At 64.5% G+C, this 113,046-nt stretch carries 108 protein-coding genes, 1 tRNA gene, 1 other RNA gene and 1 pseudogene (2 of these 111 running past the window's edge); 48 read left to right on the plus strand and 63 right to left on the minus strand.

What is annotated here, in order from left to right; translation table 11 throughout:
* The 3 genes from fabB to FJ988_RS01100 all read left to right on the plus strand — a co-directional run.
* Positions 1-256, plus strand: the 3' end of a protein-coding gene (gene fabB / locus FJ988_RS01090) for a beta-ketoacyl-ACP synthase I (protein ID WP_140814877.1). It extends 965 nt beyond the left edge of the window; the window shows 256 of its 1,221 coding nt (coding positions 966-1,221); its start codon lies beyond the left edge, outside the window; it ends in the stop codon at positions 254-256.
* 28 nt (positions 257-284) lie between these two features.
* The gene (fabI, locus tag FJ988_RS01095; protein WP_140814879.1) at positions 285-1,097 is read left to right on the plus strand and encodes an enoyl-ACP reductase FabI; all 813 of its coding nucleotides are present in this window, start codon (positions 285-287) and stop codon (positions 1,095-1,097) included.
* 103 nt (positions 1,098-1,200) lie between these two features.
* The gene (locus FJ988_RS01100) at positions 1,201-2,754 is read left to right on the plus strand and encodes a bifunctional diguanylate cyclase/phosphodiesterase (protein WP_140814881.1); all 1,554 of its coding nucleotides are present in this window, start codon (positions 1,201-1,203) and stop codon (positions 2,752-2,754) included.
* Between the two features lie 21 nt (positions 2,755-2,775).
* Here FJ988_RS01100 and FJ988_RS01105 read toward each other — a convergent pair whose 3' ends face one another.
* From FJ988_RS01105 to FJ988_RS01160, 12 genes are all read right to left on the minus strand, one after another.
* Complete coding sequence (locus FJ988_RS01105) at positions 2,776-3,783, minus strand: class I SAM-dependent methyltransferase (protein ID WP_140814882.1); 1,008 nt, start codon at positions 3,781-3,783, stop codon at positions 2,776-2,778.
* A 71-nt stretch (positions 3,784-3,854) separates the two neighbouring features.
* A complete protein-coding gene (gene pnp, locus FJ988_RS01110; protein ID WP_140814884.1) occupies positions 3,855-6,002 on the minus strand; it encodes a polyribonucleotide nucleotidyltransferase in 2,148 nt (715 codons plus the stop codon).
* Positions 6,003-6,363: 361 nt separating this feature from the next.
* A complete protein-coding gene (gene rpsO, locus FJ988_RS01115; protein WP_027165894.1) occupies positions 6,364-6,633 on the minus strand; it encodes a 30S ribosomal protein S15 in 270 nt (89 codons plus the stop codon).
* 191 nt (positions 6,634-6,824) lie between these two features.
* On the minus strand, positions 6,825-7,919 hold the full coding sequence (corA, locus tag FJ988_RS01120; RefSeq protein ID WP_140814886.1) for a magnesium/cobalt transporter CorA: 1,095 nt from the start codon (positions 7,917-7,919) through the stop codon (positions 6,825-6,827).
* 53 nt (positions 7,920-7,972) lie between these two features.
* Positions 7,973-8,932, minus strand: a complete 960-nt coding sequence (truB, locus tag FJ988_RS01125; RefSeq protein ID WP_140814888.1) for a tRNA pseudouridine(55) synthase TruB — start codon at positions 8,930-8,932, stop codon at positions 7,973-7,975.
* Positions 8,932-9,354, minus strand: coding sequence for a 30S ribosome-binding factor RbfA (rbfA, locus tag FJ988_RS01130; protein ID WP_140814889.1), 423 nt, complete (start codon positions 9,352-9,354; stop codon positions 8,932-8,934). The genes truB and rbfA overlap by 1 nt, the downstream gene beginning before the upstream one ends.
* Before the next feature lie 121 nt (positions 9,355-9,475).
* Complete coding sequence (gene infB / locus FJ988_RS01135; RefSeq protein WP_140814891.1) at positions 9,476-12,052, minus strand: translation initiation factor IF-2; 2,577 nt, start codon at positions 12,050-12,052, stop codon at positions 9,476-9,478.
* On the minus strand, positions 12,049-12,699 hold the full coding sequence (locus FJ988_RS01140) for an RNA-binding protein (protein WP_140814893.1): 651 nt from the start codon (positions 12,697-12,699) through the stop codon (positions 12,049-12,051). Before FJ988_RS01140 ends, infB begins: the two co-directional genes overlap by 4 nt.
* Positions 12,700-12,737: 38 nt before the next feature.
* The gene (nusA, locus tag FJ988_RS01145) at positions 12,738-14,333 is read right to left on the minus strand and encodes a transcription termination factor NusA (RefSeq protein WP_140814894.1); all 1,596 of its coding nucleotides are present in this window, start codon (positions 14,331-14,333) and stop codon (positions 12,738-12,740) included.
* Positions 14,334-14,379: 46 nt separating this feature from the next.
* The gene (rimP, locus tag FJ988_RS01150) at positions 14,380-15,006 is read right to left on the minus strand and encodes a ribosome maturation factor RimP (protein ID WP_140814896.1); all 627 of its coding nucleotides are present in this window, start codon (positions 15,004-15,006) and stop codon (positions 14,380-14,382) included.
* A 162-nt stretch (positions 15,007-15,168) separates the two neighbouring features.
* On the minus strand, positions 15,169-15,456 hold the full coding sequence (locus tag FJ988_RS01155) for a type II toxin-antitoxin system RelE/ParE family toxin (protein WP_140814898.1): 288 nt from the start codon (positions 15,454-15,456) through the stop codon (positions 15,169-15,171).
* Entirely contained in the window at positions 15,453-15,698 is a 246-nt protein-coding gene (locus tag FJ988_RS01160; protein WP_140814900.1) for a CopG family ribbon-helix-helix protein, read from the minus strand. Before FJ988_RS01160 ends, FJ988_RS01155 begins: the two co-directional genes overlap by 4 nt.
* Positions 15,699-15,942: 244 nt before the next feature.
* Here FJ988_RS01160 and FJ988_RS30720 point away from each other — a divergent pair, with 244 nt between their 5' ends.
* Positions 15,943-16,083, plus strand: coding sequence for a hypothetical protein (locus FJ988_RS30720; RefSeq protein WP_181183408.1), 141 nt, complete (start codon positions 15,943-15,945; stop codon positions 16,081-16,083).
* A gap of 19 nt (positions 16,084-16,102) precedes the next feature.
* On the opposite strand, the gene FJ988_RS01165 is transcribed toward FJ988_RS30720, so the two are convergent.
* The 20 genes from FJ988_RS01165 to FJ988_RS01260 form a co-directional block, all read right to left on the minus strand.
* Positions 16,103-16,612 carry a GNAT family N-acetyltransferase gene (locus tag FJ988_RS01165; RefSeq protein WP_140814901.1) on the minus strand — a complete coding sequence of 170 codons (510 nt, stop codon included), beginning with the start codon at positions 16,610-16,612 and terminating at the stop codon, positions 16,103-16,105.
* 3 nt (positions 16,613-16,615) lie between these two features.
* On the minus strand, positions 16,616-16,915 hold the full coding sequence (locus tag FJ988_RS01170; protein WP_140814903.1) for a DUF1778 domain-containing protein: 300 nt from the start codon (positions 16,913-16,915) through the stop codon (positions 16,616-16,618).
* Positions 16,916-17,003: 88 nt separating this feature from the next.
* Positions 17,004-17,714, minus strand: a complete 711-nt coding sequence (locus FJ988_RS01175; protein ID WP_140815327.1) for a tRNA (guanosine(46)-N(7))-methyltransferase TrmB — start codon at positions 17,712-17,714, stop codon at positions 17,004-17,006.
* Positions 17,711-18,976, minus strand: coding sequence for a methionine adenosyltransferase (gene metK, locus FJ988_RS01180; RefSeq protein ID WP_140814904.1), 1,266 nt, complete (start codon positions 18,974-18,976; stop codon positions 17,711-17,713). Before metK ends, FJ988_RS01175 begins: the two co-directional genes overlap by 4 nt.
* A gap of 165 nt (positions 18,977-19,141) precedes the next feature.
* On the minus strand, positions 19,142-19,564 hold the full coding sequence (locus tag FJ988_RS01185; RefSeq protein ID WP_140814906.1) for a helix-turn-helix domain-containing protein: 423 nt from the start codon (positions 19,562-19,564) through the stop codon (positions 19,142-19,144).
* 140 nt (positions 19,565-19,704) lie between these two features.
* A complete protein-coding gene (gene lnt / locus FJ988_RS01190) occupies positions 19,705-21,297 on the minus strand; it encodes an apolipoprotein N-acyltransferase (protein ID WP_140814908.1) in 1,593 nt (530 codons plus the stop codon).
* 97 nt (positions 21,298-21,394) lie between these two features.
* On the minus strand, positions 21,395-21,865 hold the full coding sequence (locus tag FJ988_RS01195) for a VOC family protein (protein WP_140814910.1): 471 nt from the start codon (positions 21,863-21,865) through the stop codon (positions 21,395-21,397).
* 12 nt (positions 21,866-21,877) lie between these two features.
* A complete protein-coding gene (locus FJ988_RS01200) occupies positions 21,878-22,996 on the minus strand; it encodes a hemolysin family protein (RefSeq protein ID WP_140814912.1) in 1,119 nt (372 codons plus the stop codon).
* A 27-nt stretch (positions 22,997-23,023) separates the two neighbouring features.
* Entirely contained in the window at positions 23,024-23,521 is a 498-nt protein-coding gene (ybeY, locus tag FJ988_RS01205; RefSeq protein ID WP_140814914.1) for an rRNA maturation RNase YbeY, read from the minus strand.
* Between the two features lie 10 nt (positions 23,522-23,531).
* Positions 23,532-24,524 (minus strand): PhoH family protein, encoded by a 993-nt coding sequence (locus FJ988_RS01210; protein WP_246688418.1) that lies wholly within the window; start codon positions 24,522-24,524, stop codon positions 23,532-23,534.
* A gap of 137 nt (positions 24,525-24,661) precedes the next feature.
* Positions 24,662-26,071 (minus strand): tRNA (N6-isopentenyl adenosine(37)-C2)-methylthiotransferase MiaB, encoded by a 1,410-nt coding sequence (gene miaB / locus FJ988_RS01215; protein ID WP_140814917.1) that lies wholly within the window; start codon positions 26,069-26,071, stop codon positions 24,662-24,664.
* A 52-nt stretch (positions 26,072-26,123) separates the two neighbouring features.
* Positions 26,124-26,924 (minus strand): 1-acyl-sn-glycerol-3-phosphate acyltransferase, encoded by an 801-nt coding sequence (locus FJ988_RS01220; protein ID WP_140814919.1) that lies wholly within the window; start codon positions 26,922-26,924, stop codon positions 26,124-26,126.
* Between the two features lie 25 nt (positions 26,925-26,949).
* Positions 26,950-27,444 (minus strand): ribosomal protein S18-alanine N-acetyltransferase, encoded by a 495-nt coding sequence (gene rimI / locus FJ988_RS01225; RefSeq protein WP_140814921.1) that lies wholly within the window; start codon positions 27,442-27,444, stop codon positions 26,950-26,952.
* Positions 27,444-28,136 (minus strand): tRNA (adenosine(37)-N6)-threonylcarbamoyltransferase complex dimerization subunit type 1 TsaB, encoded by a 693-nt coding sequence (gene tsaB / locus FJ988_RS01230; protein ID WP_140814922.1) that lies wholly within the window; start codon positions 28,134-28,136, stop codon positions 27,444-27,446. Before tsaB ends, rimI begins: the two co-directional genes overlap by 1 nt.
* 140 nt (positions 28,137-28,276) lie before the next feature.
* Positions 28,277-29,383, minus strand: a complete 1,107-nt coding sequence (locus tag FJ988_RS01235; RefSeq protein WP_140814924.1) for a DUF1513 domain-containing protein — start codon at positions 29,381-29,383, stop codon at positions 28,277-28,279.
* A 437-nt stretch (positions 29,384-29,820) separates the two neighbouring features.
* On the minus strand, positions 29,821-30,894 hold the full coding sequence (locus FJ988_RS01240; protein ID WP_140815328.1) for an imelysin family protein: 1,074 nt from the start codon (positions 30,892-30,894) through the stop codon (positions 29,821-29,823).
* A 20-nt stretch (positions 30,895-30,914) separates the two neighbouring features.
* The gene (locus FJ988_RS01245) at positions 30,915-32,510 is read right to left on the minus strand and encodes a di-heme oxidoredictase family protein (RefSeq protein WP_140814925.1); all 1,596 of its coding nucleotides are present in this window, start codon (positions 32,508-32,510) and stop codon (positions 30,915-30,917) included.
* A 12-nt stretch (positions 32,511-32,522) separates the two neighbouring features.
* Entirely contained in the window at positions 32,523-33,008 is a 486-nt protein-coding gene (bfr, locus tag FJ988_RS01250; protein ID WP_140814926.1) for a bacterioferritin, read from the minus strand.
* Positions 32,974-33,285, minus strand: coding sequence for a (2Fe-2S)-binding protein (locus FJ988_RS01255; RefSeq protein ID WP_140814927.1), 312 nt, complete (start codon positions 33,283-33,285; stop codon positions 32,974-32,976). Before FJ988_RS01255 ends, bfr begins: the two co-directional genes overlap by 35 nt.
* A gap of 62 nt (positions 33,286-33,347) precedes the next feature.
* Positions 33,348-34,637, minus strand: a complete 1,290-nt coding sequence (locus FJ988_RS01260; RefSeq protein ID WP_140814928.1) for an imelysin family protein — start codon at positions 34,635-34,637, stop codon at positions 33,348-33,350.
* Positions 34,638-35,174: 537 nt separating this feature from the next.
* Between FJ988_RS01260 and FJ988_RS01265 the strand changes: the two genes are divergently transcribed.
* On the plus strand, positions 35,175-36,428 hold the full coding sequence (locus FJ988_RS01265; protein ID WP_140814929.1) for an NAD(P)/FAD-dependent oxidoreductase: 1,254 nt from the start codon (positions 35,175-35,177) through the stop codon (positions 36,426-36,428).
* Here FJ988_RS01265 and FJ988_RS01270 read toward each other — a convergent pair.
* Positions 36,425-37,702, minus strand: coding sequence for a 4-aminobutyrate--2-oxoglutarate transaminase (locus FJ988_RS01270; protein ID WP_140814930.1), 1,278 nt, complete (start codon positions 37,700-37,702; stop codon positions 36,425-36,427). The two genes, FJ988_RS01265 and FJ988_RS01270, sit on opposite strands and share 4 nt — an antisense overlap.
* 235 nt (positions 37,703-37,937) lie before the next feature.
* On the opposite strand from FJ988_RS01270, the gene FJ988_RS01275 reads away from it, so the two are divergent.
* From FJ988_RS01275 to FJ988_RS01285, 3 genes are read left to right on the plus strand one after another with little or no spacing between them, the layout of a single operon-like run.
* A complete protein-coding gene (locus tag FJ988_RS01275) occupies positions 37,938-39,074 on the plus strand; it encodes an efflux RND transporter periplasmic adaptor subunit (RefSeq protein ID WP_140814931.1) in 1,137 nt (378 codons plus the stop codon).
* Positions 39,071-40,144 carry an efflux RND transporter periplasmic adaptor subunit gene (locus FJ988_RS01280; RefSeq protein ID WP_140814932.1) on the plus strand — a complete coding sequence of 358 codons (1,074 nt, stop codon included), beginning with the start codon at positions 39,071-39,073 and terminating at the stop codon, positions 40,142-40,144. Before FJ988_RS01275 ends, FJ988_RS01280 begins: the two co-directional genes overlap by 4 nt.
* A complete protein-coding gene (locus FJ988_RS01285; protein ID WP_140814933.1) occupies positions 40,144-43,227 on the plus strand; it encodes an efflux RND transporter permease subunit in 3,084 nt (1,027 codons plus the stop codon). The genes FJ988_RS01280 and FJ988_RS01285 overlap by 1 nt, the downstream gene beginning before the upstream one ends.
* Before the next feature lie 12 nt (positions 43,228-43,239).
* On the opposite strand, the gene FJ988_RS01290 is transcribed toward FJ988_RS01285, so the two are convergent.
* From FJ988_RS01290 to ffs, 12 genes are all read right to left on the minus strand, one after another.
* Entirely contained in the window at positions 43,240-43,578 is a 339-nt protein-coding gene (locus FJ988_RS01290; protein WP_140814934.1) for a DUF2185 domain-containing protein, read from the minus strand.
* A 42-nt stretch (positions 43,579-43,620) separates the two neighbouring features.
* Positions 43,621-44,370: an ABC transporter ATP-binding protein gene (locus FJ988_RS01295; RefSeq protein WP_140814935.1), complete on the minus strand. Its 750-nt coding sequence runs from the start codon at positions 44,368-44,370 to the stop codon at positions 43,621-43,623.
* A complete protein-coding gene (locus tag FJ988_RS01300; protein ID WP_140814936.1) occupies positions 44,367-45,206 on the minus strand; it encodes an ABC transporter ATP-binding protein in 840 nt (279 codons plus the stop codon). Before FJ988_RS01300 ends, FJ988_RS01295 begins: the two co-directional genes overlap by 4 nt.
* Positions 45,203-46,123, minus strand: coding sequence for a nickel transporter permease (gene nikC / locus FJ988_RS01305; RefSeq protein ID WP_140814937.1), 921 nt, complete (start codon positions 46,121-46,123; stop codon positions 45,203-45,205). The genes FJ988_RS01300 and nikC overlap by 4 nt, the downstream gene beginning before the upstream one ends.
* Positions 46,120-47,187 carry an ABC transporter permease gene (locus tag FJ988_RS01310; protein WP_140814938.1) on the minus strand — a complete coding sequence of 356 codons (1,068 nt, stop codon included), beginning with the start codon at positions 47,185-47,187 and terminating at the stop codon, positions 46,120-46,122. Before FJ988_RS01310 ends, nikC begins: the two co-directional genes overlap by 4 nt.
* Positions 47,188-47,202: 15 nt before the next feature.
* Positions 47,203-48,786: an ABC transporter substrate-binding protein gene (locus tag FJ988_RS01315; RefSeq protein ID WP_246688419.1), complete on the minus strand. Its 1,584-nt coding sequence runs from the start codon at positions 48,784-48,786 to the stop codon at positions 47,203-47,205.
* A gap of 308 nt (positions 48,787-49,094) precedes the next feature.
* Positions 49,095-50,336 (minus strand): lytic murein transglycosylase, encoded by a 1,242-nt coding sequence (locus FJ988_RS01320; protein WP_181183387.1) that lies wholly within the window; start codon positions 50,334-50,336, stop codon positions 49,095-49,097.
* Positions 50,337-50,358: 22 nt separating this feature from the next.
* On the minus strand, positions 50,359-50,964 hold the full coding sequence (gene recR, locus FJ988_RS01325) for a recombination mediator RecR (RefSeq protein WP_041001549.1): 606 nt from the start codon (positions 50,962-50,964) through the stop codon (positions 50,359-50,361).
* Positions 50,965-51,063: 99 nt separating this feature from the next.
* Positions 51,064-52,098: a cell wall hydrolase gene (locus FJ988_RS01330; protein ID WP_140814941.1), complete on the minus strand. Its 1,035-nt coding sequence runs from the start codon at positions 52,096-52,098 to the stop codon at positions 51,064-51,066.
* A 217-nt stretch (positions 52,099-52,315) separates the two neighbouring features.
* Positions 52,316-52,639, minus strand: coding sequence for a YbaB/EbfC family nucleoid-associated protein (locus tag FJ988_RS01335; RefSeq protein ID WP_140814942.1), 324 nt, complete (start codon positions 52,637-52,639; stop codon positions 52,316-52,318).
* Positions 52,640-52,708: 69 nt separating this feature from the next.
* On the minus strand, positions 52,709-54,529 hold the full coding sequence (locus FJ988_RS01340) for a DNA polymerase III subunit gamma/tau (protein WP_140814943.1): 1,821 nt from the start codon (positions 54,527-54,529) through the stop codon (positions 52,709-52,711).
* Positions 54,530-54,629: 100 nt separating this feature from the next.
* An RNA gene (ffs, locus tag FJ988_RS01345) (signal recognition particle sRNA small type) lies at positions 54,630-54,726 on the minus strand.
* 178 nt (positions 54,727-54,904) lie between these two features.
* Between ffs and FJ988_RS01350 the strand changes: the two genes are divergently transcribed.
* From FJ988_RS01350 to FJ988_RS01365, 4 genes and pseudogenes are all read left to right on the plus strand, one after another.
* Positions 54,905-55,324, plus strand: a complete 420-nt coding sequence (locus tag FJ988_RS01350; protein WP_140814944.1) for an HIT domain-containing protein — start codon at positions 54,905-54,907, stop codon at positions 55,322-55,324.
* 37 nt (positions 55,325-55,361) lie between these two features.
* Entirely contained in the window at positions 55,362-56,303 is a 942-nt protein-coding gene (gene nudC / locus FJ988_RS01355; RefSeq protein ID WP_140814945.1) for an NAD(+) diphosphatase, read from the plus strand.
* 9 nt (positions 56,304-56,312) lie between these two features.
* Positions 56,313-56,615, plus strand: coding sequence for a Dabb family protein (locus FJ988_RS01360; RefSeq protein WP_140814946.1), 303 nt, complete (start codon positions 56,313-56,315; stop codon positions 56,613-56,615).
* Between the two features lie 449 nt (positions 56,616-57,064).
* A pseudogene (locus FJ988_RS01365) lies at positions 57,065-57,314 on the plus strand (type II toxin-antitoxin system Phd/YefM family antitoxin).
* A 29-nt stretch (positions 57,315-57,343) separates the two neighbouring features.
* Here FJ988_RS01365 and FJ988_RS01370 read toward each other — a convergent pair.
* Entirely contained in the window at positions 57,344-58,207 is an 864-nt protein-coding gene (locus tag FJ988_RS01370; RefSeq protein WP_140814947.1) for a prephenate dehydratase, read from the minus strand.
* Between the two features lie 10 nt (positions 58,208-58,217).
* Positions 58,218-58,946, minus strand: coding sequence for a 3-deoxy-manno-octulosonate cytidylyltransferase (locus FJ988_RS01375; RefSeq protein WP_140814948.1), 729 nt, complete (start codon positions 58,944-58,946; stop codon positions 58,218-58,220).
* A 193-nt stretch (positions 58,947-59,139) separates the two neighbouring features.
* Between FJ988_RS01375 and FJ988_RS01380 the strand changes: the two genes are divergently transcribed.
* The 7 genes from FJ988_RS01380 to FJ988_RS01410 all read left to right on the plus strand — a co-directional run bounded on the left by FJ988_RS01380 (position 59,140) and on the right by FJ988_RS01410 (position 68,702).
* Positions 59,140-59,808: a cytochrome c family protein gene (locus FJ988_RS01380; protein WP_140814949.1), complete on the plus strand. Its 669-nt coding sequence runs from the start codon at positions 59,140-59,142 to the stop codon at positions 59,806-59,808.
* Between the two features lie 210 nt (positions 59,809-60,018).
* The gene (locus tag FJ988_RS01385) at positions 60,019-61,899 is read left to right on the plus strand and encodes an extracellular solute-binding protein (protein WP_140814950.1); all 1,881 of its coding nucleotides are present in this window, start codon (positions 60,019-60,021) and stop codon (positions 61,897-61,899) included.
* A gap of 14 nt (positions 61,900-61,913) precedes the next feature.
* The gene (locus FJ988_RS01390; RefSeq protein WP_246688403.1) at positions 61,914-63,776 is read left to right on the plus strand and encodes an extracellular solute-binding protein; all 1,863 of its coding nucleotides are present in this window, start codon (positions 61,914-61,916) and stop codon (positions 63,774-63,776) included.
* A gap of 30 nt (positions 63,777-63,806) precedes the next feature.
* Complete coding sequence (locus FJ988_RS01395; protein ID WP_140814952.1) at positions 63,807-64,907, plus strand: microcin C ABC transporter permease YejB; 1,101 nt, start codon at positions 63,807-63,809, stop codon at positions 64,905-64,907.
* The gene (locus tag FJ988_RS01400; protein WP_140814953.1) at positions 64,907-66,046 is read left to right on the plus strand and encodes an ABC transporter permease; all 1,140 of its coding nucleotides are present in this window, start codon (positions 64,907-64,909) and stop codon (positions 66,044-66,046) included. The genes FJ988_RS01395 and FJ988_RS01400 overlap by 1 nt, the downstream gene beginning before the upstream one ends.
* On the plus strand, positions 66,043-67,671 hold the full coding sequence (locus FJ988_RS01405; RefSeq protein ID WP_140814954.1) for an ABC transporter ATP-binding protein: 1,629 nt from the start codon (positions 66,043-66,045) through the stop codon (positions 67,669-67,671). The genes FJ988_RS01400 and FJ988_RS01405 overlap by 4 nt, the downstream gene beginning before the upstream one ends.
* Positions 67,672-67,760: 89 nt before the next feature.
* Positions 67,761-68,702, plus strand: a complete 942-nt coding sequence (locus FJ988_RS01410; protein WP_140814955.1) for a glyoxylate/hydroxypyruvate reductase A — start codon at positions 67,761-67,763, stop codon at positions 68,700-68,702.
* Here the strand turns inward: FJ988_RS01410 and FJ988_RS01415 are convergent.
* The 3 genes from FJ988_RS01415 to FJ988_RS01425 all read right to left on the minus strand — a co-directional run bounded on the left by FJ988_RS01415 (position 68,699) and on the right by FJ988_RS01425 (position 70,696).
* Entirely contained in the window at positions 68,699-69,229 is a 531-nt protein-coding gene (locus FJ988_RS01415; protein ID WP_140814956.1) for an AAA family ATPase, read from the minus strand. The genes FJ988_RS01410 and FJ988_RS01415 overlap by 4 nt on opposite strands.
* Positions 69,230-69,303: 74 nt before the next feature.
* Entirely contained in the window at positions 69,304-69,678 is a 375-nt protein-coding gene (locus tag FJ988_RS01420; RefSeq protein ID WP_140814957.1) for a hypothetical protein, read from the minus strand.
* A 73-nt stretch (positions 69,679-69,751) separates the two neighbouring features.
* The gene (locus tag FJ988_RS01425) at positions 69,752-70,696 is read right to left on the minus strand and encodes a class I SAM-dependent methyltransferase (RefSeq protein ID WP_140814958.1); all 945 of its coding nucleotides are present in this window, start codon (positions 70,694-70,696) and stop codon (positions 69,752-69,754) included.
* Between the two features lie 106 nt (positions 70,697-70,802).
* Between FJ988_RS01425 and FJ988_RS01430 the strand changes: the two genes are divergently transcribed.
* Both FJ988_RS01430 and FJ988_RS01435 read left to right on the plus strand, forming a co-directional pair.
* Positions 70,803-71,813, plus strand: coding sequence for a ligase-associated DNA damage response exonuclease (locus tag FJ988_RS01430; RefSeq protein ID WP_140814959.1), 1,011 nt, complete (start codon positions 70,803-70,805; stop codon positions 71,811-71,813).
* 1 nt (position 71,814) lies between these two features.
* Positions 71,815-73,416, plus strand: a complete 1,602-nt coding sequence (locus FJ988_RS01435) for a cisplatin damage response ATP-dependent DNA ligase (RefSeq protein WP_140814960.1) — start codon at positions 71,815-71,817, stop codon at positions 73,414-73,416.
* Positions 73,417-73,418: 2 nt separating this feature from the next.
* Here FJ988_RS01435 and FJ988_RS01440 read toward each other — a convergent pair whose 3' ends face one another.
* On the minus strand, positions 73,419-74,612 hold the full coding sequence (locus FJ988_RS01440) for a hypothetical protein (protein WP_140814961.1): 1,194 nt from the start codon (positions 74,610-74,612) through the stop codon (positions 73,419-73,421).
* A 325-nt stretch (positions 74,613-74,937) separates the two neighbouring features.
* Between FJ988_RS01440 and FJ988_RS01445 the strand changes: the two genes are divergently transcribed.
* From FJ988_RS01445 to FJ988_RS01485, 9 genes are all read left to right on the plus strand, one after another.
* Positions 74,938-75,013, plus strand: a tRNA-Thr gene (locus tag FJ988_RS01445).
* Between the two features lie 103 nt (positions 75,014-75,116).
* A complete protein-coding gene (locus FJ988_RS01450; protein WP_140814962.1) occupies positions 75,117-75,305 on the plus strand; it encodes a YodC family protein in 189 nt (62 codons plus the stop codon).
* Positions 75,306-75,457: 152 nt separating this feature from the next.
* Positions 75,458-75,883 carry an EF-hand domain-containing protein gene (locus FJ988_RS01455; protein WP_140814963.1) on the plus strand — a complete coding sequence of 142 codons (426 nt, stop codon included), beginning with the start codon at positions 75,458-75,460 and terminating at the stop codon, positions 75,881-75,883.
* 45 nt (positions 75,884-75,928) lie between these two features.
* Positions 75,929-76,471 carry an RNA polymerase sigma factor gene (locus FJ988_RS01460; RefSeq protein WP_140814964.1) on the plus strand — a complete coding sequence of 181 codons (543 nt, stop codon included), beginning with the start codon at positions 75,929-75,931 and terminating at the stop codon, positions 76,469-76,471.
* 74 nt (positions 76,472-76,545) lie between these two features.
* Entirely contained in the window at positions 76,546-76,995 is a 450-nt protein-coding gene (locus FJ988_RS01465; protein ID WP_140814965.1) for a hypothetical protein, read from the plus strand.
* Positions 76,992-77,438: a periplasmic heavy metal sensor gene (locus FJ988_RS01470; protein WP_140814966.1), complete on the plus strand. Its 447-nt coding sequence runs from the start codon at positions 76,992-76,994 to the stop codon at positions 77,436-77,438. Before FJ988_RS01465 ends, FJ988_RS01470 begins: the two co-directional genes overlap by 4 nt.
* A 110-nt stretch (positions 77,439-77,548) precedes the next feature.
* Positions 77,549-77,830 (plus strand): GCG_CRPN prefix-to-repeats domain-containing protein, encoded by a 282-nt coding sequence (locus tag FJ988_RS01475; RefSeq protein WP_140814967.1) that lies wholly within the window; start codon positions 77,549-77,551, stop codon positions 77,828-77,830.
* Between the two features lie 104 nt (positions 77,831-77,934).
* Positions 77,935-79,425, plus strand: coding sequence for a DUF1800 family protein (locus FJ988_RS01480; RefSeq protein ID WP_246688404.1), 1,491 nt, complete (start codon positions 77,935-77,937; stop codon positions 79,423-79,425).
* 19 nt (positions 79,426-79,444) lie between these two features.
* Complete coding sequence (locus FJ988_RS01485; RefSeq protein ID WP_140814968.1) at positions 79,445-80,683, plus strand: DUF1501 domain-containing protein; 1,239 nt, start codon at positions 79,445-79,447, stop codon at positions 80,681-80,683.
* Between the two features lie 228 nt (positions 80,684-80,911).
* On the opposite strand, the gene FJ988_RS01490 is transcribed toward FJ988_RS01485, so the two are convergent.
* From FJ988_RS01490 to FJ988_RS01515, 6 genes are all read right to left on the minus strand, one after another.
* Positions 80,912-81,184 carry a GCG_CRPN prefix-to-repeats domain-containing protein gene (locus FJ988_RS01490; protein WP_140814969.1) on the minus strand — a complete coding sequence of 91 codons (273 nt, stop codon included), beginning with the start codon at positions 81,182-81,184 and terminating at the stop codon, positions 80,912-80,914.
* Positions 81,185-81,268: 84 nt separating this feature from the next.
* Positions 81,269-82,852: an indolepyruvate oxidoreductase subunit beta family protein gene (locus FJ988_RS01495; RefSeq protein ID WP_140814970.1), complete on the minus strand. Its 1,584-nt coding sequence runs from the start codon at positions 82,850-82,852 to the stop codon at positions 81,269-81,271.
* On the minus strand, positions 82,845-84,998 hold the full coding sequence (locus FJ988_RS01500; protein ID WP_140814971.1) for an indolepyruvate ferredoxin oxidoreductase subunit alpha: 2,154 nt from the start codon (positions 84,996-84,998) through the stop codon (positions 82,845-82,847). The genes FJ988_RS01495 and FJ988_RS01500 overlap by 8 nt, the downstream gene beginning before the upstream one ends.
* 61 nt (positions 84,999-85,059) lie before the next feature.
* Positions 85,060-85,536 carry a MarR family winged helix-turn-helix transcriptional regulator gene (locus FJ988_RS01505; protein WP_140814972.1) on the minus strand — a complete coding sequence of 159 codons (477 nt, stop codon included), beginning with the start codon at positions 85,534-85,536 and terminating at the stop codon, positions 85,060-85,062.
* The gene (locus FJ988_RS01510) at positions 85,536-87,107 is read right to left on the minus strand and encodes an NAD(P)/FAD-dependent oxidoreductase (protein ID WP_140814973.1); all 1,572 of its coding nucleotides are present in this window, start codon (positions 87,105-87,107) and stop codon (positions 85,536-85,538) included. The genes FJ988_RS01505 and FJ988_RS01510 overlap by 1 nt, the downstream gene beginning before the upstream one ends.
* Before the next feature lie 16 nt (positions 87,108-87,123).
* Positions 87,124-87,915, minus strand: a complete 792-nt coding sequence (locus FJ988_RS01515; protein ID WP_140814974.1) for a cyclase family protein — start codon at positions 87,913-87,915, stop codon at positions 87,124-87,126.
* A gap of 119 nt (positions 87,916-88,034) precedes the next feature.
* On the opposite strand from FJ988_RS01515, the gene FJ988_RS01520 reads away from it, so the two are divergent.
* From FJ988_RS01520 to FJ988_RS01580, 13 genes are all read left to right on the plus strand, one after another.
* Entirely contained in the window at positions 88,035-89,609 is a 1,575-nt protein-coding gene (locus FJ988_RS01520) for an NAD(P)/FAD-dependent oxidoreductase (RefSeq protein ID WP_140814975.1), read from the plus strand.
* Between the two features lie 110 nt (positions 89,610-89,719).
* Positions 89,720-91,249 carry an ABC transporter substrate-binding protein gene (locus FJ988_RS01525; RefSeq protein ID WP_140814976.1) on the plus strand — a complete coding sequence of 510 codons (1,530 nt, stop codon included), beginning with the start codon at positions 89,720-89,722 and terminating at the stop codon, positions 91,247-91,249.
* Between the two features lie 70 nt (positions 91,250-91,319).
* Positions 91,320-92,327, plus strand: coding sequence for an ABC transporter permease (locus tag FJ988_RS01530; RefSeq protein ID WP_140814977.1), 1,008 nt, complete (start codon positions 91,320-91,322; stop codon positions 92,325-92,327).
* A complete protein-coding gene (locus FJ988_RS01535) occupies positions 92,320-93,168 on the plus strand; it encodes an ABC transporter permease (RefSeq protein ID WP_140814978.1) in 849 nt (282 codons plus the stop codon). Before FJ988_RS01530 ends, FJ988_RS01535 begins: the two co-directional genes overlap by 8 nt.
* An 8-nt stretch (positions 93,169-93,176) precedes the next feature.
* A complete protein-coding gene (locus FJ988_RS01540; RefSeq protein ID WP_181183404.1) occupies positions 93,177-94,055 on the plus strand; it encodes an ABC transporter ATP-binding protein in 879 nt (292 codons plus the stop codon).
* Positions 94,048-94,872, plus strand: coding sequence for an ATP-binding cassette domain-containing protein (locus tag FJ988_RS01545; RefSeq protein WP_140814980.1), 825 nt, complete (start codon positions 94,048-94,050; stop codon positions 94,870-94,872). Before FJ988_RS01540 ends, FJ988_RS01545 begins: the two co-directional genes overlap by 8 nt.
* An 81-nt stretch (positions 94,873-94,953) precedes the next feature.
* Complete coding sequence (locus FJ988_RS01550; RefSeq protein WP_140814981.1) at positions 94,954-95,553, plus strand: VOC family protein; 600 nt, start codon at positions 94,954-94,956, stop codon at positions 95,551-95,553.
* Positions 95,554-95,690: 137 nt separating this feature from the next.
* Positions 95,691-97,985 (plus strand): bifunctional salicylyl-CoA 5-hydroxylase/oxidoreductase, encoded by a 2,295-nt coding sequence (locus FJ988_RS01555; protein ID WP_140814982.1) that lies wholly within the window; start codon positions 95,691-95,693, stop codon positions 97,983-97,985.
* Entirely contained in the window at positions 97,982-98,755 is a 774-nt protein-coding gene (locus FJ988_RS01560; protein ID WP_140814983.1) for an SDR family NAD(P)-dependent oxidoreductase, read from the plus strand. Before FJ988_RS01555 ends, FJ988_RS01560 begins: the two co-directional genes overlap by 4 nt.
* A complete protein-coding gene (locus FJ988_RS01565; protein WP_140814984.1) occupies positions 98,749-99,213 on the plus strand; it encodes a MarR family winged helix-turn-helix transcriptional regulator in 465 nt (154 codons plus the stop codon). The genes FJ988_RS01560 and FJ988_RS01565 overlap by 7 nt, the downstream gene beginning before the upstream one ends.
* Positions 99,210-100,022: an enoyl-CoA hydratase family protein gene (locus tag FJ988_RS01570; protein WP_140814985.1), complete on the plus strand. Its 813-nt coding sequence runs from the start codon at positions 99,210-99,212 to the stop codon at positions 100,020-100,022. Before FJ988_RS01565 ends, FJ988_RS01570 begins: the two co-directional genes overlap by 4 nt.
* Positions 100,022-101,170, plus strand: coding sequence for an acyl-CoA dehydrogenase family protein (locus FJ988_RS01575; protein WP_140814986.1), 1,149 nt, complete (start codon positions 100,022-100,024; stop codon positions 101,168-101,170). The genes FJ988_RS01570 and FJ988_RS01575 overlap by 1 nt, the downstream gene beginning before the upstream one ends.
* A 16-nt stretch (positions 101,171-101,186) precedes the next feature.
* Positions 101,187-101,582: a RidA family protein gene (locus FJ988_RS01580; protein WP_140814987.1), complete on the plus strand. Its 396-nt coding sequence runs from the start codon at positions 101,187-101,189 to the stop codon at positions 101,580-101,582.
* Between the two features lies 1 nt (position 101,583).
* Here the strand turns inward: FJ988_RS01580 and FJ988_RS01585 are convergent, their stop codons facing one another.
* Entirely contained in the window at positions 101,584-102,675 is a 1,092-nt protein-coding gene (locus FJ988_RS01585; RefSeq protein WP_140814988.1) for an LLM class flavin-dependent oxidoreductase, read from the minus strand.
* A gap of 123 nt (positions 102,676-102,798) precedes the next feature.
* Between FJ988_RS01585 and FJ988_RS01590 the strand changes: the two genes are divergently transcribed.
* From FJ988_RS01590 to FJ988_RS01610, 5 genes are all read left to right on the plus strand, one after another.
* Entirely contained in the window at positions 102,799-103,560 is a 762-nt protein-coding gene (locus FJ988_RS01590; protein WP_140814989.1) for an HpcH/HpaI aldolase/citrate lyase family protein, read from the plus strand.
* A 175-nt stretch (positions 103,561-103,735) separates the two neighbouring features.
* A complete protein-coding gene (locus tag FJ988_RS01595; RefSeq protein WP_140814990.1) occupies positions 103,736-104,935 on the plus strand; it encodes a pyridoxal phosphate-dependent aminotransferase in 1,200 nt (399 codons plus the stop codon).
* An 89-nt stretch (positions 104,936-105,024) separates the two neighbouring features.
* On the plus strand, positions 105,025-105,822 hold the full coding sequence (locus FJ988_RS01600) for an ABC transporter substrate-binding protein (RefSeq protein ID WP_140814991.1): 798 nt from the start codon (positions 105,025-105,027) through the stop codon (positions 105,820-105,822).
* Between the two features lie 180 nt (positions 105,823-106,002).
* Positions 106,003-106,677: an amino acid ABC transporter permease gene (locus FJ988_RS01605; protein ID WP_140814992.1), complete on the plus strand. Its 675-nt coding sequence runs from the start codon at positions 106,003-106,005 to the stop codon at positions 106,675-106,677.
* 45 nt (positions 106,678-106,722) lie between these two features.
* Entirely contained in the window at positions 106,723-107,991 is a 1,269-nt protein-coding gene (locus tag FJ988_RS01610; protein WP_140814993.1) for a cysteine desulfurase-like protein, read from the plus strand.
* Positions 107,992-108,249: 258 nt separating this feature from the next.
* Here the strand turns inward: FJ988_RS01610 and FJ988_RS01615 are convergent, their stop codons facing one another.
* The 5 genes in view from FJ988_RS01615 to FJ988_RS01635 are tightly spaced (at most 51 nt apart) and all read right to left on the minus strand, a layout consistent with a single transcriptional unit that may run on beyond the window.
* Positions 108,250-109,077, minus strand: coding sequence for a dipeptide ABC transporter ATP-binding protein (locus FJ988_RS01615; protein ID WP_140814994.1), 828 nt, complete (start codon positions 109,075-109,077; stop codon positions 108,250-108,252).
* Positions 109,074-109,925, minus strand: a complete 852-nt coding sequence (locus FJ988_RS01620) for an ABC transporter ATP-binding protein (protein WP_140814995.1) — start codon at positions 109,923-109,925, stop codon at positions 109,074-109,076. The genes FJ988_RS01615 and FJ988_RS01620 overlap by 4 nt, the downstream gene beginning before the upstream one ends.
* Positions 109,925-110,833 carry an ABC transporter permease subunit gene (locus tag FJ988_RS01625; RefSeq protein WP_140814996.1) on the minus strand — a complete coding sequence of 303 codons (909 nt, stop codon included), beginning with the start codon at positions 110,831-110,833 and terminating at the stop codon, positions 109,925-109,927. The genes FJ988_RS01620 and FJ988_RS01625 overlap by 1 nt, the downstream gene beginning before the upstream one ends.
* Positions 110,834-111,841, minus strand: a complete 1,008-nt coding sequence (locus tag FJ988_RS01630) for an ABC transporter permease subunit (protein ID WP_140814997.1) — start codon at positions 111,839-111,841, stop codon at positions 110,834-110,836.
* 51 nt (positions 111,842-111,892) lie between these two features.
* On the minus strand, positions 111,893-113,046 hold the 3' portion of the coding sequence (locus FJ988_RS01635) for an ABC transporter substrate-binding protein (protein ID WP_140814998.1). The gene runs 445 nt beyond the window's last position; 1,154 of the gene's 1,599 nt are visible here — the last part of the coding sequence; its start codon lies off the right edge, out of view; it ends in the stop codon at positions 111,893-111,895.

A 113,046-nucleotide genomic window follows, 5' to 3' on the forward strand; every position in this document is an offset into this window, starting at 1 on the left:
CATCACCTCGACCAAGTCGCTGACCGGCCATTCGCTGGGCGCGGCCGGCGTCCAGGAATCGATCTATTCGATCCTGATGATGCAGGGCGGCTTCATCGGCGAGAGCGCCCATATCGAGGAGCTCGATCCGGAATTCGAGGGCATGCCGATCGTGCGTAAGCGCATCGACAACGCCAAGATCGACACCGTCCTGTCCAACTCCTTTGGTTTCGGCGGCACCAATGCGACGCTGATTTTCCAGCGTTATTCCGCGTGAGACCAGCGCTTTATAAGGATTGCCTTGCATGGACGGGTTGATGAAGGGCAAGCGCGGGCTTGTCATGGGTGTCGCCAACGATCATTCGATCGCCTGGGGCATTGCCAGGAAGCTGTCCGAACATGGGGCGGAGCTGGCTTTCACCTATCAGGGCGACGCCTTCGGGCGGCGCGTCAAGCCGCTGGCCGAGAAGGTCGGCGCCTCGCTTGTGGTGCCCTGCGACGTCGAGGACAGCGCCTCGGTCACCGCGACTTTCGAGACGCTCGGCAAGGCCTGGGGCGGTCTTGATTTCGTTGTGCACGCCATCGGCTTTTCCGACAAGAACGAGCTCAAGGGGCTCTACGCCGACACCAGCCGCGACAATTTCGTGCGCACCATGGTGATCTCCTGCTATTCCTTCACCGAGATCGCCCGGAACGCCGCCGCGCTGATGGGGAATGGCGGCTCGATGATCACGCTGACCTATGCCGGCTCGGTCAGGGTCATGCCCAACTACAACGTCATGGGCGTCGCCAAGGCAGGCCTCGAGGCCAGCGTGCGATATCTCGCCAATGATTACGGCCCGCGCGGCATAAGGGTCAACGGCCTCTCGGCGGGGCCGGTGCGCACGCTCGCAGGGTCCGGCGTTTCGGACGCTCGCCACATGTTCTCCTACCAGCAGCGCAATTCGCCGCTCAGGCGCACTGTCACCCTCGAAGAAGTCGGCGGTTCGGCGCTCTACCTTTTGTCCGACCTGTCGTCCGGAGTCACCGGCGAGATCCACTATGTGGACTCCGGCTATCACATCGTTTCGATGCCGGCGCTCGAGGAGTTGAAGCAGAACGACGATGCCCGCGAATAGTTCATCGGCGCAAAGCGTAACCTACCAGTAAAATTGAACGTATTGGCGGAAACTCATTTTAAGGAGATATCCGCTAAAAGGTCCTGTAATCTAGGGACCTTGCATGCCTGCAGTCAGCAACCCGAAGCGGACACCGCTGTTTAGGCTGATCACCATCTCCAGCTCGGCGATGGGCAGCTTCATTCTCGGGCTGTGGGGGCTCAAATTCGGTTTCGGCGACGGCATGGCCGGATTGCCCGCGGAAACCATGGGCGGCATCATCGCCGCGCTTTGCGCGCTTGCGGCTGGCGGCGCCGCGCTGTCGTTTTTCGCCGGTGTCGATGAATCGGCCGAGTATGTCTTCAAGGAAACGCATTTCGACAAGCTGACCGGCCTGCTGTCGCGCCCGGCCATGGTCGGCAAGATAGCCGATGCCGCCGCCGAGACCGTTCGAAACGGCGAGCCGGTGTTTCTGATCGACATCGACATCGATCGCTTCAAGCAGATCAACGACGCAATCGGCTACAGTCACGGCGACGAACTGATCCGGGCCTTCACCGGCAGACTGAGGGACAGCATGCCAAAGGATGCTGTGATCGGGCGCATCGGCGCCGGCGAATTCGCCGTGCTTTTGCCGGATCGCGAGATCAGGGGGTCGATCGAGCGGCTCATCGAAAGGCTGATCAACGAGATGATGGAACCCTACCAGCTGCAGACGCATATGCAGTCGGTCAGCCTGTCGGTCGGCATCGTGGCGATGCCCAAGGACGGCGTCGACCCGGTTCTTGTCCTGCGCCGCTCGAATCTTGCGCTGCAGAACGCGCGCGCCAGCGGCGTCGGCAACTGGTCGGTGTTCCATGCCGATATGGGACGGGTGGCGGATTATCGCCAGTGGATCGAATCCGAGCTGAAGATCGCCTTCGATCGCGGCGATTTCAGCCTGCATTACCAGCCGCAGCTCAACCTGCCGAGCGGCCGGATCATCGGCTACGAAGCGCTGATCCGCTGGAAGCATCCGGAGCGCGGCATGATCCCGCCGATGGAGTTCATTCCGATCGCCGAGGAGACCGGCATGATCAACCCGATCGGCGAATGGGTGCTGCGCAAGGCCTGCAGCGACGCCAAACACCTGCCGGAAGATTGCTTCGTCGCCGTCAACATCTCGCCGGTACAGTTCATGACCAAGGATTTTGTCGGCATCGTGCGCGAGACGATGGCATCGACCGGGATCAAGCCGTCCAGGCTGGAGCTCGAGGTCACCGAAACGGCGATGATGCAGGACCGCGACCGCGCGGCCGCGATCCTCGAGCAGCTCGCCGAGATGGGTATTTCTGTGGCCGTCGACGATTTCGGCACGGGCTATTCCAACCTCAGCTATCTGATCGATTTCTCCTTCGGCAAGCTGAAGATCGACCGCTCCTTCGTCAGCCGCATCGATACCGATTCCAGCTCCGGCGCGATCGTGTCGACCATCGTGGGACTGTCGCGGGCACTCGGCGTCGGCATCATCGCCGAGGGCGTCGAGACCGAGAACCAGGCGACGCTGCTTCGGGCCGCCGGCTGCGAGGTGGTGCAAGGTTATCTGTTCGGCCGGCCGGCGCCGCTCAAGGTCGAACTCGGCGAGGCGCGCCCAGCCTTCGAGACGCGCGAGCCGGCGCGCATCGTCAGCATGCATTAAAGCGGCCTGCACCAAGGCATTTCAACGGCGCGCCGAAAACACCTTGAACATGCCATCGCGGGCGATCTCGGCATGGCTGGCAAGGACCGCCGACAGTACTTGCTCGTAAGGAAGCTGGCGATTGGCGACCATGAAGAGGCGACCGCCCGGCTTCAGTGCCTTCGACGCGGTTCGGATCATGCCGACGCCGATTTCAGGCTCAGTTGCCCGCCCGCTGTGGAAGGGCGGGTTCATGACGATCGCGTCGTAGCGCCGCTCGACGGCCTCCGTCAGCAGGTCCGTCCAGAAGAAGCGCGGTTCGACCGCGGCACGGACATTTGCCTTCGCCGCTTCCAGGGCCTCGAAATCGGCCTCGTAGAGGTCGAGGCCCGTGAGCCCCGATGAGCGTTCCGCAACCTCGGCCGCCAGATAGCCCCAGCCGGCGCAGAAATCGGCGACGTTGCCTTTCAGATCGCCAGGCAGGTTCGCCACGAGCAGTTTCGAGCCGGCGTCGATGCGATCGAAGGAGAACATGCCCGGCGCAGTCCTGAAGCGCCCCTCGACCACGAGACCGGGATTTGCGGCCCGAAGGGCCGCTGCCGCATCGCTGGTCGTTGGACGCAACCAAAAGGCCAGGCCGTGATGCTTCGGCAAACGGCCCCCGAGCGGCGCCAGCGCGTCGATGCGCTTGCGCAGGCTATCGATGCCGTCCTCCTTGCCGCCCGCCACCACGATCAGCCCGCCCGGCGCCACGCGCTCGATCGCCTCGGCGATACGCAGCTCGTTCTGGCCGCGATGGCGACCGGCAAGCACCAGGGTAATGTCGAAGCCGGATCCCTCGACCCTCGGCATGACCGCATGGCCTGACGCCTGCAAGGCGCGAAAATGCGGCCGGAAACCTTGCACGCAATGCAGCGCCGCATCGAAGCCGCCGGGCAGGCGAAACCCGGGCTCGGCGCCCAGAAACAGCACGCGGGCATCCTGTCGCGGCAAAGGCAATGCCTCGGCCTCGAAGGGATAGAACAGCGTCTTCAGCGGCTCCGCGGCCATTTGGTGGACCCCTCAAACAAAACGGGCGCGACCTCACGGCGCGCCCGTTTCGATCTAACTGTTCAGGTCGATCAGGCGGCGTCTTCCTCGCCGTCTGCCTTCTTCTCGCGCACGATTTCCTTGCCGGTCGCCTGGTCGACGACCTTCATCGACAGGCGGACCTTGCCGCGCTCGTCGAAGCCCATCAGCTTGACCCAGACCTTGTCGCCTTCCTTGACGACGTCCGAGGTCTTGGCAACGCGCTCATTGGCGAGCTGCGAGATGTGGACGAGACCGTCGCGAGGGCCGAAGAAGTTGACGAAAGCGCCGAAGTCGGCGGTCTTGACGACGGTGCCTTCGTAGATCTCGCCGACTTCCGGCTCGGCGACGATGGTGTGGATCCACTTCTTGGCCGCCTCGATCTCCTTGGCGTTCGCAGAAGCGATCTTGACCGTGCCGTCGTCCTCGATGTTGATCTTGGCACCGGTCTTCTCGACGATCTCGCGGATCACCTTGCCGCCGGAGCCGATGACGTCGCGGATCTTGTCGGTCGGGATGTGCATGACCTCGATGCGCGGCGCGAACTCGCCAAGCTCGGCGCGGGCGCCGGAGATGGCATGCGCCATTTCGCCGAGGATGTGCAGGCGGCCGTCCTTGGCCTGGGCGAGCGCAATGCCCATGATCTCCTCGGTGATGCCATCGATCTTGATGTCCATCTGCAGCGAGGTGATGCCGTTGGCGGTGCCGGCGACCTTGAAGTCCATGTCGCCGAGATGGTCCTCGTCACCGAGGATGTCGGAGAGCACCGCGAAGCGCTCGCCTTCCTTGATGAGGCCCATGGCGATGCCGGCGACGGGCTTCGCCAGCGGCACGCCGGCATCCATCAGCGCCAGTGAGGTGCCGCAGACGGTCGCCATCGAGGACGAACCGTTGGATTCGGTGATCTCGGAGACGATGCGCAGCGTGTAGGGGAACTGGTCCGCCGAAGGCAGCATCGGATGGATGGCGCGCCAGGCCAGCTTGCCGTGGCCGATCTCGCGGCGGCCCGGCGAGCCCATGCGGCCGGTCTCGCCGACCGAGTAGGGCGGGAAGTTGTAGTGGAGAAGGAACTTCTCCTTGTACATGCCGGTCAGCGAATCGACATACTGCTCGTCCTCGCCGGTGCCGAGCGTGGCGACGACCAGCGCCTGGGTCTCGCCGCGGGTGAACAGCGCCGAACCATGGGTGCGCGGCAGGACGCCGACCTCGGAGACGATCTTGCGGACGGTCTTGAGGTCACGGCCGTCGATGCGCGAGCTGGTGTCGAGGATGTTCCAGCGCACGACCTTGGCCTGGAGCTCCTTGAACACGGAGCCGATCTGCTCGGAGGTGTACTTGGCTTCCTCGCCCTCGGCCGGAGCGAACGCGGCCTTGACCTTGGCCTTGACGGCGTCGACGGCTGCATAACGCTTCTGCTTGTCGACGTTCTTGTAGGCCTCGCGAAGCTCGTCGCCGACGATCTTGAGCATCTCGCCTTCGAGCGCGGAATAGTCCGGCGCGGTGAAGTCGCGCGGCTCCTTGGCGGCAACCTCGGCCAGCTTGATGATGGCGTCGATCACCGGCTGGAAGCTCTTGTGGCCGAACACGACGGCGCCGAGCATCAGGTCCTCGGAGAGTTCCTTGGCTTCGGATTCGACCATCAGCACGGCGTCGGCGGTACCAGCGACGACGAGGTCGAGCTTGGATTCCTGCATCTCGTCGATATGCGGGTTGAGCACATATTCGCCGTTGATGTAGCCGACGCGAGCGCCGCCGATCGGGCCCATGAACGGCACGCCAGACAGCGTCAGGGCGGCGGAGGTGGCGACGATCGACAGGATGTCCGGATCGTTCTCCAGGTCATGCTGGACAACGGTGACGACGATCTGGGTGTCGTTCTTGTAGCCGTCGGCGAAGAGCGGACGGATCGGGCGGTCGATCAGGCGGGAAACCAGCGTTTCCTTCTCGCTCGGACGGCCCTCGCGCTTGAAATAACCGCCCGGGATCTTGCCGGCGGCATAGGTCTTTTCCTGGTAGTTGACGGTCAGCGGGAAGAAATCGAGGCCGGGCTTCGGCTCCTTCATCGAAACGACGGTGGCGAGCACCACGGTCTCGCCATAGGTGGCGAGCACGGCGCCGTCAGCCTGGCGCGCAATCTTGCCGGTCTCGAGGATGAGCGGACGGCCGCCCCATTCGATTTCCACTTTGTGATGATTGAACATATCTTGTCCTTCATATGCGGAAAGGGCCGCGCCGTCTTGACGGTCACGGGTCACCCCTTCCCTGGCTTCCTTCGGGCAGCCACGGGCAAGACAACGGGAAGCTCGATAGTCCGGCATATCGCCGAGCGAGCATCCTGCAATCCTGCCCCATGACCGTCCATGGGCGGTTCCGAATGGCCCTCTGCTCGTCCGGAACCGGTTGGCCGACTTGTCGTCCGGCCTTTGCGCGCATGACGCCGAAAACCGTTGTTTCCGGAACGCGTCCCGCGCGAATGCAAATTCCAGCATTTTCGCAGCGGACCCTTCCGATGCGCCAATGCGCGACCGGCGGGCTCCTTTGGAGAGCCCGCCGGTCAATTCGTCAGCGACGCAGGCCGAGCTTGTCGATCAGCGTCTGGTAGCGCGCATCATCCTTGCGCTTGAGATAGTCAAGCAGGCTGCGGCGCTGGGAGACCAGAGCAAGCAGGCCACGGCGGGAATGGTTATCCTTCTTGTGGTCCTTGAAGTGCTCGGTCAGGTTCTTGATGCGCTCGGAAAGGATGGCAACCTGGACTTCCGGGGAACCGGTGTCGCCCTTGGCGGTTGCGAATTCAGTCATCAATTCCTTCTTGCGATCGGCAGTGATCGACATCGTGCTTTTCCTTATCTGTTGGAGGAAACGGGACGCCCACAGCCGGGATGTCGTCCAGCAGGGGCCAGTGCAAGCAACGCGTCAGGGCGCGAAGCTGCGGCGCATATAGGGCAATTCCGGGAAAAACACCAGCCCAATTGTCAAGCCGGCTTGTCGCAGGCTCCGGTTGCGCAATCGGAATAGTTCAAGCGCTACAGCCACTTCTTCCATTTGAAGAAAGCGACCAGCCCGAGCGCGACCGCCAGCATGAACAGCAACGCCACCGGATAGCCGTAGTGGGCCTTGAGCTCCGGCATGTTCCAGGGCGAGCTTTCGGGGTCGAAATTCATGCCCCAGACGCCAACCAGGAACGTCAGCGGCATGAAGATCACCGAGACGATCGTCAGATAGGAGATGACGTCGTTGGTGCGCGCCTGGGTCAGCGACACATGCATTTCGATCAGGCCGGTCAGCATGTCGCGCTGGTTCTCCACCAGCTCGATCAGCCGCAGCGAATGGTCGAGCGTGTCGTTGAAGAAGATCTTGGTCTCGGCCTTGACGAAGGGCACGTCGTTGCGGATCAGCGTCGCCAACGCATCGCGCATCGGCCACAGCACGCCCTTCAGCACGCCGGCGTCGCGCCGCAACTCATGCAGCTGCCGCATCTGGTGCTTGTGCGGCATGCTGAGCATCTGGTCCTCGATGCCGTCGACCTGTTCGCTCGCCGCCTCGATCGGCGGAAAGTAGCTGTCGACGATGGCGTCGATCAGCGCGTAGGCGAGATAATCGGAGCCGCGCGAGCGCAGCCGGTTGGGCATGGCGCCGGCGATGCGCTTGCGCACCGGATCGAACGGATCGCCTTCGCGTTCCTGAAAAGTGACGACGAAATTCCCTCCGAAAAACAGCGATATCTGCTCGTAGCGATGCGCGGTGACATCGTCGATCATGCGCATGACGACAAAGGCATGATCCTCGAAGAAATCCACCTTCGGCCGCTGCCCGGTATTGACGACATCCTCCAGCGCCAGCGGATGCAGGTTGAAGATGCGGCCGATCTCCTCGATCAGCGGGATGTTGGCGAGGCCTGTGCAATCCAGCCAGACGACCGGCCATTTCTCGCAGTGGGTGTTGAGATCGTCGATCGAGGCGTTGTCGATGGTCTTGAATTTCTCCGGCGCGATCAGCGTCAGCCGGAGTTCGCTACGCCGTGCCGCCGGGTCGGCGATGAGCGTGCCGGGCGATGCGCCTACCGGCGGCCGCCGCATCCTGAGCGGTCCCCGCGTCTTGTCTGTATCAGCCTTTGCCATGATTTCCGCCGACAACGAATCCCTCGGGCGCAAACAAGCCTAGCCTAGCGCCGTTACCCGACAAAGACCCGCTTGGGCTTGAACATGCCCTGCTCGATGGCGCCGATGGCGACGAGCTTGCCGCGCGCGGTGGCGCAGGCTTCCTCCGCCTCGACCGGCGCGTCGCGGCCGCGGATGATAACCGGATTGCCGAGCCGGATCTTGGTCGCGGCATCGTCGCTGACGGCGACCTGCGGCAGGCAGTCGAGCGCGACGGCGGTTTCAACCAGGAGGTCGTCTATGGCGCTGAAGTCGATCGGAGCGTCCGTTTCGTCCGCGCTGTCGTCGCTCTTTTCGCCGAAGCGAGCCGCTTCCAGTTCGGCAACCGTAACGAAATCCTCCTGCGTAAACGGCTCGACCTCGACACGGCGCAACTCGGCTATGTGGCCGAAGCAGCCGAGATCGCGGCCCATATCGCGCGCCAGCGAACGCACATAGGTGCCCTTGCCGCATTCGACCTCGAAAATCGTCCTGTCGGCGCCGTGCTCGACAATGTCCAGGCGGCCGATCTCGATCTCGCGGGCCGGAATCTCGACCGTCTCGCCGTCGCGGGCGAGATCATAGGCGCGCTCGCCGGCGATCTTGATGGCCGAAAACTGAGGCGGGGTCTGCATGATGACGCCGGTGTATTTCGGCAAGAGCGCCCGTACTTCGGCTTCCGCCGGGCGACGGTCGGAACTGTTGGTCACCGGGCCTTCGAGGTCGTCGGTCGAGCGTTCCTCGCCCCAGGCGACGGTGAAGCGGTAGACCTTGGCCCCGTCTTGCACGTAAGGCACTGTCTTGGTCGCTTCGCCCAGCGCGATCGGCAACATGCCGGAAGCCAGCGGATCGAGCGTGCCGGCATGGCCGGCCTTCTCGGCCTGGAACAGCCATTTGATCTTGGAGACGGCCTCGGTCGAGCCCATGCCGACCGGCTTGTCCAGCACCACCCACCCGGAGACCGGCCGGCCTTTCTTCTTGCCGCGACGCGCCACTATCGTTCGTCCTCGTCTTTCTTGTTCTCGTCGTCGGGGTGGAGGTCGCGCGCGACCTCTGGCGACTTCAGCAACTCGTTGATCCTGGCGAAATTGTCGAAGGACGTATCGAGCCGGAAGCGGAATTCCGGCATGTATTTCATTTGTCTCAGCGCGCCGGAGACGCGGCCGCGGATGAATTTCGCGTGCTTGTTGAGCGCCTCGACCACGGCATCGGTGTCACCCGCTCCGAGCGGCGAGACGAAGGCGGTGGCGATCTTGAGGTCCGGCGACATGCGCACCTCGGAGACCGAGACGACGCTGTTTTCGATCACCGGATCGATGATCTCGCCGCGCTGCAAGGTTTCGGAAAGGGCGTGGCGCACTTGCTCGCCGACGCGCAGCATGCGCTGGGAGGGGCCTGATGTTGTCGAACGGGACATTTCTTCGGTCCTGAAATCGTGAAGCGCGGGATGGGACCGCGCCGCATGTCTCAAATGGGCAAGAGTTCAGACGGCAGCCTTCTTGGCTGCCGCCCGGATCATTTCGGCAGTATAGCCGACTTTAGAGCGTCCTGCTCACCATCTCGACGCGGAAGCACTCGATGACGTCGCCGACGCGCATGTCCTCGTAGTTCTGGAAGGCCATGCCGCATTCCTGGCCGCCCGGCACTTCGGCAACCTCGTCCTTGAAGCGCTTCAGCGTCTTCAGCGTGCCTTCATGCACCACGACGTTGTCGCGGATCAGGCGCACTCCCGCGCCACGCTCGACCTTGCCTTCGGTAACGCGGCAGCCGGCGATCTTGCCGATCTTGGAGATGTCGAAGATCTCGAGGATCTCGGCATTGCCGATGAAGGTCTCGCGCCGCTCCGGCGAAAGCATGCCGGAAAGGGCAGCCTTCACGTCGTCGACGAGGTTATAGATGATCGAGTAGTAGCGGATCTCGATGTCGGCGGCGGCCGCGGCGGTGCGCGCCTGCGCATTGGCGCGGACGTTGAAGCCGATGATCGCCGCTCCGGACGTCTCGGCGAGCGAGACATCGCTTTCGGTGATGCCGCCGGCGCCCGAATGGACGATGCGCACGCGGACCTCGTCGTTGCCGAGCTTCTCCAGCGCGGCATTGATCGCCTCGATCGAACCCTGCACGTCGCCCTTGATGACCAGCGGGAATTCCTTCAGCCCGCTCGTCTGCAACTGCGACATCATCTGCTCCAGCGAGCCGCGCTGGCCGGCATGCTTGGCCACCGCCTTCTCGCGCGCCAGGCGCTGACGGTACTCGGTGATCTCGCGGGCGCGCGCCTCGTTGTTGACGACGGCAAAGCGGTCGCCCGCCTGCGGCGTACCCTGCAGGCCGAGAACCTCGACCGGCATGGAGGGCGGCGCTTCCGGGACATGCTCGCCGCGATCGTTGACCAGCGCACGGACGCGGCCCCACTCGTTGCCGGCGACGAGGATGTCGCCCGGCATCAGCGTGCCGGTCTGCACCAGCACGGTGGCGACCGGACCGCGGCCCTTGTCCAGTTGCGCCTCGATGACCGCGCCTTCGGCGGTGCGGTCCGGGTTGGCCTTGAGGTCGAGGATTTCGGCCTGCAGCAGGATCGCTTCGAGCAGCTTGTCGAGATTGGTGCCCTTGGTCGCCGAAACCTCGACGTCCAGCACCTCGCCGCCCATCGATTCGACGAACACTTCGTGGCGCAGCAACTCGGTCCGCACCTTTTGCGGGTCGGCGTCGCGCTTGTCGATCTTGTTGATGGCCACGATGATCGGCACGCTGGCCGCCTTGGCGTGGCTGATCGATTCGATCGTCTGCGGCATGACGGCGTCGTCGGCCGCCACCACCAGCACGGCGATGTCGGTGACCTGCGCGCCACGGGCGCGCATCGCCGTGAAGGCGGCGTGGCCGGGCGTGTCGATGAAGGTGATCTTCTGACCGTTCTTCTCGATCTGATAGGCGCCGATATGCTGGGTGATGCCGCCCGCTTCGCCGGAGACGACATTGGCGTTGCGGATGGCGTCGAGCAGCGAGGTCTTGCCGTGATCGACGTGGCCCATGATGGTCACGACAGGCGGGCGCGACACCAAATCTTCCGCACGATCGGCGATGTTGAACAGGCCTTCCTCGATGTCGGACTCGGCGACGCGGCGCACCGTGTGACCGAATTCGGTGGCGACCAGCTCGGCCGTGTCGGCGTCGATGACGTCGCCCGGCTTCAGGATCTGGCCCTGCTTCATGAAGAACTTGACCACATCCACGGCGCGCTCGGACATGCGCTGCGCCAGTTCCTGGATGGTGATGGTTTCCGGCAGGATCACTTCGCGCATGACTTTCTCGCGCGGCTCATTGTGCAGCGCGCGTTTGAACTTCTCCTGGCGGCGGCGCATCGACGACAGCGAGCGTCCGCGCGCATCTTCGTCCGACAGCGCCGAATTCAGCGTCAGCTTGCCACGGCGGCGATCTTCCTCGCCCTTGGTCGGCTTGGCCGGACGCGCCACTTCGGGCGTCGCCAGGCGGCGCACCGGCGCACCGGCGCCAGCGCCACCAGGACGCCGTGGCTTGACCTCCTCCTCGTCATCGGCCGTGGCAAGCTCGGCGGCCTGCGGCGCGCGGCGGCGCGCTTCTTCCTCGGCGCGACGCCGCGATTCGGCTTCCGCCTGCAGGCGGGCTTCCTCCTCGGCCTGACGGCGCGCGGAATCCTCACGCTCGCGCTTGCGGCGTTCTTCTTCCTCGGTGCGGCGCTTGGCCTCTTCCTGGGCGCGCTGGCGATCCTCGACCTCGCGGGCCTTGGAGCCTTCGAGCGCCCTGCGGCGCGCTTCCATCTCGCCGCGCGACAATTCGTTCAGCACCATGCCGGAGCGCTCCGGCTGGGGCGGCGGCGCCTTCGGCGCTTCGCGCACGACCGGCGCGGCGGGCGCCACGGCAGCGGCGGGCTTCGGCGTGAAGACCTGCGGCGCCACCGGCTCCGGCTTGTCGCCGGGCATGGAGAACTTACGCTTCTTGATCTCGACCTGGACCTGCTTGGTGCGGCCATGCGAAAAATTCTGGCGCACGGTGCCCTGCTCGGTACCGGGGCGCTTCAGCGTCAAGGTCTTCTTCGGCGTAACGCTCAACGTCTTGTCGTCGCCCGATTTCGTATCGCTCATTCCATATCCTCTGCGGCATCATCTTCGTCAGCAACGGCCGCAAGCATTGCCAGATCGTTCGGGGTACCGCCCCGATATCGGTCGAGCGCAACAACGCGCTTCTCAACCGCCTGCCCCGCGTCCTGCGCGAGAACGGCAGCATGTATCACATTTGTACCCCCCAATGCCAAGCTCAACTCGGCCTCGGAGAAAAGTTTGTAGGCAAGGGTGGCGGGGCCGCCGAGATGGACGGTCGCGCGCCGCGCCTGACTGATCTTGCGGACGCCGTCGTCGGCCGCCTCGGTGGCGTGCAGCACGAGAAGCGCCTCGCCGTCACGCACCGCGGCCTCGACCTTGGCGGCGCCTAGAACGACGGCGCCGGCCTTGCGAGCAAGGCCGATCATGCCCAGAGCGGATCGGACAAGCAGCCCGTCGACCATGCCGCCGAGATCGGCGGGGACGGCTACCTGCGCCTTGAAGGCGCGGGCAAACAGGTTCTTCGCCGCTGCCTTGTCGATATGTAGGCGGTCGGCGGTGACCCAGCAACCACGGCCGGGCAGATTTCTCTTGATGTCCGGGACGACGGCCGAATCCGGGCCGACGACGAAGCGGATCAGCTCATCCGCTTCGGCCTGCCTGCGCGTAACGATGCAAGTGCGATCGTTCATCTCGTCCTGGGGCGGGTTGTGTGCGATGCGGTTTCACCTCACGCACCGACGGCTTCGTCAGCCGATGCTTCTTCGGCCGCAAGCTCGTCTTCGGTGATCCAGCCGGCCCTTTTGCGGGCGGCAAGCACCATTTCCTCGGCGTCGGCGCGCGAGACGCCATGGGGCGCGAGCACGCCGGGGTAAACCTTCGTCTCGCCGTCCTTGCGTTCCTTCCAGCCGGTAAGGTCGTCGGCGGCATAACCGGCGAAGTCCTCGATCGTCTTCACGCCGTCCTCGCCGAGCGTCACCATCATGGCGGTGGTGACGCCGGGGATCTCGCGCAGCTCGTCCTTGACGCCGAGCGCCTTGCGCTTCTCGTCGTGCTCGGCCTCGATCTTTTCCAGATATTCGCGGGCGCGAGTCTGGATTTCCGAAGCGGTGTCCTCGTCGAAGCCGTCGATCGAGGCGATTTCGCCGGAATCGACGTAAGCCACTTCCTCGACGCTGGTGAAGCCTTCGGAGGCGAGCACCTGGCCGACCATCTCGTCGACGTCGAGAGCTTCCATGAACAGGGCCGAGCGCTCGACGAATTCCTTCTGGCGGCGCTCGCTCTCTTCCTGCTCGGTCAGGATGTCGATGTCCCAGCCGGTGAGCTGCGAGGCAAGGCGCACGTTCTGGCCGCGGCGGCCGATGGCCAGCGACAGCTGGTCGTCGGGAACCACCACCTCGATGCGCTCGGCATCCTCGTCGAGCACCACCTTGGCGACTTCGGCCGGCTGCAGCGCGTTGACGATGAAGGAGGCGGCCGAAGGCGACCACGGGATGATGTCGATCTTCTCGCCCTGCAATTCGCCGACCACCGCCTGGACGCGGCTGCCGCGCATGCCGACGCAGGCGCCGACCGGGTCGATCGAGGAATCGCGCGAGATGACGGCGATCTTGGCGCGCGAACCCGGATCGCGGGCGACGGACTTGATCTCGATGATGCCGTCGTAGATTTCCGGCACTTCCATGGTGAAGAGCTTGGCCATGAACTGCGGATGGGTGCGCGACAGGAAGATCTGCGGGCCGCGCTGCTCGCGGCGCACGTCATAGACATAGGCGCGGACGCGGTCGCCATATTTGTAGTTCTCGCGCGGGATCAGCTCGTCGCGGCGGATGATCGCTTCGCCGCGGCCGAGATCGACGATGACGTTGCCGTATTCGACGCGCTTGACCGTGCCGTTGACGATCTCGCCGATGCGGTCTTTGTATTCGTCATACTGGCGGTCGCGCTCGGCCTCGCGCACCTTCTGCACGATGACCTGCTTGGCCGACTGAGCGGCGATGCGGCCGAAATCCATCGGCGGCAGCTGCTCGGCGATGAAGTCGCCGACCTGGGCGTCGGGATTGCGCTCGCGGGCCGTGGAAAGCGCGATCTGCGTCGCATAGTCCTCGACCCCCTCGACCACTTCCATCAGCCGCTGCAGCTTCATCTCGCCGGTATTGGGATTGATGTCGGCGCGGATGTTGGTCTCCTGGCCGTAACGCGAGCGCGCCGCCTTCTGGATCGCATCGGCCATGGCGGCAATGACGATCGACTTGTCGATCGACTTTTCACGCGCGACCGCATCGGCGATCTGCAGCAGTTCAAGCCTGTTGGCGCTTACAACCATTGTCTTTCTCCCGATTTCGCGCCGGACAGCGAGCCCGGCTACTCAATCAACTTTCCTGTTCGGTTTCGTTTTCCTCGGCGGCGTCTTCCGCTTCGCCTCGGCGTTTCTTTGCTTCCTTGCGCGCCCGGTTGTCCTTGGACAGTGCATCGCGGATCAGATCGTCGGTCAGCACCAGCCTGGCCTCGGCGATGGCGTCGTAAGGCACGCGCACCGTCGGCTCCTCGCCATAGGCCGCCTTGTCGCGCTCGATCAGGATGCCGTCGGCATCGGCCTCGGCGATCTTGCCCTTGAAGCGCTTGCGGTCGGCCACCAGCACCGCGGTTTCGAGCTTGACCAGATGGCCGGTCCAGGTGGTGAAATCCACCTTGCGCACCAGCGGCCGGTCGATGCCGGGCGACGAGACTTCGAGATGATACGCCTTTTCGATCGGATCATCGACATCGAGCGCCGGCGACACAGCGCGGCTGACCTCTTCGCAATCCTCGACGGTCATGGTGCCGTCTTCGCGCTCGGCCATGATTTGCAATGTCAGCCCGTTCTGGCCGGTCAGTTGCACCCGCACGAGGCGGAAGCCGATGGCCTTCAGCACCGGCTGCACGATCAGCGCAATGCGCGCATCGATGCCGCTTTCGCGGATGATACGGTCGTCGGCTTCGCTTGCCGCTGCAGTCATCAGATCCCTGTCGCCTTGTCGCTTCCGGCCGGCAGGTAATAAAAAAGAGCGGGACCGGGAGGACCCACTCTTCGTCATACCGACCAAGAATTTGAGGCTGATATAGACGATCCGCGACGGCGTTTCAAGCCTGGATGCAGTGTCGACCCCGAGGGCTGGTGCTCACAGCTGCCGCGGCCATTTCTGAGCCGCATGCATCACGGTGATGATCTCGATCTCGCGGCCGACGACCCGATAAGGAATAAGGTAGGGGATGTCCGCCAAAACCAGTTCCCGCGTACCTCTTATTCGCCCGACGCGGCCCATCGCCGGATGCTCGGCAAGATTGTCCGCAGCAGAAACAAGGCGGGCAACGACCCGCGCGGCCGCGGCAGGATTATCCTTTTCGATATAGGCGCCAATCTGATCGAGCCGCCGCAGGGCACGATTTGTCCAGCGGACCCGGTTCATCGTCCGAGAGATGGCCTGACGTATTTCGCTACCACGTCGGCCAGCTCTTTCTCGCTGGCAAACTTCCCTTGGTCAGCCTCGGCCAACCCGGCCTCGATCTCGGCAAGCTGCCACTCCTCCCTGGCGATATAGTCCTCGATCGCCTGAGCCGCGACATAGGAACGGGAGCGGTCTACTTTCCCGGCCAAGCGGTCAAGCTTGGCCGCCGCCTCATCGGAGAGGCGTACGGTAAAGGCGGCCATAGGGCGTCTCCATTCTGGTTCATGTTGAATGTGGTGGAACCAATCTGGTTCGTCAACCATGTGACCTTCTTCTCCTGGCGCTGCCTTGAACGACAATTGCATTGCGCAAGACGCATAGCGGCCATGTTGGCGATGGCCCTGTGAATCTTCGCATGTCACACCCACCTATGATGCGACGCAAAAGAGAAAGGACGCGCGCGGTGGCGTGCGACAAGTGATTGCAATGGACCGTGGATTGTTTTTCGTGATCGGCGACTTTTTCAGCACGTTCGGCAGCGCGGCAGCCGCGGCGCGGGCTGTCGAGGCGGGACGCAAGCCGCGCCGGAACGACTTGAAGAAGCTCGGCATCGATCCGGCCGCCTTCGACAGGATCGGCCGATTCTAGAGCGGTCTCGAACGGCGCCTTATTTCTCGGCTTCCATGAGCGACGCGGCAATTGCCGCGATCGAACGGAACAACAGAAGCGGGTCTTCCCTGGTGGGGAGAAATCCCCGCCGCTGCCAGAATTGCGCGGCTTCATCATCGATTGCATTGACCATGAGCGCGCGTCCGCCAATCAGTTCCGCAGCCTGGACGCAGCGCTGAAGCGCGTGCTTCACCAAGCCAACACCAATGCCGCGCCCGCTCCATTGGGCGTCGGTGGCAAGCTGGCCGAGCAGAAGACAGGGCACCGGATCCGGAGGTTGGCCGGTGCGGATCGACCGAGGCAGGATCGACGGCACGACAGCCGTCGGCGCTAGGCCAGAATATCCGACCACGCGGCCCGCGTCATGGACGACGAGAACGGCCGTGAAGCCCTTTTCTTGGTTGGAGAGCGCGCGGGTCTTCAGCCAGTGATCCAGCACAGGTTTGCCGCAGGAAAATCCGGAAACGTCGTGGAGCGCGGTAAGCGGTTCGGGAGCCGATAAGGCCACGGACTAGCGCTTCGCCGTGTAGCCAGGTTCCCATGGCGCACGCCGCTTTGCCAATTCCACCATGTCGGGAACCGAAGCGGCCGGGGCCGATAGAACCTCCATGAACTCCGCGAACCCTTCCGGGCTCATGCGGATAAGGCGGCTATCCATCAACACATCCTCGGCCGCGCGCACGGCGGCGTCGCGCACGAAGTCGGTCCGGGACCGGCCGCGGAGGCTGGCGGCGCGATCGATCATCGCCACGTCCGCTTCCGGCAGGCGCATCGAGATCGGGTATTCCTTGCGTTCAACCTTGGCGGCCATGATCGTCTCCTCGCCGTCAATATGGCGACTTGTAGCGCAAAATGCAATACGTGAAGCGATCCGCCCCGGTTCGACCGCACCCGCGCCCCTATTTCCGGATGAACGTCAGGTAGGCCGGCCGGCGCCCTTCGCGGATGGCCTTTGCCTCGTAGCGGGTGCCGGGCCAGCCGGCATAGGGGCGATGCCAGTCGGCGGCGTCGCGCGCCTGCCATTCGAAGCCGCCGTGGGCGCGGCAGGCAAGCAGCGTCCAGTTGACATAGCTGTCGATGTCGGAAGCAAAGCGGAACCTGCCGCCGGCTTTGAGGACGCGGGCGAAGCGGCCTAGATTGGCCGGGCCGACGAAACGCCGCTTCCAGTGCTTCTTCTTCGGCCAGGGGTCGGGATAAAGCAGGTCGATGCCGTCGAGCGAAGCCGGCGGCAGCCAGTCGAGCAGGCGCGTGGCGTCGTCGTCATAGACTTTCAGATTGGCGAGCGGCGCCTTGCTCAGCGCCGTCATCATCTTGGCCATGCCGTTGACGAAAGGCTCGACGCCGATGAAGCCGGTGGCCGGCGATTCGGCCGCGCGATGCAAGAGATGCTCGCCGCCGCCGAAGCCGATTTCGAGCTGGAGCGCCGAGACGTCCGCCTTGAACAGCGTGGCGAGCTCCGCGGGCGGCTGGGCCGTCAGATCGATCCGGTGGGCGCGCAGGCCGCTTTCGAGGGCGGCCGCCTGCTGCGGCCGGATCGTCTTGCCGTGCCGGCGGCCGAAGAAACCCTCGGTCGCGCGGCTCGGGCGATCTTTGAAGTCGGCTGGCGTCAGGCGGCGACGGCGTCCTTGAGCGCCTTGGCGAGATCGGTCTTTTCCCACGAGAAAGACCCGTCGCGGCCGGCCTTGCGGCCGAAATGGCCGTAGGACGAGGTCTTCGCGTAGATCGGCTTGTTCAAGTCGAGATGGCGACGGATGCCTGACGGCGACAGGTCCATCACCTTGCGCAGCGCCTCTTCCAGCCTCGCTTCCTCGACCTTGCCGGTGCCGTGCAGGTCGACATAGACCGACAGCGGCTGGGCAACGCCGATGGCGTAGGAGAGCTGGATGGTACAGCGGTCGGCAAGCTTGGCCGCCACGACGTTCTTGGCGAGGTAGCGCGCCGCATAGGCCGCCGAACGGTCGACCTTGGTGGTGTCCTTGCCGGAGAAAGCGCCGCCGCCATGCGGCGCGGCGCCACCATAGGTGTCGACGATGATCTTGCGGCCGGTGAGGCCGGCGTCGCCGTCCGGGCCGCCGATGACGAACTTGCCGGTCGGGTTGATATACCAGTTGCAGTCGTCGGCGATCTTCAAGTCGCCCAGCGCCTCGCGGATGTAAGGTTCGACGACCTTGCGGACCTTCTTGGAATCCCAGCTCGAATCGAGGTGCTGGGTGGAGAGCACGATCTGGGTGACTTCCGCGGCCTTGCCGTCGGCATAGCGCACAGTGACCTGGCTCTTGGCATCCGGGCCGAGCTTGCCGGCCTCGCCATCGCCTTCATGGCGCGCGGCAGCCAGCAGTTCCAGAATCTTGTGGCTGTAGTAGATCGGCGCCGGCATCAGGTCCGGCGTCTCGCGGCAGGCGTAGCCGAACATGATGCCCTGGTCGCCGGCACCTTCTTCGCCCTGGCGGTCGGCGGCGTTGTCGACGCCCTGGCCGATGTCCGGCGACTGGCCGTGCAGCAGCACGTCGATCTTGGCCGTCTTCCAGTGGAAGCCGGACTGCTCGTAGCCGATCTCGCGGATCGCCTTGCGGGCGACCGACTTGAACTTGGCCGGGTTGACGACGGGATGGCCGGACGCGTCATGCAGGATCTTGCCCGCCTTGTCCTTCTTCAAAAGCGTTTCGGGAACGCGGACCTCGCCGGCAATGACGACGCGGTTGGTGGTGGCCAGCGTCTCGCAGGCGACGCGAACCTTCCATGGGTCCATGCCCGTCTTCTTGGCTTCACGATAAACCAGATCGACTATCTCGTCCGAGATACGGTCGCAGACTTTGTCGGGATGACCCTCGGAGACGGATTCCGAGGTGAAGAGATAATTCTGCCGCGTCACGGGTGTCCCCTCTTGAAAAGATCGGCAGGCTGCCGATTTTGGCGCGCCACGTGTTAGCGGTGCCGGGCGCCGCTCGTCAAGCGGCGCGTCGGTTCTGGCATGAATGTCGACAAGATCGGCTTGTGCCACCGGCGACAGGGCGCCACCGGTGCCACAGGCGAAAAATCAATCGGCGTCGTCGGCGGCGAGCGCCTTCACCAGGTCGATGATCCTGCGCCGCACCTTGACGTCGGCTATCTTGACGAAGGCGCGGTTGAGCTGAAGTCCTTCCGGGCTGCCACAGAATTCGATGGCGAACGCCATGGAAGAATCTTCGGCAAATCCTCGATTGCCGCCGCCGGCGTCCTCGCCCGGAGCATCCTCGAAGAAGAAGGCGACGGGAACGCTCAGGATGGAGGCGATCGCCTGCAAACGGCTGGCACCGACCCTGTTCGTCCCCTTTTCATACTTCTGGATCTGCTGGAAGGTAATGCCGAGATTTTCGCCCAGCTTTTCCTGGCTCATTCCAAGCATATTACGACGCAGCCGAATGCGACTCCCGACATGGATGTCGATCGGATTCGGCTTCTTCTTGTTCTCTTCTGTCATTTTTTCCTCGCCGAATTTTTCCGGCTTTTTCTATTTTTGTTCCGCCCAAATGAAGCCGGAGCCACCTGCCCCAACAGAACCCCCAACCGACTTCGAGAAAATTTTAGGCTTTACAGTATGAGTTTCTAATGTGCCGACTGTCAATTCACCCGTAGCCGTTGCCTTACATTCAACGTGAAGGCCACCAGCGCAAACGCCAACATGATCAGCAATCCGTTAATGCGCCGCTGGCCGGCCGAGAGCAGGGCGTGGCCGGAAACCGGAACATGCGCATCGATGGCGCCACGCGCGTTGACGGCCAGCGCATCGACTATGCGCCCCCGTGAATCGACGACGGCGGAAATGCCATTGTTAGCCGCACGCAACAGAGGCATGCCATTCTCCACGGCGCGTATCTGCGCCTGCCGGAAGTGCTGGTACGGGCCCGGCGTGTCGCCAAACCAGGCGTCGTTGGTGACATTCACAATAAGGTCGGATGACGCTGCGTCAACAGCTACGAGGTCGGGAAAGATGACCTCGTAGCAGATGAACGGAACGGCGCGCAGACCGTCCGGCAGCATCAGCGGATGACGCTCGTTGCCGGCGGCAAAGTTCATCGGCCCGGCGACGAGTTGCCCGACTCCCAACCGTTCGAACAACTCGGCGAGAGGCAGATATTCACCGAACGGCACCAGATGCACCTTGTCGACGGCGTCGACGATCTCACCCTTGTCGTTGATCGCCACCACGGAATTGTAATAGCGGCTGTCGGCATTGGCGACCGCGCCACCCTCCTCGCGCACGATGCCGGCGATCAGCATCTGGCCGTCGCCGAGCATGTCGCCCAGCGCCGTCAGCGCTTCGGGACGTTCGGTGAACAGGAACGGCACCGAGGTTTCGGGCCAGACGATGAGCTGCGGCTTGGCGTGGCCCTCTTCCGGCGCCTTCCCGGACATTCCCAGCAAAGTTGCGAAGATGCGATCGCGCACGGAAGCGTCCCATTTCTCGCCGAGGTCGACTGCCGGCTGCACGATGCGAACGTCGATCGAACGCTTGGCGGGCTCGGCGGGCATGGCGAGCCGGAAATAGCCGAAGCCGACATGACCAACCACCAGGATGACGAACAGAGCGAGGCCGAGCCTGAGATGGCGCCGCGCGGCAAGAAGCGCCGGCAGCGAAAAGACGAAGACCGCGAGCGCGTTCATGCCGATCATGCCGGTCACCGACACGCTCTGCATCAGGAGCGGCACGGGCATCGCAGCGTAGCCGACGGCATTCCACGGAAAGCCGCTGAATAGGAACTCGCGCAGCCATTCGGCGAGGCCGAAACCGAAGGCAAGAGCGGCGATCCGGCCGATGTCGTTGCTCCAGAAAAGTCGTGCCGCGACGGTGGCGAAGCCGTAGAAGAAGGCGAGCGCGAAGGGAATTCCGACGACGGCGAAGGGAAGCGCCCAGGCGAACGTATCGGCCTCGACCAGAAATGCCTGGCCGATCCACCAGAGACCGGCGAGAAAATAGCCGAAACCGAACCACCAGCCGGTGGCGAAAGCCGGCTTCAGGCGTCTCAGCCAGCCGTCGGACGCTTCGCCTGTGGCGCCGTCGAGCAGCCAGACCAGGACCGGAAACGAGACGAAGCCGACGGCGAAGAAGTCGTAAGGCGCCTGGGCGAGAACGGCGAACGCGCCGGCGACAAACGCCACCAGCGCCCGCCGCCACCCCCAAAGCAGAATTATCCGGCCGGCCAAGCGCTGCATTCAGCTTCCCAAGTCGCGCGAATCAGGGAGCCCAAGATTTAACAGGCCGCGCCGCCTGCTCCAAACCCGGATGAGCGGTATCTAATTCACGGCTGCGCTATCGATGCCAGCCTTCGATGCGGAGGCCGCTTAGCCGTTCGGCCTCTTCGTTCGACACCACGCCGATAGTCTGGCTGAAGGTCCAGACATGGCCTTCCGGATCGCGGGCGCGGTATTGCCGCTCCCCGTAGAACTGATCGGCGGGCTCCTGGACGATTTCCGCGCCTGCCGCCCTCGCCTGCTCGCAATGGGCGTCGATGCCATCCTTCAGGCGGATATAGACGGCCTGGGTGTTTCTGCCGCCGATCGAGGCAGGACTGGCGATGTGATCGGCCCATTCGGAATCGACGATGATGTAGCCGTCGCCGAAGCGCATTTCGGCATGGACGAGCCGCCCGCCCGCGTCGCTGACCAGCATGCTCGGCTCGAAGCCGAAGGCCGCCTGGAGCCAAGTCAGGGCTGCGCGTGGATCCTGATAGAAGACGCCGGAACCGAGAACGGCATGCTTGAACGGATCGTCGACCGCCATCGGTCCGCGATCTCAGGCCTGCTCGGTGCGCGCGGCGCGGCGGCGCTGGCGCTCGCCCTTCTGGCTCTGCACGATGCGCACGCGCTTGACGCGGCGCGGGTCGGCGTCGAGCACGTGGAATTCGAAGCCCGGGATGGCCTGCACCACTTCGCCGCGGGCAGGCACCCGGCCCAGCGTGTTGAAGATCATGCCGCCAATGGTGTCGACATATTCGCCATGCTCGCCGGCGGCGAAATCCTCGCCGATCATCTTGGCGACCTCGTCGATCTCGGCCTTTCCGTCGACGACGAACACGCCGTCGCCGGTCTGGGTGATCATCGGCTCGTCGTCGTCATGCTCGTCCTCGATGTCGCCGACGACCATCTCGACGATGTCTTCCAGCGAGGCAAGGCCGTCGGTGCCGCCATATTCGTCGATGACCAGCGCCATCTGGGTGCGGTTGGTCTGCATGCGGCCCATCAGGTCGGAGGCGAGCATGGACGGCGGGACGAACAGCACCGGTCGGATCAGGTTGAGGTCGCCGATGGTGCGCGCAAGATCGACCTGGGCGAGATCGAGCGCCGCCAGAGCCGGGGTTGCCGGCGTCTTCGCCCTGGCGCGGCCCTTCTTGACGCGGGCGAGCTTGGTGATGTGGGCGAGCACGTCGCGGATGTGGACCATGCCGCGCGGATCGTCGAGCGTCTCGGAATAGACCGGCATGCGCGAATGGCCGGACTCCTCGAACAGGCCAAGCAGATCGCCGAGCTTGGTGTTGATCTCGACAGCCTCGATATCGGCGCGCGGCACCATCACATCCTCGACGCGCACTTCGCGCAGGCGCAGGATGTTGTTGAGCATGGCGCGTTCGCCGGGCGAGAAGGATTCCACGTCGCTCGCCGTCTCGGCCAGCGCGCCGGCGATCTCCTCGCGCAGATTGGTGCCGTTGCGGTGCCTAAACAGGCCGAGCACGCGTTCGACAAGGGAGGGGCCGGCGGCAACTGAACCGGCGACAGGGGAAGGACCGGCATGCGGCGCATCAGCGGCCGCGCTGCCGGTCGGAATACTCGGACTCGAACCCTCTTCCGACTTTTCGGAAGGCTGGGCCGCACTGCCGGCGTCCGGACGGGCGGCAGTTTCTGGTTTGTCGTTCATCGCCATCAGGTCAATTGAGCTTTTTTGTTACGCGTAGGGATCGGGAATGGCAAGCCTTGCGAGCGCCCTGCGCTCGATCGCTTCCATCTCCTCGGCCTCAGCGTCGGTCTCGTGATCATGACCCAGGAGATGTAGCAGGCCATGGATGACGAGATGGGTGATATGGTTCACAATCGGCTTGTCTTCCAGTGCCGCCTCGCGCGCCACCGTCTCGGAAGCCAGCACGATGTCGCCAAGCATCGGCGGCAGCGGATCGCCCTCGGCGAAGGAAAAAGCCGGGAAAGACAAGACGTTGGTGGGCTTGTCCTTGCCCCGCCATTCGGCATTGAGCGTGCGGATATGGGCGTCGTCGGAAAAAACGATGCTGAGCTCGGAAGCGCCGTTCACGTCGCTTTCGGCGAAAGCAGCGGCGACGGCGCCATCGACCAGACGCGCCAGCTCGGCTTCCGCCGGCCAATCGCCGGCCTCGACAAAAATATCGATATCGACCGGCGTTTGGCCGCTGAATCCTGGAATTTCAGCCATCTAGCTTTGATCAGCTTTCGGCGCCGAGGCCCCTGGAGAGCTTGCCGTCGCGGTCATAGGCCTTGACGATCTCGGCGACCAGCGGGTGGCGGACCACGTCGCCCTCGTTGAAGCGGACGGTGACGATGCCGGGCACGCCGTCGAGCACGCGCAGCGCTTCGACCAGGCCCGACTTGGTGTTGGGCGGCAGGTCGATCTGCGTCGGATCACCGGTGACGATCATGCGCGAGTTCTCGCCGAGACGGGTCAGGAACATCTTCATCTGCATCGGCGTGGTGTTCTGCGCCTCGTCGAGGATCACCGCCGCATGCGCGAGCGTACGGCCGCGCATGAAGGCCAAAGGCGCGATCTCGATCACCTCGGCGGCGATCGCGCGCTCGACCTTGTCGGCCGGCATCATGTCGTAGAGCGCGTCGTAGAGGGGCCGCAGATACGGGTCGACTTTCTCCTTCATGTCGCCGGGCAGGAAGCCCAGCCGCTCGCCGGCCTCGACGGCCGGGCGCGACAGGATGATGCGCTCGACCATGCCGCGCTCGAGCAGCATCGCCGCATGCGCCACCGCCAGATAGGTCTTGCCGGTGCCGGCGGGACCGATGCCGAACACCATCTCGGAGCGTTCCAGCGCCCGCATATAGGCGTCCTGGTTGAGCGAGCGGGCATAGATCGTCTTCTTGCGCGTCGCGATCTGCGCCGCCGAGACCTTGCCCTTGCGCTCCATGGTCGGCAGGGTCAGCTGGTCGTCGGCGGCGATCGCCATGCGGACCGCGCCGTCGACGTCCGACTGGCCGATATCGGCGCCCTTCTGCAGGATGCCGTAGAGGCTGTCCAACGCGCGGCGCGCCTGTTCTGCGGCAGTCGCCGAGCCCTTGATCGTCAGCTGGTTGCCGCGCGAGCGGATGTCGACGCCGAGCTTCTGCTCGAGCCGGGCCAGGTTCTCGTCGAACTGGCCGTAGAGCGAGCTGGCAAGCTTGTTGTTGTCGAAGGTCAGTACGATGTGCGCCATGTCGGAAGCCCCGGACGCCTGGTTCTGGGGCGGATTCTTCAGTTCAGCAGCGCTCAACCGTCTCTCCTCATCTGCCGAGGCTTGTGGCTATGCATCTCGTTGTCCCAAAACCGCGGGCACATTTCCAGCGACATGCATCAGACCAACTCGGCGAACAGGCTGTTGTAGCCGGTCCTTGTGATTCGTACGTCGATAATGTCACCGATTCCGCCGGCCTTGTCGTCAACAATAACCGGCTGCAGCCAGGGCGAACGGCCAACTTTCTGGCCGGCCTGCCGGCCAGGCTTCTCGATCAGCGTATCGATGGTCTTGCCGACCAGGCTCAAGCCGAAATCCTGCTGCTGCTTAAGGAGCAATCCTTGAAGCCGCTGCAGCCGCTCGTCCTTCACCGCTTCCGCGACATGGCCATCCATTTCGGCGCCCGGCGTGCCGGGACGCGGCGAATATTTGAACGAGAAGGCCGAGGCATAGTTCACCTCGCGCACAAGCTCCAGCGTGGCCTCGAAGTCGGCATCGGTCTCGCCGGGGAAACCGACGATGAAGTCGCCGGACATGGCGATATCGGTCCGGGCGGCGCGGATGCGCTCGATCAGCGCCAGATAATCGCGCGCCGTATGCCGGCGGTTCATTGCCTTGAGAATGCGATCGGAGCCGGACTGCACCGGCAGATGCAGATAGGGCATCAGCGCCGGCAGGTCGCGATGCGCGGCGATAAGTTCCTCATCCATGTCGCGCGGATGGCTGGTGGTGTAACGCAGCCGCGCCAGGCCAGGGATTTCCGCCAGGCGGAACAGCAGGCGGCCGAGGCCCCATTCCTCGCCGTTCTCGCCCAGACCGTGCCAAGCGTTGACGTTCTGGCCAAGCAGCGTCACTTCGCGCACGCCGGCCTCAGCAAGGCGCTCGGCCTCGGCAACGATCTGCGCCACAGGGCGCGACACTTCGGAGCCGCGCGTATAAGGCACGACGCAAAAGGTGCAGAACTTGTCGCAGCCTTCCTGGACCGTCAGGAAAGCGGTGACGCCGCGTTTTGCCAGTTCGGCGCGCTTGGGCTGCGGCAGATGCTCGAACTTGTCCTCGATGGCGTATTCGGTCTCGACGACCTTCTTGCCGCCGCGAACGCGCGCCAGAACATCGGGAAGCCGGTGATAGGTCTGTGGACCGATAACCAGATCGACCGCAGGCGAGCGGCGGATGATCTCGGCGCCCTCGGCCTGGGCCACGCAACCGGCAACGCCGATCAGAAGCTCGCGGCCGGCCTCGGCGCGCTCGGCCTTCATGTCGCGAATGCGGCCGAGCTCGGAATAGACCTTTTCGGCCGCCTTCTCGCGGATATGGCAGGTGTTGAGCAGCACCAGATCGGCGTCCTCGACGGCGTCGGTGGCGACATAGCCGTCGGCGGCCAGCGCATCGGTCATGCGCTGGGAATCGTAGACATTCATCTGGCAGCCATAGGTCTTTACGAAGACCTTTTTCGCCGTCGGGCCAGTGCCTGCCGAAGGCTCGGCCGCAATGCCGATGTCGTGGCTTTCAATCGTGTTCAGTTCCATCGGGCGGCTTCTACCGCCTTTTGGTGACAAAAAACAGACGATTCTGGCTGAGCTATCGGCTAGGCGCCGGGTCGGCGAGGGCGGCCTGCATCATGTCGCGTACCCGGACTTCCATCAGCCTTGCCGTTTCCTTGCGGTTCGAGCCCTTGGAGAACGCCACCGGCTCGCCGAAATGCACCTCGGCGTCGAGTGCGCCTTCGGCAAGCAGGGTTTTCAGATGCGGCATCAGATCCTGGTCGCCGATCCAGGCTGAAATCGGCCGGTGGCGCCGGCCCATCGGCACGCCGTGGAGCCGCGTGTAAGCGATCGCCACCGGCTGGATGAAGACTTTGTCCGCCGCGCCTTCCGAGATCGCCATTGAAGCGGCGCCGAACAAAGTGCTCTTGAACGGCAGCACAATATTGCCGTCAGCGGTCGAGCCCTCCGCGAACAGCACCATGGCGTCGCCCTTGGCCATGCGCCTGGCGATCTCGCTCGCCTGGTCGCCGGAGGTGCGCTTGCGCTCGCGCTCGATGAAAACGGTGCGCTGCAGCTTGGACAGCATGCCTATCAGCGGCCAGCCCTCCATGTCGGCCCTGGCGATGAATTTAACATCGACGAAGGAGCCGAGCACCATGATGTCGGTCCAGGAAATGTGGTTGGCGGCGACCAGCAGCGGCCGGTCCTTGGCCAGCGTGCCCTTGACATGCACGCGCATCCCCAGCGCCCTCAGGATCATGCTGTGCCAGATTTTCAGGATGAAAGTTTCGGGCCACAGCCCGGTCTTCATCGACAGGATCTGCAGCGGCACCAGCACCAGCGAGCAGACGACGACATAGGCGAACGCCAGGAAAATCCGCAATTTCTTGATCATTCGCTCCGCCCTAACCGGCCTGTCGCTAGCGAAGATCGCGGCGCATGACAAGCGCGCCGGTCGGACCGTGCTCGGTCGAGCGGTAATAGTTCAGCCTGTGGCCGACCTGGTTGAAGCCGAGCCGGCGGTAAAGTGCGATGGCCGGCGCGTTGGTCTCGTCGACCTCGAGGAAAAGCGCCTCGGCGCGCTGCGCATGCAGTTCGCGCAACACCGCGTCCATCAACTGCCAGCCGAGCCCCTGGCGGCGATGCGAGCGGGCGACCGCCACGGTCAGGATTTCGCCCTCGCCGGCCGCAAGCCGCGCCAGCACGAAGCCGACCGGCGGTTTTGCGCCCTGCCCGGTCTCGCGGGCGGCGTAGCCGAACACGGTGTCCTGCTCGAGCAGCGCCGCGAACTCGCTGTCGGTCCAGGGCCGAACGAAATCTTCCTCATGCAAGGCCGAAACGGCGGCACTGTCCGCAACGGTCAGCGGTTCGAGCGCATAGTCCCTGCGGCGCGGTTGGAAGAAAGGTATCCGCATCAGGGTTTTTTCTCTCCCGGGTCCTGTCTCGGCAGGATGAAGCCGGCCTGCGGCTTGGCATCGGCGCCGCGCAGATAGAGCGGTTTCGGCCTGTCGCCGGACCGCCTGGCGGCAGCCAGCCTGGCATAGGTGGCGATGTCGGCGGTCGCGCCGACCGGCCCGGTGTCGAAGGCGCGTGCCGACGACGTGGTGATTTGCGGCGCGGCCGTGCCGGCAAGGACAGGGTCTTCGCGCTGCGCGATGGCCGTGGCCTCGGTAAGATCCGTCACGGCCGGTCCGTAAGTCAACGCTAACGCTTTATCGTAGAGCGCCGCATGGATTTCCTCGCGGCCGGCATCGAGCGCTGCGAGCACCGTACGGCCCGGAAAGTTTGTGGCGGCCTCGGCCGCCAGCGCTTCCAGCGTCGTCACACCGATCGCCGGGATCTTCAGCGCAAGTGCCAGGCCGCGCGCCGTCGAGACGCCGACGCGAAGGCCGGTGAAGGAGCCCGGGCCGATCGAGACGGCGATCGCGCCGAGATCGCGATAGGCAAGCCCGCCATGGGCAAGAGCCGCCTCGATGACGGCCATCAGATGTTCGGCATGCCCCTTGCCGAGGTCGAGCACCTGCCGGCCGAGCTCCTTGCCGGCGTCCGCGTCATAGACGCAGGCGGCGCAGAGACTGGCGGCGCAGTCGATGGCAAGGATATTCATACGGGCAGCTTCATATGGCCGTTAACGAGCTGGATCGAAACACAATTCCCTCTGCCCGGCATGGCCCGCCGCCGCAAGGGCCAGCACGCAAAAAGTTAAGCGGCTTCGGTTCCGCGCAACACTGCCGATCAGGCAGAACGTCAGGCTGAGGCGGCGATGCGCAGCATGTGATTGTCCCAGACATAGTCGGGCTCGGAACGCGTCACGCCGGCGTCGCCGACGATCTGGCCGGCGCCCGTGGTCGCCATGAAGCCGGGGCCGTCGGGCGCGAGACCGCAGACTTCGACCAGCGATTTTGTTGCGACGACACGGCCGCTGGCGGCATCGATCACGGCGAAAGAATTGCCCTCCGGCGAGGTGACCGCAACGGTGCCGGTCGCGGCATTGGCGGCGACCGAGCCGATATAGTTACGGAAGCCGGAGAGCACGTCCTGCGGTAGCTCCAGCAGTTCGAGCTCCTTGCCGCGCGTGGCGCGCCCGACCAGCGCCGGTCGGTCGGTCGCCGGTCCCCGGTACTGGCAGCCGAACCAGACGGTGCCGGCCCGGTCGCGGTCCATGTGGCGGATCGACAGCTGGTGCAGCGCCGGCGGCAATTCGTGCTTCTCGATCAGGTCGCCGGTGATGCGGTCGACCAGCGTGTAGGACGGCTTCATGGTCGCGATGTTGAGCTCGGCGCGGCCGAAATCAGGATGGGTTTCGATGCCGCCATTGGCGATCGCCAGCGTGCGGCCATCGCCGAGCAGGAGCAGCTCGTGCGGCCCCATGCCATAGGTCGGGAACTCGCCGATGCGGTTGAATTTCGAGCGCGCATCATAGATTCCGACGACACCGGCGGCATTGTCGAAGTCGTTCTCGGTCGCATAGAGCAGGGCGCCGTCGGGCGAGAACACGCCATGGCCGAAGAAATGCCGGCCAGCGATGCTGGCGATGGTCAATGGCTTGTCGCGCCCGGCATGGTCGAAGACGACAGCGAAAGTGCCTGGCTGGCGGGCAAAGACGACCGAACGTTTCGACACCGGATCGAAGGTGACGTCATGGCCGCGATCCGGCAGATCGATCGTGTGCAGGATCTTGCCCGCTTCAGAAAGCACCGCGGCGCCGAAGCCGCCGTCGCGTTTGACGAAGGCCGTGGCGAAGATCGCGTCGGTCGCAAGCGTGTCCGCCCAGGTGCGCGGCGCCATGGCGGAGGCGAAGCCGGCGCCAGCGGCGCGCAGGAAATCGCGGCGATCGATGAGGGGCGTCTTCAAGAGATGGCCCTCTCTTGCGTTGGCTCGTTGCAAGACACGGCAATTCCGACGGGTCGGAACGAACAGGCACCTACCGACAGTTGGGGTGGGTGATCGCGGACGTTGGCGGTTGGCGGAAGCCACCAGAACTTCGTCATCCTTGGGCGAAGCAGGAGCGCAGCTCCGTCGCGGAGACCCAAGGATCCATGCCGTGACCTTCGCCGGAGGGCGCAACGGAGCAGAATTCTGCACCGTTGCACCGCTTTGATGTCACGGAATGGATCCTCGGGTCTGCGCTGCGTCGCTACGCTCCTTGCTCCGCCCGTGGATGACGATGGGAGGGGTGTCTCGGCCAACCTCGAAAGCAGGCGGTCCCCCAAAGCAGCAATGTTCGAATGACGAAAACCTCTCCGCCAGGAATGATCCTTCAAAACCCGCCCCTTTTCCGCGATCATCGCTCAGTCCCCATCCAGCGAGGAAAAGCCGGCGGTCAAGCCGAACTCGGCGGTCAATCTGGTGCCGATCAGGGTCGAGAGGCTGGAGGTGATCAGCGCGAAATGCTCGAGCTTGTCGCGCAGCGCCGGGTCGGCGAGCGCCCTGTCGATCGGGCCGTCGACCGATTTCGCCGTTGCCACGCCGTTGGCGAGCTGGATGTGGATGGATTCGGCCATCCACCGAGCGTCGGCGGGCAGCGCGTCGCCAAGCTTTGAGGCCTGGAACAGTTGGTCGATGCCGGACAGATTGCCGGCCAGCGACGCGCTGGTGTTCTGCGAACGCCAGTAGATCGCCTGCTTCGGCTTATCAGCATCGGGCTTCGCGCCGAGAAACCCCTTGAGGCGTACGTCGCGGATCATTTCCAGCTCGTTGATGAAGACGCCGACCAGCTCCGTCACCGCTTCGGTGCCGTCGCGATAGAGCGGGTTGTTCGGACCGGGATTGGCCCAGAGCGATGCAAAACCGTCCGGCTTTTGCCAGGCGTCGCGCACCTCGGCGGCGATCGTCTCGATGTTGCCGGCCACCGCCGCGCCATAGGCGCAGCGATAGGGATCGTCCTTTTTGGCGAGCGTCTCCGCGCCGTCGCCGTAAAGCACATATTCGAGCGCGCCAAACCCCTGCATGGCGACGCTCTTTTGCGCCAACTGCGCCGGATCGGCCGTTGCCGGATCCTTCGCGGCGAGCGCGGCCTGTACCTGGCGCAGGCCGATGCTCTTGCGGTCCGGCCAATAGAGCATGCGCTCCAGCCGGTTGTTCTCCTTGATCGGGCCGAAGGCGATGATCTCGGCGACCGACCAGGCCTCGACCGTGCCGGAAAATTCGGAACGCGCCGCCTCGAGGTTCTGCTCGGAAGGCGTCTCGCAGAGCTGGTGCATCGCCTTGGTCAGGCCGGCAGCATGGTCGTCGAGGGCGGCATAGGCCGGGCGGACGAAACCGTCGATGGCGCGGCCGATGACATCGGAGGCTTTCACCGCCGCCGACGCCGGCAGGACGGCAGCGAGCATAAGCGGAAGAGCAAGGGCCAGGCGTTTCGACATCAGAGGGACGCGTTTCGACATCAAAGAGACTCCAGGAATTTGATCAGCGCGTCACGGTCGGCCGCGGCGGCGCCGACGAAGCGGTCGCGCGCCTTCCGGCCCTCGCCGCCATGCCACAGGATTGCCTCGGCAAGCGTGCGGGCACGTCCGTCATGCAGGTAGAATGTGTTGCCGTTGACCGTCGCGGTCAGCCCGATGCCCCAGAGCGGCGGCGTGCGCCATTCGCTGCCCGTGGCTTCACCGACCCGTTGCCCGTCAGCCAGCCCTTCTCCCATATCGTGCAGCAGGAAGTCGGAATAAGGCCAGATCAATTGGAAGGCCTGTGCCTTATTGGGCGTGCCGCGCAGGGTGACGAATTTCGGCGTGTGGCAGGCAATGCAGCCCATTGCGTAAAACTGCTTCTTGCCGGCAAGGACATCCGGCTTGTCGAGGTCGCGGCGCGCCGGCACGGCCAGGTTCTGCGAATAGAAGGTGACGAGGTCCATCACCGGCGGCGGTGCTTCCGCCGCGCCGAGGCGCTGCTGCACGCCGTTCGGCAGGGAAAGGCACGCCTTCTCGGCCTCCGTGCAGTCGCCCCAGTGCTTCGGCATTTCCGGCGTCGAGATGCCGATGTCGCCGGCAAAGGCGTCGGCCGCCTGCTGGCGGATCGAGGCGGTCTGCGCCTTCCAGCCGAAGCGGCCGAGCGTCACCTTGCCGCTCAGCTCGTCGCGCACGATGTTGGGCCTGCCCGAAATACCATCGCCGTCGCGGTCGTCCGGATCGGCATGAGCCAGGATATCAGCCGGCGCGATCTGCTCGATCAGGCCTAGCCCGATCATCGGCGGCGTCAGCCGAGGCGACAGCGTGGTGCGCGGATCGAGCGGGCCGTAGCCGGGATTTTCGACGGAATAGGTTGGCTTGCGCAGCGAGGCGACTGTGCCGTCGCCAAGCGTCACCTTCTCTTCGGAATAGTCGACGCGCATGCGGCCTTCGCCCTTGAGGCCGGGAACCGCCAGTTCCTGCAGCTGCGTGCCGTAGACCGGATCGGGGAAGTTCAACGCCTGGTGGTCGTCGAGTGCCGCCTTTTCCTCGGCGCTGCTTGCGTCACGCGCGAGCCGCAGGAACATCGAGGTGGTGCCGGATCCTTCCGGCGGACGTCCGCGGCCGTCCTTCAGATGGCAGTTCTGGCAGGCGCGCTCGTTGAACAGCGGGCCGAGGCCGTCGGAGGCCTGGGTCGAGGACGGCGACGACACCCAGTTCTTGCGGAACAGCGCATTGCCGAGCTTGAAGGTGCCCTCTTCCTCGAAAGTGATGTTTGCCGAGGACTGCGAGAAGGCATCGCGGTTGACCTCCTTGCGCGAGGTGCTTGCGCCGCCCTGCATCAGCTCGAACGGTTCGGGCTTGGTGAAGTCGCTCGTTGGCTTGGTGACGGCCAACACCCGCGCCTGGTCTTTCGGCGTCAGATCGGTGCGGCTGGTCGGCAGCCCGGGGGGATCGCCGGCCCAAGCGGGCGTGGAAAGTGCGATCGCCAGAAAAAGCGAAGCCCCGCGACAGATCCTGGATCGCGGGCTCTTCAGGGATGGCAGGCCGCCAGTTGCGGCCCGCTTGCGGCGCGAAAAATCTACGGGGCGCCGCATGCCCGCATGTCCTTACTCCGCCTCGTTGGCCGAGTCGGCGTTGAGCTGGCCGTACTTTTCCTCGCCGATCGAGGCAAGCAGGTCGAGTTGCGTCTCCAGGAAATCGATATGGCCTTCCTCGTCGGTCAAAAGCTCCTCGAACAGCTTCATCGAAACGAAATCGCCGGCGTCGTGGCAGATCTCGCGCGAGCGCTTGTAGGCGGTGCGGGCGTCATATTCGCCGGCAAGATCGGATTCCAGCACTTCCTTGACGTTCTGGCCGATGCGCAGCGGCGCCACGGACTGCAGGTTCGGATGACCTTCGAGGAAGATGATGCGGGCGATCAGCCGGTCGGCGTGATGCATCTCCTCGATCGATTCGGCCCGCTCCTTCTTGGCCAGCTTGGTGTAGCCCCAGTCCTCGAGCAGGCGATAGTGCACCCAGTACTGGTTGACGGCTCCAAGCTCCAGAAACAGAGCTTCGTTAAGCCGCTCGATGATCTGCGGTTCGCCTTTCATGGGTTCTGCTCCCGTATTGGACGCGCAAACCTCTCACGCGGTCCAGGTGTGAAACGATGTCCACGTCGCCCACCTCTGAGCGCGCGTGGTAGTTCTCGGTGACCCGAATGATCGTTTCCACCACATTTGGGAAGCAGCCGCAACAGCGACCACGCTTGCGCATCGCATGATAGACCTTCGCGGGCACGATCAGCTGCCATGGATCTTCATCCAGCAGGCCGACGATCGTCTGCTCGATCTCCTTTTCGGTAATGATGTTGCAATGGCAGATCAGCATTTGCTTGCTCTGGCTGGCGGCGCCGGTCCGGCGCCGCTTGGCTTGGTATTGGGCTCTACGGCCTATTTGAACACCTTGTCGGGCGCGTCGAGGCTATCGGAGCCTTCGAAGGCGATGGCGTTGAGCTTCAGCGTGCCGACGGCGCGCTCGATCGACTTGGTCTGGTCGACCAGCGCGTCGATCGCCGCCTGCACCGTGGCGTTGCCTTCAGTGTTGCCCTCGGCGATCTGCTGGTCATAGGCCTCGCCGGCCAGCGCGCGCGCCTTGATGGCTTCCATCTTGGCGACGGAGACATCGAGCTTGTCCGACAGTTCCTTGTCGATCGCCGGATCGGCGGCCTTGACCATGTCGTGCACCGACGGACCCGCAACGACGGTGCCGTCGAGGCGCGTATAGCTGGCAACGTAGGCAGCGCGGATGCCGATCGCGTCATAGAGATGCGAGATATAGGTGTTGTCGGAGAAGCAGTCATGCTCCTCTTCCGGATCATGCAGCAGAAGGCCGAGCTTCATGCGCTCGCCTGCCAGTTCGCCATAGGACAGCGAGCCCATGCCGGTGAAGATGGTGGAGATGGCGGTGTTCGGCTCGCCATCGGTGAGGGCCTTGCGCGCAGCGCCGTCTTCCTTCCAGTTGCCGACCATTTCCTGCAGGTCGGAGACCAGGAGATCGCTCGCCGACTTAAGATATTCGGCGCGGCGGTCGCAATTGCCGTTGGTGCAGTTCTTGAGGTCGTAGTCGGTGTAGGGCCGCTCGCCGGCGCCCGGACCGGTGCCGTGCAGATCCTGGCCCCAGAGCAGGAATTCGATGGCGTGATAGCCGGTCGCGACATTGGCCTCGACGCCGCCGGCCCCCTGCAGCGTGCCCGACAGGAATTCCGGCGTCAGCTTCGAGGCATCGACCTTCTTGCCGTTGATCTCGATTTCCTTGTTGGCAATGACATTGGCCGTATAGAGCGCGTTCTCGTCGGACTCGGTGCCGTAGCTCTTGGCGACATAGTCGATCAGCCCTTCGTCCAGCGGCCAGGAATTCACCTTGCCTTCCCAGTCGTCGACGATCTTGTTGCCGAAGCGATAGACCTCAGTTTGCTGGTAGGGGATGCGCGCTGCCTTCCACGCCTCGCGCGCGGCGCTCAATGTGTCGGCCGAGGGGCTGGCGATGAGCGCGTCGACCGCCTTGTCCAGGGCCTGCGCCGTGGTCAGCGAATCCTCATATTTGGCCAGCGCGATATCGGCATAGGTCTTGATCACTGCCTTGGCGTCGGTCTCGGCTTTCGCCGGCAACACGAAAACCGCCGCCGTCAGTGCAGCCGTGGCGCAGATCGCAGCCAGCCTGCTGCCATTACGTGCCGTCATTATCTTTCTCCAGTTCCTTGGAAATTCAACAAAAGGCGCATGCGTCCACCGGCGCCGAGGCATGAACATGCCAGAAAAAATGGTGGCCGCGCCGATGCGCGGTTCGCGATAAAAAGTCATCCACTTGCCTCCAATCGAAAGGGTTCAAGGCCCAGACATCAAAGGAATGCGCTTTGCGCGCAGCTCTCCATAAAGCGATGGAGGGGCCGGAAGTCAACTGGTACGGCCGAGAAAATTCAATTGAAACAACAGTTTAGAATTATTCTAAACTACAACTATCAACTTTAGAGCTGCTGCTTCCCATGGTGCTACGGTTGACAGGCGGCCATCCTGGGTGCGACCCGGGCAACGGTCCTTGCGGCGGCGGCAGACAATCGCCATCTCGCGCAAGAGCCTAGATTTCTAGAGCATGATGCCGAAAAGTGTGAGGCGGTTTTTTGGACGACACCATGCTCTATCTCTTTGATCTAGAGACGGATTCAGATTTCAGGTCGAACCGACCTGAAATCATCCGGCTCTAAGCAAAAAAGGATTGCGATGACGAACGGGGTTGTGATTGTCGGTGCCGGTCATGCCGGCGTGCAGGCAGCCGCCAGCCTGCGCGAGGAGGGCTATGACGGCCCCGTCGTGTTGATCGGCGACGAGCAGGAACTGCCCTATCACAAGCCGCCTTTGTCCAAGACCTTCATCAAGGATGCCGAAGCCAAGCCGCAACCGTTGCGCGGCGAGGCTTTTTATACCGGCAACGCCATAGACTACCGCCCGGGCGTGTGGATCGACGGCATCGACGCCCGCGCGGGCCGGTTGACCATCGCCGGCGGCGCAACGCTCGGCTTCGACCGGCTGATCCTGGCGACCGGATCGCGGCCGCGCTTGCTCAAGCTCGACGGCACCGACCTTGCCGGCGTGGTCTCGCTGCGCTCGATCGCCGACGCACGGCTTATCCGCGAGCTCAGCGCACAGACCGAGGATGTCGTCATCCTCGGCGGCGGCTTCATCGGTCTGGAGATCGCGGCGACCTTGAGGGCCGCCGGCCGCAACGTCACCGTCGTCGAGGCCGTGGACCGGCTGCTCGGCCGCGCCGTCGCGCCGGTCATCGCCGCGCATGTGCGCCAGCGCCTGGAGGCGATCGGCGTGCGCATCCTGACCGGCACCACGGTCGCCCGCCTGGAGGGCGAAAACGGCCGTGTCTCGGCCGCGATCACCTCCACCGGCGAACGCCTGCCGGCGCAGATGGTGATCATCGGCATCGGCGTGGTGCCGAATGTCGAACTGGCGGAAGCCGCCGGTATCGCGATTGCCAACGGCATCCGTGTCGACCAGCATATGCGGAGCTCCATTCCCGAAATCCTCGCCATCGGCGACGCGGCTTCCTACCGCCATTGGTTCACCGGCGGCGACGTGCGGCTGGAATCGGTGCAGAATGCCACCGACCAGGCGCGGCTGGCCGCGCGCACCATCCTCGGCCATGCCGAGCCTTTTGCGGCCGTGCCGTGGTTCTGGTCGGATATCGGCGACATGAAGCTGCAGATGGTCGGCCTGACGCAAGGCGGCGATCACCATGTGGTGCTCGGCGATCCCGCCGAGAACAAGTTCTCGATCTACCACTATGCCGGCAACCGGCTGCTCGGCATCGAATCCGTCAACCGCCCGGCCGACCACATGCTCGGCCGCAAGATGCTCGGCGCCGGATTCTCGCCGGCGCCGGAAACGGCAGCGGGCGGGCCGGATGCGCTGAAGGCGGCGCTTGCAGCCTTCAGTGAAAGCGAGCCGGTAAGAGCCGCTGGTTAAGCCGCCCGCGCGTCGCGGATCGAGGTCTCCAGGATATCCAGCGCCTCATTCATGACGCCGTCCTGGATGGTGATCGGCGACAGGAAGCGGATGACGTTGCCGTAGACGCCGCAGGTGAGCAGGATCAGGCCCTTGTCGAGCGCCTTCAGCCTGACCGCATTGGCGAACTCGGCCGACGGCAGGCTCTTCTTCACATCGTTGAACTCGACGGCGTTCATGAAGCCCGGGCCGCGGATGTCGACGATCTCCGGCACGTCGTCGCGCAGCGATTCCAGCCGCTGCTTCAGCCTGGCGCCCAGCGTATTGGCGCGGTCGCAGAGCTTTTCCTCCTCGATGACGTCGAGCACGGCGTGCGCGGCGGCGACGCCGATCGGGCTGCCGCCATAGGTGCCGCCGAGGCCGCCGGGGCCGGGCGCATCCATGATCTCGGCGCGGCCGGTGACGGCCGACAGCGGGAAGCCGCCGGCAAGGCTCTTGGCCATGGTGGTGAGGTCGGGCGCCACGTCATGATGGTCCATGGCGAACATCTTGCCGGTACGGGCAAAGCCGGTCTGCACCTCGTCGGCGACGAGCAGGATGCCATATTGGTCGCAGATCTTGCGCAGGGCCGCCATGAAATCGCGCGGCGCCTCGTAGAAACCGCCCTCGCCCTGCACCGGCTCGACGATGATGGCGGCGACGCGGTTCGGATCGACATCGGCCTTGAACAGCTTGTCGAGCGCGGCGAGCGAGTCGGCGACCGAAACGCCATGCAGGGCGACCGGGAACGGCGCGTGGAAGACGTCGCCAGGCATGGCGCCGAAGCCGACCTTGTAGGGCACGACCTTGCCGGTCAGCGCCATGCCCATGAAGGTGCGGCCGTGGAAGCCGCCGGAAAAGGCGATGACCGCCTGGCGGCCGGTGGCGTTGCGGGCGATCTTGATCGCGTTCTCGACCGCCTCGGCGCCGGTGGTGACGAAGACGGTCTTCTTCTCGAACTTGCCGGGCAGCATGCCGTTCAGGCGCTCGGCCAGCCGCACATAGCTTTCATAGGGCACGACCTGATGGCAGGTGTGGGTGAAGCGGTCGAGCTGCGCCTTGACCGCCTCGATCACCTTGGGGTGGCGATGGCCGGTGTTGACGACGGCGATGCCGGACGAAAAGTCAATGTAGCGGCGCCCCTCGACATCCCAGATTTCCGAATTCTCGGCGCGATCGGCATAGATCTGCGTCGTCATGCCGACGCCACGCGAGATCGACTGGTTCTTGCGTTCGGAAATCGCTGAATTCTTCATCTCATCCCTCATCGGGCGCAGGGCCCGTTCCGTTTGATCACTTGTCTTCTGACCTTATTTCACGTTTTGCTCAAGTCGGCACCATGGCCCAGTCGATTGGGCCTGCCGGATGGCGCGGAACGATCTTAACCAGCAGAGCGGCACGCGTGCGAGAACGGTTTCCTTTTCGCCGGGATCGATTATCCTTGCCTCATCCGCGACCGCCGCCATTGGCCGGCGCGAACCGGGGGGAACCATGAGCAGAAACGCTGCATCGTCCGCCTTGGCGCCGTCGCCGCTTCGCCCTTCGTCTCGTCCGCGTGTTTTGCTGATCGCCTGCCTCGCCTCGGCGGCGCTACTCGTCGCCGGATGCCAGAAACAACAGGCGGCGGAAAAGAAGCTGCCGGTGATGGTGACGACGCAGAAAGTGGCGCTTGCCGACTATGCGCCGCGAACCTCGCTGACCGGCGTCATCGCCGCGCGCACGCTCAACAACCTCTCCTTCCGCGTCGGCGGCCGGGTCGCCGAAAGGCTGGTCGATGTCGGCCAGCATATCGACCAGGGCGAGGTGCTGGCGCGCATCGATCCGCAGGAGCAGCAATCGGACCTGCGCTCGGCGCAGGCCGACCTCGATGCCGCGCAAGCGCAGTTGACGCAGGCCGCGGCTATCTATGAACGGCAAAAGACCCTGCTGGCCCGCGGCTTCACGACAAGGCGGGAGTTCGATACCGCCAACCAAACACTGAAGGTGGCTCAAGGCAGCCTTGATGCGGCGAAAAGCGCTTTGGCCAACGCCAAGGAAAACCTTTCCTATACCGAGCTCAAGGCTGGCGCCGCCGGCGTCATCACTGCGCGCCAGGTCGAGGCCGGACAGGTGGTGCAGGCGGCGCAGACTGTCTTCACCGTCGCCGAGGACGGCGACCGCGACGCCGTCTTCAACGTGCATGAAACGCTGGTGGTCCAGACGCCGCCTTCTCCGGCGGTAACAATCACGCTGCTTGGCGACCCGCAGATCAGGGCGGTCGGCAAGGTGCGCGAGATCTCGCCGGCGGTCGATACCGCCTCGGGATCGATCCGGGTCAAGATCGGCATAGCCGATACGCCGGCCGGGATGCCGCTGGGCGCGGCCGTCATCGGCACGGTCAGCGCCCGGTCGGTGAAAGCGATCCTGTTGCCCTGGCAGGCGCTGACCTCGGCCGGCGGTAAGCCCGCCGTCTGGCTCGTCGATCCGTCAAGCAAGACGGTGACGTCGGCGCCTGTCGAAGTGCTTGCCTTCGATTCCGGCATCGTCGCCGTCGACAAGGGCTTGCAGGAGGGCCAGAGCGTCGTCACCGCGGGAGGGCAATTGCTCAGCCCCGGACAGACGGTCGAGATCGCGGGGGCCAGCCAATGAGCCGGTTGACACGGATAGCTCCCCTCATCCTGCTTCTCTCGCTCGGCGCCTGCTCGCGTTCCGAGGAGAAGCCGCCGGAGGTCATCCGGCCGGTGCTGTCGATGGTCATCGAGCCGAAGACCGTCGAGACCTTCGGCTTCGCCGGCACGATACAGCCGCAATACAGCGCCGACCTCGCCTTCCGCCTGCTTGGCCGCATCGTCTCACGCGACGTCAAGGTCGGCGATCTCGTCGCCAAGGGCACGACGATCGCCGCGCTCGATCCGACAGCGCTGGAGCTGGCCGTGCAAGTGTCGAAAGCGGATCTGTCGAACGCCCAGGCGCAGTTCGCCAACACCGCGGCAAGCGAGGATCGCCAGCGCCAGCTGCTTGCAGCCGCCAACACGTCGCAGGCGACTTTCGATGCGGCAAAACAGGCCAGACAAGCCGCCGAAGCCGGCGTCGAGCGCGCCAACGCCGCTTTGGCCAAGTCGCAAGAGCAGCTCGGCTACGCCCGGCTGTTCTCCGACTTCGACGGTGTTGTGACCGCGACCGGCGCCGAGGTCGGCCAGACGGTTTCGGCCGGGCAGACCGTCGTCACCGTGGCGCGCACCGACCCGCGCGAGGCGGTGGTCGACATCCCGGATCAGTTGATCGGCGACCTCACCGTTGGCATGCCCTTCGACATCGTCCTGCAATCGCTGCCGACGATCAAAACCGCGGCCAGGCTGCGTGAGATCGCGCCGCAGTCCGAAGGCGCCACCCGCACGCGCCGGGTAAAGCTGACACTCGTCGATCCGCCGACGGCATTCCGGCTGGGCTCGACGATCACGGCGACGCGCATGACCAAGGTGGCGCCCACGATCGAGCTGCCGATGTCGGCGCTGCTCGAAAAGAACGGTGCCGCCAAAGTGTGGATCGTCGATCCGACGTCCTCTAGCGTCAGCACGCGCGAGATCAAGATCGCCGCAAAGAACGGCGCCACCTTCACGGTTGCCGAGGGGCTCGATGCCGGCATGCGCGTCGTCACCGCCGGCGTGCACAGCCTCGCCGAAGGCCAGAAGGTCAAAGTGCTGGAGGGCGGCGTCTGATGAAGGGCTTCAACCTCTCCGACTGGGCGCTCAGCCACCGCTCGATGGTCTGGTATTTCATGCTGGTCTTCGTCGTGGCCGGCGTCTTCTCCTATCTCAATCTCGGCCGCGAGGAAGACCCCGCCTTCACCATCAAGACCATGATCATCCAGGCAAACTGGCCGGGCGCTTCGGTCAGGGAGACGGTGCAGCAGGTGACCGACCGCGTCGAGAAGAAGCTCGAGGAACTCGACAGCCTCGACTTCACCCGCTCCGTCACCACCGCCGGCCAGACCGTCATCTTCGTCAACCTGAAGGACACCACCAAGGCGCGAGACGTCGTGCCGAACTGGCTTCAGGTACGCAACATGGTCAACGACATCAAGGCGCAGTTCCCGCAAGGCGTGCAGGGACCGTTCTTCAACGACCGCTTCGGCGACGTCTACGGCAATATCTACGCCTTCACCGCCGACGGGCTGACGCCGCGCCAGCTGCGCGACTATGTCGAGGATGTCCGCACGAAAATCCTGACGGTGCCGAATGCCGGCAAGGTCGACCTGGTCGGCGCGCAGGACGAGGCGATCTATCTCGAATTCTCGACGCGCCAGATCGCGGCGCTGGGCCTCAACCAGCAGCAGATCGTCGCCAGCCTGCAGGCGCAGAATGCCATCACGCCGTCCGGCGTCATCCAGTCCGGCCCGGAGCGCATCAGCGTGCGCGTCGGCGGCCAGTTCACCTCCGAGGAAAGCCTGCGCGCCATCAACCTGCGCGTCAACGACCGCTTCTTCCGGCTGAGCGACGTGGCGACGATCAGGCGCGGCTATGTCGACCCGCCGACGGCTTTGTTCCGCTTCAACGGCCAAGATGCGATCGGCCTTGCCATCGGCATGAAACCCAATGCCAATCTACTCAAATTCGGCGAGGCGCTGCATGAGGAGATGCAGAAGGTGCTGGCCGACCTGCCGGCAGGCGTCGGCGTGCATCTGGTGGCCGACCAGCCGGTGATCGTCGAAGAGGCGGTGTCAGGCTTCACCCGCGCGCTGTTCGAGGCCGTCGCCATCGTGCTCGCCGTCTCTTTCATCAGCCTCGGCATGCGCGCCGGCTTCGTCGTTGCGCTGTCGATCCCGCTGGTGCTGGCCATCACCTTCACGGTCATGGAGTATCTCGGCATATCGCTGCAGCGCATTTCGCTCGGCGCGCTGATCATCGCGCTCGGGCTTCTGGTCGACGATGCGATGATCGCCGTCGAGATGATGGTGGCGCGGCTGGAGGTCGGCGACAATCTGCGCAAGGCCGCGACCTATGTCTATACTTCGACTGCCTTCCCGATGCTGACGGGAACGCTGGTGACGGTCGCCGGCTTCATCCCGATCGGGCTCAATTCAAGCGCGGCCGGTGAATACACCTTCACGCTGTTCGTCGTCATCGCCGTATCGCTTCTGGTGTCATGGATCGTGGCGGTGCTGTTCGCGCCGCTGCTCGGCGTCACCATCCTGCCGTCGACGATGAAGACCAAGCACCATGACCAGCCCGGGCGCTTCACCTCGCTGTTCAGGCGCATCCTGGTCCTTTCCGTTCGCCGGCACTGGCTGACGATCATCGTGACGGTGCTTCTGTTTGCCGGCTCGATCGCCGGCTTCGGCCTCGTCCAGCAGCAGTTCTTCCCGCCATCCGACCGGCCGGAGCTGATCGTCGACTGGAACCTGCCGCAGAATTCCTCGATCACCGAGACGCGCGACCAGATGGAGCGCTTCGAGCAGCGGGCGCTGGTCGGCAATCCCGACATCGACCACTTCTCGTCCTATATCGGCCAGGGCGCGGTGCGCTTCGTGCTGGCCTATGACGTGCAGCCGGCCAATCCCTATTTCGGCCAGACCGTCATCGTCACCAAGAACATCGAGGCACGCAACCGGGTGAAGCCGGCGCTGGAGAAGCTGCTGCGCGACGAGTTTGTCGGCACCGACGCGTTCGTGAAGCTGCTCGAGCTCGGCCCGCCGGTCGGCCGTCCCGTGCAATATCGCGTCGGCGGTCCGGACATCCAGACGGTGCGGGAACTGGCGCAGCAATTCGCCGGCGTGATCTCGGCCAATCCGAAGCTCGCCGCGCCGACCTTCGACTGGAACGAGCCGCAGCGTGTGCTGCGGGTCGACGTGCTGCAGGACAAGGCCCGCCAACTCGGCATCACCTCGTCCGACATCGCCAGCACACTGAACAGCACGGTCGGCGGCTCGACGATCACGCAGATACGCGACGCGACCTACCTGATCAATGTCGTGGCGCGCTCTCGCGAGGCCGAGCGCGGCTCGATCGAGACGCTGCAGAACATGCAGCTGCCAACCGGCAATGGCGAATCGATCCCGCTCGCGGCGGTCGCCAATTTCCGCTACGACCTCGAACAGCCGACAGTGTGGCGGCGCGACCGCATCCCGACGATCACCGTGCGCGCCGGCCTGGTCGGCGACGTGCTGCCGGCGACCGTCGTCAACGAGCTGAAACCATCGGTCGACGCCTTCATCGCCAAGCTGCCGCCGGGCTATTCGATCGAGACCGCAGGCTCCGTCGAGGAAAGCGCCAAGAGCCAGGGGCCGATCGCGGCCGTGGTGCCGTTGATGCTGTTCGTCATGGCGACCATCCTGATGATCCAGCTGCAGAGCTTCCAGCGCCTGTTCCTGGTGGTTGCGGTGGCGCCGCTCGGCCTGATCGGCGTGGTGGCGGCGCTGGTGCCCAGCGGCGCGCCGCTCGGCTTCGTCGCCATCCTCGGCGTGCTGGCGCTGATCGGCATCCTGATCCGCAACTCGGTCATCCTGATCGTGCAGATCGAGGACCTGGTGAGGGAAGGCAAGGACCGCTGGGCGGCGGTGATCGAGGCGACCGAGCATCGCATGCGGCCGATCGCGCTGACGGCGGCGGCGGCCAGCCTCGCGCTGATCCCGATCGCGCGCGAAGTGTTCTGGGGACCGATGGCCTATGCGATGATGGGCGGCATCATCGCCGGCACGGCTATCACACTGCTGTTCCTGCCGGCGCTTTACGTGACGTGGTTCAGGATCAAGGAGCCGAAGCAAGGAGATGAAGCATCCGATCCGCAGAACAGCTCGACTTAGGGCCCCACTGGATCACTCGTTGTCGTTGGAGGGCACGGGGAGTGATTTGGCGCGCTGCCAAGGCGACAATTTTGAAGCTCGCCAAGCATGCCAGCCTTTGGGCAAATCGGCCAGTTCAAGGATACTCTCATCCAGCCGAACCACCTGTTCGAGGCCGACGATCATTATCTCGCGTTCATCCCAATCTCGTGTGTCGCTGCTGTGAAACTGCCAACTGCCACCTTCATCATTATTGGCATCGTCGTCGTCAGCTTCGTGCACAACGTATGCGATCCAATCATCAGACTTAAATATACTCTTGTCCGATAGCACCGCGACATTGGGTGGATCTGTGAATTTCCATTCTTTCATGGAATTCCCCAAGTAGATTGGCCCGAGCACGGAAGAACGAATTCACGCCGTTCTCACAAACCCTTCGCTGGCCCTCAGCAGATTGCGCGTGTAATCCGCGCTCACGCGATGGCCGATCAGTTGGCTCGCGGTCAGCGTCTCCACGGCCTCGCCGTTCTGCATCACCATCAACCGCTCGCACATATGGGTGATGATGGCGAGGTCGTGGCTGACCATCAGGAAGGTGAGCTTGCGGCGGCGCCGCACCTCTTCCAGGAGGTTCAGCACCTCCGCCTGCACCGAGGCGTCGAGCGCCGAGGTCGGCTCGTCGAGCAGCAGGATCGAAGGTTCGAGGATCAGCGCGCGAGCGATCGCGACGCGCTGGCGCTGGCCGCCGGAGAGCTGGTGCGCGTAGCGGAAGCGGAAGCCGGTGCCGAGACCGACCTCGTCCAGCGCGCGCTCGATGCGTTTTTCGCCGTCGGCGATGCCGTGGATGGCCAGCGGCTCCTGCAACAGGCGGTCGACCGTCTGGCGCGGATGCAGCGAGCCGTACGGATCCTGGAAGACCATCTGAACGTCGCGGTAAAAGGCCTTGTCGCGGGTCTTGCCGAGCCTCTTGCCGTTCACGGTGATGGCGCCCGCCGCAACCGGCGCAAGGCCGGTGATGGCCCTGAGCAGCGTCGACTTGCCAGAGCCGCTTTCGCCGACCAGGCCGTAGGACTCGCCTTCCTTGACTTCCAGGCTGACGCCCTTCAGCGCGCGAAACCGGTCGAAGATCACCTCCAGCCCGTCGATGGCGATCGCGGCCGTCATGCCGACCACTCCGGCTTGCGCTCAAGCACCGGAAGCGGATGGCGCTCGAAGCCGATTCTCGGCATGCAGTTGAGCAGACCGCGCGTGTAGGGGTGCCGGGCGTCGCGCAGCTCGGACGCCTTGATCTGCTCGACGACCTTGCCGGCATACATGACGACAACCCGGTCGCAGAAGGAGGAAACCAGGCGCAGATCGTGCGAGATGAAGATCAGCCCCATGCCACGCTCGGCCACCAGCTTGTCGAGGATGTTGAGCACATCGAGCTGCACGGTGACGTCGAGCGCCGAGGTCGGCTCGTCGGCGATCATCAGCTCGGGTCCGGTGATCAGCATCATGGCGATCATGGCGCGCTGGCCCATGCCGCCCGAGACCTCATGCGGGTAGAGATCGAAGACGCGGGCCGGGTCGCGGATCTGCACCGCCTGCAGCATGGCCAGCGCCCGCTCGCGCGCCTCGGCCTTGGAGACCTTTTCATGCGTGCGCAGCGTCTCGGCGATCTGGCGGCCGATGCTCATCACCGGGTCGAGCGAATATTTCGGATCCTGCAGGATCATGGCGATGCGGTTTCCGCGTAGCGCGCGGCGCTGACGAGGCGACATGGAAAGCAGATCCATGCCGTCGAAGGCGAGCTTCTTCGCCGACACCTGGGCCTGCGGCGGGGTGAGGCCCATGATGGCGCGGCCAGTCTGCGACTTGCCCGAGCCGCTCTCGCCGACGATGCCGAGGCGCTCGCGGCCGAGCGAGAAGGAGACGCCGCGCACGGCCTGCACGAGGCCGGTGCGGGTCGGGAAGGTGACGCGCAGATCGTCGACGTCGAGAAGCGTGTCGCCGCTCATTGGTCGCCGCTCCGGGGATCGAGCGCGTCGCGCAGGCCGTCGCCGAGCAGGTTGAAGCCCAAGCTGACGATGAGGATGGCGGCGCCGGGCGCGGCGGCCACCCACCACTGGTCGAGGATGAAGCGGCGGCCGGATGCGATCATCGCGCCCCATTCGGGCAGCGGCGGCTGCGCGCCGAGGCCGAGGAAGCCGAGGCCGGCGGCGGTCAGGATGATGCCCGCCATGTCGAGGGTGACGCGGATGATCAGCGAGGAGATGCACATCGGCATGATGTGGCGCAGCACGATGCGGAAGGGCGAGGCGCCCATCAATTGCACCGCCTTGATGTAGTCGGAGTTACGCACGGTCAGCGTCTCGGCGCGCGCGATACGCGCGTAAGGCGGCCACGACGTGATGGCGATCGCCAGCACCGCATTCTCGATGCCGGGGCCAAGCGCGGCGACGAAGGCCAGCGCCAGCACCAGCTTGGGAAAAGCGAGAAAGATGTCGGTGATGCGCATCAGGATCGTATCGGTCCAGCCGCCGGCATAGCCGGCGACGGCGCCGACCAGTAGGCCGATGGGCGCGGCGATGATGGCGACCAGGATCACCACATAAAGCGTCCAGCGGGCGCCGTAGACGATGCGCGAATAGATGTCGCGGCCGAGGTCGTCGGTGCCGAACCAATGCGCGGCGCTGGGGGCCAGCAAGCGGGCGTTCTTCAGATCGCCGAAGGTCGGCGAATAGGGCGCCAGCACGTCGGCAAGGGCGGCGACCACCAGGAGCCCAATGATGATGAGCATGCCGACCAGCGCCAAACGGTTGGCCGAGAAGCGCCGCCAGGCGACATAGGCGCGGCCGAGCCTCGCCTGCAGGCGCGAGGCCGGGCGGTCGCTGAGCAGCCATTCACGCCGCGACTGGATGGTTGCCACGCTCATCCGACCTTGGTCCTTGGATCGAGCAACCGGTAGAGCAGGTCGGACAAAAGGTTGATGGCGATGAAGACCGAGCCGATGACGATGGTGCCGCCGAGCACGGCGTTCATGTCGGCGTTGGTCAGCGAATTGGTGATGTAAAGACCGATGCCCGGCCAGGAGAAGACGGTCTCGGTCAGCACCGAGCCTTCGAGCAGGCTGGCATAGGACAGCGCGATCACGGTGACCATCGGCACGGCGGCGTTGCGCAGCGCGTGGCCCCAGATGATGCGCGTTTCCGACAGGCCCTTGGCGCGCGCGGCAACGATGTATTCCTGCGCCAGTTCGTTCAGCATGAAGGAGCGCGTCATGCGGCTGATATAGGCAAGCGCGAAATAGCCGAGCAGCCCGGCCGGCAGGACGATGTGGCGCCAGGCGTCGTAGAAGACGTCCCACTGCCCCTGGATAGCGGCGTCCAGCAGATAGAAGCCGGTGATCGGCGTGAAGGTGTATTCGTAGACGACGTCGAGCCGCGCCGGAAACGCCACCCATTGAAGCTTGGCGTAGAACAGCACGAGCCCGAGCAAGCCCAGCCAGAAGATCGGCACGGAATAGCCGATCAGGCCGATGATACGGGCGATCTGGTCGATCAAACTGCCACGCTTGACGGCGGCCAGCACGCCGAGCGGCACGCCGATGACGGCGCCGATCAGCGTGCCGAGCGTGGCGAGCTCGATGGTCGCCGGAAAGACGCGTCGGATGTCGGTCATGACCGGATTGGTGGTCAGCACCGAGGTGCCGAAGTCGCCGCTGAGCGCTGCTTTGACGTAGAGGTAGAACTGCTCGATCCAGGGCAGGTCGAGACCCATCTCGCGGCGCGTGCGTTCCACCACGGCCGTCGGCGCGCGGTCGCCGAGCACGGCCAGCACCGGATCGATCGGAATGACGCGACCGATGAAGAAGGTCACCGCGAGCAGACCGAGATAGGTCGTCACAGCGATAACCAGGAAACGGCCAAGCGACGATAGAATGGCGACGGCGCGGGCGCCGCCGCGCCCCACCGCCGCCTGATTGTCAGCCACGCTCACGCGTCGCCGCCGGCACTATTCCTTCGAGACCGGCCAGACGAAGTTGGTGTCGAAGCTCGGGCCGAGCGCGAAGCCCTTGAGGTTCTTGCGCAGGCCAGCCACTTCGAGCTGCTGATGGATGATGACGAAGGGGCTGGTGTCGAGGATCTTCTGCTGGAGGTCCTTGTAGATGTCGGCGCGCTTGGCCGAATCCTTCTCCAGCAGCGCCGCCTCGGTCTGCTTGGTCAGGTCCGGAATGTCCCAGGCGTTGCGCCAGGCCAGCGTCTTGATCTTGGCGGCGTCGGAATTGTCCGGGTTAGAGGCGAAGGTCTGGGCGTTGGAGTTCGGATCGAAATAATCCTGGCCCCAATTGCCGATATAGATGTCGTGGTTGCGGGCGCGATACTTGGTCAGCGTCTGCTTACCATCGCCCGGAATGATCTCCAGCTGGATGCCGGCCTGGCCGAGCGTCTGCTGGATCGATTCCGCCATGCCGGTGGTCGGCTGGCCGACGCGCACGTCCATGGTCACCTTGAAGCCGTCCGGCACGCCGGCCTTGGCGAGCAGTCCCTTGGCCTTGGCGACGTCGAGCTTGAAGGGATTGTTGTCGATGGCGCCAAGGTCGCCCTTGGGCAGGAAGGACTGGTGGATCTCGCCGATTCCCTTGAGGATGGTGGTGCTCAGCGCATCATAGTCGATCAGATATTTGAATGCCTGGCGGACCTCGGGCTTGGCGAGCGTCGCATTCTTCTGGTTGAGGCTGATATAATAGACTGTGCCCTTCGGCGCGCTGGTGGTGGTGAGATCGGCGTTCTTGGCGATGGCGTCGAGATCGTTCGGTTCGAGATTGCGGGCGACATCGATGTCGCCGGCTTCCAGCGCCAGGCGCTGCGCCGAGCTTTCCTTCATGTTGCGGTAGATGACGCGGGCGAGCTTGGCCTTCTCGCCGTTGTAGTTGTCGTTGCGCTCCAGCACGACCGCTTCGTTGGCGCGCCATTCGCGCAGCTTGTATTGACCGGAACCGGCATAGCCGGTCTTCAGCCAGGCATTGCCGAAATCATTGTCCCATTTGTAGTCGGCGCTCGGCGTGACGGCGGCGACATGCTCCTTGACCAGCTTGGCGTCGACGACCGAAGCGACCGTCGCCGAGAGGCAGTTCAGCACGAAGCTCGGCGCATAAGGCTTGTCGACCACGAACTGGAAGGTGGTGTCGTCGACGGCCTTGGCCTTTTCGGCGACGTTGTCGCCGCTGATGCCGAATTGGTTGATGATGAAGGCCGGGCTCTTGTCGAGCTTGATGGCGCGTTCGAAGGAATAAGCGACGTCGGCCGCGGTGATCGGGTTGCCGGACGCGAACTTCATGCCGGGCTTGAGCTTGAAGGTATAGGTCAGGCCGTCGTCGGAAACGCTCCAGCTCTCGGCGAGGTCAGGCTTGACCTTGGAGGTGTCGCTGAGGTCGAGGCGGACCAGTAGATCATAGGTGTTGCCGGTGACTTCGGCGGTCGACAGTTCGAACGCTTCGCCCGGATCCATGGAGATGATGTCGTCGATAGCGAAACCCTCGACCAGCGTATCGGCAGGCGTAACCGCAAAGGCGGGCGCCGTAAACAGCGCCGACATGGCCACGCCTACAAGCAAGGCACGCGAGCGCAAAGCAAAGTTTTCCAGCATCATGGTGATCGTTCCCTGTTTTGTTGACCTGAGTTCCCGGCTCAGGCTGTGGCACTTTCTTGCCGGCCGAATGACGGCCCCCGGACCCGTTATCGCAGCGGTTTTTGTCCAGTTGGTCAACACCATAACGAGCAGCGATCGACCCGGCAACGAGCATTTGCAAGGCGGCGTATTGGACCAGGGAGGGCCAAGGCCAGTCGAAGCACAAGCCGGCCAACCGGCGGCGCCGATCGGAAACGATGACCTAATTCGGCGGCTTATTTCAGAGCGGCGACTAGGCTCGCATCGGGAAAGCAGGTCGGCGCCTTGCCGTTCTTGGCCTGCCACACGCCGATCGAACGGCGCGTCTTGAAGCCGGGCAAGCCATCGGCGGTGCCGACATCGTAGCCCTTGGCTTCCAGCGCCCGCTGCAGGGCGGCAATGTCGGAGCGGTGCAGATCGCCGACCGGCCCCCAACCGCCGGTGAAGGTGAAGTCGCCCTTGGCGATGCGGTCGGCGGCATGGCCGATGAACAGGCCGTAGAGGTCGCTGTTGTTGTATTGCTTGATCACATAAAAGTTCGGCGTGACGAGGAAGGCCGGGCCGCTGCGTCCGGCCGGCATGAGCAGCGAGCTTTGTGCCTTCAGCTCGCTTGCCTGAAACGCCTTGTTGTCGGCGCGCCGGATGCCCATCGCCACCCAGTCGGAAATCTTCTTGCCCTGGTCGGGACCTTCCAGCGCGCAAGAGACGTTCGTCGGCACGGTCACCTCGACGCCCCAGCCACGCCCCCTCGCCCAGCCGTAATGGACGAGATAGTTGGCGATGGAGGCCAGCACGTCCGGCGTCGAATTCCAGATGTCGGGATGGCCGTCGCCGTCGAAATCGACGGCGTGCTTCAAGAACGATGTCGGCATGAATTGCGGCTGGCCGAGCGCGCCGGCCCAGGACGACTTCATGGCATTGACGGGGGCTAGCCCACGCTCGACGATATCGAGCGCGGCCAGCAGCTCGGTGCGGAAGAAATCCTTCTTGGTCGACATGAAGGCCTTGGTGCCCAGCACCTCGAAGGCGTCGTAAGGCATCTTGGCCGCGCCAAAGCCGGTCTCGCGACCCCAGATCGCCAGCACGATCTCGCTCGGCACTCCGTAGCGCTTCTCGATCAGGCCCAGCACCCTGGAATTGGCGCTCTCGCGCGTGCGGCCGCCCGAGGTGACGGCGCGGACGATACTCTCGGCAAAATAGTTGGCGGGCGGCCCGAACTCGGCCTGGTGCTGCTTTTGCGGCGTCGTCGGTTCTTCGCCGGGCATGACGAGGTCAGGCAGCTTGAGGTTCGGCTTCACGCCGAGGAAGGCCTCGTCGAAGGTTTTTTTGGAGATTCCTTTGGATTTGGCCTCCGGCCAGAGGTCGGTCTGCAGCCAGGAGCGGAACTGGTCGTCGACGGGGGCGGCGTGGGTGGGGAGAGAGACGAAGACACAGAATAGTGCGAGCAGAAGAATGGAAAGGCCGCGTTTTGTCGTCATTTCCAAATTGCCCCCCATAACCTCAAAACGCCGTCCGCGACCGCAGGGCCGCCGCCAGCGTGCCTTCGTCGAGATAGTCCAGCTCGCCGCCAACCGGGACGCCATGCGCCAGCCGGGTCACCTTCACCTCGAAGCCTGAAAGCTGATCGGTGAGATAATGCGCGGTCGTCTGCCCCTCGACGGTGGCGTTGACGGCAAGGATCACTTCCTTCACCTCGCCGACGGCGACGCGATCGACCAGCGAGCGGATGTTCAATTGATCCGGCCCGATGCCGTCGAGCGGCGACAGCGTGCCGCCGAGCACATGGTAGCGCACGTTCATAGCCGCCGCGCGCTCCAGCGCCCAGAGATCGGAGACGTCCTCGACGACGATCAGCGTGCCGGCGTCGCGGCGCGGATCGGTGCAGATCATGCAAGGATCGGAGGTGTCGACATTGCCGCAGGTCGAACAGATGCGCACCTTGTCGACCGCTTCGCCCATGGCGGCGGCCAAAGGCTCGAGCAGCTGCTCCTTCTTCTTGATGAGATGCAGCGCGGCGCGGCGGGCCGAGCGGGGCCCAAGCCCCGGCACCTTGGCCAGGAGCTGGATCAGGCGTTCGATCTCGGGACCGGCGATTCTCTTCGACATCGCCTTGATCTAGGATTTTTCAGCGCGGTTTGGAACAGCCCCAACAACACAAGAGGCGTCATGCTGCCATGGCGGGTCTTGCGTCGAATGCAATCGGGTTCAGTTGGTTTCGAGCGGCCGTTCCTGGCTGGCGATCATCGCGCCGATGGCGTCGGTGTTCTCAGGCGTCGACTGGAAGCCCATCGCCGCTTCCTGCGGCGCGCCCTGCACCGAGGTGATGTATTTGGGCTTCAAAGCGCCGCCGAAACGCGAGGCGTCCGGCTCGGCCATTGGCTCCTGCATCGCCACAACAGTCTCTTTCTGGGGCGTCTGCTTCTGGGCAATCTGCTTCTGGGCGACGCGGCCGCCCTTCTGAGACGGCGTCACCGAGGCGGTCATGTAAGTCTGGTCGGCGGCAACGGTTTTGGCCTTCTTGGCCGGAGATGCCGGCTCGACGGCCGCCGTCATATAGGTCTGCTTGGTCGGGTCAGGACGCACGATCGTCTTTACCACCGGTTCCATCGGCTCGGCGGAGGCGAGCAGCACCGGCGCTGCCTGAGCCGGCTTTTGCGGGCCATCCGAATTCATGGCGACCATCGGCTCATCCGGCAGCGGCTGCCAGTTGCGGCCGCGCTTCTCGTAGAAGGCATTGCCGCCGGCCACCATCGTGTAGTGCATGTTCTTGTAAGGGAAGCGCAGGCCGGCAGTGTGAAAGAACATCGTGTTCTTGAGCTTGGACTTGCGCTCGCCCCTCAGCACCGCGTCGGCGGCTTCTTCGACGTCGGGCAGTGCCTTGGAATTCATCGGACGTGTCAGCACGCCTGGCGCGAACTGGCCCTTCTCACCGACGACCTCGCAGATGGTGCTGCCGTGCTGGCCCGAGCGCAGTCGGTTCATCACCACCGTGCCGACGGCGATCATGCCGTCGCGGCTCGACCGGTTGGATTCGAAGAACATCGCCCTTTGCAGGCACTCCTTGTCCTTCATCGAAGCGCCGTAGGAGCGTGTGGTTAGGAAGCTCGGCGTGATGGCATTCGTCAGGCTCGCCACCGACATGCCGTGCGAGGACGTGGTCTGGCTGCAGCCGGCCAGGAGCAAGGGGGAAGCGGCGATGCCGATAAGCAGCAGCGGCGTCTTCCATCGCGTCGCGATCAACAAAAAAGCCTCATGTCCAGATGCCAGCCCGCCCCGAGATGTGGCAAGAATGAGACTCTTTCGGGCAAAAAGATGGCTAGAGGGTTAGCAAAATCTGGACTTGGGTAAAACTTTATGAAAGCCGCGAAATGAGCGCGTGAGCATCGCCGTAGAAATGGTTAATAACGCCGCCAGCGCTCAATTTCCGTTCATAATCAATTAACTGGCGCAAGCCGGCTCAAAACGGCAATTTCATGCCCGGAGGAATCGGCAAGCCTGCCGTAAGCGCCTTGGTCTTCTCCTGCATGATCTGCTCGACCTTATTTTTGGCGTCATTGTGGGCCGCCAAAATGAGGTCTTCCAGGATCTCGGCCTCGTCCGCCTTGATCAGCGAGGGATCGATCTTCAGCGCCTTCATCTCGAACTTGCCGGTCAGCGTGATGCTGACCAGGCCGCCGCCCGACTGTCCGGTGGCTTCGAGCGTGGCGATCTCGTCCTGCATGGCCTGGAACTTGGCCTGCATTTCCTTCGCCTTGCCCATCAGGCCGAGAAGATCTTTCATCCAAATGTCCTCTTTGTTTTGTCCGTTAGCGATTATGGTCCGACCGGTAACCGGCCCATGGATCACGCTCTAGATTTCATCATCATCCGCGGCCGGCTCGACCGGCACTTCGGCCTCGGCCTCTTCCACGTCCGGCACGTCCGGAATGCGCACGTCGATGATCTTGGCGCCGGGGAAGCGCGCGAGAATGGCAGCGACGGTGGGATCGCTCTTGGCGTCGGAGAAAGCGTTCTCGCGCTTGGTCGTCTCCATCTCGGCAAGCGTCTGGCCGCCCTCTTCCTTGGACAGCGACACCAGCCAGTTGCGGCCCGTCCAGGCGCGCAGCTTTGAAGTCAGGTCGTTGAGCAGCATCTTGGGTGCGTCATCGGTAAGGGTGACGTCGAGACGACCGGTCTCGATGCGGACCGGCCGCACGCAGCGTTTCAACAGCACCTTGAAGGCTATGTCGCGATTGGCATCGGCAAGCGCGACGATGTCGGCCAGGGATTTGACCGGAACGGCCGGCGTCTCGACGACAGGCTCGGGCGCTGGCGTGAAGGCCACAGGCGCTGGCTGCGCCTCGACCAGCCGCATGGTCTGCGCGCCGCCATTCGAAGCGGGCATGCGCGCCTGCGCGACCGCGCTGGCGCCGCCGCCCGCCGGCGACCCGTTGGCCGGCGCTCCGTTCGAGCGCGGCGCGCCGTTCGGCACGGGGCCTGCGCCTTCCAGCGATTTCAGCGCTTCGTCCAGCGTCGGCAGGTCGGCGGCATGCGCCAGCCGGATCAGCACCATCTCGCCGGCGCTGACCGGACGGTTGGAGGACTGCACCTCGGGGATGCCCTTCAACAGCATCTGCCAGCTTCGCGACAGCACCCTGACCGACAGCGTGTTGGCGAATTCGGCGCCGCGCCGGCGCTCGTCCTCGGAGAGCGAAGCGTCGTCCGCCGCGGTCGGCACGAAACGCAGGCGGGTGACGAGGTGGTTGAATTCGGCAAGGTCGGTGAGCACGGCGGCCGGGTCGGCGCCAGTGTCATACTGGGCGCGGAACTCGGCCAAGGCCGCCGCGACGTCGCCCTTCATGACGTATTCGAACAGGTCGATGATGCGGGCGCGGTCGGCAAGGCCGAGCATCGCCCTCACCGCTTCGGCACTGACCGTGCCGCTGCCATGGGCGATCGCCTGGTCGAGGATGGAAAGCGAATCGCGCGCCGAGCCCTCGGCGGCGCGCGCGATCATCGCCAGCGCGTCATCGTCGACCGAAATGCCTTCCTTGGCGGCGATCGAAGACAGATGCGCGACCAGCGCGCCGGCATCGATGCGGCGCAGGTCGAAGCGCTGGCAGCGCGACAGGACCGTGATCGGGACCTTGCGGATCTCGGTGGTGGCGAAGATGAATTTGACGTGCGGTGGCGGCTCTTCCAGCGTCTTCAGCAGGCCGTTGAAGGCCTGCGTCGACAGCATGTGCACTTCGTCGATGATATAGACCTTGTAGCGGGCCGAGACCGGCGCATAGCGCACGCGGTCGATGATGTCGCGAATGTCGTCGATGCCGGTATGCGAGGCGGCGTCCATCTCGATGACGTCGACATGCCGACCTTCCATGATCGCCTGGCAATGCTCGCCGGGGATGGACAGATCGACGGAAGGCTGGTCGACGGCGGCGGTCTTGTAGTTGAGCGCCCGCGCCAGGATGCGCGCCGTCGTCGTCTTGCCGACCCCGCGCACGCCGGTCAGCATCCAGGCCTGGGCGATGCGGCCGGTGGCGAAGGCGTTGGTCAGCGTGCGGACCATCGGCTCCTGGCCGATCAGCTCGGAAAAATTCGAGGGGCGGTATTTGCGCGCCAGCACGCGATAGGCGCCGGTCTTTCCTGTCTCCGCGCTTGCTGGCCCGAAATTTCCGGCTTCGCTCATTCGCCGTCAAAAGCTCCAAGGACCGCGGGCGGCCGATTCCTGCGCATAGTCTCGCCCGCACGGCTTGGCGCCGTCAATGTCGCGGGAGAAAGGCGAAGAGGCGGGAGGCTGGAACAATGACCCGTTCCGGGCTCGTTAGGGCTGCTTCCTTCCGGACCTGACCCGGTTGGCGAGTGGATCGTCCACCACCAACCTCCCGCGCTCCATATCGGCAATTCGGCGACGAAATGCAAGGGCGGAGCGGATGATGGCAGCGACATCGGGAACGGAAACTCCCTCAAATCGCCAAGAACGGCCAATGATTCGCTTGCAGCCACCTTGCCGCCGCTCTAGCGTCTCGGGTTTGAAGAAGACTATAAAAACGAGGAAACGCCCATGCTGCCTGGCCTCAAGGCCGGATTCACGCTGGACGCCCGGCTTGAGGCGGACAGCGAGCAGCTTATGTGGCTCGGTCTTTGCGAACTCAGGCTGATGAACGACCGGCGCTGGCCGTGGCTGGTGCTGGTGCCGCAGCGTCCGGGCATGGAAGAAATCCATGAGATGACGCCGCTCGACCAGGCGATGCTCACCTTCGAGACCAATATGGTGGCGCAGGCGCTGAAACGGGTGACCGGCTGCACCAAGATCAACACCGGCGCTTTGGGCAACATCGTGCGCCAGTTGCACGTCCATGTCATCGCCCGCAGCGAGGGCGATCCGGCCTGGCCGGGGCCGGTCTGGGGGCACGGCATGCGCGAACCCTACCAGCGCGCCGACATCCGGCGGTTTGCCCAAACGATCAAGGCGGCGCTATAAGCTCAACAGTGTCCACCTGCATCCCTTTGAGTCCCCCATGAGCTTTCGCCTGTTTGACGCGCCTTTGCGCGAGCCGAGCCAGTTCGTCGGTTTCGCCGGCAACCGGATCGACCGGCAATCGGAGAACCGCGCCGACGACGCGGTGGATAAGGCGCTGGCGGACCCGGCGGCCCGGCTGATGCTGATGCATGCCGGCCGGCTTTATTTGAAGCTCGACGACGGCAAGTTCGACCCCTGGTTCACCGCGACCGAAAGCCAGCCCTTCGAGGTGTCGCTCGATCAGGGCGTGCTGCTCGGCTTTGTCGATGGCGGGCCGGTGCTTGCCGTTCCGGCCGGCGTCGAGCCGGAGAAGCTTCCGGAGACGATCAAGGCGATCGACTACCGGTCCGTCTATATGCAAGGGCTGATCGACGAGGCGGCGGCCGGCGCGCTGGCGCAGGGAGCGGCATTGCTTGCCTGGCATGCCAGCCACGCCTTCTGCTCGAAATGCGGCAACCGCTCGGAAATGCGGGCGGGCGGCTACCGGCGGCACTGCCCGGCCTGCGGCACCGACCATTTCCCGCGCACCGATCCGGTGGCGATCATGCTGACCGCGACGCGCGAAAAATGCCTGCTCGGGCGCGGCCGGCATTTCGCGCCGGGCATGTATTCCGCACTTGCCGGCTTCATCGAGCCCGGCGAGACGATCGAGGCGGCGGTGCGGCGCGAGACGCTGGAAGAGGCCGGCATCAGGCTCGGCCGCGTCGTCTACCACGCCAGCCAGCCCTGGCCGTTTCCCTATTCGCTGATGATCGGCTGCTTCGGCGAGCCGCTCAACGAGGACATCCAGGCCGATCTCAACGAGCTGGAAGACTGCCGCTGGTTTTTTCGCGACGAGGTGCGCAGGATGCTGGAAAGGACGCATGATGGCGGCCTGATCACGCCGCCCAAGGGGGCGATCGCGCACCACCTTATCCGCGCCTGGGTCGACAGCGAATAGGAGCAGCAAATGATCCGTCACACCGTCGTGTTCACCTTGAAGCATGAACCGCATTCGCTGGAGACGAAGCGCTTCCTGCATGATGCGAAGAAGATCCTCACCGGGATCAAAGGCGTCACGCATTTCGAGCAGTTGCGCCAGGTCAGCCCGAAGAACGACTTCCAGTACGGCTTCTCGATGGAGTTCGCCGACCAGGCCGCCTATACGCGCTACAACGAGCATCCCGACCACGTCGCCTTCGTGCGCGACCGCTGGGTGCCGGAGGTCGAGAAGTTCTTGGAGATCGACTATGTGCCGCTAGGCTTTGGTTGAGATTCCGCCCGGTGCCGACGTCAGAGATTAGCGCGAACCTCCGCGACCTCGTCATTCCAGGGCGGAGCGAAGCGAAGACCCTGGAATCCATGCCGTGACCCTAATCGAGGGCGCGGCGGAGCAGAATTCTGCACCGTTGGGCGGCGCTTCAGCGTAACGGAATGGATCCTCGGGTCTGCGCGCGTCGCTTCGCTCCTTGCTTCGCCCGTGGATGACGAAGCACGAGCGTCTCGGCTAACCTCGGGTGAGTTTGCCCTAATCCGCGACCTTCCATTCATCGCGCGAGGCGCTTGCCGGGAGACGATGCCGTCAGTGGCGAAGCCCATGGCTAACACTGCGAAGCAACCCTATCGCGGACTTGCGATGGGTCGCCATTCATGCGCTCAAACCTCGCAATTCCTGCTCAAACGGATTAGTGTGGTTATGCAACCACTTTTTGCGAAATTGATGTGATCACCACGCTTTCAGGCCGCGAACTCAATCAGGGTCTTGGCCGCGCAAAACGCGCTGCCAAGGACGACCGTGATCATCACCTACAGGGGGCGACCAATGCATGTCCTCATGTCGTTCGATGAATATAAACGGCTCACCGGTAAAACGCGGTCGCTCGGTGACATGCTGGCTGCGCCGGAAGCAGGCGACACTGACCTGCCGGTTCAGCCCCGCACGGAACATGCCCAACCGGTAGACCTTTCGTGATGCCGTAGCTCGATATCCTTGGCGCTAGACTAATCCGCCACCTTCCACTCGTCGCGCGAGGCGCTGGCCGGATAGACGCCGAGGATGCGCATCTCGCGCGAGAAGAAGCGCAGCTCGTCGAGCGCGAGCTTGACCAGCGGATCGTCAGGGTGACCCTCGATGTCGGCGTAGAACAGCGTCGCGGTAAAGGCGCCGAGCTGGTAGCTTTCCAGCTTGGTCATGTTGACGCCGTTGGTGGCGAAGCCGCCCATGGCCTTGTAGAGCGCCGCCGGCACGTTGCGGACGCGGAACATGAAGGTGGTCATCATCTTGGCGTCCGGCGCTGGGCGCTCCACCCACTGCTTGTTCTTGGTCAGGACGACGAAGCGGGTGACGTTGGAATCGGTGTCCTCGACATTCCTCTCGATGATGTCGAGGCCATAGAACTCGGCGGCCAGGGCCGGCGCCAGCGAGGCCATGGTGCGGTCCTTGACCTCGGAGACCATCTTGGCCGAACCCGCGGTGTCGCCGGCGATCACCGGCTTCCAGCCGTTCTTGCGGATGTATTTGCGGCACTGTCCCAGCGCATGGATGTGGCTGTGAACGGTCTTGATCTCTTCGCGCTTCACGCCCGGAAGCACCATGAGCTGGAAGTGGATCGGCAGAAAATATTCGCCGACGATGTGCAGCTTCGATTCCGGCAACAGATGATGGATGTCGGCGACCCGGCCGGCGATGGTGTTCTCGATCGGGATCATGGCGAGCTCGGCCTTGCCGGTCTCGACCGCGTTGAAAGCGTCCTCGAAGGTCGGGCAAGGCAACGGCTCCATCGACGGGAACATGTTGCGGCAGGCGGTGTCGGAATTGGCGCCGGGCTCGCCCTGGAAGGAAATTCGGTTGGTCTTGGCGGTCATGCTTGCTGTCTCAGTTTGAAAGGATCTGCCTGGCGCGATCGAGGTCGTGCGGCGTGTCGACGCCGAGCGGGAGCGACTGCACGATCTCGGCGTCGATGCGCATGCCGGCTTCGACCGCGCGCAACTGCTCCAGCCGCTCGCGGCGTTCGAGCGGCGACGGTTTCAGCGCCACGAAGCGCTCAAGTGCTGAGCGGCGATAGGCGTATAGGCCAATGTGATGGTAGAGCGGCCCCTCGCCCCAGGGAGCGGTGGCGCGGGTGAAATAGAGCGCCCTGAGCCGCGTCGCCGACAACGGCGAGCCGACGATCTTGACCACGTTCGGATTGGTCTTTTCCTCGTCGCGCACGATCTCGACACCGAGCGTGGCGATGTCGACCGAGGCGTCCGCGAACGGGCGCAGCGAGGCGCCGATGATCTCGGGATCGATGGTCGGCAGGTCACCCTGCACATTGACGATGGTTTCGACCTTCCTGTCCGGATCGAGCGCTGTCAGCGCCTCGAAGATGCGGTCGGATCCGGATTCGTGGTCCGTGCGGGTCATGACCGCCTCAAAACCATGCGCCCGCACGGCCTCGGCGACGGCTTCGGTGTCGGTCGCCACCACCACGCGACCAAGCCCGGCCTCGGCACCGCGGCGGGCGACATGGACGATCATCGGCGCGCCGGCAATGTCGGCCAGCGGCTTGCCCGGCAGGCGCGTCGAGGCCATGCGGGCGGGGATCAGGATCAGGGTCGACATCGGATTTTCAAGCGGCCGGAAAAAGCGGATGGAAAAGTGGCAAAAGGTCTCACTGGAAGCGCCCTTATATGTGTTGCAACGCCGGAGCAAAAGACCTAGTTTCCGCCCGATTTGACTGGCCTTCCGAGGCAGTTCGCGATACCGACGGACGGAGTGGACGGGACGGTCCGCCGGAAAAGGGAGCAAGGGGCGCATGGATTCCAACGAAGTCAACAAGCTGCTCGGCGGATTTCTGGGAACCTGCTTCGTCGTCTTCTCGATAGGCCTGATCTCGGACGGGCTCTATGCCTCGCCGGCGCCTGAAAAACCCGGCTTCATCATCGAGGCGACCGAACCGACCGAAGGCGGTCCGGCCGCGCCCGCCGCCGAAGCCAAGCCGATCGCCGATCTTCTGACCACCGCCAGCGCCGATGCGGGCGCCGCCATTTTCAAGAAGTGCCAGGCCTGCCATTCCGGCGAAAAGGGCGGCCCGAACAAGGTCGGTCCGGATCTGTGGGACATCGTCGACCGCCCGGTCGCCGAGCATGAGGGCTTCGCCTATTCGGCCGGCATGAAGGATTTCTCCAAAGGCGGCCAGGAGCATTGGACCTACGATAACCTCAACCACTTCATCACCTCGCCGAAGAAGTTCGTGAAGGGCACGGCGATGGGCTTTGCCGGCCTGCCGAAGGATGAGGACCGCGCCAACGTCATCGCCTATCTGCGCACGCTGTCTGACAATCCGAAGCCGCTGCCGACACCGGGCGCCGCCGCCGATGCCTCGGCAAAGCCGGCCGAGGCCGCGAAGCCCGCGGAAGGGGCCGCTCCCGCCAAGCCGGCCGAAGGCACTGCCCCGGCGAAGCCCGCGGCGCCGGCTCAATAAACAAATTGTAATAGAGATATCCTCAGAAAAGCCGGGTTCGTCCCGGCTTTTCTGTTAGGAAATCCTGATGGGCGGCGACAAAGCCCGTCCTTGCGGTTTTCACCGGCGTCAAATGATCTAGATTGCGGGTGGCGAGCAATTCCAGGAAAAGTGCGACGCGGTTTTCCGTCCGGAATTGCGTCAAACAAAGGTTCGCGACGAGGAGAACGCATGAAGGTTGGCCGCTTCCGCGCAGTTTTCGCATCGGTGCTCGCGCTCGCCTTCGCCGCCAGCCTCCAGGCCAGCTTCGCCGACGAATGGCACACCACCTCCTCGCTGATCGGCCCCTCCAAGTATGGCGAGAATTTCCAGCGCTACGACTACGTCAATCCGGACGCGCCGAAGGGCGGAACATACAATTCCGTTGTTGTCGGCACCTACGACAGCTTTAACCCCTACATCGTGGCGGGATCGCCGGCCGCGGGACTGGCCGGCTTCGGCGGCGGGCTGCTCTACGACACGCTGATGGATCAGGCGCAAGACGAAGGCAGTGTCAGCCACCCGCTGGTCGCCGAGGCCTACAAATACCCTTCGGACTATTCATCGGCGACCTACAGGCTCGACCCACGCGCAAAATGGCATGACGGCCAGCCGATCACCGTCGACGATGTGATCTGGTCCTTCCAGGTGCTGAAGGCCAACGCGCCGCAATACAACCGCTATTTCGAGAACGTCACCGACGCGGTGGCGATCTCGGATCGTGAAGTCGAGTTCCATTTCAACCAGAAGGGCAACCGCGAGTTGCCCAAGATCATCGGCGATCTCGTCGTCCTGCCGAAGCACTGGTGGGAAGGCACCGACGCCAGCGGCAAGAAGCGCGACATCACCAAGCCGACGCTCGAGCCGCCGCTAGGATCGGCCGCCTACAAGATCGCCAGCTTCAAGCCGGGCTCGGAGATCGTCTGGCAGCGCGTGCCCGACTATTGGGCGGCCAAGATGCCGGTGAAGATCGGCCGCGAGAATTTCGATACCCAGCGCTTCACCTACATCCTCGACGACAATGCCGCCTGGGAGGCGTTCAAGAAGGGTGGGCTTGACGACATCAAGCCGGAAAACAGCTCGCGACGCTGGGCGACGTTTTATGATTTCCCGGCAATCAAGGCCGGCGATGTGATCAAGCAAGAATTCAAGACCACCTCGCCCGAGCCCATGCAGGCGTTCATGCTCAACCAGCGTCGACCGCTGTTCCAGGATCGCCGGGTGCGTGAGGCGCTGACCTACCCCTATGATTTCGAGACGATGAACCGCACGCTGTTCTTCAATTCCAACACGCGCACCCAGAGCTATTTCCAGGGCACGGAACTCGCGTCGAGCGGGCTGCCGCAAGGCAAGGAACTCGAAATCCTGGAGAAGTATCGCGACAAGCTGCCACCTGAACTGTTCACTCAGGAATTCAAGCTGCCGGTCTACGACTCACCGCAGGCCGAGCGCAAATATCTGAAGCAGGCGGTCGACCTCTTCGCCCAGGCTGGCTGGGTGATCAAGGGCGGCAAGATGGTGAACGCCAAGACCGGCGCGCCGTTCAAATTCGAGATCCTCGGCACGTCGGACACCGACCAGATCCTTTCCGGCAACTATATCGCCAATCTGCGCAAGATCGGCGTCGATGCAACGCTGCGCATCATCGATACCAGCCAGTACGTCAACCGCGTCAACAATTTCGATTACGACGTCATCACCAACCTGCTGCAACAGTCGGAGTCGCCCGGTAACGAACAGCGCGACTTCTGGAGTTCCAAGGCCGCAGATTCACCCGGCTCGCGCAACTATTCCGGCATCAAGGACCCGGTCGTCGATGCGCTTGTCGACCGCATCATCTTCGCCACCGACCGCGACGACCTCGTCGCCGCCACCCATGCGCTCGATCGCGTGCTTCTGTGGAACTACTACGTGGTGCCGCAATTCTATCGCGCGGTGGTGTGGCTGGCCTACTGGAACAAGTTCGGCATGCCGCAAAAGCAGCCCAGCTACCGGGGTGCCGATATCGATTCCTGGTGGATCGAAACCGAGAAAGAAAAGGCGCTCGCCGCCAAATACAAGGGCGGCAACTGATGCGGCGGCGACCGATGCTTCCCCGTCGCGATTTCCTGGTGCTCGGTGGCGCGGCAGCAGCCGCCGCGTTGTTGCCCGGCCGGGCATTTGCGGAAACGCCCACCGGCGTCAAGCTGCACGGCCTGTCGGCCTTCGGCGACCTGAAATACAAGCCCGACTTCACCCATTTCGACTATGTCAATGTCGATGCGCCCAGGGGCGGGACCTTCAACTTCCAACCGTTCAACTGGGTTGCCAACCAGACCCCGCTGACTTTCAGCACGTTGAATTCGTTCGTCCCCAAAGGCGATGCGCCGCAGCGCATGGAAATGTGCTTCGACCAGTTGATGGCGAGGGCGCTCGACGAGCCGGACGCGGTCTATGGGTTGGTCGCCGAAAGCGTGACGATTTCGCAGGACCGCAACAGCTTCACATTCGCGCTGCGCCCGCAGGCGCGCTTCCATGACGGCACGCCGCTGACGGCCGAGGATGCGGCCTTTACCTTCAAGCTGTTGAAGGACAAGGGGCACCCGGACTTCTCGCTTTCACTGACGCATATGCAGGATGCCGTAGCGGTAGACGCCCGCACGCTTGAGCTCAAATTCTCGGGCAAGCAGGCATCTCGCACGATCCTGAACGTCGTCCAGATGCCGATCCTGTCGAAAGCCTTCTATACGGCCAACCCCTTCGATTCCTCGCAGATGAACCCTCCGTTGGGCTCCAGTGCCTACAAGGTCGGCCGATGGTCGGCCGGGGCCTGGATCGAATATGAGCGGGTGGCCGACTATTGGGGCGACGATCTCCCGGTCAATCGCGGCCAGAACAACTTCCAGCGCATCCGCATCGAGTTCTACCAGAACCGCAATGCCGCGTTCGAGGCTTTCAAGAAAGGCGAGATCCTCTACAGGGAGGAATCCGTGTCCCGTGTCTGGGCAAAGGGTTACGATTTTCCGGCGGTCACGGGCGGCAAGGTTGTGAAGCACGAGTTCCCCGCGGAAAAGGTGCCTTCCATGCAGGCCACCGCCGTAAACCAGAGGCGCGAACAATTTCGAGACTCCCGAGTGCGGCAGGCGATCGGGCTCTGCTTCGATTTCGAATGGACGCGGCGCAATTTCTTCTACGGTTCCTATGAGCGCTCGCAGTCCTGCTTCGAGAAATCGGACTATCGCGCCGAAGGCATGCCGTCGGCCCAAGAACTGACGCTGTTGGAGCCGCTGCGGGACCAAATCCCGCCCGAGACTTTTGGTGAAGCGGTGACCCAAGCCGTGTCGAACGGTTCCGGTCGCGACCGCCAATTGTTGGGCAAGGCGGCGAAGCTTCTCGTCGATGCTGGCTGGAAGCGCTCCGGCGAGTTTGTCGCGAACGACAAGGGCAGTCGGCTAACGGCCGAAATCCTCGTCGATGACGAAGCGTTCGTTCAGATCTATTCGCCCTGGGTCGACAATATGAAGGCTGTCGGAATCGATGCCTCCATACGGCTGGTCGATGCCGCCCAGTATCAGTTGCGACAAAACACGTTCGATTTCGATCTGATCTCCGCCGCCTTCAACTTCAGCGCCACGCCAACCCGAGACGATCTCGAGACCTTCTTCCAATCGCGAACCGCGACCATATCGGGTTCGCGCAACCTGCCGGGCATCGCAAGCCCCGGGATCGATGCGCTGATCGATGCTGTCGGCGCCGCCAAGGACCGCGACAGCCTGACGACAGCCATGCGCGCGCTCGACCGGGTCTTGCGCGCACGGCGCGATTGGATTCCAAGTTGGTATCTGGCGAATCACCGAAGCGCCTATTGGGACATGTTCGGCTTCCTCGAGCAGAAACCCGATTTCGGCTTTCCGGTCGAAGCGCTGTGGTGGGTCGACAAGGGCAAGGCGGCAAAGATTGGCAAAGCCTGACATGACTGTTCGCGCAGGGCCGGCTGCCTGATGGGCGCCTACATCCTGCGACGTATCCTTTTGATGATCCCGACGCTGTTCGGCATCATGGCGATTTCCTTCGCCGTCATCCAGTTCGCGCCGGGTGGCCCGGTTGAGCAGGTGATCGCCCGGCTCACCAACCAGGGCGGCAACGATCGTCTGGGCGGCGGCGGCGGCGATCCCGGCGCCAACACGGCCAATTTCGACATCGCCGGCGATGTCAGCTCGAAATATCGCGGCGCTCAGGGGCTGGACCCCGAATTCATCAAGAAGCTGGAGAAACAGTTCGGCTTCGACAAGCCGCCGCTCGAACGCTTCGGCATGATGCTGTGGAACTACATCCGCTTCGATTTCGGCGACAGCTATTTCCGTGACATCTCGGTGCTGAACCTGATCCTGGAGAAGATGCCGGTCTCGATCTCCATCGGCCTGTGGATCACGCTGCTGTCTTATCTGATCTCGATCCCGCTCGGCATCCGCAAGGCGGTCAAGGATGGCTCGACCTTCGACGTCTGGACCAGTGGCGTCGTCATCGTCGGCTATGCCATCCCGGGGTTCCTGTTCGGCATCATGCTCATGGTGCTGTTCGCGGGCGGCTCGTTCTGGGACTGGTTTCCGCTGCGCGGCATCGTTTCCGACAATTGGGATCAACTCTCCTGGCCGGACAAGATTGCCGATTATTTCTGGCACATGACGCTGCCGCTGACGGCGCTCGTCCTGTCGGCCTTCGCAACGACCACCCTGCTCACCAAGAACTCCTTCCTCGAAGAAATCCGCAAGCAATATGTGGTGACGGCGCGCGCCAAGGGCCTGTCGGAGCGCAAGGTGCTCTACGGCCACGTCTTCCGCAATGCCATGCTGATCGTCATTGCCGGCTTTCCCGGCGCCTTCATCTCGGCCTTCTTCACCGGCTCGCTGCTGATCGAGAACATCTTCTCGCTCGACGGCCTTGGCCTGCTCGGCTTCAAGTCGGTGATCGACCGCGATTATCCGGTGGTGTTCGCGACCCTCTATATCTTCTCGCTGCTCGGACTGTTCGTGAACCTGTTGTCCGACCTCATCTACACCTGGGTCGACCCGCGCATCGACTTTGAGCGGAGAGACGTCTGATGGCCGAAGCCGCGATCGAAAGCGCACCGGCACGGCCTCGAAAGCCGCGGCTTTCGCCGCTCAACCAGCGCCGTCTGCAGAACTTCAAGGCGAACCGGCGCGGCTACTGGTCGCTCTGGATCTTCCTGTTCCTGTTCGTACTGTCGCTGTTTTCCGAGCTGATCGCCAATGACAAGCCGATCATCGCTTCATACAAGGGCGAGATCCTGTTTCCGGTCCTGGTCGCCTATCCGGAGGAGAAGTTCGGCGGTTTCTATGCCGTCACCGATTATCGCGATCCGGTCATCCAGGACGAGATCAATGCCAATGGCTGGATGATCTGGCCGCCGGTCCGCTACTCCTATCAGACGGTCAACAATTCCATTCCGGAACCGGCGCCGGCAAAACCGTCCTGGCTCTACGACAAGAAGGCGCGCTGCAGCCAGTATCCGCAGGGCGAGGCCGATGCCAACTGCATCGTCGGCAACTGGAACTGGCTCGGCACCGACGACCAGGCGCGCGATGTCTTGGCGCGCGTGCTCTACGGCTTCCGGATTTCTGTTTTGTTCGGCCTTATCCTGACGATCGGTTCATCCTTGATCGGCATCGCAACCGGCGCAGCGCAAGGCTATTTCGGCGGCTGGACCGACCTTCTGTTCCAGCGCTTCATCGAGATCTGGTCGGCTATCCCGGTTCTCTATCTGCTGCTTATCGTCTCGGCCATCCTGCCGCCGGGCTTCTTCATCCTGCTCGGCTTGATGCTGTTGTTTTCATGGGTGGCGCTGGTCGGCGTGGTGCGGGCGGAATTCCTGCGCGCCCGCAACTTCGAATATGTCAACGCGGCCCGCGCACTCGGTGTGCCCAACCTCACAATCATGTTCCGGCATCTGTTGCCCAACGCCATGGTGGCGACGCTGACCTTCCTGCCCTTTATACTCAGCGGCTCGATCTCGACGCTTACCTCGCTCGACTATCTCGGCTTCGGCCTGCCGCCCGGCTCGGCCTCGCTCGGCGAGTTGCTGAAGCAGGCGCAGCGCAACCTCAACGCGCCATGGCTCGGCATTTCGGGCTTCGTCGTGATCTCGGTGATGCTGTCCCTGTTGGTTTTCATCGGCGAGGCGACGCGCGACGCCTTCGATCCGCGCAAGACGTTCAAATGAGCGAAGCCCTGCTGTCCGTCCAAGACCTGAGCGTCGCCTTCGCGCAAGGCGGCAAGCAGTCGATCGCCGTCGACCGTATCTCCTTCGATATCGCCAAGGGCGAAACCGTCGCCCTGGTCGGTGAATCCGGCTCGGGCAAATCGGTCTCGGCGCTATCGGTGCTGAAGCTCCTGCCCTACCCCGCCGCCAGCCATCCGTCGGGCAGGATCCTGTTCAACGGCGCCGATCTGCTCGCCATGAACGAGAAACAGCTTCGCCAAGTGCGCGGCAACAAGATCACCATGATCTTCCAGGAGCCGATGACCTCGCTCAACCCGCTGCACACGATCGAGCAGCAGATCGTCGAGGTGCTGCAGCTGCATCAGGGCATGCGCGACGCGCCGGCCCGGGCGCGCACGCTGGAGCTGCTCAACGAAGTCGGCATCCGCGATCCGCAAAAGCGCCTCGACGCCTACCCGCACCAGTTGTCCGGCGGCCAACGCCAGCGCGTCATGATCGCCATGGCTTTGGCCAACGAGCCGGAGCTGCTGATCGCCGACGAGCCGACGACGGCCCTCGACGTCACCGTGCAGGCACAGATCCTCGAACTGCTTGCCAAGCTGAAGGCCCGCAAGGGCATGTCACTGTTGTTCATCACGCACGACCTCGGCATCGTGCGCCGTATCGCCGACCGCGTCTGCGTGATGACCAAGGGCAAGATCGTCGAGAGCGGACCGACCAAGGAGATCTTCGCCAACCCGCAGCATGCCTATACCAAGCATCTCCTGGCGGCGGAGCCGAAGGGGAAGCCGCCGGCGGCCGATCCGGGCGCCAAGGCGGTGATGGCCGGCAAGGACATCAAGGTGTGGTTCCCGATCAAGAAGGGCTTCTTCCGCACCACGGTCGACCATGTGAAGGCGGTGGACGGCATCGACGTCACCGTGCGCGCCGGGCAGACGCTGGGCGTCGTCGGCGAATCCGGCTCGGGCAAGACGACGCTCGGGCTGGCGCTGGCCCGGATGATCTCCTCGAAGGGCACGATCAATTTCGACGGGCGCGACATCAACCAGCTCTCCTTCGGCGCCATGCGTCCGCTGAGGCGCGAGCTGCAGATCGTCTTCCAGGATCCGTTCGGGTCGCTCAGCCCGCGCCTATCGGTGTCCGAAATCATCGAGGAAGGCTTGAAGATCCACGAGCCGAAACTTTCTCCCGACGAGCGCGACGACAAGGTGGTCGCGGTGCTCAAGGAGGTCGGCCTCGATCCGGAAACGCGGCATCGCTATCCGCATGAGTTTTCTGGCGGCCAGCGCCAGCGCGTGGCGATAGCCCGCGCCATGGTGCTCAACCCACGCTTCGTCATGCTCGACGAACCGACCTCGGCGCTCGACATGAGCGTGCAGGCGCAGGTGGTGGACCTTTTGCGCAATCTGCAGGCCAAGCACAATCTTGCCTATCTCTTCATCAGCCACGATCTGAAGGTCGTGCGCGCGCTTGCCAATGACGTCATCGTCATGCGCAATGGCCAGATCGTCGAGGCCGGCCCCTCAGAACAGATTTTCAGCAGTCCGCAGACCGACTATACGCGGGCGCTGATGGCCGCAGCCTTCAAGATCGAGACGGCGCCGACCGGCGTGGTCAGCGAATAGTTATCTATTTCGCGCAAGTCCCGACGAAAAACCGCTACACTTTCCCGGAATTGCACCGGGACCGACAAACAGGGAAGAAAAATCCTCGCATGGAAAAAGGCAAAATCCTGCTTGCCCTCACCGGCATCCACCCGCAGCGATGGCATGAGTTGCTCTCGGCCGAGCGCGAGGTCGTGCTGGAGCCGAACGGTGCCGACGATCCGTCGATCACCTACGCGGTGGTGTGGAAGCAGAAGCCCAACCTTCTCAAGTCTCTGCCCAATCTGCGCGTCATCTTTTCGATCGGCGCCGGCGTCGACCATATCTTCGCCGATCCCGGCCTGCCCGACGTGCCGATCGTCAAGATCGTCGCCGACAATCTCACCCAGCACATGGTCGAATATGTGGTCTGGCGGGTGCTCGACCATCATCGCCAAGGCATGCTCTACCGGGCGCAGCAGCCGAAGAAAACCTGGCACGAGCCGCCGCAACGGGTGGCCGGCGACATTTCCGTCGGCATCATGGGGCTTGGCAGTCTCGGTCGCGCCGCGGCTTCGGCGCTCAAGTCGCTCGGCTTTGCCGTCAATGGCTGGTCACGCACCGACCGACCGATGAAAGGTGTTTCGACCTATTCCGGCGAAGCAGGGCTGATCCCGTTCCTCAATGCCACCGATATCCTGGTCGTGCTTTTGCCGCTGACGCCGCAAACCCAAGGGATCGTCAATTACGGGCTGCTCAAGGAACTGCGCAAGCGCAACGGCCTTGGCGGCGCGGTGCTGATCAATGCCGGGCGCGGACGGCTGCAGAAGGACGCCGATATATTGCGCGCGCTGGAGGATGGCACGCTGAAGGAGGCGAGCCTCGACGTGTTCGAGGTCGAGCCGCTGCCGAAGACCAGCCCGCTGTGGAGCCATCCGAAAGTGTTCGTGACGCCACATGCGGCGGCAACGTCGGACCCCACCCACCTTGTGCCGCCGATGCTTCGCCAGATGATGGCCTTCGAGCGCGGCGAAAAGCTTGAAAACCTGGTGGATCGCAAGGCCGGATACTAACTCAGGCTCAAGCCACATTCGCGGAAGCGCTGCTTGATTGCTTTCACGGAGGACAGATGCAGCTTCGGCAGGTCGAGCCCGTCGAACATCGTCCGGTAACGCTGGCGATTTCGCGGCGTGGTAACGGCGATGTGGCGGATCATGTCCCATTTGACGCTGTCTCGGCCGCCTTCGAGGGCGCCAACTCTGCCGGTCTCGAACAGCGTCCTGCGAAAATAGCGCAGCAAACTTGCGGGCGTTGAGACATCCAGCAGGATCAAACCCGTCGCCCGCTTGAACCGCTGCGGCATGCAGACCGAGTAGTTGCCGTCCATCACCCAGCGCTCGCCGGCGATCGCGGCATCATGCAAGGCAATGAACTCCGCCTTCGGGCGCTGCACCCAATCCGTGTTGGGCAGGTGAAAAAGCAGATCGAGATGGACGGCTTCCAGACCGCGCTTGCGGGCGATCGCGTTGGCGAGCGTAGACTTGCCGCTGTTGGACGGCCCGAGGATACAGATGCGATCGCCGAGATCCGAGAGGTGCATCGGGTGGGCTTTCAGGCGCAGGGGAAGCTCGTCGATCCGATCGATCCCGAAGCGGGATACCGGATAGCGAATTCTCAGGACAGTTTCGAGCCGGGCAGCCCGAAACTTTCCTTTTTCTTCGGCTTGCCGCAGTCGCGGCGCTCGATCGAGCGGTTCATGGCGTCGATCTGGCCGCTCGCCTTGTTCCTGTCGCGCTCGGCCTTGGAGCGCGTATCCGGCATGAACGGGCCGAAGCCCATCGCCGGATTGGAGAAGGTCGTCTTGGCGGTGACCGGAAGGTTGCTTTGCTGCGCCAGCGCGTTGCGCTGGGCGATGAGTTGGTCGCAGGGCACGTCGTCATATTGCAGCGCGGATTGCACATCCTCGTCCTGACGCTCGGCCATCGACGTGCCGCCGACACAGCCGGCAACCGTCAGGCAGGACGCTAACGCAACCATGGTCCAGCGCATGGATTTCTCCTCGTGATGTCTGCCCGCGCCACCCCGACCATGCCATTCAGGCTTTTTCGCAGCAAGCACGGGTTCATCCGGTTGGCGAATTCTTCTCCGAAGCAGTCGAAGCCAGGAAGCCAGCCACAATGGCAAGGCCTTCGACCGGATCGCGCCGGTCGTGCCGGATTACCGTAGTTTCCAGCGACAGGATCGCTAACTCGCTGGCGGAAAGCACGCGCCGCGCATAGGCCTCGGAATGGGCGTAGCGCCGTGACGGCTGCAAGGCGAAATCATCGCCGCCGGCAAGCGTCTCGACCGAGAAGGCGAACAGGCCGTCCTTGGCAAGCGTGCCTGCCACCGCGCCGACGATGCCTTGGAGCGCGCCGATGTAGATGAACACGTCGGCCGCGACCACGAGATCGGCCTTGGCGCGGTCATAGGCAAAATGCTGAAGGTCGGTTTTCGCGAGCCGGTCGTAAAGGCCCTTGGCACGCGCCTTCCTCAGCATGGCGGCCGAGATGTCGTAGCCCTCCAGCCGGTCGACGAACGGGCGCAGCCTTTCGCCCACTAGGCCGGTGCCACAGCCGAGGTCGAGCGCCAGTTGGAAACGCTCCGGCCTTGCCGCGCGGATCGCCCGGCACAGAACGTCCGGCAGTCCGTAGCCGAGTTTTCCGACGAGCGAATCCTCGAAACTGTCGGCGTAGTGGTCGAACAGGGTTTCGACGAAGGCGCTGGGCGGCGCCGCGGTTGCCGGCGCATGGCCGATCAGTTGCAGCTTCAGCGCGGCGCCCAGCCGGTCGGCGGGTTCGAGCTTCAGCGCCATCGCCCAGGCCTGCGCAGCCTGATCGAGCAGGCCTGCCGCCTCCTGCATCTCGCCGAGGCGGAACCAGCCGGCGGCCCATTGCGGCGTCAGCTCCAGCGCGCCGAGCAGAAGCTCCGCCGCCTGCGCCGGCTCGCCGGAGGCCGCGAGCATCTCGGCGAAATCGGCGCGGCGGTCGGCGGTCAAGTCGCCGGACGAGGCCTGGAGCGGTTTCATGCGCGAAGAATCCTACCGGCATTCGAACCGGCGGACGGCTGTAGGACGAGTCAGTAGTGTGTTGCAACAGGCTTCCCGGCGCGAATTTAGCCACTATCTTCGAGGCATGCGCGCCAGCGACCTGCTCAAATCCCGGCCGGAAGGCCTTTATTGCCCGCCCGGCGATTTCTTCATCGATCCGGTGCGGCCGGTGGAGCGCGCGCTGATCACCCACGGCCATTCCGACCACGCGCGCGCCGGCCACCGATCGGTGCTGGCGACGCAAGAGACGCTCGACATCATGGGGCTGCGTTACGGCGAGGATTTTGCCGGGACAACGCAGGCCGCGGCTCTCGGCCAGACAGTCGATGTCAATGGCGTGGCCGTCACCTTCCACCCCGCGGGGCACGTGCTGGGTTCGGCGCAGATCGCGGTCGAGCACCGGGGTATGCGCATCGTCGCGTCGGGCGACTACAAGCGCCACAAGGACGCCACCTGCCTGCCCTTCGAGCCCATCCGATGCGACGTGTTCATCACCGAGGCGACCTTCGGCCTGCCGGTGTTCCGCCATCCGCCGGACCATGAAGAAATCGCGCGCGTGCTGAAATCGGCGGCGCAGTTTCCCGAGCGCTCGCACCTGATCGGCGCCTATGCGCTCGGCAAGGCGCAGCGCGTGATGCGGCTGTTGCGCGATGCCGGCTACGACCGGCCGATCTACATCCATGGCGCACTGGCCAAGCTCAGCGAGTACTATCAGAGCCAGGGCATCGATCTCGGCAAGCTGGAGCCGGGCACGGTGGAGAGCGGCGCCAAGGCGGATTTCACTGGGGCCATCGTGGTCGGCCCGCCATCGGCCTTCGCCGACCGCTGGGCAAGGCGTTTTCCCGATCCGATTTCGTGCTTTGCGTCGGGCTGGATGCGCATCCGCCAGCGCGCCAAGCAAGGCGGCGTCGAGCTGCCGCTGATCATCTCCGACCATGCCGACTGGGACGAACTGACCGCCACGATCAAGGAGACCGGGGCTCAGGAAATCTGGGTGACGCATGGCCGCGAGGAGGCCTTGGTGCGCTGGTGCGAGTTGGAGGGCATCGCGGCGAAGCCGCTGCATCTGGTGGGGTATGAGGACGAGGGCGATTGAGGTGAACCGCTTCGCCGAACTCCTCGACCGTCTCGTGCTGACGCCGTCGCGCAACGGCAAGCTGACGCTATTGACCGATTATTTCCGCAGCGTCGAGGACCCAGACCGCGGGCTGGCGCTGGCGGCGATCACCGGCGACCTCAACATCGCCGCGGTGAAGCCGGCGATGCTGCGCGCGCTGGTAGTCGAACGCATGGACCCGGTGCTGTTCGGCTATTCCTACGACTATGTCGGCGACCTTGCCGAGACCGTGTCGCTGGTCTGGCCGCAGCCGCAAGGGCACATCGCCAACCGCGTGCCGACGCTGGCCGAAGTGGTCGGCAAATTGCAGACGGCGAGCCGTTCCGACGGACCGAAGGTGCTGGCGCGGCTGCTCGACGACGCCAGCATCTCGGCGCGCTTCGCAATCATCAAGCTGGTCACCGGGGGGTTGCGCATCGGCGTGTCGGCGCGGCTGGCCAAACAGGCGCTGGCCGATCTCGGCCAGGTCGACGTCGCCGAGATCGAGGAACTGTGGCACGGGCTGACGCCGCCCTACACCGAATTGTTCGCCTGGCTGGAAGGCCGGGCGGAGAAGCCGAAAAGTGCGGCACTCGCGCTGTTTCGGCCGGTGATGCTTGCCAACGCCGTCGACGACGGCGATCTGGCAAAGCTCGATCCGGCCGACTATGCGGCGGAATGGAAATGGGACGGCATCCGCGTGCAAGCGGTCTGCGAAGGCGGCGTACGCCGGCTCTATTCGCGCACCGGCGACGATGTCTCCGGCGCCTTTCCCGACCTTGCCGCGGCGATGCATTTCGAGGCCGCGCTCGACGGCGAGCTTCTGGTCGGCGATCCGCGCGAGGCGACCGGCACCTTCTCCGACCTGCAGAAGCGGCTGAACCGCAAGAGCGTGTCGCCAAAGATCCAGCAGCAATACCCCGCCTTCATGCGCTGCTACGACGCGCTGCAGATAAACGGCGATGATCTGCGCGCGCTGCCCTTCGGCGAACGCCGCAAGCGGCTCGAAGCCTTCGTGAGCACGCTCGATCCAAGCCGCTTCGACCTCTCGCCCTTCGTCACCTTCTCCGACTGGGAGACGCTGGAGAAGCTGCGCGCAGCGCCGCCGCATCCAATCATCGAGGGCGTTATGCTGAAGCGTTGGGATTCGCCCTATCTCGCCGGACGGCCGAAAGGCCCGTGGTTCAAGTGGAAGCGCGACCCGCACACGATCGACGCGGTGCTGATGTATGCGCAGCGCGGCCACGGCAAGCGCTCCAGCTTCTATTCCGACTACACGTTCGGCGTCTGGTCGGGGCCGGAGGGCGCCGAAGAACTGGTGCCGGTCGGCAAGGCCTATTTCGGCTTCACCGACGAGGAGCTGAAAGAGATCGACAAATATGTGCGCGACAACACCATCGAGCGCTTCGGCCCGGTGCGCTCGGTGCGCGCCGACCGCAAGAACGGGCTGGTGCTGGAAGTGGCGTTCGAAGGGCTCAACCGCTCGACCAGGCATAAATCCGGCGTCGCCATGCGGTTTCCGCGCATTTCGCGGCTGCGCTGGGACAAGCCGTCGGCCGAGGCCGACCGGATCGAGACGCTGCAGACGATGCTGGACCGTTGATCCTATTCCGCGATCGAAACGCGGATCTCGTAGATGTCGACCGACTTGCCCTGCTTGTCGAAGTCGGAGTTGACCGCGATGGTGCCGGCCGCGCCCGGATGCTTGTCGGGGAACTGGACGTCGAACAGATATTCGTTGCGCTCATGGCCGACCGCGTAGCGCTTGCGGCCGCAATCGCCGAGGTCGCCGAAATTGCAGTCGACCGAGATCTGCGTTTCCTTGCCCTCTTCCGAGCGGGCGACAATGTCGAACATGGCGTGCTTGCCGGCGAGCTTTTCCAACACGCCCTGGCCGACATCGAAGGCGACGGCCGAGCCGGACGCGCCGGAGCGGATGCGCAGGAACTGGCCGGTATCGTCCTTCATGACCTCGGCGGCGGCATCCGACGGCGTGCTGACATGGGTCGGGTCGCTGGGCGAAAAGACGTTGATCCAGTTTTTCGCCTGATCCGCCTCGCCCGGCTTCTGCGGCGAGCCGGGTTCGGGCGGCTGCGACGATGAGGACGAGTCCTCGTCATCCAGCGTCGGCGTCGGTTCGGGCGGGCCGGTGTTGAGCTCGGCCGCCGTCTTGAAGACACCGGTCTGCTTGGCGAAATAAAGGCCGATCCCGGCCGCCGCGATCAATGTCGCAACGACGAAGATCGCGGTGAGCGGCAGGCGCCGGCCCCGGATGCGGCGCTCGTCGCGGTCGGGCGCCACCTGGGCGCCGTTGCCGACGGGCGCGCCAGGCGAATCGTCGAGCGACGGCGCATCGGGAAGCTCGTCCGGCATGATGTCGGGAACGACCGGCAGCACGCGCGAGCGCGGCTGATCGTCCGGCTGCACCGGACCATCGACGGTGATATCGGGCGAAGGCGCGGCCTCGGCCGCCGGCTGCGGCGCGTCGACCGACGGCGCGGCGGAAGCGGCCGAAACCTCGACGCGCGGGGCTGGCGCGCCATTGCCCGGCGACGCGACATTTTCCGGCGGCAGGGTCACGTCCGGGACGGCAGGCAGGAATTCGGATTCGATTTCGGTGATCTTGGCCTGCACCGCCTTGCGGCGGCTGATGGCGGCTTCGACGGTGATGTTGGGATTGGCCTGCAAGACGCGATCGAGCGCGGCGAAGGCGGATCGATAGACCCTTTCGCGGAACGCCCTATCCTCGGCATTGCCTTTCTCGAAGGCATTGCGGATCGCTTTCTCGATGGCGTCCAAGCAAGCTCCCTCTCAGCGTTCGCTCCCCTGATCGTTAGCCGCAGCCGAACGATCAATCAACGGTGGGGTGGCTGCCTTGCCGGCGCATCCCAGGCCATTTCGGCATTTTTTGCTTGAGAATCAACAATTTTCGTCGTTCCGGCCGGATCGGCGAGAGGCTGGCGGCATAGGCAGGACGGCCGGATGACCGGCCGCCGACCGCCTCGCGCGGCGGTCCGGGGCAGGAATTGGCGGCCGCAAGGCCTGAATTCACCGCTCACCATCTTGAATTAGCGGCCGGTTGAGTCTATCACGCAGCCCATTCTGGAAGCGCACCGCTTCCCGGGCCGCTTTAGCTCAGTTGGTAGAGCACATCATTCGTAATGATGGGGTCGCGTGTTCGAGTCACGCAAGCGGCACCAGTTTTTCAACTCCCGTTTCCTGCGCCAAGCAGTCGAAGCATATCGACCATTGTCGCGACTCAGCTTTGGTGGAAAACTCCCTTTGTCAGCATGGGAGGTCGAAATGCCCAGTAGTTTCAAGACCGGAGACGTCGTCAAGCTGAAGTCCGGAGGCCCGGAAATGACCGTCAGCGACGGCGCGGCCTCCGGCACGTATCTGTGCCACTGGTTCAACCGCGACGGCGATGTCTGGACGCCGCAGCATGCCGGCTTCAAGCCGGATCAGTTGGTCGTGGTCGATCACCCGAAATAGCCGCCGCTGCTTCCGCGCTGGACGGCCCCGGTCCGGCGGCGCCGGATCGGTTGGTTTATTGTCTTTTCGAAAGGACCGACGGATTTCGTCGATGACCGCGTTCAACGGTTGAAGCGTGGCCGCCAATGGCCGTGCGCAACCGGAGACGACGCATGATCCGCCATTCGCTATTTGCCGTTGCCCTTGGCCTGCTGACCGCCAGCGCGGCGGTGGCCCAGACGACGACGCCGACCCCTGCCCCCGCGCCGGCGGCGCCGACCACCCCGGCCGCCAAGCCCGGCATCACGCTGGAGCAGTTCGAGGCCCGGCGGGAAAAGGCCTTCATGCGGGCCGACACCGACAATGACGGCAAGGTGAGCCTGGCTGAGTGGACCGCCTTCCAGACCGCGCGCAAGGCCAAGGGCGATCCGGCGAAATCCTTCGCGCGGATGGACACCAACAAGGACGGCTTTGTCGACAAGGCTGAGCTCGACGCTTTCCTGGCCAAACGTTTCGCGAAACTCGACAAGAACGGCGACGGCGTGCTCAGCGACGACGAGCGGCCAGGCCACAAATCCGCTGCCAATGAGGAGCAATGACCACGAGGTTATGCCGCGCAATGACAGACCTGAGCGCCCGCGTTGATGGGCGCCGATACGGACGAGGAACTGGTACGCCGCATCGGCGCCGGCGACCCCGCCGCCGTGCAGGCGATGGTAGCGCGCAAGCTGCCGCGCATCCTGGCCCTGGCCGCCCGCATGCTCGGCGATGCGGCCGAGGCAGAGGACGTCGCCCAGGAAACCTTCGTGCGCATCTGGCGCCATGCCGCGGGCTGGCGCCAGGAGCGCGCGCGCTTCGACACCTGGGTGCATCGCGTGGCCTTGAACCTCTGCTACGACCGGCTGCGCAGGCGCCGCGAATGGACCACGGACGAATTGCCGGAGGTGGCCGATGAAGCGCCGCTTCCCGATGCCATGCCGGGCGATGACGAGCGGCGGGTCGGCCGGGCGCTGCAGCGCATCGCGCCGCGCCAGCGCGAAGCGATCGTGCTGGTCTATTATCAGGACCTGTCCAACATCGAGGCAGCCAGCGCCATGCAGGTCAGCGTCGATGCGCTGGAAAGCCTGCTGGCGCGCGGCCGCCGCTCGCTGCAGGCGATCCTCGTCGGAGACGATGGCGATGATTGAGCTCGTGAAGGATTTGCCGGTTCTGCGGGGAACAGCGTGGGGGGCCACGCCGAAAAAGTGGAAGGGGGAACGAAATGGCTGAGAAGACAAGGGAAGGGCCGATGGATGCGAAGCGTTTCGCCGCGGTGGCCGACGCCTATGGCGGCGCCTTGCATCGCTGGCCCCGGGACGAACAGCCTGCGGCGCTGCTGTTTGCCGAGACCGAAGAAGGCCGCGCCATCCTGGCGGCCGCCGGCCGGCTCGACGCCATGCTCGACCGGCATCGCGTCGAGCAGCCCAGCCCGGCGCTCTATGGCACGATCGTCGCCAGGGCGACTGGCGAGGTCAGGCAGGTGCGCCGCCGGCGTCTCTGGTGGCTGGGCTTCGGACTGGCCGGCATCGGCCTCGCGGGCGCCGTGGCCGGCCTGGCGCTGGTGACCGTGGTCAGTCCGGAGCTTCCTTCCGACCGCTATGTCATGGATGCCAATGCGACGTCGTTCGGCGATGCCGGCCCCGACGCCGACCAGGCAGAGGAGGATTTATGAATCCCCGTCTTGTCGCGGCGTCGCTTGTGCTCAACGTCTTTCTGATCGGCGCGGCGGCCGGCGGGGCGGGCTGGCTGATCGGCAAGTCCAATCCGGTCTATTCGCTGGAATCGGCCGGCGGCAGGCTGCCGGCCGCGGACCGCAAGGTGTTCCGCCAGGCGCTACGCGAGGTTCGGCGGGAATCGCGGGACGTGATCCTCGACGGACAGGCCGCGAGGCGCGAGGCGGCGAACCTATTGCAGCAGCCGACCCTCGACACGGCGGCGCTGGCAGCGGCGCTCGAGCGGGCGCGCAATGCCGATGTCACCGTGCGCACGCGGCTGGAACAGCGCATCGTCGAATTCGCCGCATCGGGCTCGCTCGAAGACCGCCAGTTGCTGGCCGACGGCCTGTTGCGGCGCGCCACCAGGCAGCCACCGGCGCCCGCAAAAAAATCGCCATAGGCAGCGACGGAAAGGGCGAGCCCGCGCCGTTCAAGAAAGGAGGGACAGGCCTGCGGCCGCTCGATGCGGGGCAGGTTGTCTTCAACCTCGCGAACTTTGAGGAGTTTCCCATGAACAATCTGACGAAATATTCGGTCGCGGCCGCCCTTGCTATCGGCGGCACGGTCGCGGCAGGCGCCGCCTCGGCCATGCCGACCGCGCCGGTCACCGCGCCGGCAGTGGTCGAGCATGTCGCCTGGGGGTGCGGCCCGGGCTGGCATCCCAATTACTGGGGCCGCTGCGTTCCCTATCGGCGCGTCTACTATCCGGGCTACTATTGGGGCGGGCCTTCCATCTATATCGGCCCGGCCTGGCATCCGTATCACCGCTGGCACCACTGGCGCCGCTGGTAAGGGCCGCCTCATGATGCCGGTGCTGCGGCCGGCATCGTGAGACCTTGCTATCGATAAAATTTGCCGGCCGACGCGAACGGCGTCGGCTTCAGACGGAGGCTCCGTTGGCCGCACCCGTTTCGAATTCCTTGGCGCCGGATCCGGCGTTGGTCGCGCTCAACCGCTTCGGGCTCGGCGCGAAGCCGGACAGCGATCTCGGCAAGATTGCCAAGGACGCGCGCAACTACCTCAAGGCCGAACTTAAGCAGCAGGACATCGCGCTCGTTTCGGTCGACGAGCGGACCAATGCCGGGCTTCTGGACAGCACCGCCGCGATCGAGGCCAGCATGGCGGCGGCCATGGAGCGCAAGACGGCGCGGGACGAAAAAGCCGCGGCCGCCGCCATGCAGCCGGCCGCCATGGACAAGCCAGCCGACCCGGCCCCGAGCAAAGCCGACGCCAACGCCAGCCCTAACGCCAAGGCCAAGCCTGCCGTCCAACCGGTGGAGGCCGACATCTACCGCGCCGAAGCGCAAGCCCGCTTCGACAAGGCGCTCGGCGCCGACGCCGGCTTCGTCGAGAGGCTGGTCGGCTTCTGGTCGAACCATTTCTGCGTTTCCGTCGCCAAGGGCCAGATCGTGCGGGCGAGCGCCGGTGCTTTCGAGCGCGAGGCGATCCGCCCCTTCGTGCTCGGCCGCTTCGCCGACATGCTGCTTGCCGTCGAGCACCACCCGGCGATGCTGTTCTATCTCGACAACCAGCAATCGATCGGGCCCGACTCACGCGCCGGCAAAAGGCGCGGCCGCGGCCTCAACGAGAACCTCGCCCGAGAGATCATGGAATTGCATACGCTCGGCGTCGGCAGCGGCTACAGCCAAACCGACGTGACTAGCTTTGCAGGCATGCTGACCGGTTGGACGATGGCCGGGCGCGAGGGACGGCTGGGCGAGCCCGGCACCTTCGTCTTCAACGCCAATGCGCACCAGCCGGGCCAGGCGGTGCTGCTCGGCAAGACCTATCCGGACGGCGGCATGGGTCAGGCGGAGGCGGCGCTCAACGACATTGCCGGCCAGCCTGCGACCGCGCAGCACATCGCCACCAAGCTCGCCCGCCATTTCATCGCCGACGACCCGCCGCCGGCGGCGGTCGCCCGCTTGGCGAGAGTCTTCGCTAAGACCGACGGCGATTTGCGGGCGCTGGCAGTGACGCTGATCGATATGCCGGAGACGTGGTCGACGCCCTTGGCCAAGCTGCGCTCGCCCTTCGACTATGTGATGGCCCTGCGCCGCGCTATAGCTGCATCGGCCGGCAACGAGCCGCAGCGGACGCTGCACTGGCTGATGGCGCTCGGCCAGCCGCTCTGGGAGCCGCCCGGACCGAACGGCTTTCCCGACAGCACCGATGCCTGGGCGTCGGCCGAAGGCATGAAGACCCGTCTCGACATCGCCTGGCAGGCCGCCAGGCAGGCCAACGACATCGGCAATCCCAACCAGATGCTGGCATCCCTGATCGGCCCATCCGTCTCCGACGAGACGCGGGCGGCGATTTCGCGCGCCGAATCCAAGCAGCAGGGGCTGGCGCTGCTGTTGATGGCGCCCGAATTCCAGCGCCGGTGAACGGCAAGGAGGTGCGACCATGAGGCTTTTGTGCGAAACCCCGAACCTGTCGCGCCGCACCGTGCTGATGACCGGCGGTGCGCTGTTTGCCTGGGCCTATCTGCCGCGCTTCGCCCGCGCTGCCGACAATCGCGATCCGCGCCTGATCGTCATCGTGCTGCGCGGCGCGCTGGACGGGCTGTCGACGGTCGGGCCGGTCGGCGACCCGGACTATGCCGGCCTGCATGGCGACATCGCGCTTTCGCTCTCAGGCGCCACCCCGGCATTGCCGCTCGACGGTTTCTTCGCGGTCAACCCGGCGATGCCGGTGTTTGCGCGCCTGTTCAAGGCGGGGCAGGCGGCCGTCGTGCATGCGGCGGCGACCGGCTATCGCGACCGCTCGCATTTCGACGGCCAGGACGTGCTGGAAAGCGGCCTGCCCGGCCCCGGCAACGCCACGACCGGCTGGCTCAACCGGGCGATCGCCAGCCTTCCGGCCGGCGACCGGATCGCCCGGGCGGGCGGGCTCGCGGTCGGACCGTCGACGCCGCTGGTGATCCGAGGCGCAGCACCCGTGCTCGGCTGGGCGCCGCAGGCGTTGCCGACACCCGGCGATGCGTTGGCCGAGCGTGTGCTCGACCTCTACAACCACCGCGACCCGGTGCTGGCGGCGGCGCTGCAGAAAGGCCTCGACGCCGACCGCATGGCAATGGGCGACCAGCTCGACGGCAAGACGATGAAGCCGAAGGGCGGCCTCGACAATGCCGCCGGCATGCGCCAGTCGGCGCAGGGCGCCGCCAGGCTGATGGCGGCCGACGACGGACCGCGCATCGCCGCGCTCGCCTTCGACGGCTGGGACACGCATGTCAACGAAGGCGGCGCCACAGGCCGGCTCGCCAACCTGCTCGGCGGCCTCGACGGCGCCTTCGACGAATTCGAGAAGGGGCTCGGCGAGCGCTGGAAGGACACGGCAATCGTCGCCATCACCGAGTTCGGCCGCACGGCGCGCATCAACGGCACGGTCGGCACCGATCACGGCACCGGCACGGTGGTGCTTCTGGCCGGCGGTGCGATCAAGGGCGGCCGCATCATCGCCGACTGGCCGGGGCTGAAGCCGACGCAGCTCTATCAACAGCGCGATCTTGCGCCGACCAGCGATGTGCGCGGCGTGCTCAAGGGATTGCTGGCGGATCAGTTCGGGCTCTCGGCCGCGGTGCTCGGCGACAAGGTGTTTCCGGAGTCGGCGGCGGTGAAGCCGATGCGGGATCTGGTGGCGTGAGCGACGCCTTTCTCCATCGGTGATGGGCGCCGGCGCCCATCATTCGTCATCCACGGGCGAAGCAAGGAGCGAAGCGGACGCGGAGACCCGAGGATGACGAAGTCGCAGAGGCCTCGGCCAATCACGAGCGCTGGCGTGAAGTCAGCGAAATGAGCCCTTGCGCGAGGGCCTGATAAAGAAAACGCCCGCGCCGTTGCCAGCGCGGGCGTCTGATCCTCACAGGAGCGATCACCAGCTCCAAAAACCAGCGTGCCAGCGGCCGTGATACCAGAAGCCTGGATGCCAATGGCGCACATGCACCGGCCCGATGATCACGCGCCGGTTCGGCACGCATCTGCCCCAGCGGTTAACGTGCCAGCCGGGACCGCAGCGCCAGCCGACGGTTTCGACCGGCAGCGAGGATGCGCTTGGCTTGACCACAGGCATGGCCTCGGAGCCGGCGGCGGACAGCATCAACGTGCCGGCAGCCAAGGCAACGGGTAGCAAGTATTTTGTAAACATGCGTTGTCTCCTCAAATCATCCCTACCGCCGTGAAACGGAGGATGGGGGCGAATTCCGTCGCAGCGGCGCGGATCACGTTTTCGTTATCGGCCCGGACTTTCGTTGAGCGTCGCCACCGTCTTCAGCGCGCCGTCCAGCATGTCGCCCTTCTCGTCCTTCAGCGCCGCCTCGCGCAGGCGGCGGAGCCAGTCGGCCGCATCTTCCCTACCCTTCAGCATTGGCAGCGCCGACAGCACGCGGTCGAATTTCGACTGGGCGCGGGCGTGGGTGTCGCTGTAGCCCTTGATCAGGCGGCGGCAGTTCAAGATCTCGGTGGCCAAGGCGTAGTCCTGTTGCACGTTGCCGAGCGCCAGCTGGTACCACCGTTCAAGATGCTCGGTTTCGACTTTGTGGCGCAGCAGGCGCCGCCGCCAGCGGCGCAGGCCGCCGATGAACCACAGCATGGCGAAGCCGGTGAAACTGTCGGTGCGGATGTGGCGGCCGCGGTTGATGCGTCGGTCGAGAAAAGCGGCGAGTTTCGGCCGGTCCTCGATGTAGCTGCCGAGGCCCGCCGGCAGCGTGCCGCAAAACTCCTCGATGCGCGGATGGAAATATTCGGTCACCTGCAGGACCGAACCTTGCTTGACGCCCACCTCGTTGCGCACGCGCCGGTCGCGGGTCGAGCGCGTCTTGAGATCGGCGACGCGGATCATGTCGTCATAGCACATGGCGTTGGCGAGATGTTTTGCCGCGGCGATCGACAGCGCGTAGCCGAGCATCTCACTCTCCAGCACGGCGGCCTTGTCCAGCCGGTCGAGGTATTCGCTGCCATAAGCGACGTCCTGATAGTCGACGACTTTCTTCAGGCCGCGTTCGGCCATGTCGCGCAGCGGGTCCGGCAACGCCGCGACACGGTCAGCAAGACCCTGCCAGCCCTTCAGCAGGGTTTCCGGGCCGCTGACTTTTGGCGCTGGCTGGACTTCGGGGGCGGCGGGCGTCGATGCCTTGCCGCCCGCCGGCGCGGCCGCGACGCCCCGCGCCCGATCATAGGCAGCGCCAAAGGCGGCGAGGCTGGCTTTCACGCCACGGCCACCGGCGCCGATCGCCTGCTCATAGTTTTCGCGGACGAAAGGCAGCGCATCGGAACCGGCCAGCGCACCGAGCAGGCTGGCCGAGATCATGGTGCCGTTCTCGGCGGCGATCTTTTCCATGTCGAAGGCAATGAAGCGTTTTGCGGCGGCTTGTGCCGTCGCATGGACCTTTTCCGACGAAGCGCGGCCGTCACCCGGCTCGATCTTTTCCGAGACGGCGGCGATGCGGTGCGAGGAGGTGATCAGCGTCGTGCGTTCGGGCGTGACGAAGCCGCGGATGATAGCGCGGCCGGCTTCCATCAATTCGGCTGCGATCAATATGTCGACGTCGCCTTGCGAGGGCGACAGGGCGAAGACCGGCAGCCGGCCGGTGTCACGCGCCATCTCGATGTAGTAGATCGTGGCGCCGGTGCGCTGGGCGACGCCAGCGACCGAGGTCGACTGGGCGATATAGCCGCTGCGCTCGGCGACATCGGTGATCCAGTCGGCGAGCACGCCGCCGCCCTGGCCGCCGACGGCGAGCACGGCGAGTTTTATCACCCGCTCGTCATCAGAAGCGCCCATCTTCGGGCGCAGCGCTGCGCTGGGGTCAAGCATCGGCGAACGTCAAACGACGGCTCTCGCGGCGCCGCTGCAGCAGGCCGATGACGGCGCGACGCGCTTTTTCGAGGAAGCGATCCCAGCCACTGGGATTGTGGACGACATCGGCGCGGTAGAAGGACGGGCAAAGCACGGCGGCATCGGCCACCTCGCCGCAATTGCCGCAGCCGACGCAGTTCTGGTCGATCGAGGCCACCGGATCGTCGCGCAGCGGATCGTCGAGCGTCTTCACCGACAGTGACGGGCAGCCGGAAAGCCGCATGCAGGCATGGTCGCCGGTGCAGATGTCCTCGTCGACGCCGAACTTCGGCTTCACCATGCGCTCGCCGCCCTTGATCGCCTTGTCGACCAACGGTTTTTCGCGGCGCTGGCGGTTCAGCATGCATTCGGACGAGGCGACGATGACCTTCGGCCCTTTCTCCTCGGTGGTCAGCGCTTCGCGCAAGGTCGCCTGCATCTTGCCGACATCATAGGTGCGGTCGATGTGGCGCAGCCATTTGACGCCCATGCCCTTCACCGCCTCGGTGATCGGGTGTTTCGTCGACTTGGTGCGGTTCGAGGCGCGCGACGACAGGATGTCCTGGCCGCCGGTGGCGGCCGAGTAAAAATTGTCGACGATGACGATGACGCCGTCATTCTTGTTGAAGACTGCGTTGCCGATCGAGGAGGTAAGGCCGTTGTGCCAGAAGCCGCCGTCGCCGACGAAGGAGATCGAACGGCGCTTGGCATCGGGCGAGTTGAAGGCGGAGGCCGAGGCGGGACCCAGCCCGTAGCCCATGGTGGTGGCGCCGAGCTCGAAGGGCGGCATGATCGAGAACAGATGGCAGCCGATGTCGGAGGCGATGTGGTGCTTGCCGAGTTCCTGCTCGACGAGCTTGGTCGCGGCGAAGATCGGCCGCTCGGGGCAGCCGATGCAGAAACCCGGCGGGCGGCCGGGAACGACATTGATGAGGTCGGCGGTGTCGACGCCCTCGCCCAGCTTGTTCGGCGCCCGCACCTCGCCCGGCAGCAGATGCGGCGCGTTGGCGCGCAGGAAGGAGCCGATGCCGTCGAGCATGACCTGTCCGGTATACTCGCCGGCTATCGGCAGATGCTCCTTGCCGACCAGCTTCGTGCCGCGGCCGGCCTTGTGCAGCATGGCGGCAAAGGCCTGTTCGATGTAGTTGGGCTGGCCTTCCTCCACGACCAGCACCGCCTGCTTGCCTTCGCAGAAGGCGAGGAACTCGTCATCGACCAGCGGGTAGACGGCGTTCAGCACATAAAGCGGGACGTCGGTGTCGCCATAGGTGTCGGCAAGGCCGAGCCGCTGCAGGGCGCGGATAACCGAATTATACATGCCGCCCTGCATGACGATGCCGACCGAGCCGTGATCCGGCCCGAACATCTCGTTGATCTCGCGCTCGCGAATGAAATTCACGGCAGCCGGCCAGCGCTTGGCGACCTTCTCCTTCTCATGCAGGAAGGAGGCCGGCGGCAGCACGATGCGGCCGGTGTCGCGGCGCGGCGCCGACAGCGCGTCGGCCACCGTCATTGGCGGGCGCTTGTTGTCCTTGGCGGTGAAGTGGCCGTGGACGTGGCAGCAGCGGATGCGCACCTGCAGCATCACCGGCGTGTTGGAGACCTCCGACAATTCGAAGCCGTCCTCGACCGTCTTGACGATCGAGGGCAGGTTCGGACGCGGGTCGAGCAGCCAGACCTGGCTCTTCATGGCGAAGGCGTGGCTGCGCTCCTGCATGATGGAGGAGCCCTCGCCATAATCCTCGCCGACGATGATCAGCGCGCCGCCGGTGACGCCGCCGGACGCCAGATTGGCCAGCGCATCCGACGCGACATTGGTGCCGACGGTCGACTTGAAGGTGGCGGCACCGCGGATCGGATAATGCACGGAAGCGGCGAGCATGGCGGTGGCGGTGGCTTCCGAGGCGCTGGCCTCGAAATGCACGCCGAGCTCGCCAAGGATGTCCTGCGCGTCGGCGAGCACGTCCATCAGATGGCTGATCGGCGCGCCCTGATAGCCGCCGACATAGCCGACGCCGCATTGCAGCAGCGCCTTGGTGATGGCGAGAATGCCCTCGCCGGCAAATTCCTCACCGGCGCCCAGTCTCAGCTTTTCGACTTCCTTGGCAAAAGACCGTTCGGCCATGTCTGCCTCCTTCCGTTGCCGCCCTCCCGTTGCCAATTTGGGGGCGGCGCGTACGTCAAATTCAGATGTCGTGCTTGCGGATGTTCTTCAGCATCTTCTGCAGGATCGCGATCAGCGCAGCATATTCGGCATCGTCGACATCCTCGAACATCGCCTCGAAGGCGTCGTGCATGGCCGGCCAGGCGCGGGTGAACAGCGCGCGGCCATCATCGGTCAGGAACACATGGCGGATACGGCTGTCGCTGACGCCCTGCTCGCGCCGCACCAAGCCCTGCCCTTCCAGCGCGTCGAGCGTACGGCTCAAGGTCGACTGCTCGATCACCGTGTAAACAGAGAGGTCGTTGACGGTGACGCCATCGGTGACCGAGAGCACGGCCAGCGTGCGCACCTGCGGAATGGTCAGGCCCTGCTTGCGGAAATCCACGCGCAAAGTGGCATTGTAGCGGCCCATGATGCGGTTCATCAGATAGGGCGCGAATTGCTGCAACCCGATCTGGCCGAGCGTCGAGATGCGCTGGCGCGGGGCGTTCTGTTCCATCAGATCCTCCCAGCCAGCAGGAAGCCGGAACCGCCGCCAAGGCCAGCGCCCGAGTGGGTCGAGGCGCCGATATGATAGAGGCCCTTGATGCCGGTCTCGTGGTTGCGGCTTGATTTGAACGGCCGCCACAGGAAGGCCTGGTCGATGGTCGATGACCCGCCATAGGGATCGCCGCCGACCAGGTTGATGTTCATCGCTTCGAGATCGGCCGGCGAATAGGCGCGGCGCGCAATCACCGTGTCGCGGAAGCCGTCGATGTGGTGGGCAAGGATCGCCTCTACGCGGTCGGCGTAGGCCTCGCGCAGGGTCTCGGTCCACCGGCCATCTGCGGGAACGTCCAGCTTGCCGGCGGCATCGCCCTTGATGTGGCGCGGCGCCTCCGGCAACTGCAGCCACAGGATCGCCTTGCCTTCCGGACAGCGCGACGGGTCGAGTGCGTGCGGCTGGCCGACGCAGATGGTCGGCACGTCCGGCAGCAGACCGCGCACGGCTTCGTTGCAGGCCTTCGACACGCCGTCGAGCCCCGGCGTCAGATGCAGCAGCGCCACCTTGTCCAGCCCCTCGCCGCGCCATGACGGCGGCTTATCGAGCGCGTAGTGGATCTGGAAATTGCCTTTGCCGTAACGATAGGACTGCGTGGCTTTCGCCGCCGCCTCGGGCGCGTCCTTGCCAAGCAGGCGGCCGTAAAGCTGCGTCGGGGTGACCGAGCAGACGACGCTCTTCGTAGCGGTCAGCGTTTCGCCGGAAGCGAGCCGCACGCCGGTGGCGCGGCCGCCCGACTGGACGATCGCGGCGACGTCGGCATTGACGCGGATTTCGCCGCCGCGTTCCTTGATCAGCGCCTCGAAGGCGGCGAGCAGGTTCTTCGCGCCCCCCTTGACGATCGGCGCGCCGGCGGCTTCCAGCGCGAAGGCGATGACCTTGGCGATCTGGCCGGAAAAAGCGTCTTCCGGGCCGAGCCCGGCATGCAGCACCCAGGGCGCCCAAAGCGCGCGGACCGTATCGGATGTGTAGGTCGTCTCAAGCCAGCCGCGGGCCGGCACCAGCGCCTCGCCCAGGAAGGCGGCAAGATTGCGCGGACCGCGCCGCCAGGCTTCGCCGGCCATGAGCTTCGTCGTCGGATAGGACCAGAGCGCGCCGCCGAGCAGGCCGAAGAGCAGCCCAGCGTTGCGCTCGATGTCGCCGACATCGCCGCCATGGCGGTCGCCGTCGCCGGACGCGATCCGGTTCAGCGCCGCGATGTTGGCGGCGCGGTCTGTGGTGAGCACGGCATGGCTGCCGTCCGGCGTAAGCACGCCGGTCGGCGTCGCCGTGTGGCAGAACTCCAGGCCATGCCGCGCCAGGTCCTTGCCCAATGCGGCAAAGGCCGGCGAGGTGATGAACAGCACAAAGGTCGTCGCCATAACATCGTGGACGAAGCCCGGCGCCGTGATCTCCTCGGTGCGCATGCAGCCGCCGATTCGGTCGTTGCGCTCGAGCACCAGCACCCTGGCGCCCTTGGCGCCAAGCATCGTAGCGCAGACCAAGGCGTTGATGCCGCTGCCGACGATGATGTGATCGACGTCGCTCATCGTCGTGGCCTTGGCGTTAACCCCGCGGCACCAGCGCCAAAGCGCGGATCGGGCTGCCGGTGCCGTGCTCGATCTTGAGCGGGGCGGCGATCAGGATCGCGCCTTTCGGCGGCAGCTGGTCGAGATTGCAGAGGCTGGCCAGGCCGTAGCGGTTGGCCTTGTGCATCAGCGTGTGCGCCGGAAATGGCGGCTCCATGCCGCCGGCCTTGCCGGCGTCGGTGCCGATGGTCTCCGAGCCCCAGCCCTTGATGTCCTTGGCAATCAGGAACTGGATGGCTTCCGCCGTCGGTCCAGGCGTGTGCGGGCCGGTCTCATTGGCGTTGAGGAACTCGGCCTCGGAGCCGTTGCGCTTATACCAGTCGGTGCGCATCACCACCCATTCGCCGGGGTTGATGGCGCCGTGCTTGGCCTCCCAGGCCTTGATGTGGTCGACGGTGAGCAGGAAGTCGTGGTCGGCGGCGGACTCTTTCGAGCAGTCGATGACGTTGACCGGACCGACGAAATTCTGCGCCGGAATGGTGTCGGTGGCGCCGTCCGGATAGTCCTTGCCGGTGATCCAGTGTTGCGGGGCGTCGAAATGGGTGCCGGAATGCTCGCCGAGCTTCAGCCAGTTCCAGGCCCACCACGGACCGTTCTTGTCGTATTTGGAGATTTGATGGATTTCGACCTTCGGGGTGTCGACGGCGAGTTCCGGCGGCAGCTTGATCAGCGGCGTGTTGGGCCCGAGCGGCGCCGACAGGTCGACCACCTTGATGGCGCCCGAAAGCAGCTGGCCGGCGACCTCGCCGAGGAGTTTCTGCGTGTCCATGGTCTTTGTTCCCTCTTGTCCGTGATCATCAAGGCTCGTTTCGGCCCTTAATATCCTACTAGACGAAAACATATGCATCTGCAATTATCTTTAAGCATAAAGGATTTTGGGATGGGCGGGTGAGCGAGTTTGACGCCATCTTTGTCGGGGCGGGCCACAACAGCTTGGCTTGTGCGGCGCATTTGGCGCTCAAAGGTTGGAAAACAGCGGTTTTCGAGCGCAGCCAGACGATCGGCGGCGCCGTCCGCACGGCCGAATACACGCTTCCCGGTTTCCGCCACGATTTCGGCGCGATGAATCTGAGCCTGTTCGCCGGCTCGGCCTTCCACCGGAAATATGCAAATGAATTGAAAACCCACGGGTTGGACTTCGCCCCGGTGGCCGATTGTTTCGCCAGCGCGTTCCCGGATGGAAAGTGGTTCGGCGTCAGCAACGACCTTGAAAGGACCACATTGCGGCTGGCGGCTTTCTCGGCGGCCGATGCCGCCACGTGGCGCCGGCTGGTCGGCGCCTTCCCGGGTGAGGCCGAGCATCTGTTCCGGCTGCTCGGATCGCCGATGAGCGCGCGGGCGCTGGCCGGCACGGGCTGGAATATCTGGCGCAAGAAGGGCCTTGCCGGCGCGCTGGATACGGGCCGGCTGCTGCTCTCCTCGCCCCGCGCATGGCTGGAAGAGAATTTCGAGACGCCGCATGTGCGCACCGCGCTCGCCGCCTGGGGCATGCATCTCGACTTCGCGCCCGACATCGCCGGCGGCGCCGTCTTCCCCTATCTGGAATCGATGGCCAACCAGAGTTTCGGCATGGTGCTGGGCAAAGGCGGCGCCGATACCATAATCCGCGCGCTGGCCGGCATGGTGACCGCTGCCGGCGGCCAGATCGTAACCGGCGCGGATGTCGCGGAGATCACCGTTGCCGGCGGACGGGCGACAGGTGTGCGGCTGGCATCCGGCGATTTCCACATCGCCAGCAAGGCCGTCATTGCCGGCGTTGCGCCAAAGGCCCTTACAGGCAAGCTTCTGCCCGATGGCTCCGGCGATGCGGCGTTCGACACGGCGATGCAAAAGTTCCGTTACGCGCCGGGCACGATGATGATCCATCTGGCGCTGGACGATTTGCCGGACTGGAGCGCCGCTGCGGAGCTTCGTCAGTTCGCCTATGTGCATCTGGCGCCGTCGCTCGACGCGATGTCGCGGACCTATCAGCAGGCGATGGCCGGCATACTGCCGGACCAGCCGGTGCTCGTCGTCGGCCAGCCGACGGCTGTCGACCCTTCGCGCGCGCCGGCGGGCAAGCATGTGCTGTGGGTGCAAGTGCGCATGCTGCCGGCGGAGATCCTCGGGGACGCCGCCGGCAAGATCGCGCCCGCGCACTGGGATGCCGTGAAGGACGCCTATGCCGAGCGCGTGCTCGACATCATCGAAAGCTATGCGCCAGGGTTGCGCAAAAAGATCCTCGGCCGTGCTGTTTTTTCGCCGCTCGACCTCGAACGCGAGAATCCGAACCTCGTCGGCGGCGACCAGATCTGCGGCAGCCACCATCTGGCGCAGAATTTCCTGTTCCGCCCGGCGCGCGGCCACGCGCGCTGGAACACGCCGGTCTCGAACCTCTACCTCACCGGGGCCGCGACATGGCCAGGCGCCGGCACGGGCGCGGGATCGGGCTTCATGCTCGCGCAACAGCTTGGCGGGAGGTAGCTCCAACGAGTTTATCGAGGCGACGAGAGGCAAGGCGCTGCTGCCCACGAAGCCTGAACCAATGAACGGATAGTGCCGCGCAAAGAGAATAACCAACAAGGGGAACGACCATGACAATCAACAGACGCGAATTGCTTGGATACAGTGCAGCAGCACTTGGCGTGGCCGCTATTGGCCTGCCGAGAATAGCCAAGGCCGCCGCCGACGAACTCACCATCGCCTACAACGTCAACCTGCCCTCTTGGGACCCGACGACCGGCCCCTCGGCCGTCAACCCGACCATCCAGGGCCTCTACCAGTCGGTGTTCGACCAGATCATCGGCCAGAAGCCGGACCTCTCCTTCACGCCTGGACTGCTCACCGAATGGGGCTGGAACGACGATCGCACCAAGGTGACGATGACGGTGCGCGAGGGCGTGAAATGGCATGACGGCTCGCCCTTCACGCCGGAAGACGTCGTCTGGTCGCTGACCCGCGCCGGCGACGAGAAGACCGGCAACCCGATCCAGTTCGTCTGGAAGAACGTCAACAATTTCAAGATCGACGGCAACAAGATCACCGGCGACGTCGTGCAGTTCGACCCGGTCTATTTCAAGTGGATGTCGTTCCTGACCGGCTACATCCTGCCCAAGGCCTATTACGAGAAGGTCGGCGCGGAGGGCTTCGAAAAGGCGCCTATCGGCACCGGCCCCTATATGGTCGACAAGTTCGAGCGCAACGCCTTCCTGCGGCTGAAGGCCAATCCGAATTACTGGGGCACGAAGCCGGCCTTCGAGAATGTGACGATCAAGTTCGTCACCGACGCGGCGAGCCGCGTCGCCGAAATCGAGTCCGGCTCCTCGCATGTGACGCTCGAAATTCCCTATGAGGAATATGACCGCCTCATCAAGAAGAGCGGGCTGGCCGGCTCGATCAAGAATGTCTCCGACATCGGCATGATCTTCTTCAACAACAAGGACGCCATGCTGGACAAGAACGTCCGCCAGGCGGCCGTGATGGCGGTGGACAAGGAGCTTTTGGTCAAGCGGCTGCTGCGCGGCTACGGCCAGCCGATCGACACGCTGGAGACGCCGGAATATGCCGCCTTCGATCCGTCGATCAAGGTCGAGCACAATCCGGAAAAGGCCAAGGAACTGCTCGCCGCTTCCGGCTATTCGACCAAGAAGCCGGCCAAGTTCACCATCCAGACGACCAAGGGCTTCAAGCCCAAGGACTACGAGATGGTGCAGGCGATCGTCGGCATGTGGCGCAAGGTCGGCATCGAGGCCGAGATCGAGGTCTACGAGATCGCCAAGCACTACGAGTTGCGCGCCGCGCACAAGCTGGCGCCGGCCGCCTTCTACAACTGGGGCAATTCTATCGGCGATCCGACCACCTCGACCGGCTTCGCCATGTTCGGCCCGTCGCCGCATTCGTCGTGGAAGACCGACGACCTCGATGCCAAGATCGGCCCGCTGTGGGGCGAGAAGGACGAGGCCAAGCGCATCGCCGGCTGGAAGGCGGTCGACAAGTATATCGCCGAGCAGGCCTATGTGCTGCCGCTGATCCAGTATGCGCAGCCGATCGTGCATTCGAAGAAGGTCAATGTCGTGCAGCACATCTCCGGCGCTCTGCTGCCGGCGCTGATGACTCCGGCCTGATCGTCGGCCTTCCATTGCCACGCGCGCCGTCCGCAAGACGGCCCGCTTTTTCATCCAGGCTCATGGGCAGATGCTGCTGCAGAGATTCCTCGTTCGTCTGCTGACGATGCTGGTGACGCTGTTCGGCGTCGCCATCGTCGTCTTCGTCGTCATCCGCGTCGCGCCCGGCGACCCGATCGCCATGATGCTGCCGCCCGGCGCCAGCGATGACGATATCGCGCGGCTGCGCGCGCTGTATGGGCTGGACCGGACTATCGTGCAGCAGTTCTTCATCTGGCTCGGCGGCGTGCTGCATGGCGATTTCGGCACCTCGATCTCGCTGCGCCAGGATGTGCTTGGCCTGGTTTTCAACCGGCTGCCGGCGACGCTGGAGCTGGCGAGTTTCGCGCTGCTGATGGCGATCGCCATCGGGGTGCCCATGGCAATCCTCGGCGCGCGCAAGCGCGGCACGGCGGTCGAGGCCGGCATCGACATCGCCAGCGGCGCGACTCTCTCCATCCCCGACTTCCTATGGGGGCTGGTGCTGATCCTTTTGTTCGGCGTGCTTGTCCCCGTGTTCGACATTTCTGGCCGTGTGTCGCCGGAACTCGACCTGCCTTTCGTCACCCAGTTCTATCTGGTCGAGAGCATCCTACGGCTCCGCTTCGATCTCACCTGGGACCTGCTCAAGCACATGCTGATGCCGGCCGTGGCCTTGGCGCTGCCGCTGGCGGCGATCATCGCGCAGTTGCTCAAACAATCGCTGAAGGAAGTACTCGATCTCGACTATGTCGTGCTCGCCCGCGTGAAGGGTTTTTCGGAGACGCAGGTAATCCTGCGCGAGGCGCTGAAGAACGCGGCGCTGCCGACGCTGACGCTGGTCGGCGTGCAGTTCACCTTCCTCATCGGCGGCACGGTGATCGTCGAGCGGCTGTTTTCCTATGAGGGCCTCGGCAACATGGCGATCGACGCCGTCATCAACCGCGACCTGCCGCTGATCCAGGGCATCGTGCTGGTGTTCGCGCTGCTCTTCGTGCTGATCAACCTCGCCGTCGACATGATGTATGCGCTGCTCAATCCGAGGCTGCGCCATGGATGACGCGCGCATTTCCCGGCGCGGCTTGAGCCCGAAGCTGTGGCTGGCCGGCGGCTGGCTGCTGGTTGCCTTGCTTGCCGCCATCTTCGCGCCGCTGGTCGCGCCGCAGGATCCGCTGGCGCAGGATTTGATGCTGGAGCGCCTGCCGCCCTTCTGGCTCGACGGCGCCGAGCCCGGCTATTGGCTGGGCACCGACAGTCTGGGACGCGATCTCTTGTCGCGGCTGATCTTCGGCGGCCGCATCGCCTTCATCGTCGCCTTTGCGGCGGCGACCTCCGCCTGCCTCCTCGGTTCGGCGCTGGGGCTGATCGCCGGCTATTTCGGCGGCTGGGCCGACCGCATCATCTCGCGCATCGTCGATGTCTGGATGGCGTTCCCGCCGGTGCTGTTCGCGATCCTGCTGGTCGCGGTGCTGGGCACAGGGCTGAGCTCGGTCATTTTGGCCATCGCAATCATCGACTGGACGCGTTTCTGCCGGGTGATCCGCGCCGAGGCGATGAGCCAGGCGCGCATGGACTATGTCGAAAGCGCGCGCATCGCCGGCTATGGCCGCATCGGCATCATGCTGCGCGAAGTGCTGCCCAATGTGCTGCCGTCGGTCGTGGCGCTTTTGTCGCTGGAGATGGGTATCGCCGTGATCGTCGAGGCGATCCTGTCCTTCGTCAACCTGTCGATCTCGACCGACGATCCGACCTGGGGCAGCATCATCGCCGAGGGCCGCCTGTCGATCCACCAGGCCTGGTGGGTGCTGGTGTTCCCGCTGATCACGCTGATCCTCACGGTGCTTTCCTTCAGCCAGTTCGGCGAAGCGCTGAAGGCGCGCTTCGATCCGGTGCTGCGATGAGCGCCAATATGGAACCATGTCTCGACATCCGCTCGCTTAGCGCCGTGCTGCCCAACGGCCAGCGCGTGCTGCGTTCGGTCTCGCTCAGCGTCCAGCCGGGCGAGGTGCGCGCGCTGGTCGGCGAGAGCGGCGCCGGCAAGACGATGATCGGCAAGGCGGTACTCGGCGTGCTACCGAAAAGCGTGCGCATCGTCGAAGGCGAAATGCTGATCGAAGGCGAAGACCTCGGCCGTCTGGGCGAAAAGGCGCGGCGCAACCTGATCGGCGCACGCACGGCGCTGATCCCGCAGGATCCGCTGACCGCGCTCAACCCGTCGCGTCGCATCGGCCCGCAGATGACCGACCGGCTGGTGCGTATCCTGCGCTGGAGCGGCGAGAGAGCCGACAAGCGCATCCGGCAATTGCTCGACGAGGTGCAGATCCGCGATCCCGAGCGGGTTTTGAAAAGCTATCCGCATGAGCTCAGCGGCGGCATGCGCCAACGCGTGCTGATCGCGGCGGCGTTCGCCGCCGAGCCCAGGCTGATCGTCGCCGACGAGCCGACCACGGCGCTGGACGTGACCGTGCAGAAGCAGATCCTGCGGCTGATCGCGCAACTGCAGCGCGACCATGGAACGGCGATCCTGTTCGTGACCCACGACCTCGGCGTCGTCGCCAAGATCAGCCAGAAAGTGTCCGTGCTCTATGCCGGCAAGGTTGTCGAGGAAGCCGACACCGCGCAGCTCTTCGCCGCTCCCCAGCACGCTTACACCCGGGCGCTGATCGCGGCGACGCCGCGCTACACCGATCCCTACGCCTCGCTGAAGCCGGTGGACGAAGCCGTTCTTGCGGGGTTGGCCGCGGAGATCGCGGCGGCGGACCAGTCCTGGAGGCCGGGCCATGGCTGAGCCGCTGTTTTCCGTGCGCGGGCTGAAGGTGGCGCTGCCCGACATGACGCGCAAGCCGCTGATCGGCCGCGCGCCGCTGGCCGAAATCCTCAAAGGGCTCGACTTCGACCTGCCCAAGGGATCGGTGACCGGCATCGTCGGCGAATCCGGTTCGGGCAAGTCGACGCTCGGCCGGGCGCTGGTGCGGCTGCTTGAGCCGAGCGAAGGATCGATCAGCCTCCAGGGGCGCGACATCGCCCATCTTTCGGAAGCCGAGCTTCGGCCCCTACGCCGCGACCTGCAGATGATCTTCCAGGACCCGATGTCGTCGCTCAATCCGCGGCATACGATCTTCAGCATCATCGCCGCGCCCTTGCGGCAGAACGGGCTTGGCGACCGGCTGAAGGAGCGCGTGGCGGATGCCCTGCAGCGCGTCGGCCTGCCGCAGAGTTTCGCCAGCCGCTACCGGCACGAATTGTCGGGCGGCCAGCGCCAGCGCGTCGGCATCGCGCGGGCACTGGCGCTGTCGCCGAAATTCGTGCTGGCCGACGAAATCGTCTCCGGCCTCGACGTGTCGACGCAGGCGCAGATCCTGACGCTGCTGGAAAAGCTGGCGGCCGAGATGGGGTTGACCGTCGCCTTCATCAGCCACGATCTGTCGGTGATCCGGCGGCTTTGCCAGCAGGTCATCGTCATGCGCGAAGGCAAGATCGTCGAAATGAGCGCCACCGACGCGCTGTTCGACAATCCAAAGCAGGCCTACACGCGCGACTTGCTCGCCGCCATTCCACTTCCCGAGATCGACGCGGACTGGCTGCAGCCAGCGTCGCCGGCATGAGGAGAGCTTGACGAACCGCACGCCGAACAGCGGGCCTCGGATGTGCGCGGTGAACGAGTCAGCCCGCCGATGGAGGGTGACATGAAATACGCAACGCGCGGCGCCATGGCCGCGGCAATTCTGTTCGGCGCAATGGGAGCGGCCTCGGCGGATTCTATCCCCGGCATGCGCGGGCATGACCATACGGGCATCACCGTGCCCGACATGAAGCAGGCGGTAGACTTCTTCACCAATGTCGTCGGCTGCAAGAAGGCGATGGCCTTCGGCCCGTTCGCCGACGACAAGGGCACCTTCATGCAGGACCTGCTCGGCGTCGATCCGAAGGCGGTGATCGAGGAGATCACCATGGTCCGCTGCGGCTATGGATCGAACATCGAATTGTTCAAATACACCGCGCCCGACCAGAAGGACCTGACGCCGAAGAACAGCGACATCGGCGGCTTCCACATCGCCTTCTATGTCGACGACGTCGCCGCCGCGAAGACCTATCTCGAGGGCAAGGGCGTGAAGACCAGGATGGGACCGCTGCCGGTCAAGGAAGGGCCGGCCGCCGGCCAGACAATCCTCTATTTCCAGGCGCCCTGGGGGTTGCAGTTGGAGGCGATCAGCTACCCGCAAGGCATGGCCTATGAGAAGGGCGCAGAAACCGTACTGTGGAGCCCCAAGGACCCCGGCAAGTGATCTGGTGCGCCAAGCGCCTGACAGTCGTTCAATTATAAAACTTTAAGCTTGAAATAATTTCTGTCGGGCGCGATACTGACCATTGGGGATCGCCGGTTTTGCCGGCGGCTCCTTAAGCGAAGAGGAGATCGCAAGACATGAAGGTTGCGGTTCTCGGCGGCGGACCGGCCGGGCTCTACTTTGCCATCTCGCTCAAGCTGCGCGACGCCGCGCATGAGGTGACGGTCTATGAGCGCAACCGTCCGGACGACACGTTCGGCTGGGGCGTCGTACTGTCGGCCGAAACACTGGAGAACCTGACCAAGAACGATCCGGTCAGCGCCGTCTGGATCAGAAAGCATTTCGCCTATTGGGACGATATCGCCGTCATCCATGACGGCGTACGCACCGTCTCCTCCGGCCACGGCTTCTGCGGGATCGGCCGCAAGCGGCTGCTGATCCTGCTGCAGCGCAGGGCGCGCGAGCTCAATATCAACCTGAAGTTCGAGACCGATATCGCCGATCCGCGACCCTTCATGGAGACGCATGACCTGGTGGTCGCGGCCGATGGCTTAAACTCAAAATCGCGCGCGACCTTCGCGGATGTCTTCAGGCCCGACATTGACACGCGAAAGTGCAAGTTCGTGTGGCTCGGCACGACGCAGAAATTCGACGACGCCTTCACCTTCATCTTCGAAAAAACTCAGCATGGCTGGGTTTGGGCGCACGCCTACCAGTTCGACAGCGAGACGGCGACCTTCATCGTCGAATGCAGCGAAGAGACCTGGGACGCCTTCGGCTTCGGCCAGATGACGCAGCAGGAATCGATCGCGGTCTGCGAGCGCATTTTCCAAAAGCATCTCGGCGGCCATGCGCTGATGACCAATGCCAACCACATCAGGGGTTCTGCGTGGATCAATTTCCCGCGGGTGCTGTGCGAGCGCTGGTCGTACAAGAACCTGGCGCTGATGGGCGACGCGGCCGCCTCGGCGCATTTCTCGATCGGCTCCGGCACCAAGCTGGCGCTCGAAAGCGCCGTGGCACTGGCCGACTATGTCGAGTCCGAACCCGATCTCGAAGCGGCCTTCCGCAAATATGAGGATGCGCGGCGCACCGAAGTGCTGAAACTGCAATCGGCGGCGCGCAATTCGCTGGAATGGTTCGAGGAAGTCGAACGATATCTCGGGTTGGATCCAGTTCAGTTCAACTATTCGCTGCTCACCCGCTCGCAGCGCATCAGCCACGAGAACCTTCGCCTGCGCGACGCCGAATGGCTGGCCGGTGCCGAGGAGTGGTTCCAGCGCAAGGCCGGGGCCGGCGGCAACAGGCTGCGCCGCGCGCCGATGTTCGCGCCGTTCAAGCTGCGCGACATGGCTTTAACCAACCGCATCGTCGTGTCTCCGATGGCGCAGTACAAGGCAGTCGACGGCTGCCCGACCGACTGGCATTTTGCCCACTATGCCGAGCGCGCCAAGGGCGGCGCCGGGCTCGTCTATATCGAGATGACCTGCGTCAGTCCCGAAGGGCGCATCACGCCCGGATGCCCCGGCTTCTACAAGCCCGAGCACGAAGTCGCGTGGAAACGGCTGGTCGATTTCGTCCATGCCGAGACCGAAGCCAAGATTTGCGCGCAGATCGGCCATTCCGGCGCCAAGGGCTCGACCCGGGTCGGCTGGGAAGGAACCGACGTGCCGCTGGCGGACGGCAACTGGCCGGTAATGGCGCCGTCCGCCGTGCCATGGTCGCCGCAGAACCAGGTGCCGAAGGCGATGACCCACGCCGATATGGACATGGTTCGCGACCAGTTCGTCGCCTCGGCAGAAATGGCCGAACGCTGCGGCTTCGACATGCTGGAGATCCATGCCGCGCATGGCTATCTGCTGTCGGCGTTCATCACGCCGCTGACCAACCGCCGCACTGATGCGTATGGCGGCTCGCTGGAAAACCGTATGCGCTACCCGCTGGAAATCTTCCATGCGGTGCGCGCCGCCTGGCCAGCGCACAAGCCGATCTCGATGCGCATTTCGGCCAATGACTGGGTCGGCATCGAAGGTGTGACGCCCGCGGATGCGGTGGAGATCGCCAGGATGCTGCATGCGGCCGGCGTCGACCTTTGCGACGTATCGGCCGGACAGACTTCCATCGCCGCAAAACCGGTCTATGGCCGCATGTTCCAGACGCCGTTTTCCGATCGCATCCGCAACGAGGTCGGCATGGCGACGATGGCGGTCGGCAACATCTACGAGCCGGACCATGCCAATTCGATCCTGATGGCCGGACGCGCCGATCTGGTGGCGCTGGCCAGGCCACATCTTGCCGATCCCTATTGGACGCTGCACGCGGCGGTGACGCTCGGCGACCGTGGCGTCAAATGGCCGGATCCCTATCTGCCTGGCCGCGATCAGATCTATCGCCTGGCCGAACGCGACGCGGCAGCGGGGCTCAAAGTATGAGCGCGACGCAGGCAATCTCCGGCAGACATGCGCTGGTCACCGGCGGCGGCTCCGGCGTCGGCCGCGCGATTGCGCAGACGCTGGCGGAAGCCGGGGTGAATGTCACCATTTGCGGGCGGCGCGAGGCGGAGCTTGCCAAGGTGGCCGGCGAAAGCGAGCGCATCTTCGGCATCGCCGCCGATGTCACCGACGAGGCCTCGATGGCAGCCCTCTTTCAGCAAGCGGAGGCGGCGCGCGGGCCATTCGATATCGTCGTCGCCAATGCCGGCATGGCGGGCAGCGCGCCGGCGCACAAGACATCTGTGACCGACTGGCAACGCACGCTCGACGTCAATCTCACCGGCGCCTTCCTGACAGTGCAGCCGGCGCTGGCCGGCATGCTTTCTCGCAAGACAGGCCGCATCGTCTTCGTAGCCTCCACGGCCGGGCTGAAAGGCTATGCCTATGTCGCGCCCTATGTGGCGGCCAAGCACGGCGTCGTCGGGCTGATGCGGGCTCTGGCCGCCGAGACCGCAAAGTCGGGCGTGACGGTGAACGCCGTCTGTCCGGGCTTCGTCGAGACAGACATGTTGCAAGAGTCCGTCCAGCGTATCGTCGCGAAAACGGGCCGCTCTGCGGAGGAAGCGCGGCTGAGCCTGTCGGCGACGAACCCGCAAGGGCGCTTTATCCAGCCGGACGAGGTCGCCGACGCGGTGCTGTGGCTCTGCAGCGATGCCGCGCGGTCGATCACCGGACAGGCGATCTCTATTTCCGGAGGCGAGACATGGTAGCGGGACCGACATCCGCCGGGCCGGGCAAGGACAGGCTGCGGCTGTGGATCCGCCTGCTGCGCGCCTCGCGCACCATCGAGGCGGAGCTGCGCGAGCGGCTGAAGAAGGAGTTCGACACGACGCTGCCGCGCTTCGACGTGATGGCGGCGCTCTATCGCGTGCCGGAAGGCATGCTGATGAGCGACCTGTCGCGCTTCCTTTTGGTATCCAACGGCAATGTCACCGGCATCGTCGACCGGCTGGTTTCGGAAGGCCTGGTCACCCGGGCGCGCCGCAATGGCGACCGCCGCACTTCGATGGTGCGGCTGACTGAGGACGGCTCGAAGTCTTTCGCGGCAATTGCCGCGGCGCATGAGGGCTGGGTCGGCGAATTGCTCGGCACCGTCAGCGAGGACGAGGCGCGGCGGTTGACGGGAATGCTGAAATCGTTCCGCAGCAATTGGGAGGGACGCGAATGAGCGCCATGGCCAGCTTGAAGCCGAAGCATTTCTTGTGGGAGGTCGAAGGCCGGGTTGCGAAAATTCGGCTCGACCGCCCCGAGCGCAAGAACCCGCTGACCTTCGACAGCTATGCCGAGCTGCGCGACACGTTTCGCGACCTCGTCTATGCCGACGATGTCGACGCAGTCGTGTTCCTGCCCAATGGCGGCAATTTCTCCTCGGGCGGCGATGTCCACGACATCATCGGGCCGTTGGTGAAAATGAACATGAAGCAGTTGCTCGCCTTCACGCGCATGACCGGCGATTTCGTAAAGGCGATGCTCAATTGCGGCAAGCCGATCATCTCCGCCGTCGACGGCGTCGCGGTCGGCGCCGGCGCCATCATCGCCATGAGCTCCGACATCCGTATCGCCACGCCGGAAGCCAAGACCGCCTTCCTGTTCACCCGTGTCGGGCTGGCCGGCTGCGACATGGGCGCCTGCGCGATCCTGCCGCGCATCATCGGCCAGGGCCGCGCCGCCGAGCTGCTCTATACCGGCCGGACCATGACGGCGGCCGAGGGCGAGCGCTGGGGATTCTACAACCGGCTGGTCGATGCAGTTGCTTTGGAAGCCGATGCACTCGACATGGCGACGCGCATCGTCTCCGGCCCGACCTTCGCGCATGGCATCACCAAGACGCAGCTCAACCAGGAATGGTCCATGGGCCTCGACCAGGCGATCGAGGCCGAAGCGCAGGCGCAGGCGATCTGCATGCAGACCGGCGACTTCGAGCGCGCGTACAAGGCGTTCGTAGCGAAAGAGAAGCCGGTGTTCGAGGGGAACTAATGTCTGACCGCACTTTCCTCAACTGGCCCTTTTTCGAGGACCGCCATCGCCAGCTTGCCGAAAACCTCGACGCCTGGTGCGCGAGGAATCTTCCCGTCGACCATCACGATGTCGACGCCGCCTGCCGCGATCTGGTGGCGAAACTCGGCCGCGATGGCTGGCTGAAGCCGACGGCGCTCGACCCCGACAGCCCGGCGCCGCTCGATGTGCGCACGCTCTGCATCACGCGCGAGACGCTCGCACGTCATGACGGACTCGCGGACTTCGCCTTTGCCATGCAAGGGCTCGGCACCGGTGCGCTCAGCCTGTTTGGCACACCGGACCAGCAGCATTGGCTGGCGAAAACCCGGGCCGGGCAAGCGATCTCGGCCTTCGCGCTGTCGGAACCGCGCTCGGGCTCGGATGTCGCCAACATGGAAATGACGGCCACGCGCGACGGTAGCGACTATGTGCTGTCGGGCGAAAAGACCTGGATCTCCAATGGCGGCATCGCCGACCTCTACATCGTCTTTGCGCGCACCGGCGAGGCGCCGGGCGCCAAGGGGATTTCCGCTTTCATCGTGCCGGCAGAAACCCAGGGCCTCAGCATTGCCGAGCGGCTGGAAACGATCGCGCCGCATCCTCTGGCGCGGCTTTCGTTCGACAATGCGCGTGTTCCCGCTTCTTCGCTGATCGGCAAGCCCGGCGACGGGTTCCGCATCGCCATGTCGGTGCTCGACGTGTTCCGCTCGACGGTCGGCGCGGCGGCGCTCGGCTTTGCGCGGCGCGCGCTGGACGAGAGCGTGAAGCGCGCCGCCGCGCGCAAACTGTTCGGCGCGCCGATGGCGGAATTGCAGATGGTGCAAGGCCACATCGCCGACATGGCGCTGGATGTCGATGCCGCGGCGCTGCTGGTCTACCGCGCCGCCTGGACAAAGGACATGGGCGCCGCGCGGGTGACGCGCGAAGCAGCGATGGCGAAACTGTTCGCCACCGACAAGGCACAAGAGGTCATCGACAAGGCGGTGCAACTGCATGGCGGCGACGGCGTGCGCAAAGGCCATATCGTCGAGAGCCTCTATCGCGAGATAAGGGCGCTGCGCATCTATGAGGGCGCGTCCGACGTGCAGAAGGTGGTGATCGCCAGGCAGATCATGGGAGCGGCGTGAAGTGGGGGAACTGGACATGCACACCATTCTGCAGCCGGAGGGCTGGGCCAAACCGATCGGCTATGCCAACGGCGTGGCCGCGCGCGGCCGGCTTGTCTTTGTCGGCGGCCAGGTCGGCTGGAACGGGCAGTGCCAGTTCGAGACCGACGACTTTGTCGGCCAGGTGCGCCAAACGCTGGCGAACATCGTCGCGGTATTGGCCGAGGCCGGCGGCGAGCCTCGGCACATCACCTCGATGACCTGGTATTTTACCGACAAGGCCGAGTATGTCGGCAACCTCAAAGGTATCGGCGAGGCCTATCGCGCCGTGATCGGCCGGCATTTTCCGGCGATGGCGGCGATGCAGGTGGTGGCGCTGGTCGAAGACCGCGCCAAGATCGAGATTCAGGCGACGGCCGTCATTCCCGAATAGTTTACCCGCGAAGCCCCGCCTGCCTCAGCAGCGGCAGCACGTGGTCGCAGAAATAGGGCAGTTCCTGCGTGTAGTTGACGAAGGACAAGGCGATGCCCTGGTAGCCATGCGCGGCAATGGCCGCCATGTCGGCGGCGATCGTTTCAGGCGTCCCGACCAGCGGATAGGTGCCGGCGCCGCCGGCGAAACGCTGGCGGTAGCGGTCATAGGCATGCGGATCGTGCGACTGCGAGAATTCCTTCTTGCCGGCCATATGCGCGTCGACCGCTTCGTGGTCGGCCATGTCGACAGCATAACGCGTGTAATAGGCCTGCGCCTCCTCCATGGTCGGGCGGCAGACGACATGCGCCACGGTGTAGACGCCGACATCGCGGCCCGCCTTCGCCGCGCGCTCGCCTATGTCTGCGACATGCTTGCCGGCATCGCTCATCTCGGAAAAGGTCGTGAACAGGTAATCGCATCGGCCGGCGGCGAAATCGCGGCCCGGATCGCCGAAGGCGGCGTTCATCGTCACCGGCCGGAGGGCCTGCAGGCTCGCCGGCCGGCTCACCGCTTCCTTCAGCCGGTAGTAGGTGCCTTCATAGTCGAGAGGCTCGTTCGAGGCATAAAGCCGCTCCAGGATTTCGATCCACTCGGCCGCCTGGTCGTAGCCCTTCTCGACCAGCGGCGTGCCGAACATGCCGAACTCTTTCGGGTTCCAGCCGCAGACAATGTTGAGCCCCGCGCGGCCCTGACTGATATGGTCGACCGTGGCCAGCGCCTTGGCGGCATAGAGCGGATGCACAAGCGGCACATGCACGGTCATGAACAGGCCGATCCTGTCGGTCGCGGCGGCAAGGGCGGCGGCCCATGTGAAGGTCTCGAAGGAGAATTCACGCACCTTGTTGCGGCCGCCAAAACCGCGCCAGCGCGCGATCGGCAGCATGAATTCCAGCCCGGCGCGGTCGGCGATCTGGGCAGCCGTCAGATTGTCCTGCCAGTTCGCTGTCCAGCGTTCCGGCACGTCGGTGATGGCAAGCCCGCCATCCGCATTGGTCGAAAAGACGCCAAGCTTCAGTCGGTTTGGGCCGTGCAGGGGGTGGACTTTGATCATCTTGGAAACTCACGGGCAGGACGCCCACACGCTAGGCTTCGCTAAAAATATTTCAAGCCTGAAATAGCTTCGCCTCGCCGGCTTTTGCGACTATGAATTGCGGCGACAGGAAAGGGCATCGGCATGAGCGAATTCCGCCAGAAATGCATCGGCAGGACGAACCTGGTTGGTTCCTTTGCGGCCATTCCCCACCCCGTCGCGGTCGAGGTGATGGCGTCGTCCGGGCTGGATTTCCTCTGCATCGACTGGGAGCATGCGCAGATGTCGCGCGAGACGATCGAGGCCATGGTGCGCGCGGCCGACGTGCATCGCGTGCCGGCGATGGTGCGGGTTCCTGGACATGCGCCTGAGGCGGTCCAGGCGGCGCTCGACAGCGGCGCGCAGGGCGTGCTGATCCCGCGCGTCTCGACCGCCGCGCAGGCCGCTTTTGCCGTGAAGGCCTCGCGCTATCCGCCGCTGGGCGAACGCGGCGTCGGGCCTGGACGGGCGGCCGGCTATGGCTACCGCATTCCCGAATATCTTGCCGCCGCCAATGAGCGGATCGTCGTGGCGGTCCAGGTCGAGACTTCGGAAGGGCTGGCCAACATCGAGGCGATCGCGGCTGTCGACGGCGTCGACCTGATCTTCGTTGGCCCCGGCGATCTTTCGGTGTCGATCGACGCGATCGGCCCGGCAGGCGCGGATAGGCTCAATGCGGCGATCAAGACCATCATCAGCGCGACGCTTGCGCACGGCAAAGCCGCCGGCATTTTCTGCGCCAGCCCGCAGAATGTCGGCCGATGGGCGCCAAGCGGCGCCAGTTTCTTCGTGCTGGCCAGCGACACGATGTTCCTTGGCGCTGGCGCCGCTGCCAACAACGCCGCCGCGCGCGATGAGTTGGCGTAACCGGACGCGACCAAGGGGGTATCAGTAGGGCAACAACCGCGCCAAACTTTTTAAGCTTAAAACTTTTGCCTTGAAAAGCTCCGCGCTTTGGATAGCATCCTTGATGGTAGCTGCCGTGGCGGAGGGCGTTTTCGGTCAGCTGCCATGGTGCTCCGGGTGGGAAGGGTTTCAGTCCTTGTCGTTTGTGTTGCCCCAGACATCGTCCAGCGCGCGCTACGCTTTCGACGGCGTGCGCGCCCAGATCCGCGACCTGCACACGGAAAACATCGCCAACCTTGCCGTGCGGGCTCGCGAACTGGGCGACGTCATCGCGCTCTGGTACGGCGAAGGCGACATGGTCACGCCCGCCTTCATCCGCGACGCGGCCAAGGCCGCTTTCGATGAGGGCCTCACCTTCTACGTCCCCAACATGCGCGGGCACGCCCCGCTGAACGAGGCGCTGTCGGAGTACCAGACGCGCATCCATGGCCGCCCGATCCCGATCGCGCGCACGACAGTCACGCCGGGCGGCATGCAGGCGCTGTACCTCGCGCTGGAGCTCTTGGTCGATACCGGCACCAATGTCGTCTATGTCGCGCCGCAATGGCCGAACATCCACAACGCCATCCATCTGATCGGCGGCGAGCCGCGGCCATTCTCGCTCGACTTCAAGGGCGACTGGCGGCTCGACCTCGACCGGCTTTTCGCCACCTGCGACGCACGCACCCGCGCCATCTTCCTGTCGACGCCGTCCAACCCGACCGGCTGGACCGCATCGCGCGAAGAAATGCAGGCGCTGCTCGACTTCAGCCGGCGCACCGGCATCTGGATCATCTCCGACGAGGTCTATGGCCGGCTCTGTTTCGACGGCGATGTCGCGCCGTCCATCCTGCAGATCGCCGAGGACGGCGACCGGGTGCTGTCGGTCAACAGTTTCTCGAAGGCCTGGGCGATGACCGGCTGGCGCATCGGCTGGCTGACGCATCCGTCGGGCGTGGCCGACCAGCTCGGCGCCATGACGCAATATATCAACAGCGGCACCGCGGCGCCGATCCAGGCCGGCGCCGTTGCCGCCATCCGCCAGGGCGAGCCGCTGGTGGAAGAAATCCGGCAGCGCATCAAAACCGGCCTCGACCTTGCCTATGACCGGCTGGCGCAGATCCCGGGCGTTATCCTGCCGACCAAACCGCGCGGCGGCATGTATGTGTTCTTCGCCGTGGAGGGCGAGAGCGACGCGAGGCAGGCCTGCGCAAAAATCCTGGAGACGGCGCGCGTCGGACTGGCGCCCGGCCATCTCTTCGGCAGCGCGGCGACGCCGTTCCTGCGCATGTGCGTCTGCCGCGACCGCGACCAGATCGCGACCGCGCTCGAGCGCATGGTCGCCGCCATGAATTGACGCCCCGCTGGGAGGCGGGACGGCAACAAACCGTGCGGGGCGAGCCCCGCCCGATCGACAACAGAGGGAAGACCCAGAGGGAAAACCAAATGAGCTTTACGCGTCGCAATCTGCTTGTTCTGGCCGCCGCCATCGGCATCGCCGCCGGCCCGGCCTCGGCCTATGCCGCCGATGTGCTCAATGTCGGCGCCTACCCGACCAATCCGCCCTTCGAATACAAGAACGAGAGCGGCACGTTCGAGGGTTTCGAGGTCGACATCGTCAACGAAGCGGCCAAGCGCATCGGCATGACCACCGATATCGCCGATCTCGGCTTCCAGGCGCTGTTCGCCGCTACCACCTCGAAGCGTATCGACGTCGCCATCTCCTCGATCACGATCACGGCCGAGCGGCTGAAGTCGCAGTCCTTCACCCAGCCCTATTATGATTCCGACATGGGCATCGCCACCAAGACCGACAGCGCGATCAACAAGGAAGCCGATCTCAAGGGTAAGGTGGTCGGCGTGCTGTCCGGTTCGACCGGCGAGACGTGGGTCAAGGACCACCAGGCGGCCGACGGCTTCAGCGACGTGAAGGGCTACGACACGCAGCAGAACCTTCTGCTCGATCTCAGCGCCGGCCGCGTCGACGCCGCCGTCAGCGACATTCCCGGCATGCAGTACTCCTTCCAGAAGATGAAGGACCTCGTGGTCAAGGAACGCATCAAGACCGGCGAGCAGTACGGGCTGATGATGACCAAGGACCATCCGCTGCTCGGCAAGCTCAACGACGCGATCACCTCGATGAAGAAGGACGGCACGCTGGCCGCGATCCACAAGAAGTGGTTCGGCACCGACGCGCCGGCCGATTCCTCTACGGTCAAGGAAATGCCGCTGCCCAAGGCCTGAGCGGACTGACCAAAAGCGAGCCGTGCCGGCGTCCAGCCTGCACGGCTCGTTTCCTTTCTCCCGGAACCGCAGCGCAGATGTAAGTTTCCGGGCCTCTGTCCTTGTTTTTGAGCAATTCCGGACGGAAAACCGCGTCACACTTTTCCTGGAATTGCTCCGGTACGGTTCGGGAACGCTCCCATGTCGCTGATCGACACTTTCTTCAATCCCGACGTCATTGCGTCCAGCCTGCCGGCGCTGCTGCGGGGTTTCCTCAACACGCTGCTGCTCGGCATCATGAGCATCGTCATCGGCATCGCCGTCGGGCTGGCGATCAGCCTGGTGCGGCTCTATGCGCCGAAGCCGCTGCGCTGGCTCGCCATCGGCTATACTGACATCTTCCGCGCCCTGCCGGTGCTGGTGGTGCTGATCCTGATCTACTACGCCCTGCCCTTCCTCGGCATACGCCTGTCGTCCTGGGCTTCCGCCGTGACGGCGTTCGCCATCATCATGTCGGCCTATTCGGCCGAGGTGTTCCGTTCCGGCATCGAAAGCATTCCGAAGGGCCAGTTCGAAGCGGCGCAGGCGCTCGGCCTTCCCTTCATGCTGACCTTGCGCAAGGTGGTGCTGCCGCAGGCGATCCGCGTCGTCATTCCGCCGATGACCAGCAATTGCGTGTCGATGTTCAAGGACACGTCGCTCGCCTCGACCGTGGCGCTGCCCGAGCTCTTGAAGGAAGCGACCAACGCGCAGTCGCTCTACGCCAACCCCTCGCCGCTGATCGGCGCAGCGCTGGTCTATCTCATCTTCCTCTGGCCGATGGTGCGCCTGGTCAGCCTGCTCGAGCGACGCTTCCAGACCGAGAAGACGCGCTGAGTTTCACCAACCAATCATCCAAGTCCCCCGCAGGAGCGTATCCCCGTGAACAAGCATCAGACCGACAAAGCCGGCACATTCCCGGTCGAGAAAATCCGGGCCATGTTCCCGGCGCTCACCCAGGCCGGCGACTTCATCTTCATGGACAATGCCGCCGGCGCCCAGATCCCGCAAAGCGTGCTCGACGCGGTCACCAACCATCTGGTTTCGCACAATGTGCAGCGCGGCGGCCGCTATGGCCGCAGCGTCATCGTCGACCAGTCGGTCGCGACCGCGCGCGAGAGCGTGGCGCTCTTGATCAACGCCTACAGCCCATTCGAAATCTGCTTCGGCATGAACGCCACCTCGTTCATCCGGCTGGTCAGCCTCGGCATCGGCCAGATGCTTCAAGAGCGCGACGAGATCGTCATCACCGACATGGACCACGACGCCAACATCGCCACCTGGCTGGCGCTGGAATCCGCCGGCGCCAAGTTCAAATGGTGGCGTATGCGCGAGGACGGCAATCTCCATGTCGACGACCTCAAGCCGCTGGTGTCGGAGCGCACACGCCTCGTCGCCTGCACGGTGACGGCGCATTCGATCGGCTCGATCGTCGATGTCGCCTCGGTGGCGCAGATCGCGCATGTCGCCGGCGCCGAAGTGTTCCTCGACTGCGTGCATTACGGCCCGCACGGGCTGATGGACGTGCAGGCCTGGGGCTGCGACTATCTCGTCTGCTCCGGCTACAAGAATTTCTCGCCGCATATGGGCTTCCTCTGGGGCCGCTTCGACACGCTGAAGCGGCTGCCGACCTTCCGCGAGGACTTCATTCCGGACGAGCCGCCCTACAAGGTCGAGGCCGGCACCTTCATCTACGAGAACGTCTCGGGCATGGACGCGGCGGTGCGCTACCTGGAATCGATCGGCCGCAATTTCCTGCCGGAAAACAATCGCTCGCGGCGCGACAACATCGTGGCCGGCATGAACGCCATCCGCGACTACGAACTGATGCTGGCGCGCGAGATGATGAAGGTGCTGAAGGATTGCGGCGCCACCATCTACGGCGTCGCCGACGAGGCGCGCATCCACGAGCGCGTGCCGACCTTCTGCTTCAACATCGGCAAGCTGTCGCCGCAGCGGATCGTCGAGGAGATGGCCGCCATGCAGATCGGCATCCGCGACGGCCACATGTACGCGCCGCGGCTGATGAAGCGGCTCAACCTCGCCATGGACAGCGGCGCCATCCGCGCCTCGCTGGTGCATTACAACACGGTGGAGGAAGTGCGCAAATTCGGCGAAGCGCTGCGGGCGGTGATCGCGAAGCTGGCGTGATCTAACGACCTCTGGTCCGAGCCTGCATAGGTCATCGGAACGGCTACCTCCGCGTCGTCATCCACGGGCGGAGCAAGGAGCGAAGCGACGCGGCGCAGACCCGAGGATCCATTCCGTGACATGCGAGCGCCGCTCACGGTGCAGAATTCTGCTCCGCTGCATTTTTCGGCCGAGGTAACGGAATGGATCCTAGGGTCTGCGCGCCGCTTCGCGTCGCTCCGCCCTAGGATGACGACCTCTAGAACGGCGACCCGCGGCTTAAGCCGCCTTCTTCTTCGCGAGCCTCGCCTTGATGCTCGCCACGTCGGCGCGCGGCGTCGCGGCGAACAGCGTCTTGGTGTAGGCGTGCCTGGGGTTGGAAAAGACCTCGTCGCGCGAGCCGTATTCGACCGCTTCGCCGAAATACATCACCATCACCTCATCAGCGATGTAGCGTACCACCGAGAGATCGTGGCTGATGAAGACATAGGTCAGCTGGAACTCGTCCTGCAGGTCGGCGAGCAGGTTGAGTACCTGCGCCTGCACCGACAGGTCGAGCGCCGAGACCGGCTCGTCGAGCACAAGCAGGCTCGGGTTCAGCATCAGCGCGCGGGCGATGGCGATGCGCTGGCGCTGGCCGCCCGAGAACATGTGCGGATAGCGGTTGTAGTGCTCGGGTCCGAGCCCGACCTTCTTCAGCATCTTCATCGCCAGGTCGCGCCGCTCCTCGGCCGACTTGTCGGTGTTAATGAGCAGCGGCTCGCCGAGCACGTCGCCGATCTTCTGGCGCGGGTTGAGCGAGCCATAGGGGTTCTGGAAGACGATCTGCACCTTGCGGCGCATTTCCTTGGAGAGCCCGTCCCTGGCGATGTCGACCTTGTTGCCGTCGATGAAGAGTTCGCCCGATGTCGCCGGATCGATCAGTGTGATGATGCGCGCGAGCGTGGACTTGCCGCAGCCCGATTCGCCCACGATCGCCAGCGTCTTGCCCTTGTCGACGCTGAAGGAGACGCCCTTCACCGCATGCACGGTGCGCGCGCCGCGGAACAGGCCACCGCCGACATGATAGTCGCGCTTGATGTTCTTGCCTTCGACGACCTTGGTCATGCGCCGGCTCCTGAAGGTGCGGCCTCGAAAAGCATGTCGGAGACGGTCGGCAGCCGGTCGCCGACGGCGTTGTCCGGCAGCGCCGAAAGCAGCGCGCGCGTGTAGTTGCTCTTCGGGCTTTCGAACAGTGACAGCACGTCGGCCTCTTCCATCTTGCGGCCCTTGTACTGGACGATGACGCGGTCGGCGGTCTCGGCCACCACGCCCATATTGTGGGTGATCATGATCAGGCCCATGCCGTATTTGGCCTGCAGCGAGACCAGCAGGTCGAGGATCTGCTTCTGGATGGTGACATCGAGCGCGGTCGTCGGCTCGTCGGCAATCAGAAGCTTTGGATTGCAGGCGATCGCCATCGCGATCATGACGCGCTGGCACTGGCCGCCCGACATCTGGTGCGGGAAGGAATTGAGCCGATCGGCCGGATCGGGAATGCCGACCTGCTTGAAAAGCTCGATGGCGCGTGCCCGTCGCTCGGCCTTGTCCATGCCCATATGGAAGCGCAGCACTTCCTCGATCTGGAAGCCGACGGTGAAGCACGGGTTCAGGCTGGCGATCGGCTCCTGGAAGATCATGGCGATGTCCTTGCCGATGATCTTGCGACGGTCGGCGGGGCTGATCTTCAACAAGTCGCGGCCGTTGAAGGTCATGCGGTCGGCGGTGACGGTGGCTGTCCAGGGCAAGAGGCCCATCACGGCCAGCATCGACACCGATTTGCCGGAGCCGGATTCGCCGACGATGGCGAGCACCTCGCGCTCGTCGACATGGAGCGAGACGCCGTCGACGGCGCGGAACGGACCGGACGCGGTCTGGAACTCAACGACGAGATTCTGGATGTCGAGCAGCGCCATCACGACCTCCTGAGCTTGGGATCGAGCGCATCGCGCAGGCCGTCGCCGACCAGGTTGATGGCAAGCACGGTGATGAGGATGGCGAGACCGGGGAAGGTCACCACCCACCAGGCGCGCAGGATGAACTCGCGCGCCGAGGCCAGCATGGTGCCCCATTCCGGCGTCGGCGGCTGGGCGCCGAGGCCGAGGAAGCCGAGGGCGGCTGCCTCGAGGATGGCGTTGGAGAAGGACAGCGTGCCCTGGACGATCAGCGGCGCCAGGCAGTTGGGCAGGATGGTGGCGAGCATCAGCCTGAGATGCCCGGCCCCGGCGACCTTGGCGGCCACGACATATTCGCGGCTCTTCTCGGCCATCACGGCGGCGCGCACGAGACGGGCGAAATGCGGCTGCAGCACCAGCGCGATCGCCAGCATCGCGTTGAACAGGCCGGGGCCGAGGATGGTGACCAGCACCAGCGCCAGAAGAAGCGACGGGAAGGCCAGGATCAGGTCCATGACGCGCATGATCGCGACATCGACCCAGCCGCGGAAATAGCCGGCGAGAAGGCCGAGCGTGATGCCGCCGGTCAGCGCCAGCGTGACGACGACGGCGCCGATCAGCAGCGAGAAGCGCGCGCCGTAGAGCAGGCGCGAGAGGATGTCGCGGCCGACCGGATCGGTGCCGAGCAGAAATTGCGTCGAGCCGCCGGCCTGCCACGCGGGAGGCCGCAGAAACGCGGTCTTGTCCTGGACATCAGGCGCATAAGGCGCGAGCAGCGGCGCGAATAGGGCCGCCAGCACCAAAAGGATGAAGACGAACAGGCCGATGACGGCGCCGCGGTTCACCGAGAAATAGTGCCAGAAGGTTTTCAGGCCGGTGAGGCGATCCGGATTGCCGGCGGCCATCGGGGCGATTTCGGTCTGGCTCATTTATGCCGCCCTGATGCGTGGGTTGATGACGGCGTAAAGCACATCGACGATGAGGTTCACCGCCATGACGATCAACGCGATCAACAGCAGGCCCGACTGCACGACGACATAGTCGCGCTTGAAGATGGAATCGACCATCCACTTGCCGATGCCGGGCCAGGCGAAGATGGTTTCGGTGAGGATGGCGCCGGCGAGCAGCGTGCCGACCTGCAGGCCGATGGTGGTGACGACCGGGATCAGCGCGTTGCGCAAGGCATGCACGCCGACGACGCGGGCCGCCGAGAGGCCTTTGGCGCGGGCGGTGCGGACGTAATCCTCGCCCAGCACCTCGAGCATCGCCGAGCGCGTCTGGCGTGCGATGACCGCAAGCGGGATGGTGCCGAGCACGATCGCCGGCAGGACGAGATGGCTGAGCGCCGAGCGGAACGCGTCCCATTTGCCGTAGAGCAGGCTGTCGATGGTCATGAAGCCGGTGATCGGCTTGAAGAAGAATTGCAGGCCGATGCGGCCCGAAACCGGCGTCCAGCCGAGATAGCCGGAAAAGAAGATGATGAGCAGAAGGCCCCACCAGAAGATCGGCATGGAATAGCCGACAAGGGCCGTGCCCATCAGCGATTGGTCGAACCAGGAGCCGCGTTTGACGGCGGCGAAGATGCCGGCCGGAATGCCGATGACCATGGCGAAGACCATGGCGAAGAAGGACAGCTCCAGCGTTGCCGGGAAGAGCGTCTTGAATTCCTCGAGAACCGGGCGCTTGGAGGAAATAGACACGCCGAAATCGCCGGTGGCGACCTCGCCGACATAGCGCGCATATTGCTGCCAGATCGGCAGATTGTAGCCGAACTTTTCCTTCAGCTCTTCGTAGCGGGCGGGCGCGACGCCATGCTCGCCGGCCATGGCGAGGATCGGGTCGCCGGGCAGCAGCCGCACGAAGGCGAAGGCGCAGATGGTGATGCCGACGAGCGTCGGGATCAGGAGGGCGATCTTGTTGAGAAGATAACGGAGCATCGTCGAGTGGAATGGGGCGGCGTTAAGGTTTACGCCGCCCCGTTCGCAATCTTATTCGGCTTTGTCAACGCCGTCGAAGCGATGAATGCCGAGCGGGTCCATCATGAAGCCGCTGACATTCTTGCGAACGACCGCATAGACCTGGCTGTGGGCCAAAAGGAAAGCCGGAGCCTGCTTGGCGAAGATCACCTGCGCCTGCTCATAGAGCTTGGTGCGCTCGGCCTGGTCGCTGGTCTTCTTGGCCTTCTGGATCAGGTCCTCGAAGTCCTTGTCGCACCAGCTTGAGTAGTTCGAGACGCCGATGGCCGAGCAGGCGAAAAGGGTGGCGAAGAAGTTGTCCGGATCGCCATTGTCGCCGGTCCAGCCGATCTGGAACGCGCCGGGACGGTCCTTCTTCTTGCCTTCCTCGCGGTACTTCGTCCACTCGTAGTTGACGATCTCGGCCTTGACGCCGACCTTGGCCCAGTCGGCCTGGATCAGTTCGGCAGCGCGCTGGAAGTTCGGGTTGTACGGACGGACGCGGTCGGAAGCCCAGAGCTGGATTTCCTTCAAGCCGGCCGCCTCGAGCACCTTCTTGGCCTCATCCGGATTGTAGGCGTCGGACTTCACGTCCTTGTCCCACGACCACATGGTCGGCGGGATCAGGTTCTCGGCAGGCGTCGCGCCGGCATCCTGGAACAGCGACTTGATCAGCGCTTCCCGGTCGATCGCCTGGTTGAGCGCATGGCGCACTTCCGGCTTGTCGAGCGGCGGGATCGTCGTGTTGTAGCTCATATAGCCGATGTTCAGGCCGGCCTGATCCATCAGGGTCACGTCATTGTTGGCCTTGATGGTGGCGATGTCGGCCGGGTTCGGATAGGGCGCGATGTCGCATTCGCCCGCCAGCACTTTCTGGATGCGGGCAGTGGCGTCAGGCGTGATGGCGAAGACCAGATCGTCGATCTTTTCCTTGCCCTTGAAATAGTCGGGGTTGGCCGCGTAGCGGATGACCGAATCCAGCTGGTAGTCGACGAACTGGAACGGGCCGGTGCCGATCGGCTTGGTCGAGAAGTCGGCCATCTTGCCGTCCTTCTCGAGCTGGTCGGCATATTCCTTGGACACGATCGAGGCGAAGTCCATGCCGAGATTGGCCAGCATCGGCGCGTTCGGCTCAGTCAGCGTCAGCTTGACGGTGAGGTCGTCGACCTTCTCCCACTTGGCGACGT

The organism is Mesorhizobium sp. CU3, from assembly GCF_006442965.1.
Taxonomy (GTDB): domain Bacteria; phylum Pseudomonadota; class Alphaproteobacteria; order Rhizobiales; family Rhizobiaceae; genus Mesorhizobium.

Excerpts from the sequence above, each read along its gene's own strand:
- fabI (WP_140814879.1), top strand. The coding sequence starts at position 285 with ATGGACGGGTTGATGAAGGGCAAGCGCGGGCTTGTCATGGGTGTCGCC.
- FJ988_RS01100 (WP_140814881.1), top strand. The coding sequence starts at position 1,201 with ATGCCTGCAGTCAGCAACCCGAAGCGGACACCGCTGTTTAGGCTGATC.
- FJ988_RS01105 (WP_140814882.1), bottom strand. The coding sequence starts at position 3,783 with ATGGCCGCGGAGCCGCTGAAGACGCTGTTCTATCCCTTCGAGGCCGAG.
- pnp (WP_140814884.1), bottom strand. The coding sequence starts at position 6,002 with ATGTTCAATCATCACAAAGTGGAAATCGAATGGGGCGGCCGTCCGCTC.
- rpsO (WP_027165894.1), bottom strand. The coding sequence starts at position 6,633 with ATGTCGATCACTGCCGATCGCAAGAAGGAATTGATGACTGAATTCGCA.
- corA (WP_140814886.1), bottom strand. The coding sequence starts at position 7,919 with ATGGCAAAGGCTGATACAGACAAGACGCGGGGACCGCTCAGGATGCGG.
- rbfA (WP_140814889.1), bottom strand. The coding sequence starts at position 9,354 with ATGTCCCGTTCGACAACATCAGGCCCCTCCCAGCGCATGCTGCGCGTC.
- infB (WP_140814891.1), bottom strand. The coding sequence starts at position 12,052 with ATGAGCGATACGAAATCGGGCGACGACAAGACGTTGAGCGTTACGCCG.
- FJ988_RS01140 (WP_140814893.1), bottom strand. The coding sequence starts at position 12,699 with ATGAACGATCGCACTTGCATCGTTACGCGCAGGCAGGCCGAAGCGGAT.
- nusA (WP_140814894.1), bottom strand. The coding sequence starts at position 14,333 with ATGGTTGTAAGCGCCAACAGGCTTGAACTGCTGCAGATCGCCGATGCG.
- rimP (WP_140814896.1), bottom strand. The coding sequence starts at position 15,006 with ATGACTGCAGCGGCAAGCGAAGCCGACGACCGTATCATCCGCGAAAGC.
- FJ988_RS01155 (WP_140814898.1), bottom strand. The coding sequence starts at position 15,456 with ATGAACCGGGTCCGCTGGACAAATCGTGCCCTGCGGCGGCTCGATCAG.
- FJ988_RS01160 (WP_140814900.1), bottom strand. The coding sequence starts at position 15,698 with ATGGCCGCCTTTACCGTACGCCTCTCCGATGAGGCGGCGGCCAAGCTT.
- FJ988_RS01170 (WP_140814903.1), bottom strand. The coding sequence starts at position 16,915 with ATGGCCGCCAAGGTTGAACGCAAGGAATACCCGATCTCGATGCGCCTG.
- FJ988_RS01185 (WP_140814906.1), bottom strand. The coding sequence starts at position 19,564 with ATGACAGAAGAGAACAAGAAGAAGCCGAATCCGATCGACATCCATGTC.
- lnt (WP_140814908.1), bottom strand. The coding sequence starts at position 21,297 with ATGCAGCGCTTGGCCGGCCGGATAATTCTGCTTTGGGGGTGGCGGCGG.
- FJ988_RS01195 (WP_140814910.1), bottom strand. The coding sequence starts at position 21,865 with ATGGCGGTCGACGATCCGTTCAAGCATGCCGTTCTCGGTTCCGGCGTC.
- FJ988_RS01200 (WP_140814912.1), bottom strand. The coding sequence starts at position 22,996 with ATGAACGACAAACCAGAAACTGCCGCCCGTCCGGACGCCGGCAGTGCG.
- ybeY (WP_140814914.1), bottom strand. The coding sequence starts at position 23,521 with ATGGCTGAAATTCCAGGATTCAGCGGCCAAACGCCGGTCGATATCGAT.
- FJ988_RS01210 (WP_246688418.1), bottom strand. The coding sequence starts at position 24,524 with ATGGCGCACATCGTACTGACCTTCGACAACAACAAGCTTGCCAGCTCG.
- miaB (WP_140814917.1), bottom strand. The coding sequence starts at position 26,071 with ATGGAACTGAACACGATTGAAAGCCACGACATCGGCATTGCGGCCGAG.
- FJ988_RS01220 (WP_140814919.1), bottom strand. The coding sequence starts at position 26,924 with ATGATCAAGAAATTGCGGATTTTCCTGGCGTTCGCCTATGTCGTCGTC.
- rimI (WP_140814921.1), bottom strand. The coding sequence starts at position 27,444 with ATGCGGATACCTTTCTTCCAACCGCGCCGCAGGGACTATGCGCTCGAA.
- tsaB (WP_140814922.1), bottom strand. The coding sequence starts at position 28,136 with ATGAATATCCTTGCCATCGACTGCGCCGCCAGTCTCTGCGCCGCCTGC.
- FJ988_RS01240 (WP_140815328.1), bottom strand. The coding sequence starts at position 30,894 with ATGTCGAAACGCCTGGCCCTTGCTCTTCCGCTTATGCTCGCTGCCGTC.
- FJ988_RS01245 (WP_140814925.1), bottom strand. The coding sequence starts at position 32,510 with ATGCGGCGCCCCGTAGATTTTTCGCGCCGCAAGCGGGCCGCAACTGGC.
- bfr (WP_140814926.1), bottom strand. The coding sequence starts at position 33,008 with ATGAAAGGCGAACCGCAGATCATCGAGCGGCTTAACGAAGCTCTGTTT.
- FJ988_RS01255 (WP_140814927.1), bottom strand. The coding sequence starts at position 33,285 with ATGCTGATCTGCCATTGCAACATCATTACCGAAAAGGAGATCGAGCAG.
- FJ988_RS01260 (WP_140814928.1), bottom strand. The coding sequence starts at position 34,637 with ATGACGGCACGTAATGGCAGCAGGCTGGCTGCGATCTGCGCCACGGCT.
- FJ988_RS01265 (WP_140814929.1), top strand. The coding sequence starts at position 35,175 with ATGACGAACGGGGTTGTGATTGTCGGTGCCGGTCATGCCGGCGTGCAG.
- FJ988_RS01270 (WP_140814930.1), bottom strand. The coding sequence starts at position 37,702 with ATGAAGAATTCAGCGATTTCCGAACGCAAGAACCAGTCGATCTCGCGT.
- FJ988_RS01275 (WP_140814931.1), top strand. The coding sequence starts at position 37,938 with ATGAGCAGAAACGCTGCATCGTCCGCCTTGGCGCCGTCGCCGCTTCGC.
- FJ988_RS01280 (WP_140814932.1), top strand. The coding sequence starts at position 39,071 with ATGAGCCGGTTGACACGGATAGCTCCCCTCATCCTGCTTCTCTCGCTC.
- FJ988_RS01285 (WP_140814933.1), top strand. The coding sequence starts at position 40,144 with ATGAAGGGCTTCAACCTCTCCGACTGGGCGCTCAGCCACCGCTCGATG.
- FJ988_RS01290 (WP_140814934.1), bottom strand. The coding sequence starts at position 43,578 with ATGAAAGAATGGAAATTCACAGATCCACCCAATGTCGCGGTGCTATCG.
- FJ988_RS01295 (WP_140814935.1), bottom strand. The coding sequence starts at position 44,370 with ATGACGGCCGCGATCGCCATCGACGGGCTGGAGGTGATCTTCGACCGG.
- FJ988_RS01300 (WP_140814936.1), bottom strand. The coding sequence starts at position 45,206 with ATGAGCGGCGACACGCTTCTCGACGTCGACGATCTGCGCGTCACCTTC.
- nikC (WP_140814937.1), bottom strand. The coding sequence starts at position 46,123 with ATGAGCGTGGCAACCATCCAGTCGCGGCGTGAATGGCTGCTCAGCGAC.
- FJ988_RS01315 (WP_246688419.1), bottom strand. The coding sequence starts at position 48,786 with ATGTCGGCGCTGTTTACGGCGCCCGCCTTTGCGGTTACGCCTGCCGAT.
- FJ988_RS01320 (WP_181183387.1), bottom strand. The coding sequence starts at position 50,336 with ATGACGACAAAACGCGGCCTTTCCATTCTTCTGCTCGCACTATTCTGT.
- recR (WP_041001549.1), bottom strand. The coding sequence starts at position 50,964 with ATGTCGAAGAGAATCGCCGGTCCCGAGATCGAACGCCTGATCCAGCTC.
- FJ988_RS01335 (WP_140814942.1), bottom strand. The coding sequence starts at position 52,639 with ATGAAAGATCTTCTCGGCCTGATGGGCAAGGCGAAGGAAATGCAGGCC.
- FJ988_RS01340 (WP_140814943.1), bottom strand. The coding sequence starts at position 54,529 with ATGAGCGAAGCCGGAAATTTCGGGCCAGCAAGCGCGGAGACAGGAAAG.
- FJ988_RS01350 (WP_140814944.1), top strand. The coding sequence starts at position 54,905 with ATGCTGCCTGGCCTCAAGGCCGGATTCACGCTGGACGCCCGGCTTGAG.
- nudC (WP_140814945.1), top strand. The coding sequence starts at position 55,362 with ATGAGCTTTCGCCTGTTTGACGCGCCTTTGCGCGAGCCGAGCCAGTTC.
- FJ988_RS01360 (WP_140814946.1), top strand. The coding sequence starts at position 56,313 with ATGATCCGTCACACCGTCGTGTTCACCTTGAAGCATGAACCGCATTCG.
- FJ988_RS01370 (WP_140814947.1), bottom strand. The coding sequence starts at position 58,207 with ATGACCGCCAAGACCAACCGAATTTCCTTCCAGGGCGAGCCCGGCGCC.
- FJ988_RS01375 (WP_140814948.1), bottom strand. The coding sequence starts at position 58,946 with ATGTCGACCCTGATCCTGATCCCCGCCCGCATGGCCTCGACGCGCCTG.
- FJ988_RS01380 (WP_140814949.1), top strand. The coding sequence starts at position 59,140 with ATGGATTCCAACGAAGTCAACAAGCTGCTCGGCGGATTTCTGGGAACC.
- FJ988_RS01385 (WP_140814950.1), top strand. The coding sequence starts at position 60,019 with ATGAAGGTTGGCCGCTTCCGCGCAGTTTTCGCATCGGTGCTCGCGCTC.
- FJ988_RS01390 (WP_246688403.1), top strand. The coding sequence starts at position 61,914 with ATGCTTCCCCGTCGCGATTTCCTGGTGCTCGGTGGCGCGGCAGCAGCC.
- FJ988_RS01395 (WP_140814952.1), top strand. The coding sequence starts at position 63,807 with ATGGGCGCCTACATCCTGCGACGTATCCTTTTGATGATCCCGACGCTG.
- FJ988_RS01400 (WP_140814953.1), top strand. The coding sequence starts at position 64,907 with ATGGCCGAAGCCGCGATCGAAAGCGCACCGGCACGGCCTCGAAAGCCG.
- FJ988_RS01405 (WP_140814954.1), top strand. The coding sequence starts at position 66,043 with ATGAGCGAAGCCCTGCTGTCCGTCCAAGACCTGAGCGTCGCCTTCGCG.
- FJ988_RS01410 (WP_140814955.1), top strand. The coding sequence starts at position 67,761 with ATGGAAAAAGGCAAAATCCTGCTTGCCCTCACCGGCATCCACCCGCAG.
- FJ988_RS01415 (WP_140814956.1), bottom strand. The coding sequence starts at position 69,229 with ATGCACCTCTCGGATCTCGGCGATCGCATCTGTATCCTCGGGCCGTCC.
- FJ988_RS01420 (WP_140814957.1), bottom strand. The coding sequence starts at position 69,678 with ATGCGCTGGACCATGGTTGCGTTAGCGTCCTGCCTGACGGTTGCCGGC.
- FJ988_RS01425 (WP_140814958.1), bottom strand. The coding sequence starts at position 70,696 with ATGAAACCGCTCCAGGCCTCGTCCGGCGACTTGACCGCCGACCGCCGC.
- FJ988_RS01430 (WP_140814959.1), top strand. The coding sequence starts at position 70,803 with ATGCGCGCCAGCGACCTGCTCAAATCCCGGCCGGAAGGCCTTTATTGC.
- FJ988_RS01450 (WP_140814962.1), top strand. The coding sequence starts at position 75,117 with ATGCCCAGTAGTTTCAAGACCGGAGACGTCGTCAAGCTGAAGTCCGGA.
- FJ988_RS01455 (WP_140814963.1), top strand. The coding sequence starts at position 75,458 with ATGATCCGCCATTCGCTATTTGCCGTTGCCCTTGGCCTGCTGACCGCC.
- FJ988_RS01460 (WP_140814964.1), top strand. The coding sequence starts at position 75,929 with ATGGGCGCCGATACGGACGAGGAACTGGTACGCCGCATCGGCGCCGGC.
- FJ988_RS01465 (WP_140814965.1), top strand. The coding sequence starts at position 76,546 with ATGGCTGAGAAGACAAGGGAAGGGCCGATGGATGCGAAGCGTTTCGCC.
- FJ988_RS01470 (WP_140814966.1), top strand. The coding sequence starts at position 76,992 with ATGAATCCCCGTCTTGTCGCGGCGTCGCTTGTGCTCAACGTCTTTCTG.
- FJ988_RS01475 (WP_140814967.1), top strand. The coding sequence starts at position 77,549 with ATGAACAATCTGACGAAATATTCGGTCGCGGCCGCCCTTGCTATCGGC.
- FJ988_RS01485 (WP_140814968.1), top strand. The coding sequence starts at position 79,445 with ATGAGGCTTTTGTGCGAAACCCCGAACCTGTCGCGCCGCACCGTGCTG.
- FJ988_RS01490 (WP_140814969.1), bottom strand. The coding sequence starts at position 81,184 with ATGTTTACAAAATACTTGCTACCCGTTGCCTTGGCTGCCGGCACGTTG.
- FJ988_RS01495 (WP_140814970.1), bottom strand. The coding sequence starts at position 82,852 with ATGCTTGACCCCAGCGCAGCGCTGCGCCCGAAGATGGGCGCTTCTGAT.
- FJ988_RS01500 (WP_140814971.1), bottom strand. The coding sequence starts at position 84,998 with ATGGCCGAACGGTCTTTTGCCAAGGAAGTCGAAAAGCTGAGACTGGGC.
- FJ988_RS01505 (WP_140814972.1), bottom strand. The coding sequence starts at position 85,536 with ATGGAACAGAACGCCCCGCGCCAGCGCATCTCGACGCTCGGCCAGATC.
- FJ988_RS01510 (WP_140814973.1), bottom strand. The coding sequence starts at position 87,107 with ATGAGCGACGTCGATCACATCATCGTCGGCAGCGGCATCAACGCCTTG.
- FJ988_RS01515 (WP_140814974.1), bottom strand. The coding sequence starts at position 87,915 with ATGGACACGCAGAAACTCCTCGGCGAGGTCGCCGGCCAGCTGCTTTCG.
- FJ988_RS01525 (WP_140814976.1), top strand. The coding sequence starts at position 89,720 with ATGACAATCAACAGACGCGAATTGCTTGGATACAGTGCAGCAGCACTT.
- FJ988_RS01530 (WP_140814977.1), top strand. The coding sequence starts at position 91,320 with ATGCTGCTGCAGAGATTCCTCGTTCGTCTGCTGACGATGCTGGTGACG.
- FJ988_RS01535 (WP_140814978.1), top strand. The coding sequence starts at position 92,320 with ATGGATGACGCGCGCATTTCCCGGCGCGGCTTGAGCCCGAAGCTGTGG.
- FJ988_RS01540 (WP_181183404.1), top strand. The coding sequence starts at position 93,177 with ATGGAACCATGTCTCGACATCCGCTCGCTTAGCGCCGTGCTGCCCAAC.
- FJ988_RS01545 (WP_140814980.1), top strand. The coding sequence starts at position 94,048 with ATGGCTGAGCCGCTGTTTTCCGTGCGCGGGCTGAAGGTGGCGCTGCCC.
- FJ988_RS01550 (WP_140814981.1), top strand. The coding sequence starts at position 94,954 with ATGAAATACGCAACGCGCGGCGCCATGGCCGCGGCAATTCTGTTCGGC.
- FJ988_RS01555 (WP_140814982.1), top strand. The coding sequence starts at position 95,691 with ATGAAGGTTGCGGTTCTCGGCGGCGGACCGGCCGGGCTCTACTTTGCC.
- FJ988_RS01560 (WP_140814983.1), top strand. The coding sequence starts at position 97,982 with ATGAGCGCGACGCAGGCAATCTCCGGCAGACATGCGCTGGTCACCGGC.
- FJ988_RS01565 (WP_140814984.1), top strand. The coding sequence starts at position 98,749 with ATGGTAGCGGGACCGACATCCGCCGGGCCGGGCAAGGACAGGCTGCGG.
- FJ988_RS01570 (WP_140814985.1), top strand. The coding sequence starts at position 99,210 with ATGAGCGCCATGGCCAGCTTGAAGCCGAAGCATTTCTTGTGGGAGGTC.
- FJ988_RS01575 (WP_140814986.1), top strand. The coding sequence starts at position 100,022 with ATGTCTGACCGCACTTTCCTCAACTGGCCCTTTTTCGAGGACCGCCAT.
- FJ988_RS01580 (WP_140814987.1), top strand. The coding sequence starts at position 101,187 with ATGCACACCATTCTGCAGCCGGAGGGCTGGGCCAAACCGATCGGCTAT.
- FJ988_RS01585 (WP_140814988.1), bottom strand. The coding sequence starts at position 102,675 with ATGATCAAAGTCCACCCCCTGCACGGCCCAAACCGACTGAAGCTTGGC.
- FJ988_RS01590 (WP_140814989.1), top strand. The coding sequence starts at position 102,799 with ATGAGCGAATTCCGCCAGAAATGCATCGGCAGGACGAACCTGGTTGGT.
- FJ988_RS01600 (WP_140814991.1), top strand. The coding sequence starts at position 105,025 with ATGAGCTTTACGCGTCGCAATCTGCTTGTTCTGGCCGCCGCCATCGGC.
- FJ988_RS01605 (WP_140814992.1), top strand. The coding sequence starts at position 106,003 with ATGTCGCTGATCGACACTTTCTTCAATCCCGACGTCATTGCGTCCAGC.
- FJ988_RS01615 (WP_140814994.1), bottom strand. The coding sequence starts at position 109,077 with ATGACCAAGGTCGTCGAAGGCAAGAACATCAAGCGCGACTATCATGTC.
- FJ988_RS01620 (WP_140814995.1), bottom strand. The coding sequence starts at position 109,925 with ATGGCGCTGCTCGACATCCAGAATCTCGTCGTTGAGTTCCAGACCGCG.
- FJ988_RS01625 (WP_140814996.1), bottom strand. The coding sequence starts at position 110,833 with ATGAGCCAGACCGAAATCGCCCCGATGGCCGCCGGCAATCCGGATCGC.
- FJ988_RS01630 (WP_140814997.1), bottom strand. The coding sequence starts at position 111,841 with ATGCTCCGTTATCTTCTCAACAAGATCGCCCTCCTGATCCCGACGCTC.